This is a genomic window from Pseudoalteromonas sp. Z1A2, assembly GCF_011378755.1.
GTDB lineage: Bacteria > Pseudomonadota > Gammaproteobacteria > Enterobacterales > Alteromonadaceae > Pseudoalteromonas > Pseudoalteromonas distincta.
Genome location: NZ_WTKX01000011.1, coordinates 1 through 115343, shown reverse-complemented (window position 1 = coordinate 115343; position 115343 = coordinate 1). Strand labels below are relative to the sequence as shown.

Genomic DNA, 115343 nt, shown 5'->3' with positions numbered 1-115343 from the left:
AGCTAAAAATTAAGTACTCTGACGAAACATCAGACGAAACATACATGGGCTTAACTGACGAAGACTATCAAGAAAGTCCTTACCGTCGTTATGCTGCATCGCAAAACGATGAAATGAATACGCGCCACAACGCATACCAACTTAACTACGCGTACCGTTTTGGTGATGGCTATGAGTTTTTAGCTACGGCTTACTTAAACGATTTTCATCGTAACTGGTATAAAGCCAGCAGCGTAGGCTTAAGTACTCTTGAGCAGTACAGCGATTTTGAAGCAAACCCTACAAGCGAAGGTATTGAAGGTATTGGCGTTAAAGCTAATAACCGCGACTACCAAGCTAAAGGTATTCAGTCTGAATTACATATTCCTGCAGGCGATCACTATGTGACTGTTGGCGTACGTTACCACGAAGACGAAATGGATCGTTTTCAGTGGGAAGACAAATACACACTTAATCAAGACCTAAGCTTAACGCTTACAAAGCAAGGCGTTCCGGGCTCTGATAGCAACCGCGTAGATAGTGCAGAAGCAAGCACCTTGTTTATTCAAGACGAGTGGACAATTGATGCATTAGTAGTAAGTGCAGGTCTTCGTTATGAAGACATTACGATTACGCGTGAAGAGTGGTCTAAATCAGATCCAACACGCAGCAACGGTTTAACTAAAGATGTGTCGAACGACACTGAAATTTTAGTGCCGTCACTAGGTGCTACATACACGCTTAACGAAAACGTAACGCTACTTGCGGGCATTCAAAAAGGTTATGCACCAGCAGCACCTGGTAATGCAGACCAAGAAGAAGAAGAAAGTGTAAACATTGAGTTTGGCTCTCGCTTTAATATGGATGGCTTTAGCGGTGAAGTAATTGCTTTTTACTCAGATTACGACAACATGCACGGTAACTGTACTGCAGCGGTTGGTTGTAGCGACGACAACATTGGCGACCAATACAACTACGGTGAAGTAGAAGTAGCAGGCTTTGAATTTAGTGCAGCACGTACGTTTGCAACTGATACAGCTATGTTCCCAGTTAAATTAACGTACACCTACACAGACTCTGAGTTTAAAAACGATTTTGATTCAGAAATTTGGGGCGCGGTAGAAAAAGGCGATGCAATGCCTTACGTACCAGAAAACCAAGTAGCGTTATCATTAGGTGCTGAGTTTTCTGCGTTTGTAGTTAACAGCCAAATACGTTACGTATCTGATGCGCATGCTAACTTAACTGAGGCGGGCTTAAACGCAATTGATAGCCGCGTAGTATGGGATTTAGCTTCTAAATACTTAATCGATGAAAATCAAAAAGTATACCTAAGCGTTGATAACTTGTTTGATAAAACATACGTTGCTAACCGTTCAAACGGTGGCATTCAGCCAGGTAAGCCGCGTACGGTACAGATGGGCTACACATACTCATTCTAACGAGTTAAATAGCTCTCTAGCTGCGTTAAAAATAACTCATATAAGAACAACTATATTTCGTTATTTTTGCCTTGCTATAGAGTTATTTTCCTATCGCTATAATAGAGCATCAATTCAGTACAATTGGTGCAAAGTTAAAGCGGAAATTACAGGCACAAAAAAGCCGAGATTGAATTTCAATCTCGGCTTTTTAATACATAAAACTTATCGTTTTATATATTAGTTATTTGCGTTACGTTGGCGTAATACTTCAAACAAACAAATACCCGTGGCTACCGATACGTTTAAGCTTGAAACAGTACCCGCCATTGGGATTTTAACGAGCATATCGCAATGCTCACGCGTTAAGCGTCGCATGCCCTCGCCTTCTGCGCCCATAACAATAGCCATTGGCCCCGTTAAGCTTGCGTCAAATACATGGTTATCAGTTTCGCCAGCGGTGCCTACAACCCATACGCCTGCATCTTTAATTTCGCGAAGCGTACGTGCAAGGTTAGTCACTTGAATAAGCGGTACTGTTTCGGCTGCGCCACAGGCCACTTTACGTGCGGTACCGTTAAGCTTAGCCGACTTATCTTTAGGTACAATCACAGCGTGAACACCTGCCGCGTCTGCACTACGTAGGCATGCGCCTAAGTTATGCGGATCGGTAATACCATCAAGCACAAGTAAAAACGGTGTGTCTTCACGAGCGATTATCGCATCAAGATCTTTTTCATTAAACGTTGGCGCTGCTTTTACGTTAGCAATAATACCTTGATGCTGCTCACCTTTTGATTTGCTATCAAGGGCTTTACGCTGCATAAACTGTACTGAAATACCAAATTTACGTGCTTCATCAATAATCGGAGTTGAGCGTTTGTCGTCACGGCCTTTAAGGGCGTAAATTTCTACAAAGCGCTCTGGTTCGCTTTCTAAAATTGCTTCAACAGAATGAAAGCCAAAAATTAATTCATTACTCACGTATTGTCTGCTCCTGGGCTAGTACGTTTGCGGGCATTTTTGCCTGCTCTTTTAGGCTTTTTAACGGCCTTCTTCTTTGGTTTTTTCTTTACGGCAGTGTCTGCTGCTTTTTTATCTGCAGGTTTTGTTGCAGACTTATTTGCAGGCTTGCCTTTATCTTTATTTGCTGGCTTTTTTTTACCTTTTGGTTTGTCATCGCTGTGCGACTTTTTACCTGGTACTTTGCCTGCTTTTAATTGCGAACGCACACTTGCTGGCGCATGCTCAGACTTACCTGAACCTTTTTTTGGTGCACGACGACGTGAGTATCTGTCTTGTGCAACATCGCCTTTAAGCGTTAAGTTTATACGGCGATCGTCTAAACTAACCGACGCAACTTTAACTGTTACTTTATCGCCAAGGCGATAAACTTTGTGAGAGTGCTCACCTATTAGGGTGTGTTTTGCAGCATCATGCGCAAAAAACTCGTCGCCTAAATTAGTAACGTGTATAAGCCCATCAATTTGTAAATCATCTAAACGAATAAACAAACCAAAGTTAGTGACCGATGAAATAACACCATCAAACTCTTCACCTACATGGTCTTGCATAAACTCACATTTAAGCCAATCAGCTACTTCGCGAGTTGCATCATCGGCGCGGCGCTCTGTTGTAGAACACTGCTCACCAAGTTGATCAACTTCATCGTCGGTATAAGCGTATTCGCCAGACGTTTGCTGACCTTGTGCTTTTATTACGGCTTTAATAGCACGATGCACTACTAAATCTGGGTAACGACGTATTGGCGATGTAAAATGCGCGTAAGCCGATAACGCTAAACCAAAGTGACCAATGTTATCTGGCTGATATACAGCTTGTTTCATTGAACGCAGTAACATAGTTTGAATAAGTTCAGCTTCTGGGCGGTCACCTAGTCGCGCTAATACTTGCGTTATTTCTTTTGGTGTTGGCTCGTCGCTTAATGTACTTTCAATACCTAACTCGCCTAAAAACTTAGTAAAGTTACCTAGTTTTTCTTGATCTGGTTCGTCATGCACGCGATAAAGCGCGCTTGCTTCATGCTTTTCAAGAATTTTAGCCGCTGATACGTTGGCTAAAATCATACATTCTTCAATGAGTTTGTGCGCGTCGTTACGAATAACAGGCACTATTGATTCTATTTTACGCTGAGCGTTAAATACAAAACGTGTTTCTAGGGTTTCAAACTCTATGGCACCACGGTCTTGGCGTGCTGCTTTAAGTGCCATGTACATTTGCTGTAAATCAGTTAAATGTGGCACAACGGCTGAGTATTCTTCGCGTAGTTTTTCGTCGTTTTGTAAAATGGCATTTACTTTGGTGTAAGTTAAACGTGCATGCGAGTTCATTATCGCTTCGTAAAACTTATAACCCGAAAGTTTACCCGCGCTCGACACGGTCATTTCGGCAACCATACATAAGCGATCTACTTTTGGATTAAGCGAACATAATCCGTTAGAAAGCACTTTTGGTAGCATCGGAATTACTTGCTCAGGAAAATACACTGAGTTACCACGCAAAATTGCTTCTTTGTTAAGCGGCGTGTTCATTCCTACGTAATGCGATACATCGGCAATAGCAACCCATAAGCGCCAGCCACCTGATTTTTTAGGTTCACAATATACGGCGTCATCAAAGTCGCGTGCATCTTCGCCATCAATAGTTATAAGTGGTAAATCACGTAAATCTACACGACCTTGTTTGTCAGCTTCTTCAACAAATTCACCTAGATGAGCAACTTGTGCTTCAACTTCTTCTGGCCATACATGTGGAATATCGTGATTGCGCAGTGCAACTTCAATTTCCATACCTGGGGCTAAATGCTCACCAAGTACATCTATAACTTTACCTACCGCGTTCATGTTACGGCTTGGGTTTTGCGTAATTTTAACCTGCACCATTTGGTTATGGCGGGCACCGTTTTCGTTGCCTGGTAAAATCATTATATCTTGCGTTATGCGCGGGTCTTCAGCGACTACAACAGCAACACCGTGCTCAACAAAGTAACGGCCAACAATTGGCGCGCGCTCGTTAGTAAGCACTTTTATAATACGTGCATCGCATTTTGAGCCAGAACCACGTTTAGTGCCTTTAGCTAGTACAATGTCGCCATGTAACACCATATTCATTTGGTGCTTAGCAATAAACCAATCTTTACTCTCGCCTTCAACTTCTAAAAAGCCGAAACCGTCTCTGTGGCCTATTACTTTGCCTTTGGTTAAACCGGCTTCGTCAATTAGGGCGTAGCATTTAAATTTATTGAAATACAGCTGTCCGTCACGCTCCATAGCGCGAAGGCGGCGTTTAAATGCTATTTGGCGTTCGTCATCGTTTACTGCTAGTTCTTCACATAATTGCGCGTAGTTAGCAGGCTTTGAACGCTCTTGAAGGTGAGTAAGTATAAACTCACGACTAGGGACTGGGTTTTCGTACTTTTCTTGTTCTCGACTGAGATTTGGATCTTGGTTTGACATTCACTATCTTGTTAGTTGGTTATGTAGGTATTTTAACCCATATAGTTATAATGAGACAGGTAAAAGCTATTAAACTTTTAAGAAAGCACTTTTACCTTGCTGTTTACCTTGCTGTATAGTTTAAAAATCTAGCGCAATGGGGCTTAACGACCCCTTAACTGCAAAGTGTTTAGTCATCTCGTAGCAATGCTAAAATCTATACTATTTTTTTTGTAGGTTTTTCCACAGCAGTTTACTTATATTATCAATAAAGCTTGGATCTTCTTCTTTCATCGTAAGTAAAATCTGCTTATTCATTTGTGTTTTATTTTGAGCGTAAATCCAACGATTTTTATTAAATTGCTGGGCAAACTCAAGTGCACCCGCTTGTAGTTCGTCGTTATTTGCAAACACAGCTTCAACTACTTTGTTCTCTAGCAACTGCTGTGCACCAACCCGCTCTCCTGACATAGCTAGACGATTAAAGAAAGTTTGCGAAATAGCCTTATTAATTATAGGAAACATCGACGGAACAAACGGCACCACTACATCCACTTCAGGAAAACAAAAAAAGCCTTTGTCTGATTTCATAAATCTAAAGTCGCACGCACACGCAAGTACAGAACCATTACCATAGGTATGCCCGTTTAACGCAGCAATAATAGGCATAGGAAAAGTAACTATGCGTTTAAATAAGTCACTTATTTGAATCATAAAGTCTGAAATTGCTGCAGGTAAAATACTTGGATTAGACATCCATTGAAGGTCGATACCCAATGACCAGTTTTTATCACTTGAAGACGTTAAAATAACTGACTTAATATTTTGTTCTGCTTCAATGTGGTCTAGGTGTAAATTAAACTCAGCCAAAAACGCTGGGTTGTGGCGGTTTTCAGCGGTATTCATGGTGAGTATAGCGATATTATTTTTAGTTGTTAGTTCTATTAAATTTGCCATTAAAACCTCTTTTAGCGCGTTTTAAGCTAATTTTAAGCGCTGTTCGTTACTTTTACATATCATAGTAATACTTTGCTTATAATTTATAAACCCACTAATTAAAGCCACCCTTTTTGTTTAGCTATACGCGCAGCATCTATGCGGTTAGTAGCGTTTAATTTTGAAATGGCATCCGATAGGTAGTTACGCGTAGTCCCTTCGCTAATAAATAGCTGCTTGGCTATGTCGCTTGTTTTAAGGCCATCGCTTGCAAGTTTAAGGGCTTTTCGTTCTTTATCCGTAAGTGGATCTGCGTCGTCTAATGCATTAATAGCAAGCTCTGGGTCAATTACCTTTTGTCCCTGCATTACTTTTTTAAGCGCATTTATTAACTCTTCACTTGGTGCTTCTTTTAAAATAAAACCTTTTACGCCAGTCGTAAGCGCTCGCCTAATATAACCCGCACGAGAAAATGTAGTCATAATAACCATTTTTATAGCAGGAAATTTAGCGGCTATTTTTTCGCTAAGCTCTATACCATTCATGGTTGGCATTTCTATATCGGTTAAAATTATATCGGGATGTAAATCACTATCAAGTGCCTCAATTGCATTAAGTGCATCTTGCCCGTTACTTGCTTGCCCAATAATCTCAATATTAAAATCAAGCCCTAACAATGCTGCTACTGCGTCGCGTACAAGCGCCTGATCTTCCACTAAATATACTCTGATCATTATAAATCCTTAGCTGTAATTGGCAGCACTACTTTTAAAGTAAAATTATCGCCACAGGTAAATGCTGCACTGCCATTTAGTTGCTCTGCTCGCTCTTTAATACCATTTAGGCCATTGCCCGAATTCAATGTACTGCACGGACCATGGTCAATTACGGTTATAAGTAACTGCTGCGCTGTTTGTTCTATATTTATTTCGCAATTTTTTGTGTTGCTATGGCGTAATAAGTTAGTAACTGCCTCTTTAATTATAAGGCCTGCTATACCCTCTACTTTAGCGGGCAGAGCATTTAAAACCACATTAAATGAAACGTTAAATCCTTGCTCTATTAACCTTTGCTTTAACTGTGCTACTTGGCTGACAAGATTAAGCTGTTTTAAATCACTTACGGCGCTTCTTACATCGCTAAGCAACTGCCTTGCCAAATCGGCCACTTGTGCAATTTCGCTATTTGCTTGAGCGTATCGCTCTCCTTGGTTTAATTTATTAGCAAGCTCAGCCTTTAGAGCAATAGATGACAATGAGTGGCCTAAAATATCATGCAAGTCGCGAGCTATTCGTTCTCGCTCTGCAATAGCTGCTAATTGCTCTAGTTGGTTAGCGCTTTCTTGTTCGCGCTTTTTGTATAAGCTTTCTCTTTTTGCTGCAATACCGTAACTAAATAATGTGGCGCAAAGAATCAAAGCAACGCCTAAAAAGTATTGAACCTTACCTATATCTCCAATATATGTGCTTAATAAAACCGTGAATATAATTGCGATCGCAGCATAAATTCTTTGACGGTAGCTGTAAGAGTAGCCTGCTATGTAGGCTACGAAACCAAATAAAGTAGGCGTACCTGTGGTGTAAAAAGTAGCGCAAAAACAAATTAAAAGCATGGCTACAAATAACTTAGTCACCCCTGCACTTTTACAGTTTATTGCTTTTATATACAAAAGAATAAAAGCAACATAGAAGGCTAAAGACATAACAATTTGGTTAACGGTAAAGCTCGAAAAATTAATTATTAGCGGGAGTAAATAAAAGCCGGTAAAAATTAAATGTCCATATTTCCAAAAACCTTTATCGCTTTGTTGAGAAAAGCTGCTTAACGAGCTCATACTAATACCTCAGGCATATTATTTTTACTTATAGCACTATTTTTATTAATAAATATAAATAACATAAAAATGCATACCAGCATAAAGCAATCTGCGTACGTAATAGTAAAACTTAACGCCTCTAGCACTTCATTAATAGTTAAGCTGATTAAAATTAAAGAATTCATAATTACCTCCTGTTGAGTAAGGTAACTATGCCCGCGTACAAAAATAATAAGAGTGTGAAGTGTCATCAACTTTAATGACTTTTGTCATGCGGTAAAAAATTCATCTTAAGAATTTTTAAGCAATGTTAATATATTCAAAAAGTACAACAAGGAAACTAAATGCAGCCTCAGCAACAAAGTTTAATTTATTTACACATAGCGGTATTACTTTTTGGCGGGACCGCTCTATTTGCCAAACTTATTGGTTTAAATGCTTTAGATATTACCGTTTACAGAACTGCAATTGCAGGAATGGCTATTTTAGCCATGCTTTATTTTCAAAAAAAACAAATTAAACTCAACAAACCTAAAGACTATCTTATTGCGTTATTTTTAGGTGTTGCGGTGGGTATTCACTGGGTTACCTATTTTGCTGGTATGCAAATGGCCGGTATAACTATTGGAATGCTGGCATTTTTTAGCTACCCCGTAATGACGGTGTTTTTAGAACCCTTATTTAATAAAAGCAGGCCAAAAGCAAAAGATATAATAAGTGCAGCGGTGGTTGTTTTAGGTATTTACTTATTAGTACCAAGTGCAAACTTGGGCGATGATGTAACCCTAGGTGTAATAACAGGTGTGATATCAGCATTGTTTTTTTCAATAAGAAACATTACTCATAAGCGCTACTTTAGCCAATATGGCGGGCCGCAAACGATGTTTTATCAAACCTTAGTGGCAAGCATTATGTTGTGTGCATTTATAGAAGTACCAGTGTATGAGGTTAGTAATCATGACCTGATTTTAATTGCTGTAGCGGGTGTTATATTTACAGCTACACCGCACTCGTTATTTGCAGCAAGTTTAAAGCATTTATCAGCGGCAACTGCGGGGTTAATTTCTTGCTTGCAGCCACTTTATGGCACCATACTGGCTATAGTAATTATTCATGAACGTCCTACTGTTATGACGTTAGTTGGTGGAGCACTCATAGTGAGTGCCGCTTGTTTTGAAACGTGGTCAATCACTAAAAAGGCTCGACAATGAAAGTATTTGCACACCGTGGTGCCAGTGGGGATTTTCCTGAAAACACCAAAAGCGCTATTTTAGAAGCGTTAAAAGTAGGTGTTGATGGTATTGAAGTAGATATTCAAAGTTCCTTCGATGATTACATGGTAATACACGATTCATGGCTTGATAGAACCACCAGCGGTAAAGGCAGGGTGAGTAACTTTACCGCTCATGAGCTCTCTAAGCTTGATGCTGGAAATGGTGAAAAAATTCCTACTCTTCAGCAGCTGTTTGATTGGAATAACAATAAATCTTTATTAAATATTGAGCTTAAACACACGTTTGCACTAGAAAGGTTTGTGGCTCAATTAGAACAAAACATTGAAGCTAAAAAAATATCGAGAACCAATATTTTAGTATCATCGTTTGATCATCATCAACTACAGTGGCTTAAAAACAAGCTACCATGGCTTAAAATAGGCGCCCTTACTTCTTCTATTCCAATTAACTATGCAAAGTTTGCTAGTGATTTAAACGCTTATAGCGTACATGCAGATAAAACCTTTATAAATAAGGCCTTTGCAGAGGATGCAAAAAAAAGAGGCCTAAAGATTTATGCTTATACAGTCGATAGGAAAGAAGATATAGCGCTAATGCTTGAGTATGGCATAGACGGAATTTTTACAAATTACCCAGCGCGAACCAAAGCTTACTTGTTGTCGTTACAAAAAGGCTAACTTACATTCCCCTCACTTAAATAACAATCGTAGGGCTTGAGCATAATGAGTGGTTTCATGAAAATTTATAACTATATAGAGCAAACATTCTTTTTTACGTTAACCCGTAAAATAGTCGGTAATTTAAGTTTTGTATTATTGTTCCAAGCAATTACGTTATTTTGGCTGCATCAGAGTTTAAGCGAACAACAGCAAAGTACAGGGCTATTTTGGCTGCTTACGCTTGTGATTATATCTGGTTTTATTTTTACTCTTTTTTATATGCGTTTTTTAATTGTTCGCCCTGTTACTGCTATGCGCGATACTTTGATAGAAATAAACCAACAAGATGCAAATTTAGCAGCAAAACTTCCCCACTTTTCGTATGACGAATTTAAAGATTTAAGTTCACAATACAATATATTTACTGCCCATTTAAGTGAGTTACTCAGCACAACATATAACAGTGCTCAAGCGAGTGCACACAGCAATACACAAGTCACTGAATCAATGAAAAATACTGAGCAATCAAGTGAGCAACAAATACAGTTAAGCCACAGTATTATTAATGCCAGTATGCAAATAACCCAAAGCTTACAAGGCATAGTAAATAATACAGATAGCGTACATAACGTTAATAATGAACACCTTAACTTTGTAAAACTATCTGCGTCAGAACTCGCTGCTTTAGTAGAGCAGGTAAAACTTATTACTAATATGCTAGGTAGCTTTTCAAATACAATTGCGGGACTAAAAGAGAACAGTGAAAACATTCGTAGTATTTTAAAAATGGTTGAAGAGTTTTCTGATCAAACTAATTTGTTAGCCCTCAACGCCGCAATAGAAGCAGCTAGAGCGGGTGAAGCTGGCAGAGGATTTGCCGTAGTTGCAGACGAAGTACGCACGCTTTCAATAAAGGTAAGTGGCGCAACTAGGCAGATTAGCGACTTTATAAGTCAGATGAATGATTTGGTAAACGAGACAAATAAAGAGTCAGAGCAATTAATGACTCACTCTAATAACGCACAAAGCTCAATTAGTGCAACCTGTGATGGCTTTACTAAAATGCTTAGTGAGTTTGAGCACAACCAGCAGCAGCTGCAACAAATAGCCAGTGCTGTACATTTGCTTGAGGGCACCCAAAGTACGACTCACCAATCGGTAGAGCAAATCGTAGCTTTAGGGGAGCAAGCTAAACAACAAATAGATACGGCATTAGCCGATAGCGAGCAATCTCAACAGCTTAGCTTACAAACCCAACAACAGTTAAAGCGCTTTGTGCACTAAGAAGCGTTTTCGGGCTCAGATAAATATGGTAAATTACGCAGCTATTAATTTAAGTGTGTAAAGCGTGTGAGCAACCCTACCCCAGACTATGAAAAATTAGCCCTGCAAATAAAAACCTGGGGGCAAGAGCTTGGCTTTAGCGAAGTGGGCATTACTGATATTGACTTATCTAAGCACGAAGCCCAATTGCAACGTTGGCTTGATGCAGGCTACCACGGCTCGATGGATTATATGGCTGCCCACGGTATGAAACGCGCCCGCCCTGCTGAATTAGTGCCTGGTACACAACGTGTTATATCCGTAAAAATGAATTATCTGCCTCCCGATGCTGGCTTTGCAAAAACCTTAAAAAATAAAGAAAAAGCATATATAAGCCGCTATGCATTAGGTCGTGATTACCATAAATTAATGCGTAATCGTTTAAAAAAACTCGGCCAAAAAATAGAGCAAGAAATTGGCGAGTATGGCTTTAGACCCTTTGTAGATTCAGCCCCTGTACTTGAGCGTCAACTTGCCGAAAAAGCCGGCTTAGGGTGGCGTGGTAAGCATTCGTTATTAATTAACCAAGAAGCTGGGTCGTGGTTTTTTTTAGGCGAGCTATTTATTGATTTACCTCTACCAATTGATGCAGAAAACACCTTTGAAGGCTGCGGTAAATGCGTTGCTTGTATTACTCTTTGCCCAACAGGTGCAATTGTAGAGCCCTACGTTGTTGATGCACGTAAATGTATATCGTATTTAACCATAGAACACCAAGGGCCAATACCAGAGCAGTACCGAACTTTATTAGGCAATCGTGTTTATGGTTGTGATGATTGCCAGTTGGTATGTCCTTGGAATCGTTATGGACAAATAACTGACGAAAATGACTTTCATCCTCGCACTCAATTAAAAGATAAAGATTTACTTGAGCTGTTTGCTTGGGATGAGCCTACATTTTTAAAAAACACCGAAGGCAGCCCTATTCGTCGCATTGGTCACGAACGTTGGTTACGTAATTTAGCAGTTGGTTTAGGTAATGCAGAATTCAGCCCCGCTATTATTAATGCCCTACAAGATAAAAGCCAAATATGCAGCGAACTTGTTTTAGAGCATATTGAATGGGCACTTGCTCAGCAAAACGATAAACAACGATTACAAATTCGTAAAACAGCTAGGTTAATTAGAATTGTAGAAAAAGGCTTACCAAGGGATGCATAGCACCGCTTAAGTAAACTTTTATATTGCGAAGTAACTAGTTTTTCAAAAGTAACGATAGATCTTGTTCTATCTCTGTAAAGGCTGCTTTGACTTGTTTAACAGACTCTTCTCTTGCTACTGAGTTTTGGATAGTTTCATCTACTTTTTTATAAATAAACACCTCCTGATCTTCATCCAGTCCCATTGATGGGATACGTTCTTCGAGCTCTTCTTGTAACTGTTTAAACACTTTTTCGTTGTTTTGACGGTTTTCATTCAACAAGCTAATTAAGCTATGAAACTTACTATGAACAGTACTTGCTACGGCATTAAGTTTCGCTCGTTGTGATTCAAGCATTTTCTTGGTCATGATGGCGCGTAGCTGCTGCTCGGTAACACTGACAATAAAACATACGTGGTCGCGTATACGACCATGCTTATCAGGGTCATGATCGGGCATATTTAAAATGAGTAAGCTAATCAATTCATAGTTAACTAAAATTCGGTGCGAAAACTCATGTAAGCGCCCTTTGTTTTTCAGCATTTCAAATAGCTCCACCACAATAGGTGAACACACGCCGTTTAGCGCAAAGTGGCTAATTTCATTATTTTCTCTAAATTCTACATTGCTTTGTAAATCAAAAGACTGAAGGCAATCTACAAGCGCTTTACCTAGCTCTTGAGGATCGTTAATAAAGCCTATGTTTTCAACGTAGTTAACTATTTGCCCCATTTCACTGCTATTGGCCATTGCATTAAATGCAGTTGATGTTGCATCTTCAACTTGCTTTTCTAGGCTTTGCTTTTCAACGAGTACTTGATTTAAATTTTTAAGCTTAGATTTAAGTTCGTCATGGCCAAAAGGTTTTACAATATAATCTTCTGCGCCAACAGAATAGCCTTCCATGCGTTCTTCAACAGTACCGCGAGCAGACACAAACATAACAATAATGTGTGCGGTATTTGGATTTGCTTTAAGTGCTTTACATACTTCATAGCCGTTCATTTGCGGCATACTTACGTCGAGTAATATAACCTGAGGCATATAACCTTCAACCATGTTTAAACACTCAGGACCACTTGTTGCTACTTGTAATTCAAAATCAAGCTCCTCTAAAATTTCCTCTATAATTTCTAGGTTAAAGGGTTCGTCATCAACGGCAAGTATTTTAGTTAAGGCCATAATTTATCATCCATTCAAACTCTTTAAAAAGTTACTTGGTATGCCAAAAAACAATTAATTAGTGTGTTGTATTAACTGTTCTTCAGCTAAATGCTCGTCTAAGTTTATTTCTAATGGCACTTGTATAGATATAGTTGCACCACCATTTTCGTTGTTACGTGCAGTGATTTCACCTTGGTGTAAAGATACAAACTCTCTACACAATGCAAGGCCTAACCCTGTGCCACCAGCACCACTATTTGTTTTACTGCTTTGCACAAACTTAGTAAAAATATGCTCCAACTCATCTTCTGGTATACCGACCCCATTATCGGTAACTTCTATAGTAGCAAGCTTATTATCTGACTCTAAATTTACCCGTATTTTACTTTTAGGTTCGCTAAATTTAAGTGCGTTACCTAGTACGTTTCGAAGTAACTGGTTTATTTGCTCTTCATCACATTGTGCAATTACAGGTAATGGCTGTGCGGTAAATATAATCTCAATTTCTTTTTCCATTGCAGTACCAGACACATCATCAATACTTGTTTTAATAATATTAGCTAAATTATAGGGACGAGGGTTAAATGGAAACTTACCTACATCTAGCTTAGATAGGTCGAGTAAATTATTTAGTAACGACAGTAAACGCTCACCACTACTCTCTATTCGCGATAAATACTTAATGAGTTTTTCTTTTGCAAAATCTCCAGCTTCTAATTTACTTAAACCAAAACGAGAAAAGCTTAAAATAGAGTGCATAGGTGTTCTAAGTTCATGCGACATGTTTGCTAAAAATTCTGATTTACTTAAGTTTGCAGCCTCAGCCACATTTTTAGCATGCTCGAGTTGTGAAGTACGTGCTCTTACTTGCTCTTCAAGAACATCTTTTGCTTCAAGTAATAAATCCTCTTTTTGCTTAAGATGGGTTACATTTTTAAATATGACCGCAAGTGCTATTTCGCCATGGTGATCTATCTCATTAAAAGAGCCAACTAAGGGTATATAACCTCCTGCTGTTTTAGATAAACGTAAATCGCAGCTAAATTGTCGATTACTATTTAATGTCGAAATCTTATCTTTAATACCTAAAATTGAATCATCATCTAAAAAATCAAATACTGATTTACCTTCGAGTTCATTAAACGGTAAGTTAAATAGTCTCAAGCAAGCATCATTAGCTTCTATCACTCTACCGCACTTTTCAAATAACATAATTGCATCGGGCGTATGTTTATAAATAACCTGAAGTAGGCTGTCTTTTTCAATTAGGGCATCAACCGTATCTTGTAGCCTTTCTACAAGCTCTGCGTTATGACGTTTTAATAACTCTGTTTGCCATAATTTATGTATTGATTGTAATAGTGAGCTATCGTTTAAAGGTTTAATAAGTACATCTTCTACGCCTTGACGAATTGCTTCAATCATTGAAACTTGATCGGGACGTGAGGTAAATAATAAGCAACGGCAATGTGGTTGGGTTACTTTTAAATTTGAAAAAATTCCTAAACCTGTTCCGTCATCTAAAATAAAATCGCTTATCAGTATATCTATTTGCTTTTCTTTACTAATTTCTAAAGCTTCTGCGGAGGTTGTTGCAGTATGAGTCTCGATATGAGCACCGATTAAGCTATTTTTCATTTTTTCGAGACGTTCAGGAACATGATCGACAAGTAAAATAGTAGGTAATTGCAAAATATGGTTAGAGCCTAATTCTAATAGGCTCTCTAAAAGAGAAGTAATTTCTTTATTAGAAAAAAATGGGTAGACCACGGTTGCGTCAGGCGCAATATGATTTAGCTCGCTAAACGCAGTTAGTTGTTCACCGCTTTGTGCTTTTGGCGCAAGCAGCATAAAGCGCTCTTGCGCTACTTCGCTTACAAGCGGTTTTATAGAATCAACAGGCACACCATGGGCAACAACAACTAAGTCGTAATCGCCTATATTGGTATACATGTCTAGCATGCTGAAATGAATTAATTCGACCTCACACCCTATTAATTCTAAAAGCACTTTCACACGCATCGCGATGACACTACTACTATCAATAATTAATATTTTTCGAATCATCAAGCCACACTTTAAATTAATAAACTTAATATCCCAACAGCGTAGTCTATTTTTATTTAATTGGCATAAACCCTTCGTCTTATTTTGTAAAAAAATATTACAGCATTATGAAAAATAATTTATTCCAGATGTTTTCCAAAAATAGTAAGGCTATACGCCTTATCATCCATTATGGCAACGCTTGGCAACTCACCCCATATTGCAAAATCAAAATGCTTAAACAATTTAACACTCGGTAAGTTATGACTAAAAATAAAGCCGAGTAATACTTTAATATTTAATTGCTTAGCTTGTGTTTGAGCAAATATCATTAGCTTTTTACCAAGCCCTTTACCTTGCGCTTTACTGGTAATGTAAATGCTCATTTCTACTGTGCCGTCGTAAGCTGGGCGCCCATAAAACGATTTATAACTTACCCAAGCAAGTACTTGGTTATTTTCGCAGTAAACGTAAATAGGCCTTTTATCGTTGTGGCTATTAAACCAGTCACGCTTTTCGTCAACGCTCACTTCTTGCGTATCTGCAGTTACCATTCGCCCTGCAATGGTTTCGTTATAAATGGCTACAATTTCACTAAGATCATCAATAGTTGCTAAACGGGTTGTCATAGGTCATTCAAAGGTTGATCAATTTGTTTCATATTAGCGTATGATTATCCAATCAAACAATTGAAAAGTTTAAGTAATGTAATGCTAAAAAAAATTATAATAGGATTAATGGCTTTATTTATTAATGCCCCACTCCACGCTGAAACATCATCAACTATAAACCAAACCTCTACCCAAGACTGTCAAGATTTTACCAATGTCGATATTCGAAAGCTGCGCTCAAAAGAATCTATTAATTTATGCCAATTTAAAAATAAGCCTTTATTAATAGTAAACACGGCAAGCAACTGTGGTTTTACACCCCAATTTAAAGGCCTTGAAGCGCTATATCAACGATACAAAGAACAAGGCTTAGTCGTATTAGGGTTCCCTTCTGATGATTTTTTTCAAGAAGAGGATAGTGAAAAAGAAACTGCAAAAGTATGCTTTGTAAATTATGGTGTAACCTTCCCTATGTTTGCTACAAGCGAAGTGCGTGGTAGTAAAGCGAACCCAATTTTTAAATATTTGAATGAGCAAACTAGCTCTCCAAATTGGAACTTTTATAAGTATTTAGTGTCTGCTGATCGTGAGACGGTTTTGCGGTTTAACAGCAAAGCAGCACCTGATTCAGAACAAATGATTGCTGCAATTGAAACTGTGCTTTCTGATAAATAAGTTTATACTGGTACAATTAGTTGAAACTAACTAGAATGACATTTTAATTCGGTTAAAAAAACACCACACTATACTCGGGAGATTTTATGACAGTAGCAAGCGCACGACATATACTTGTAGACAGTGAAGCACAATGCTTAGACTTAAAAACAAAAATTGAGCAAGGCGAAGACTTTGCTGAATTAGCCAAAGCGCATTCAAACTGCCCATCAGGTCAAGATGGCGGTGCTCTTGGTGAGTTTGGTCCTGGTATGATGGTTCCAGAGTTTGATAAAGTTGTGTTTTCAGCTCCAATTAACCAAGTACAAGGCCCTGTGCAAACTCAATTTGGTTATCATTTACTTGAAGTTACTAGCCGTTCAGAATAAATTTAACTGTATCGTAAGTAACGTTTTATAAAAGCCGCTTATGCGGCTTTTTTATGGAGTAATTATGCAATTAATTGGTTCTGTACCTTCACCTTACGTGCGCCGAATTAGAATTTGGGCACAACAAAACAACTGTAAACTAGAGCTTGTGAGTCTTGATATATTTTCTGAGCAAGATCGCCCTACTATGGCCAGTAAAAATCCAGCTCAAAAGATTCCCATTCTGGTAGATGGCGACTTAACACTTAGTGACTCTAATTCTATATTGCGCTATTTACTTGAAAAAACAGGACAACCAAAACTAACGTGGCCGCAAGAGCACTTACTTACGACTATAAATGCCTGTAACGATTCGCTAGTAGAAATGCTGCTATGTGAACGCTCTGGATTTGACATCAAAAGCGATAAACTCTTTTTTAATTTGCAAAACGAACGAATTGAACAAACATTAAGCTTTTTAAATACCCATTTAAGCGATGAAGAATTTAAAAGCTGTGAATACCTCAACATCAGTTTATACTGCCTGCTTGATTGGATTTGCTTTCGTGAATTAACTGACTTTAGTCAGTATTCAGAGCTTGTTGCTTTTCATAAGCAATATGGCAAGCGTCAAGCAGCAATAGATACTAATCCTCGTCACTAATTTAAAAAGGTAAACACATGAGCGATATCGAAATTGAATCACAACTAGTTAACTTTGTAGAAAAAGTACGTGTTAGCGAAGTAATTTGGGCACTTGGTGCAGAAGATAATGGCTTTGTAGTGTGCGATTCTAACCAATTTGACGAAACTGACGTACTACTGCTTTGGGAAAGTGAAGAAGCAGCTAAAGCGCAATGTAAAGAAGAGTGGAAAGACTACAGCCCTGTAGAAATAAATCTTGATGAATTTTTAGATGCATGGGTTGAAGATTTAAATGAAGATAACGCACTTGTTGGCATTAACTGGAATGATGACCAAGTATGTACAGAGATTGAACCTACTGGTTTAGCTCGCGCTTTAAGTGAGTAATACTTTATACGCTTTATTTTAAGAACGAATAAAACCCGACTAGCATCTACTGCTAGTTGGGTATAAAATAAAACACATCATTATTTTCAAGGTATTACGTTGAAAACCCATCTTGGTCGCCGGCCCTTTTCAGCCATGGAACTGCACACTCTTTATAATGGATATATATACGGTGATTTTAAAGTTGCACGTGAGCAACCAAAACACTGGCATTTTTGGCTTCCTCTAATTGCATACTACAGTGGTGCATATAGCGATGAAATTGGCTATCTAACGCTTGATGATCTGTCCCTTGAAAAAGATGTCTTATGTTTTAATTTTCATACTCACGGTAAGATAAAACCTCGCTTAGTTCCAGTGCATCAGGCACTTATAGATGCCGGGTTTAATGAATATTTAGCATTCATAAAATCACAAAATCAACAACGATTAATGTTCGACTTACCCGCTAAAACTGGCAGATACAGTGAAAAAGTCCGTATTTGGTTTTCAGGTGAAGGTGAGCGAGCCGGCTATTTACAAAAGTGTGATATACCAAACGTTGATCAACTCGGTATGAAAACAGCCGTAAGCAGCCTTCGTCTTAACTTTGAACAACAAGTGCGTATACATGCTCTGCAAGCCAACTCTAAAGACGCCTTTAATTACCTCATGGGATTTAACGAATACCCACATAATGAATTTAAGGACGTGCTTTTATTAAATAACGTGATCCAAAAAATACGTATTATTAACTCACACCTGCATTGGCAGCGTTTTATAACACGCGAAAGCCACTGACAAACTTTGTTACTATTTTCCCTTAAAGTCACCGTTATAATCAATTACTCTATTAAAAAAAACTGTTAGGATATCTAACCCCCTAATAATATGAGCATAAAAAAGCCTATTTAGGGTAGTTTCTAACAACAACAATCTAGGGATCACTATGTTTCTTAAAAGCCTCTTAACAGTGAGCGTTGCTTTGGCAATGGGTGCTGCAAACGCTAACGAATTCGTTATTGAAAAACTCGCAAAACCAAGTTCTCAACAGGTATCGTTAACACTCGATCCGAGCCAAGATACATTCACAGGGATAACTGAGATTTCCCTAGAAGTACTAAAACCAACAAAATACATTGAATTAAATGGCGTAGCTTACGCTGTTAAAATGGCGCAACTGCTTGGCGACGAAAACTGTGACTTAAACAACGAAATGCTTAAAACAGGTAAAGTTAAATTTAGCTGTGATGAGCAAATCCAACCAGGTAAATACACCCTTAAAGTTGATTTTTCAGCGCCATATAATCGTCAAAGCGTTGGTTTATACAAAACGTTAGACCAAGGCACACCTTATTTATTTACTCAATTTGAAATGAGTGATGCACGCCGTGCATTTCCTGTTTTTGATGAGCCAAGTTACAAAATTCCATTTCAGTTAACGATTACTGCACCTACATCACAAAAAGTATATTCAAATACGCCAGAACTAAAAACAACGGTTGATGGCGATATGACCACACACTTTTTTGATAAAACGCCGCCAATTCCTTCATACTTAGTCGCGATGGCTGTTGGCCCATTTGAAGAATTAGATATTAAAGGCATGCCAATTCCTGGTCGTGTAATTACCCCTCAAGGTAAAATTCACTTAGCCCAATACGCAAAAGAAAACATGCCAAAAGTACTGGGCGCACTTGAAGCGTATTTTGGTATTCCTTACGTTTACAAAAAATTAGACTCAGTAGCGGTACCAGAGTTTCCATTTGGCGCAATGGAAAACTCAGGCTTAGTAACCTACCGAGAAGATATTTTATTAGTTGATTTAGCTGCAGCAACACGCAGTAAAAAACAGCGTAATGTATCAATTATTGCTCATGAACTTGCTCACCAATGGTACGGTAATTTAGTAACCATGAAATGGTGGAACGACTTATGGTTAAACGAAGCGTTTGCTAGCTGGATGGCTGCAAAAATTACTAAGCAGCTTAACCCTGAGTTTGAATCGCACTTAGACCTGCCACAAAACAACGTAATGGCACTTGATGCACGCCTAAGCACCAAGCCTATTCGTAAGCCAATTAAAACCGAAGCCGACATTATGGACGGTTTAGGTCTTGCTTACAGTAAAGGCAGCTCAGTACTTGCTATGGTTGAAAACTGGATTGGCGAAGATGCATTTCAAAAAGGTATTCAAAGTTATTTAAAAGAGTTTTCATATAAAAATGCAGAAGCGGCCGACTTATGGGAAGCACTTGGTAAAGCATCAAATAAAGACGTAGCGAGTGTTTTAAAATCGTTTATTGAGCAATCTTCTTTCCCACTAGTTAAAGTAACTCAACAAGGTAGCAAAGTAACTATTTCACAAAGCCGCTTTGTAAACGCAGGCGTTGATGCGCCAGAGCAGCTATGGAATGTACCTGTTGCAATTAAATATGGTTCTGGCGATAAAGTAAAAACAGCAAACGTATTACTTAATAAACAAAGCCAAACACTAGATTTAGACTTTGAACCAGAGTGGATTTATCCTGACCAAGGTGCATTAGGCTACTATCGCTGGGTAATGGATGATGCACAATTTAGCGCGCTTGTTAAAAAGGCGCCAAGCGTACTGAGTGACCGTGAACGCTTAGCGTTACTATCGGCTACTGATGCGCTACTTGATGCTGGTGTTATATCTGCTGCTAAGTTAATGCAAACACTTGAAGTGTTCGTAAGCGATAGCCACCCTCGCGTAGCAAATACCGCACTAGGTTACTTAGTGTCGCAACAGCGCACTTTTAAAGACGATAGCAATAAAGACCTATGGCCTGAATTTATTCGCGGTGCAGTAACGCCTGCTGCTAAAAAATATGGTTTAGAAGCAAAAGCGGGTGAAGATGGTGCTATTGCACAACTTCGTGCAGCCGTTGTATCACGCTTAGGTTTTGATGGTGAAGATCAAAACGTCATCAATAAAGCCAAAGAACAAACGCAGGTTTATTTAAATGATCCACAAAAAGTAGACCCATACTTAGCGGGTACGTACTTAACTCTTGCTGCTTTTCATGGTGACAAAGCGCTGCTTGATCAATTCATGACAACGTTTAAAACGACTAAAGATCCGCAAGTACGCACAAACATGCTTGCAGCTATGGGCTTTTTTGGTAAACCTGAGTTACAAAAAGCAGTATTAGCTTATAGCTTAACGGATGAAGTAACGGCATCTGACATGCGTACTATTTTGTCAGGTCAAAGTTACACAGATGAGCGCCAAGCGTTATTTATTGATTGGGTTTACAGTAACTACGATAAAGTAACAGCAAGCTTACCGCCTTTCTTTATTCCTAACTTGCCGTACTTTACAACTGCAAGCTGTGATGCAGAAAGCTTAGCGACAACAAAAACCTTCTTTAACGAAAAAGTAGCTGATGTAGCTGGTTACGCTCGTACATTAAGTAAGCTTGAAGAAAGCACAAACGATTGTATCGCGCTTAAAACACGTGAACTTGAATCGGTTAATAGCTTTTTAAAAAGTAAGTAATTATTAGGTTTATTGAGCTATAAAAATACAAAAGCCGCTGAATATAAATTCAGCGGCTTTTTACTTTTTATATAAAATTAGTTGCCAATAATCATAGTTAGCTTGGCTATAAAATCTTTGGCTGCTTGCTCAGAGTTTATTTTAAACGCAACACCGTAGTGAATAGGTTGAGCGCTTTTAAAAATTCGCGTAGGAAAGCGTGTCATCTCACTGCTATGGAAGTACCCTTGCGCACGTGTTACGCCATCTATATCATTAAAATCATCGCTAAATACTTCAAATGCTGGGCGAATTACTATTTTACCCTTGCCGCTTTCGCTGTGGGTATAAAATGCTTCTTTAGAGTTTACTAACATGTACTCTGCAATATTTTTAATCTTAAAATTACTTCTGCACTGTAATTTAATGAGCTGTTCTGTCAGCTCGTCTGCACTATAAGCCACGTGTAATCCCTATTAGTTAATTTGCGTATTAGATTAACGCATACACACAATAAAATCTGAATTTATTTGCCTGCTTTACTTTGTTATATCACATACAAAAGCGAGTTTTTCATTGTTGTAACTCATTCTTGTTATATTTGTTTCGCAGTAGGTGCTTAAATTAAGCCATTGCGATACTTCATCACTTCCATCAAGTTTACGCTGATAAACGCGGTTTTTAATAGCATAAGCAATGGTCGCATTATCCTTTAAAATAAAATCTTGAACTTGAGCCGGTAACCTTAATAGGTCTTCAACTTGTTTATCTTGTGGATTAAAACTCGCTAAAATGTGTTGCTCGTTTTTAGTGTAACTAAATAAAAATGCAGCCATTGAGTTGTTATAAATAAGCGTCCGTCCAATATTACTGGCAGCTATTTCCCCCTTCGCTTGTGCAACAGAAGTATATTGAAGAGTGTGAGGCTTTCCTAAAATAAACATCACTAAATCATTTTGGACACCCCATGCATGGTATCCAACAGGTTCAATCCAATCAAAAATACGACGTGGCGCATCTTCATTTTTGAGTGGGTATTGCCACAATTTTTGCTTACCGTCAGCTTCTACAACAATCGCTGATATCGCATCACCACTTGGCATAACCGTTGGTGAATATTCGCTTACAAGAGAGTTAGTTATATTGGTAACTTTTTTTGACGTGAAATCATAATAAGCAATATCAGTTTGGCTTTGCCCTTTATTAATTACTTCATGAGTAAAGTATAAACCTGTACTTGTTAAGTGCGGTTGGTTGTTATAACTATTTTTATCGCTCACTATACTAACTTGTACCCCGAAAGGTGTATTTAAATCAGCAAGTAATACTTGGCTTTTTGGCATGCTAGCCTTCACCACTATTGGGCTCAGCGCTGCTATAGAAAATAATCCAAGTAATGGTTTAATAAGTTTCATGCTTTCTCTCGTTTTAATTTTAAGCACCTCATGATAACGTTATTTGCTGATGGCGTCACTTGAGCTAAGTCAGTCAACTCTTAAGATACCCAAACGACTTAAAATAATGTTAAGTTTAGTCTGGTTATAAAACCTGGTCCTAAAAAGAGAATTAACATGTCAGCTAAAAATCCTATTATTGCGATTACGGGTTCATCTGGTGCGGGTACAACCACCACAACGAATGCAATTAAACATATTTTCCGTAGCCTTAATATTCAAGCGGCTTTTGTCGAAGGAGATAGCTTTCATCGTTACACTCGCCCCGAAATGGATAAAAAAGTTCGAGAAGCACAACAAGAAGGTAAACATATTAGTTACTTTGGCCGAGAGGCCAATGACTTTGGCGCTTTAAAAACGTTGTTTGAAAACTATAGCGAAACAGGTCAAGGAAAGTTACGCCGCTACTTACATACCTTTGATGAAGCCGTTCCGTATAATCAATTACCAGGTACATTTACACCTTGGCAAGATCTTGACCATAATACTGACATTTTGTTTTATGAAGGGTTACACGGTGGTGTAGTTGATCAAGATGTAGACGTTGCAAAGCATGTCGATTTATTAATAGGCATGGTTCCAATTATTAACCTTGAATGGATTCAAAAATTAATACGCGATACATCCGAACGAGGCCATTCTCGCGAAGCGGTTATGGGCTCTATTGTGCGCAGTATGGATGACTATATAAATCATATTACCCCGCAGTTTTCTCGTACCCATATTAATTTTCAACGCGTGCCGACCGTTGATACATCAAACCCATTTAGCGCCAAAGATATTCCATCTCTTGATGAAAGCTTTGTAGTTATTCGCTTTAGGGGTATTGATGATGTTGATTTTCCTTATTATTTACGGATGATCGAAGGCAGTTTTATGTCTCGTATTAATACGCTTGTAGTACCAGGGGGCAAAATGGGCTTAGCTATGGAGCTGGTTCTTACTCCACTTATTAAAGATATTATTTTGAAAAAGCGTGCACTGGAAAACTTAGCACCTTTGGATATACCTATTTAACTCCTCTTCTAAGATTGAGCTCTCTCACGTACACTGCTGATTTTAGTAACAATAAGGGACATTGTGTTGTACTCATTAAAAATTATTGTGGGTTCTAAAAACCCTGTCAAAATTAACGCGGCTAAACATATTTTTGCAATGTATTTCCCTAAACATGAAATTGATTGCCAAGGTGTTGATGCTCCATCCAATGTGCCAGATCAACCTATTGGCGAAGAAGAAACACGTGTTGGCGCACAAAACCGTGTTAATTATTGCAAAGAGCATTACCAAGCTCACTACTACGTGGCAATGGAAGGCGGTGCAGAGCAATTTAGCTATGGTGCAGCAACCTTTGCTTACGTAGTTATTGATAATGCCTTAAATCAGGTTGTAGGGCGCAGCAGCAACCTCCCCTTGCCTCAAGTGCTTTATAACGCCTTACTTAATGGCGAAGAGCTTGGCGATGTAATGGACAAAGCATTTAATACCACCAACGTTAAACAAAAAGGGGGCGCTATTGGGTTACTTACAAACAATCACGCCACGCGCGAAAGCACCTATACACAAGCACTCACTTTAGCTATGGCGCCCTTTCTACACGTAGATCTCTACAGCCAAACAAATTAATTTAGGAAGTTTAATGAAATACAACTATGTATTGTTTGATGCAGACGAAACCTTATTTAGGTTTGATATTTTAGCGGGCATGACTCGCATGTTTAAAGCTTACAACGTAGATTTTAGCCAAGACGATTATATTCATTATCAAAAAACCAATAAGCAGCTGTGGGTTGATTATCAAAATGGCACTATTAGCGCAGATTACTTACAAGTAACACGCTTTAATGAGTGGGCTTCAAAGCTTAATGTGCCCGCAAAAGAGCTAAACGATGCTTTTTTAGATGCTATGGCGCAAATTTGCGAGCCATTACCTGGTGCTATTGAGCTTTTAAATAAACTTAAGCCAAATGCTCTATTGGGTATTATTACTAACGGATTTGCCCGCTTACAAACCGTACGCCTTGAGCATACTGGCTTAAAAGATATGTTTGAATGGTTAGTAATATCTGAACTTGTGGGTATAGCAAAACCAAATAAAGCGATTTTTGAGCACACATTTGAGCTAATGGGTAACCCTGATAAAAGCGAGATACTTATGGTGGGTGATACTGCTGCAAGCGACATACTTGGCGGCAACAATGCAGGTATTGATACTTGCTGGTTACAACACCCTGGTGAGCAATTAGCCGAAGGAATAAAGCCAACTTATACAGTAACTCATTTAAATCAGTTACAAGATCTTTTAGAGTTATAATAGAGTAAATTTTACGCAAAAAAAAATGACGCTAATTAGCGTCATTTTTTATAACTGTTTGCGAGCTGTTCATTTGCTGCTTTTAGGCTGGAGCTAACTCAAGACCGGGTGCAGGCATCGTCACAGGCGTTTCAAATGTTGCCCACTCCCATGCTGACTCTGTAGCCATAATTTTACGAAGTAATTTATTATTTAAATCATGACCCGATTTAAATGCAGTTACTTTACCTAAAAGATTATGACCTGTCATAAACATGTCACCAACACAGTCTAATATCTTGTGCTTAACAAACTCATCGCTATAACGTAAGCCATTAGGATTTAAAACTTTGAATTCATCAAGTACCACAGCACTATCCATGCTACCACCTAGCGCTAGGTTGTTTGCATGCATGTATTCAATATCTTTCATAAATCCAAAAGTACGCGCACGGCTAATTTCTTCAATAAAGCTTTGCGTTGTTATATCCAACCCAATACGTTGGCGACTTTCATTGATAGCTGGGTGGTTAAATGCAATCTCAAAGTCGATATGAAAACCATCATATGGTTCAACTTCAGCCCACTTGCCATCTTCTTCAATGCGTACTTTTTCTTTAATACGGATAAAGCGTTTAGCAACGTTTTGTTCTTCAATTCCGCCTTTTTGTAACAGATATATGAATGGTAATGCACTACCATCCATAATCGGCACTTCTGAGCTGTCCAATTCTACAATTAGATTATCAATGCCCATTGCAGCAACAGCTGCAATAAGATGCTCAGTAGTTGATAAGCGAACACCATCTTTGTTAATTAAACAGGTACACAACTGCGTATCACCAACGGCTTCAGGTGTTGTTTCAAAATCAACAACCGGATCAAGGTCGACACGACGAAATACAATCCCAGTATTTGCGCTCGCAGGTCGGAGAGTTATTGTGACCTTCTCACCTTTATGAAGTCCAATTCCTATGGCTTTGACTACTTGTGCAATCGTACGCTGTTTAATCATAGGTATGCTCACTTTTAAATCAGTTACAGTTAGACGGCGGATTTTAACATAAATCCTTTTGCCTTTCAACATTTGTATATATTTCAAACAAAAGTATTATTAAATGTTAATCTGCCTGCTTACGTAAAAAAGCGGGAATATCAAAATAATCACCACCTTCTGATTTATCTGCTTTTTTACTATTTTGCGCTGAAGAACTTGAACTGCTTGAACTCGTTGAAGGCGCTTTTTCTTTACTTTGCGCTTGCTCTTTAGTCGTATTTTCTTCAGTGTTTGTATCTTGGCTTGCAAAGCTTGGTACGTACATACTGCTCGTTTGGTTTGATGTGCTTGCAACATCAGAACCTGATGCTTTTTTAAAGCCGTTATCAACAATACCAAACTGTGGACGACGATCGCCGCCTAAACCAGTTGCAACAACCGTTACACGTAGCTCATCAGTCATTTCTGGGTCGATTACCGCACCAACAACAACCGTTGCGTTTTCTGACGCAAGTGCTTTAACGTGATTACCAACAATTTCAAATTCTTCAATCGCAATGTCCATACCAGCGGTAATATTAACTAAGATACCTTTAGCACCTGTTAAATCAACGTCTTCTAGTAGTGGGCTTGAGATAGCGGCTTCTGCAGCTTCTTGTGCACGATCAGGACCTGACGCAGACGCCGTTCCCATCATTGCAGTACCCATTGCAGACATTACTGTTCTAACATCGGCGAAATCCACGTTAATTAAACCAGAACGTGTAATTAGCTCTGCTATACCTTGTACCGCACCAAATAATACGTCATTAGCTTTAGCGAAGGCATCTAGAAGTGTAGTCCCTTTCCCTAAAACTTTAAGCAATTTATTGTTAGGAATTGTAATAAGTGAATCTACAATTTCTGACAATTCATTAATGCCTTGTTCAGCGGCTGCTGCACGTTTTTTACCTTCAAAATCAAAAGGACGTGTTACAACTGCAACAGTTAAAATACCGAGTTCTTTAGCAATTTTAGCAACTACCGGTGCTGCACCAGTACCTGTTCCACCGCCCATACCGGCTGCAATAAATACCATATCGGCGCCTTCAAGGCTAGCACGAATTGTATCTGCATCTTCTTCAGCCGACTTACGGCCTACTTCAGGGTTTGCGCCCGCACCCAACCCAGAGGTTATTTGCGTGCCTAGTTGAACTGTAATATCGGCAGCAGAGTTACGTAATGCTTGCGCATCCGTATTAGCGGCTATAAAACGCACGCCTTCTATTTGTTGTTTAACCATGTGCTCAACAGCGTTACCGCCACCACCGCCCACGCCGATTACTTTTATTACAGCTTCTTCGCTGTGTTGTTCCATTATATCAAACATGTTTACTCTCCGACTTGAGTCTTAAAACTCGCCTTGGAACCATTTAGTAATGCGGTTCCACCAATTATTGTTATCCTCTGCTTTCGACTTTTGTGCATTCATCGATTGCATGGTACGCCCGTATTGTAACAAACCAACAGCGGTTGCGTACGAAGGATCATCTACATAGTCTGTCAAACCAACCATCCCGATTGGCTTGCCTATTCTTACTGGCATTTGGAAGATGTCTTCTGCCACTTCCATCGCGCCAGTCATTTTAGCGGTTCCGCCTGTAATAACGAGACCTGCCGCAATTTGGTCTTCTAAGCCTGAACGACGAATTTCTTCCATCGCAAGCTCAAATAATTCTCTAAAACGAGGCTCTACCACCTCAGATAATGTATGGCGCGACATTAGCCTTGCTGGTCGTCCGCCTACACTTGGTACTTCAATTGTGTCTTCGCTACTTGCCATTTGGCTACTAGCACATGCGTATTGTACTTTGAGTGACTCGGCATGTGATATAGGTGTGCGAAATATTTTTGCAATATCACCAGTAACTTGGTTACCTGCCACTGGAATAACCGCAGAGTGACGAAGTGCGCCATTAATATAAATGGTGATATCCATAGTACCGCCACCAATATCAAGTACTGCAACACCTAGCTCTTTTTCGTCATCTGTTAGTACAGAATAGCAAGACGCAAGTGCAGTAAAGATAAGTTGATCGACTTCAAGACCACAGCGTTCTACACATTTTTCGATATTTTTTGCCATATCGTTTGAGCACGTAATGATATGTGCACGCGCTTCCATACGAACGCCGCTCATGCCTAGTGGGTTTTTAATGCCCTCTTGCATATCGATGCTGTATTCTTGCGGCAATGCATGCAGCATTTTACGCTCTGCTGAAATAGGCACAGAACGCGCAATATGTATTACGTTTTCAATATCTTCGTCAGTGACTTCTGTGTTATTGATTGCCACCACACCACTTTCGTTTTGACACTGTATATGTTTGCCAGAAATACCCAAATACACAGAGCTTATACGACAATCAGCCATTAACTCAGCCTCGTCTATTGCTCGTCGAATAGACTCAGACACTAAGTTTAAATCGTTAACGCCGCCTTTATCCATACCATGAGATACTTGGCTGCCCACACCAACAATGCTGAGCTTGTTATCTGCGGTGATTTCACCTACCGTGGCAACCACTTTCGAGGTGCCAACGTCTAATCCTATTACTAGGTTTCTTTCTGCTGACTTAGTCATGCCTTACTCTTATTTTGTAATTGTTCTTCTTGCATTGGCTTAAAGCTTACTGCAAGGCCGGTATCATACCGTAAATCGATTGTATCTACTTGTGCATCTGCACGTTGTTCCATTCGTGGATAAACGTCTATAAAACGTTGTACACGCTTGGCTTTATCTTTACGCCCTAAATTTAAGCGAATCCCGTTATCTAGCCAAAGTTGCCACGAAAAACGCTCCGATAATGCCAAACTTGTTAATGTTAAACCATTAACTCTGAGCATTTCATCAAATTGCTTAAAAGCAACCCACGCCTCTTCTTCGCTACCTTCTGGGCCATATAACTGCGGTAAGTTATCATCTAACTTATCGCTGCTGGCTTGAAATGCTTGGCCACTTTGGTTGAGCAACAAGTCGCTATTCCAGTGGGCAACTACTTCATGTTCAACTACATACACCTGTATAGTATCAGGCCATTGTTTACGTACCGAAGCGGTAGCAACCCAAGGCAAGTCTTGAACTAGCTGCTGCACGTGCTTAACATCAAGTTCAAAAAAACTACTTAAATCGGCTTTTTTAATTGCTTTTATAATTGCCGTTTCATCTGTGTATTTGGGATGCCCTTGCACTGTAAGGTGCTTAATTTGAGCATCTTTATTTTCAACTAACCAATCAGATACACCGGTGGTTATTTGTACTAAGCCTATAACCACAACCAGAAAAAAACTCACTCCAAAAATCAGCGACCAATTAAAGTTAAGTTGCTGTTTTAGTTGTTGAGCTTTTTCTAAAAGGGGATGCATATTAAAGCGTTTGCTCTAAAATGCGAACAACTAATTGTTCAAAAGTTGCCCCGTTCGCTTTTGCAGCCATCGGTACTAGTGACTTTTCAGTCATGCCTGGTACTGTATTTACTTCAAGCAGGTAAAAATTCCCTTGCTCGTCTTGCATAGCATCAACACGACCCCAACCACTTGCACCCACTAAATCAAACGCATCTAGCGATATGGCTTGTAAGTACTTAGTATCTTGCTCTGATAAATCTGCAGGGCAATGATACTGGGTTGTATTTGATTGATACTTAGCTTGGTAATCGTAAAAGCCATTAGGTGTCGTCATCTCAATGACTGGCTGTACATCGTCGCCAAGCACCGTAATTGTAAACTCACGACCAGTGATCCACTGCTCTACAAGTACTTGGTTATCAAACTTAAATGCATTAGCTAGTGCATCTTCAAGCTCTTGTGTTGTACTTGCTTGCGCCATACCTATGCTTGAACCTTCATGCGATGGCTTAACCATTACCTTTTTAAATTCATCCATAATGGCTTTAGCATCAAAACCTTTTTTAGCATCAACTACGGTATAAGGTGCAGTACTTAAACCCGCTGATTTAAATAAGTGCTTACAACGTACTTTATCCATAGCAAGTGCTGAACCGAGTACATTACTGCCCGTGTAAGGCAAGTTCATAAATTCAAGTGCACCCTGCACTGTGCCGTCTTCGCCACCACGGCCATGCAAAGCGATAAAAACGCGATCTACATTTAATTCTTTTAACTCCCACAAAGAACGACTTTGTGGGTCAAATGCAATTGCATCAATACCACAATTTTGCAGCGCATTTAAAACAGCCTGACCCGATCGTAAAGACACTTCACGCTCTGCTGAGTTACCACCTAGCAGTACCGCTACTTTACCAAATTGTGTGTTTACCTGAGTCATACTTCACCTTGCTTAAGTTTTTCTATCGACATACCCGTTGCAGCTAATGTTTTAACTAACTGACCTATATTACCAGCGCCTTGGGTTAATACTAAATCATTGTTTTGTAAATTTGCGGCCAAAACACCTGCAAGCTCAGCATTTGTTGCTACGTGCAGCGGCTCTTTGCCACGTTGGCGAAGGCTACGACATAAGCTTTTGCTGTCGGCCCCTACAATAGGATCTTCACCAGCGCTATACACATCAAGTAATAGCAACTGATCTACATCAGCAAGTACTTTTACAAAATCTTCGTATAAGTCGCGTGTACGAGAAAACCTATGAGGTTGATAAACCATTACTAAACGCTTATCAGGCCAACCTTCACGTACTGCTGCAATTGTTGCTGCAACTTCTGAAGGGTGATGCCCGTAATCATCAACTAACATCACATTGCCCCGCTCGTTTTCAAATTCACCATAATGCTGAAAACGACGACCAATGCCTTCAAACTTATGCAGCGCTTCTAAAATTGCATGATTCGCAATGTTTTGATCTTTTGCAACAGCAATCGCAGCGGTTGCATTAAGTGCATTGTGTCTACCTGGCATATTTAACGTGGCAGTTAAACACTCACCTTGCTTGTTAGTTACTGTAAATGTGCACGTATTAGCTGATTGGCTAAAGTCGCTCATGCGATAATCAGCATCCTTCGATTCGCCATACGTGATAACTGGGCGACCAAAGCGAGGGATAAGCTCTGCAGCAACTTCAGAATCAATACATACAACAGCTAAACCATAAAACGGCAAGTTATGAATAAAATCGACATACGTGTCTTTCATTTTTTCAAAACTGCCGCCGTAAGTATCCATGTGATCTTCTTCAATATTTGTGATCACCGAGACCATTGGCTGTAAGTGTAAAAACGACGCATCGCTTTCATCAGCTTCTGCTATTAAAAAATCACTTTTACCTACTTTTGCGTTACTACCTGCGCTATTTAACAAGCCACCAATAATAAAAGTTGGATCGAGCCCTGCTTGTCCATAAATACTTGCAATTAGGCTTGTTGTCGTTGTTTTACCATGCGTACCCGCAATCGCTATACCGTGGCGAAAACGCATTAGCTCTGCGAGCATTTCTGCGCGGCGCACAACAGGGATTCTTGCGGCTTTGGCTGCAATAATTTCAGGGTTTGTTTCATCAATCGCGCTTGAAACAACCACTACATTGGCATCTTTCACGTTATTTTCATGATGGCCAATAAATACCTCAGCACCGGCTTTAATTAAGCGATCTGTCATAGCGCTATGAGCAATGTCAGAACCTGTAATACGGTAGCCTTCAAAAGCGAGTACTTCAGCAATACCGCCCATACCGGCTCCACCAATACCAATAAAGTGAATGGTTTCTATTCGGCGCATTGCTGGGCGCGTGTGTTTTTCTTGTACTGACGTTTCTTTCACTTATTTTCTCTTATTTGTTACTTGCTCACAGTGCGTTGCTACGCTTGCTGTGGCATCTAAAATGGCTTGTTTTTTTGCATTTGTAGCCATTTCAGTAATTAATGAAGGTTGGGCTAAATATGGGCTTAATAGTTCAACAATTGATTGTTTATTAAACTGCCCTTGTGGCATTAATAATGCGCCATTAGCCATCACTAAATATTGTGCGTTTGCTGTTTGATGGTCGTCCACTGCATGTGGAAAAGGAACAAAAACAGCCATTTTACCTGCCGCTGCAATTTCGCTAACAGTTAATGCACCTGCGCGACAAACAACAATATCAGCCCAGCTATACGCCGCGTCCATATCATCAATAAATTCAGCTATTTTTGTATTACCATCCGCAAAGCCATGCATTTTATAAGCTGTTTCTACAGTAGATAAATGACCCTTACCTGTTTGATGCCATACGCTTATAGGAGCTGTATTATTTAGTACTTTAAATGCTTCTGGTAATGTTTGATTAAGCACTTGTGCACCGAGCGAGCCCCCTACCACTAAAATATTAATAGGGCTTGATACATCGCGTTTGGCTATATTCATAACGCTTTGGCGAACTGGGTTACCTACTAGCTCGGCTTGACCCTGTGCAAAAGCACTTGGAAATGCTGCTAATACACGTGTAGCCACCTTAGCTAGCAGTTTATTGCTCATACCCGCTACAGCGTTTTGCTCGTGAATAACTAACGGAATACCTAAACTCTTTGCGGCAATTCCCGTGGGTCCCGTAACATAACCGCCCATTGCAAGTACTACATCAGGGCGCTGTTCTTTCAATACCTTACGCGCTTGCAATACTGCATTAACTACCATGAATGGGGCTTTAATAAGACGTTTTAATCCGTTACCACGAACACCTTTTACATTAATAAAATCAATATCTATATTATGCTTAGGTACAACGCTTGCTTCCATTCGATCTGGTGTGCCAATCCAGCTAACTTGCCAGCCCTGCTGTTTTAAATAATCAGCCACTGCAATACCAGGAAAAATGTGTCCGCCAGTTCCACCAGCCACTACTACTAATTTTTTACTCATCGCTTACCTCCACCTGAGGTGGCTTGCTTGGTTGCCATTTTGGTTTCAAAATCTACGCGCAATAAGATGCCCGTGGCAATGGTCATAATTAACAAGCTTGAACCACCATAAGAAATAAATGGCAGGGTTAAACCCTTAGTTGGCAAAATACCCGCGCTCGCACCTACATTCACCATGGTTTGAAATGCAAACCAAATACCAATGGCAAACGAAAAATAGCCTTCGTATTCTTTGCCACACTTAAGCGCTTGTTGGCCTATTAATAACGCTCTAAATACTAAAGTAGCTAATACCATTAAAATACTTACAACGCCTATTAAACCAAGTTCTTCACCTATTACAGCAAAAATAAAATCGTTATGCGCTTCAGGTAAATATTGCAGTTTTTGTACACTGTTACCTAAGCCTTGGCCAAACCAACCACCTTGGCTATAAGCCATTAGCGATTGAACCAACTGATAACCTTTACCAAAAGGATCATCCCAAGGGTCTAAAAAGCCAACAACACGCGCCATTCGATATGGTTCAACAATAATCAGTAATACAACCAAACCGACGCCAGTTAGAATAAGTACAAAAAACTGCCATAATTTAGCGCCAGCTAAAAACAGTAAACCAACCGTTGTTACAAACATAACAACCACTGTGCCTAAATCTGGTTGCAGTAAAATAAGCAGCGCATACACTGCAAATACAGCTATTGGCTTTGCAAAGCCTTTAATATTTTCTTGTACTTCTTCGCGTTTTCTTACCAAATAACCCGCAATATAACTAAAAAAGTATAATTTAGCGGCCTCAGCCACCTGAAAACCAACAGGACCAATAGGTATCCATCGTTTAGCACCATTCACTTCACGCCCAACAATCAATACCGCTATTAACAGCACCATGCCTAGTATTAATAAATAAGGGTTGGATCGTTTCCACCAATCCATTGGCACACAAACACTTATCCAAAAAAGCACAAAAGACATTGCCAAAAACATGCTGTGGCGAATAGTAATATGGTATGGGTCATCAAATAACCGCTCAGCGGTCGGCATTGAAGCGCTGGTTACCATGATAAAACCAACACCAATTAACATAATTACGCAGTACAACAGCGGTACATCATACAACTGACCTGAAGGTTTTGGTGTTAATGCATCTCTTATATCGGCAAAAGCAATCATAGTTGCCCTGCCATAACACGTTGAATAAAGTCATCACCACGTTGCATATAGTTGTTATACATATCAATGCTGGCACATGCAGGTGCTAACAAAACAATATTGCCTGTACTACTAAGTACGTTGGCCAAAGCAACGGCTTCTTCCATGTTGTTAGTTAAATAGCTCTTATTGGTAATCGCAGCTAAGTCACTTGCATCTTTACCAAAACAAATTAATGCTTTTACATGCTGTTCTATGTAGGGTTTAAGTGCGTTTAAATCAGCGCCTTTAGCATCGCCACCTGCAATAACAATCAGGTTTTCACCATCACTAGCCAAACTATCTATTGCAGCAATGGTCGCTCCAACATTCGTTGCCTTTGAATCGTTAAAATACTTTACACCGTTAAGCTCAGCTACAAATTGGCAGCGATGAGCCAATCCATTAAATTGACCTAACGCGTTCTTATATTGCGCTTTACTTACTTCAAACGGACTTAAAAGCGCCATTACTGCAAGCGTATTTAAATAATTGTGCTTACCCACTACCGCAAGCGTATCAACAGGTAAAAAGGCATCGCCTTTAAGCATAAAATGAGTTTCGCCATTATGCTGCGCTAAATGGTAATCACCTTGTTGAGCACCAAAGCTGATTAGGGGGGTTGTACCGCGCTCAACTGGATGTGTTTGAATATCGTCGGCATTGACAACAATAAGCTCTGCACCGTCATAAATACTTAGCTTTGAGTCTATATAAGCTTGGTAACTGTCGTATCGGTCAAGGTGATCTTCTGACACATTTAATACCGTTGCACTCACGGGTTTTAAACTCGTTGTGGTATCTAGCTGAAAACTAGATAACTCAAGTACATACACATCAAAATCATCGTTGAGTAAATCAAGCACCGCTGTGCCAATATTCCCACCCAAAGCAACTTTATAGCCGGCTTCTTTTAATACTTCATAAGCGAGCGTAACCACGGTTGATTTACCGTTAGAGCCCGTAACAGCAACAACTGGTTTTGTATTAATACGAGCAAATAACTCAACGTCGCCAATCACTTCAACACCTGCGTTAATTGCATTTGCAACAGCTGGTATTTTTAAGCTAAGCCCAGGGCTTATAATAATCATATTGCTTGAACAAAGCTCTGCGTCATCCAAATTCCCAAAGTGGGTATCTAGATTTGGCGCGTGCTCTTTTAACCAATCAATCCCCGGCGGGGTTGCTCGGCTATCAACGACCTTGGGGGCGAGGCCATGAGATAATAGAAAACGCACAATGCCCAGACCGGTTACACCGAGTCCGAGCACTGTTATTTGTTTGTTTTTTATCTCGTTTAAATACTGCATTTATCGAATCTTTAAAGTAGCTAAGCCAGCAAGCACTAGCACAACAGAAATAATCCAAAAGCGCACAATAACGCGAGGCTCTGGCCAACCTTTTAATTCATAATGATGATGAATCGGCGCCATTCTAAAAATGCGTTGTCCGCGCAATTTATACGACCCCACTTGTAATATTACCGATAGTGCTTCCATTACAAATACACCGCCCATAATAATAAGCAGTAATTCTTGGCGTACTAAAACAGCAATAATACCTAATGCGCCACCAAGTGCTAATGAGCCAACATCGCCCATAAATACTTGTGCTGGGTAAGTGTTAAACCATAAAAAGCCAAGGCCTGCGCCCACAATGGCAGTACACACAACCACAAGCTCACTCGCTAGCGGTAAATGTGGAATATGTAAGTAAGCCGAAAAGTTAATATTACCTGTTAAGTAAGCAATAATTGCCAATGCTGCAGCCACCAAAATAATTGGCACAATCGCCAAGCCATCTAAACCATCTGTCAGGTTTACCGCGTTTGATGTACCTACTATGGCAAAATACGTAAGCACAATATAAAACAAACCTAATTGTGGTAATACGTCTTTAAAAAATGGAACAACAAGAGATGTCTCAGATGCTTGTGCACTGGTAAAGTACAAAGCAGTAGCTACAACTAATGCAATGACCGATTGCCAAAAGTACTTCCACTTAGCAATTAAACCTTTTGGGTCTTTACGAATAACTTTACGGTAATCATCAACAAAACCAACAATACCTAATGAGCCAATTACAAACAGTGTTGCCCACACATATTTATTTGATAAATCGGCCCAAAGTAGCGTGCTGGTAAAAATAGCCGCTAAAATAAGTAAGCCACCCATTGTCGGTGTACCCGACTTAGACAAATGCGATTGCGGACCATCGTCGCGAACTGTTTGACCTATTTGCATACGTTGCAAACCACGAATTAACTTAGGCCCTAAATAAAGAGACATAATTAACGCAGTTAAAATACCTAAAATGGCACGTAGCGTTAAATACGAAAAAACATGAAAACCACTAAAATACTGTGTTAAATACTCTGCCAGCCAAACTAACATTGTGATACTCCATTGATGGCTTGTTGCTGGCCATTAACTAAATCGGTTACTAATAATTCCATGCGAGAACTGCGCGATCCTTTCACTACTATTGTTGTTTTTTTATTCACTTTATTAATACTTTCTTGAATTTTTTGCTGCATCTGTTCGCGGCTCGAAAAGTGGCGATTAGGAAGTTCAAACACATCACTTGCGTATTTACTTAACACGCCTAATGTAAATAACTCATCAATCCCTTGTTCAAGTGCATACTCGCCAACTTCTTTATGGTACTTACGTGCATCTTCACCAAGCTCACCCATATCTCCGAGTGCTAAAATGCGGTGACCTTGCATATCACTTAACAAGTCAATCGCAGCCTTTACCGACTTAACATTGGCATTATAGGTGTCATCAACCACGGTAAGTAAATCAGACACTTCAATTAAATTAACGCGCCCTTTTACATCACCCATTGTGGCAAGTGCATTGGCTATTTCTTCAAGGGTTACATCAAATTCACTGGTCAGCGCCGCAGCGATAAGTGCATTACTAATATTATGCTTACCAGGTAGTGCCAAAGTAACAGGCACTTGCTTGTTTTTAGTGCAAAGCGTAAAGCTTGCACGTGCATTGGCATCAAGCGTGATGTTCTCTGCCCAAATGTCTAGTTTTTCGGTTGTAGAAAAGCGTTTAACATTACGCCCTTCAAGTTTATCTAACCAATACTGGCTAAATTCACTATCGCAATTAACAATGGCAACGCCGTCATCTTTTAGGCCATCAAAAATCTCACCTTTAGCTTTTGCAACGCCCATTAAGCTACCAAAACCTTCTAAGTGAGCTGCTGCAACATTACATACAACGGCCACATCTGGTTTTGTCATTGCCGTTGTGTAAGCAATTTCACCTAAGTGATTTGCACCTAGCTCAATAACAGCAAAACGATGTTGAGGCTCTAAGCGCAATAACGTAAGAGGGACGCCAATATCGTTGTTAAAATTACCTTTAGTAGCTAATACATCACCGTGAACCGACAAAATTGCCGCACACATTTCTTTTACGGTGGTTTTGCCTACACTCCCTGTAATTGCAATTGTTTTAGGCGCCACTTGGGCCATAACAGCGGTGCCAATTGTACCTAGTGCAATACGTGTATCGCTTACTATAAATTGTGGAATATCTACATCAACTTTGTGCTGAACAATAACGCCTATAGCGCCTTTTTGTTTAGCCTCAGCTATAAATTTATGGCCATCAAAATTTGGCCCTTTAAGTGCTAAAAACACTTCGCCATCGCACACTGTGCGAGTATCAGTATTTATATTTAGCACGTGTTGATTATCACCTTGATAATCAGTTGTTAGCACATTAGCTAACCAATCAAAATCCATTGGGATCATTGTGTTATCCCTCTTACTGCTTTTTTTAGTTGTTCTTGTACATAGCGGCGATCGCAAAAGTCGATGCGCTTATCGCCTATAATTTGATAATCTTCGTGGCCTTTACCTGCAATCAAAATAACATCATCAGCTGTAGCATTTTCTATAGCAAAACGAATTGCAGTTGCTCTATCAGCCTCTAAATGTGCATTTTGAGGATGGGTTAGACCGCCTGCTACATCTGCAATAATGTCATCAGGATTTTCAGATCGAGGGTTATCGCTGGTAATAATCACTTTATTAGCGTTTTGCTCTGCAGCTTGCGCCATTAATGCGCGCTTACCTTTGTCTCTGTCGCCACCGCAACCAAATACACAACTTACACCACCTGGCACATGCAACTGCAATGCTTGTAATGCAAGTGCAAGTGCATCGGGTGTATGGGCGTAATCAACAACACACGTTGGCATGCCAGCTTGACTAAAAGCTTGCATTCGACCAGCGACTGGCTGTAACTGCGCACAACCAGCAACTAGTTGCTCAAGCGGATAACCTAGCCCTAGTAATGTAGCGAGCGCTGCCGTTAAGTTATATAAGTTGAATTCGCCAAACAGAGGCGATTTAATTGAAATATCACCCCAACTTGTCGACAACTGCGCCGAAATACCTTCACTTGAATATTCAACATCAGAAAAATAAACGTATCGGGCATTCTTAGGAGCTAAGTTTTTGCGGCCATAACAAATTAGGTTATTAAAATCATACTTTTCAAGCCATTGCTCAGCTTGAAAGTCATCTTGATTGAGCACTACAACTTGCGGTTCAAAATCACGGAAAAGCATTAATTTCGCATCACCGTAACTTGCCATATCACCATGGTAATCTAAGTGATCGCGCGAAAGGTTAGTAAACACAGCCGCTTTAAACTGACATTTAGCAACGCGTTGTTGCACTAGCCCATGAGATGATACTTCCATGGCTACCAGCTTTTTATGCTGCGAATTTAAATCGCTCAAAATATGCTGTAAATCAACCGTTGAAGGCGTTGTGTTTATCAGTGGAATTAAGTTATCAGGATGGCCATAACCTAAAGTACCTATAATAGCCGACTCAGTACTACAAAATTGTGCTAAGTGGGCAATCATTGCTGTGGTAGTCGATTTACCATTTGTACCTGTCACACCAATTAAATCAAGAGTCTGACTTGGTTGGCTATAAAAGCGACTAGCTAATTCTGGAAGCTTTTTATCAAGCTCTGAGACTAAATACAGTGGCTCAAAACTGCTTTCAAATTCACATAATCTGTCAGCAATGATAGCTATTGCGCCATTTTCAATTGCTTTAGCAATAAATTGTCCGCCATCAAGTGTATGGCCTTTAATAGCAACAAATACATCACCTGGCGTTACTTCACGGCTATCAAGGCGTAAATGCTTAACCAGTTGCGAGGGCGCATCTATTTCGATGTATTTTAAAATATCCTTTAAATCACGCATCGTTATCTTTACCTTGTACGTACGCAACCTCTTCCTTGTCAGGCGCTACGTTTAATATTCTTAATGCGTTAGAGATGATTTCTGCAAATGCAGGGCCAGCGGTGGCACCTCCATAGTACACATCACCACCTGGTTCATTAATCATAACTACCACGGCTAAACGAGGATTACTTGCCGGTGCTACACCTGCAAAGTAACCTACATATTCATCACCATAACCACCTGCTACGGCTTTTTTAGATGTACCTGTTTTACCAGCAGCACGATACCCATCAACTTTTATGTTGCGAGCAGTACCGTCTTTTTCAAATACACTTTCCATCATGTGGACTACGGCTTCTACGTCTTTTTGTTTAAAAATACGTTCGCCTTCAGGTATATTATCTTGCTTTAAAATAGTCAGTGGTCGATTAACTCCACCAGCGCCTAACATGGTATAAAAGCGCGCCATTTGCGCAGTACTTACCGAAATTGCATAACCAAATGATAAAGTGGCAATTTCAAAGTCAGACCAACGACGATTTGGATAAAACAAACCACTGCTTTCACCTACCATTCCAGTACCGGTGTCACTGCCAAAGCCTACTTTTTGATATAAGCCAACAAGGTAATCTTTAGGCACTAACTGAGTAACCTTCGCAACCCCCATATTTGAGGAGTACTTTAGTATTTCGCGCAGTGTTAGTTCGCCGTGATTACGAGTATCTCTAACTAAACTACCACCTAAACGCATCCAACCTGGGTAGGTATCAATCGTGTCATCTGCCTGAATGGCGCCGTAGTCTAGCCCAGCTAAAATGGCTAGAGGCTTAACAGTTGAGCCTGGTTCAAACAAATCTGTAATTGCGCGATTACGACGCTTATGAGGTGCAGCATCGCTTAAGTTATTTGGATTAAATGAAGGGCTATTTACCATTGCCAGCACTTCACCGGTTTTAACATCAACTACCATAGCTGAGCCCGATGTGGCTTTGTAAGTCAGTACAGCTGATTTTACAGCTTTGTAGGCAATAGCTTGAATTCGTTGGTCAATACTTAGTTCTATACTTTCTGGCTCTACGCGCTCACGCTCGTCAAGCACTTCTACTTCACGCCCTTGTGCGTCTTTACGTATAGTGCGGCGGCCTTCCTCGCCCGTTAAAGCGTTTTCGTATAGCTTTTCAATGCCTTCAATGCCTTTACCGTCTATATTAGTAAAACCAATAACATGCGCGGTAACCTCACCGGCGGGGTAATAGCGTTTAGATTCATCTAGTAAATGAATACCTGGTAGGCGTAAATCGCCAATATAATTTGCTACAGCAGGAGTAACTTGGCGCTTTAAATAAACAAAGCGACGCGAAGGATCGTTTAAAAGTCGAGAGTTAATCTTCTTAGGATCAATGCGCAATACATCTGCAAGCTCACGCCAGCGTAAATCGTTTTTATAATAAAGTGCAGTACGATTATCAAGCTCGGCGGTATTTTCAGCTAAAGATAAATGATCTTCGCCGCTTTTACGTGCTTGTTTAATTACTTTAGAGACAAGCGACTTGTGCAATGCTTTAGGATCAGCATATACACTTACAACAGGCACACTTACCGCTAACTCTTTACCATTACGGTCAAAAATCATCCCGCGTTGCACATGTAGTTTTTCAACGCGCACGGTACGTTTGTCACTTTCTGAACGTGCTTTATCAGGTTCTATTACTTGTAAATAAGCAGCGCGAGATACGAGTGTTACAAACACCATAAACACAACTGCACACACCAGCATAAAGCGCCATGTGATTAAATTAGTGACTGGTTTTTTGCCTCTATTTCTCATTGTACTATTATTACCTGCTCATCTTGACTCGTAGGTCTTTTCATTTTCAATTGTGATGTAGCTACTTCTTCAATGCGTGCATGTTGCGAATAAAATTCTTCTTCAACAAGTAAGTAGCGCCACTCTAAATCAAGCTCATCGCGTTCTTGTAATAATTGATCTTGCTGTATAAGTTGGCCACGAGCTAAGTGGGTTGTTTGCACAACAGCTAAACTAGAAGCGAATATCACAACCAACAAGGCCGAGGTTAGCTTATTAGCTCCTAGGCCTTTTAATATTTCAAAGAATAAATTAGGTTGCCGATAGCTCGCTTTTTTACTCATCCCAACCTCTGTGCAATCCTAAGTACAGAACTACGAGAACGTGGATTACGCTCTACTTCTGCAGCACTTGGCTTAATAGCTTTACCCACTGCTTTTAACGTCAGATTTTTATTTATTTGTGCATCAGTTAAAGGCAGACCTCTGGGTAATGCTTCTCCCTTACTCTGTTTTCTAATAAACTGTTTTACAATACGGTCTTCTAAAGAATGAAACGAAATCACCACTAAACGTCCGCCTGGCTTTAGCACTTTAACTGCAGACTGAAGCGCAGTTTGAATTTCTTCAAGCTCACTATTAATGTAAATACGAATAGCCTGAAAAGTACGGGTAGCTGGGTGTTTAAACTTATCTTTTACCGGTACAGCTTCATCAACAAGGTCAGCAAGCTGCTTGGTAGTTGTGATTGGCGTGTGCTCACGAACTTCAAGTACTTTGTGTGCAATGCGTTTACCAAACTTTTCTTCGCCCAATTTTTTAATTACGTGGGTAATATCATCCAACTCAGCCTCTGCTAACCACTGTGCAGCACTGCGACCTGTTGTAGGGTCCATACGCATATCGAGTGGGCCGTCTTTCATAAAACTAAAGCCACGCTCAGCATCATCTAATTGTGGTGACGAAACACCAATGTCTAATAAAATGCCATCGACTTTACCAATTAGATCGTTTTGCTGTGCTACTTCGTATAAGTTTGAAAAGCGAGTGTGTGCAATTGCAAAACGTGGGTCATCAGCAAATTTTTCAGCTGATTGTATTGCTTGTGGATCTTGGTCAATTGCTTGCAGGCGACCTTCATCACCAAGGCGTGCTAAAATTTGCCCAGAGTGGCCACCACGTCCAAATGTACCATCCATGTATATACCGTCTGGCTTAATTGCAAGGGCATCGATGGTCTCATCCATTAATACGGATACGTGTTCAAATTGCGCTGTCATTAGCTATTGTGTGCCTTTTTTTGTGCCGTTAGAGTGTAAAATTATCTAAATCTTGGTTAGGTTCAAAATCACCAAGCCTTTCAAGCTCAGTATCTTGCTGCATTTGCTCGTGCCAACGCGCCTCGTCCCAAATTTCAAACTTATTCATCAAACCAACCAGCATGATTTTTTTGCCAAGAGATGCATGGGCACGTAATGACGGCGCAAGCAAAATTCGACCATTTTTATCAAGTTGATACTCTGTAGCGTTACCTAGCAACATACGTTGCATTCGTCGAGCTCGTGGATTCATATTAGATATTTTCGCTAAACGGCTTTCTATTTCGAGCCACTCAGCCAATGGATATAACCATAAACACGGTTCATTTAATGCGACGGTACAAATAACTGTCCCCTGATCTTCAGACAACAGAGATTCTCGGTACTTTGTCGGTACCGCAAAACGCCCCTTATCATCCAAACTCAGTGAACTCGCGCCACGAAACATAAAAAACCTACTTTGAAATTGTTTTATTCAATTTCTTGTTTATTTTATCCAATGAGATCCACTAAAAACCACTTTTTACCACAGTGCTCCAGTTTAGGGCTTGACAAGCCATTTTGTCAAGTAAGCTGACCAGCTTTAGTGAGTCCCAAAGCTAGAAAAAATAAGGGCTCAAGCGAAGCGTTTGAATTACGTGGGAAAAAGTGGGATTGAGGTAAAGAAAAATATCAGCTTTGCTTTTGTAACTTTCTGTTTACATGCTTTGCTTACTGAATAACCAATGAATATTTACAATTTTTAAGGCGTTTTTATCCTCTTTGTAAAATTTACCTAGCCGTGTAGTAATAGTTACTGTTTATTTTAAAATACTAATTATCAAAAATTAAAAACCACAAGAAAAACCTATAAAATTCAGTCAGTTAAAATAAATAACAAGTTTGGTTTAATCATTGCATCACCTAAATCACTATTTAAATTTTTAACTTATTAAGGATTGATTATGGCTACTGCAACGAATACGAAACCAAATACAACTTCAGATGTTAAGCCTGACGTTAAACTAACAAATACTGAGTCTCCTCTTACAGAGAAAGCAACATCAGCGGCGCACGATGCTGTAGATGCACTTTCTAGCAAAGCTGCAACAGCTGAAAGCAGTGTGCGTAAAGGAGCTTCTAGCTCAGCAGATGCATTGAGCGAAAAACAACTTATCGCACGTGAAAAACTAAGCGAATGTACTGCAAAAACTCGTGCTTTTGCTTCTGAAAATCCATTAGCAACTGCGGGTATTGCTTTTGCTGCGGGTATGCTAATCACATCACTACTTCGTCGTAAGTAATTAGTGATGAATAACCCACAAACAACAGCAACCAAGGATGGTAATGCGCAAGACCAAACTACTGAGCAACATAGCCAAAAGGACGATTGGCAAGATCATGTTGCAATGCTTTTAGAGTATTCTAAGCAGCTCAAGGATGATTACCAAACTCAAGGAAAGATCACCCACCAGCTTGCTAAAGCCGAATGGCGGTTATCGCTTAGATCGCTTGCATTGATCACTATATTTTTAGGATGCTTTGCCAGTGGTTTGGTTTTGTTGTGGGCAGGATTTCTAGGTGCTGTTGGATACGGTGTATACGATGTTTTTGGGTCGGTATGGCTAAGTATTGCAACAGCTACTTTGCTACAAGTTGCTTGTTTAATATGGCTTTGGAAAAATACAGTTTACTTAAGCAATAAAATTGGCTTTAGTAAAACGCTTAAAAGTTTAAAGCAGCTATTTAACCTACAAGGAAATTAGTATGTTAGTTAACTACTTAATTAAAGCACCTAATGAAAACGTTGATGCTCTAAGTAAGCAAATGGATACGCGCAGTGAATTGAAACGCCAACATCATGCAGCGTTCCAATATAGACTAAAGCGTTTTGCCGTAACCAAAGTTGGGCTTTCAAGTGCCTTTATCGCAGGTGCAGCAGTACAAGCGAGTAAAAGCGAAACCAGCTTCGTAAGAAAATACGGCTGGCTAGTGAACTTAATAGCTTAAGCGCTAAACATTTCTACCGTGATCAGATAAGTAATCAATACTTGGACCACTTGGCACAACTTGTGTTGGGTTGATCATTGTGTGACTAAAATAGTAATGACGCTTAATATGATAAAAATCAACTGTTTCAGCCACTCCTTTAACTTGATATAGCTCCCTAAGGTATCCACTTAATGCAGGATAGCTTTCAATTGTGCGTAAATTACATTTAAAATGGCCAACGTACACACTATCAAACCGAATGAGTGTAGTGAATAGTCGCCAATCTGCCTCGGTGAGCCTATTACCTGTTAAATAACGCTGCTTGCTCAGTATCCCTTCTACTTTATCGAGTGCTTTGAATAAATCGTTAAACGCCTCTTCGTATGCATCTTGAGTTGTTGCGAATCCCGTACGATAAACACCATTATTTATATTTGGATAAATCAACGCATTTAATTCATCAATTTTTGGTCGTAGTGCCTCTGGGTAGTAATCATCGTTATTACCTGTTAATTCATTAAATGCACTATTGAACATACGTATAATATCGGCAGACTCATTACTGACAATTTTATTTAGCTTTTTATCCCACAATACGGGTACGGTAACTCGCCCGGAATACTTAGGATTATTTTTTATATACACTTGATGTAAGTAGTTACTATTAAATAAAGCATCACCAGTACTGTGGTTTTGCGTATCAAAAGCCCAACCACTATCAAGCATATCAGGGCTAACAACCGACACCGTAATTAAATCTTGCAACCCTTTTAACGCTCTAAATATAAGCGTTCGATGCGCCCAAGGACACGCAAGTGACACATATAAATGATACCTGTTCGCTTGTGCTTTAAATCCGGCCTCGCCCGTTATTCCAGCGCTACCATCAACAGTTACCCAGTGACGTAACTGCGCCGTTTCGCGTTCAAACTTACCGTTACTTGAATCTGTGTCGTACCATTTATCTTGCCATTGGCCGTTAACTAATAATCCCATAAAACTCTCCTAAAAATACCGTTATATTTTGCCAAACTCACCGTTTTGATAATCACGCACTGCTTGCTGTACTTCTGCTTGCGTCGTCATTACAAACGGCCCCATATGAGCAATAGGTTGATTAAGTGGATCGCCTGCTAAAACCAAAACACCAGCGCCGTGCTCAGAGCTAATATTAATATCACTGCCTGGTTCTAAAATAAGTAACTTACCCGCTGGTATTGCTTGATTGTCGCTCATTATTAGTGAGCCGCTATGAATATAAAGCATTACTTTTTGTTGGCTAAGAGGCTCTAAATAAGTGCTTTTACCAGCAGGTAATGTAATATCAGCGAGCGCCGCATTAGCAGCTAAACTTTGCAGCTCGCTTGCAAGCGTTTCACTTTCGAACTGCCACGATCCCGCAAGTGCTTTTAACGTCACGCCTTGCGTATTTGTAAAACTAGGAGCTGGGTTTTTAGTCGTATCTTGATAACGTGAATCACGCATTTTTTCTGCGCTTGGCATGTTTATCCAAATTTGAAAGCCATGCAGACCATCTATAGCATCAGCGAGTGGCATTTCACTGTGCATGACGCCGCGCCCTGTGCTCATCCATTGCACATCGCCTGCTTTAATTGCTTCTTTGTTACCCATTTGGTCACGATGTTCAAAGCCACCTTTTAGAATATAAGTAAACGTTTCAATTCCTCGGTGCGGATGCTCTGGAAAGCCTCCCATATAATCTTTTTTGTCGTCTGACTTAAGTTCATCAATCATCAAAAACGGATCTAAATATTTACCATCAAACCCAGGTATACGGCTAATGCTCACGCCATCGCCATCTTGAGTTGCATAAGCTGTAAGTATTTTTGATATTTTCATTTTTTAATTCACTCTAAAGAATAAGTTTATGAGGCTATTAAATCATTCATTAAACAAAATAACTATGTCTTTAAATCGAGCTTAAGGTTCTATAAAATAGAACGACATTGATTCATTGGTTACATTTTCAACCTTATAATTACTATGGTTATTTGGAGTGAATTTGGCTACAATTGTTATTGCAAAATACGAAACTAAGGAATGGTTATTTTTACTTATTCTCTCAAACATCAGCTTTATCGTTTGCTTATATTGCTAAGTATTCCGGGCACCGCTGTAATTATTTTTACTCTGCTGCTTGAACGCCACCACTCTATTGAGCAAAGTGAAAAAAAAGTAGAAAACATTGCTAAGCAATTAATTTTACAGCAAAAGCACTTAGTCGATGATATTGACCGTTTAGCGCGTTATTTGGCTAAAGAGGAAAGTAAGAAAGAAAATCTAGCTACGTCATGCCCTAATTATTTTAATCAATTTAGAGCTATTTATGCCCATATTGCCAATATCGGGATTATAGATCCAAATGGCATTGTTATGTGTACAACAAGCGGATTAACCAAAACAATAAGTATTGCAGATCGTGCGTATTTTCAAAATGCCTTAAAAAGTAACCAATTGTCAGTAGGTTATTTTCAGCACGATAGAAACTTGCAAAAAAACACCCTTAGCTTTGCGTTACCTATCATTAATAAAAAAAATGTAATTCAGGGCGTTGTAGTTATCGTTGTTGCGCTTGACTGGTGGAATAATGCTTTTAATAATATTGAACTGCCACCTGGCTCTATTGCTGCAATCGCTGATTCTAATGGAAAAATTTTAGCGCGTTACCCACCAACAACTGCAGCCCTTGGCGATAATATTGCAAAGACTTTATTAGCAACTGATTCTTCGATTGATAATGAGGCATCAACAAAAATAAAATCTATTAAGGGTGAAGATCGAATGCTTCATCACTCTATTATTTATAAAGATCCGAGTAATAACAGCTTAAATATACATATTGCACTTCCTATTACACATGCTTTAAAGCAAATAAATAATAATTTTTTTATAGCGATTGGTGTGTTTATTTTATCACTGCTAGTGCTATGTTTAATTGCACGTAAGCTGCTTAAAACCAGCATTATCGACCCAATTAATAATCTAACAAATGCAACAAACGTGTTGGCTAAGGGCGAAATGCCGTCACAAAAAATACAGCCAAATAACCCAGAGCTAAATACTCTCTATCAGCGCTTTAAATCAATGGCGCAAACCAGGTTAACAGCCGAGGCTAATTTAAAAAACAAGCACGATGAGCTTACCAGCTTGCTTAATACTCTACCCGACAGTTACGTTAGAATTAACATCCATGGCGATATTCTCAACATAACGGGGCAATTTAAGCCTCAAGTAAACCCAAACAGCACTGCAGCACCTCATTTATCATCAATACTTTCTCACAACAATGTGCAGCTTTTGTTATCGCAGTTATCTAAGCTTGATGTTTCGAGTAATTTAGAATTTACACTCGAAAAATCAGATCCTAAACGTAGCTTTGAAGCACGTATTAGTGCAATGCAAAGTAAAAATGAATACGTTGTTGTGCTAAGGGATATAACACAACGAAAAATAAATGAAGAAGCACTCCACCTTGCCTTGCTAGTGTATAACAACAGTAGTGAAGGCATGATAATCACCGATCCAGCGGGTATAATATTTGATGTAAACCCTGCGTTTTGCAAAACGACTTTATATAGTAAAGAAGAAGTTATTGGGCGCTCCTCTTCAATTCTTTCATCAGGAAAACATGATAAGAATTTTTACAATAAAATGTGGTCTGAATTACAGCAAACAGGCCGCTGGCAAGGCGAGGTTATTAACCGTAAAAAGAACGGGCAGCTTTACTCTGAGTGGCTCACAATCGATACGGTTTATGATACAAACAACGCACCTATTCGTCGAATCGCGATATTTACAGACCTCACTGAGAAAAAACAAGCCGATGAAACAATTTGGCGACAAGCTCACTATGATCACCTAACTGACTTACCAAATCGTTTAGAGTTAAAGGAGCGATTAAATCAACGATTTTCAAGCATTGTTACTCCCGACAATCAATTGGTTGTCATGCTTTTAGATATAGATCACTTTAAAGATATTAATGACACATTAGGCCATCATTATGGCGATAACTTATTAAAACTCGTATCGCAACGCATAGTTCAGTCGGCAAAAAATGCTGAGTTTGTGGCACGTATTGGTGGTGATGAGTTTGTTATTGTGTTTAATCGTATAAAAAGTACGCGTCATATTAATCAAATTGCCAGTAATATTTTGCTTAGCCTATCGTCGGCTTTGCATCTTGAAAACGAAGAGTTATTTATTAGCGCCAGCATGGGCATAGCATGCGCCCCTAATGATGGTGAAAATACTGAACAGCTTTTAAAAGCAGCCGATCAGGCTATGTATAAAGCAAAAAGTAATGGTCGTAACTGTTTTGAGTTTTTCTCTGCTGACATGCGCGAATATGCACACGCGCGCATGGTGCTATTAAAAGACTTACGAAGTGCCATTGAACTTGAACAATTTGAATTGTTTTATCAGCCCATTGTTGCTTTGAATGATTTACATATTCATAAAGCTGAAGCACTTATTCGTTGGCAACATCCCGAAAAAGGCCTAATTAGCCCTTTCGCATTTATTTCACTTGCTGAAGAGACCAGGCAAATAAATGCAATTGGCCAATTTGTATTTGCTCAAACCTTGCAAACGCTTAACGATATAAAAACCCTAACCGATGATACTTTTCAAATAAGTGTAAACGTGTCGCCAGTGCAGTTATCCACGCCAGAGAGTGGTATAGATGAATGGTACGATATGCTAAAAGCTGCAAAATTACCTGCATCCTCAATTGTGGCAGAAATAACTGAAGGCCTAATGATTAACCCCGAAGCATTAACGCAACGTCGCTTAAAAGAAATAGTAAAATCAGGTATGCAGCTTGCCCTTGATGATTTTGGTACAGGATATTCGTCACTCGCTTACTTACAAGAAATGGATACCGATTATTTAAAAATAGATAAACGTTTTGTTGATAATATCCAAGTAGGCAGTCAAGAACTTGCACTGTGTGAAGCAATAATTGTTATGGCGCATCAACTGGGCTTAAAAGTAATCGCCGAAGGAATTGAAACTAAATTACAAATGCAGCTATTACTTGAAGCCGGATGTGATTACGGACAAGGTTATTTATTTTCAAGACCTTTAAATAAAAGCAGCTTTATGGCACTTCTATCTGATAAAAAAGTCGCTTTATTAAAATAAATAAACAAAAAATTACTGTTACGCAATAAATAATGCGTCTGCGCGGTCAAGTTAAGCAATCAGATATAAGTAGTAACAGGATTTAAAAATGGCAAAAGCAACATTAGAGCAATGGCGAATGTTTAAAGCGGTTGTGGATCACGGCGGATTTGCAGGCGCAAGTGCGGCTGTACATAAAAGTCAGTCAACCGTACACCATGCTGTTCAAAAACTTGAAGCCGCCTTGCAAATTAAGTTGCTTGAAGTAAAAGGTCGTAAAGCATTTTTAACCGATAGCGGTAAACTAATTTTACGCAGAGCTGAATTTTTAATTGAAGAAGCAACTAAAATAGAATCGGTAGCGAGCACACTAAGCGAAGGCGTAGAAAGCACATTAAAAATAGCTGTTGATGAAGTTTTTCCACACACCATTTTATACCAGGCACTTGCTAAAACGAGTGAACTTTACCCGCTTTTAAAGATTGATTTAGTAGAAAGCGTGCTAACCGGTGCAAACGAATTACTACATAACTCAGTGGTTGATTTAGCCATTTCATCAATTCCTATCTATGGAATTAGTTGCAGTACGTTATGCGATATAGAGTTTATAGCCGTTGCGCATAAAGACCATGTATTACACCAACAAACTGAACAACTCAACTTTCGCGATTTAAAGCTACACCGGCAAATAGTAGTTCGCGACTCAGCAATCCACACCAGTCACAATGATGGCTGGTTAGGTGCTGATATGCGCTGGACAGTCAGCCATTTACGCAACTCTATTGATATGGTTAGTCAAAATTTGGGTTACGCTTGGCTGCCAAAAACACAAATAGCACATTTAATTGAAGATAAAACGCTCATCCCACTTAATTTAGACCAAGGTACAACCCGTACCCTTAATTTATATTTAATGTGCAACGACAACGACAGGCTTGGTCCTGCAGCACAAGAGTTTAAAGAGCAGCTTATAGCTCTCACTAACTTTAGCTAATAGCTATTCGTTTTTTACATCGAGGTGATCTGCCACATAGGCGCCTCGCTGCCCACGCTCTTTAGCTGGGCCTATAGTACTGTCTTTACCTGTTTGCTGCTCAGTAGCTGCATTAATAACAGCACCTAATGTGATTATATAAGCGCTGATATACAACCACATCAACATGATCACTACACCACCTAGTGAGCCGTAAGTTTCGTTGTAACTAGAAAAACGCGACACATAAAAAGAAAAACCTATAGATGCCAAAATCCAAAGTACAGTAGCAATAGACGAACCCATCGTGATCCAACGCCATTTGGCCGGTTTACGGTGTGGGGCATAACGATATAAAAGTACCAATGCAAAATTAAAGGTAAAAGCTAATAATGGCCAAGAGATGAGTTTAATTAATAAATCTATACTTTCTTTTAGCCCCACTAAATTAAGCACAATAGGTAAAATACCAATAATTAATAACGCAAAAATTGCGACAACAATCGCCCCTACCGAAAATAAAAAGCGTACTAATTGAGCTTTAAAAAATGAACGTTTATCATATTCACGATAACTAATATTACACGCAGTAATAAGTGCTTGGCTGCCCTTAGAACTACTCCAAATGGTAAGTATAAGCGTACCAATTGCACTTAAGCTCAAGCTGGCACTTGATGTTTTTGCAAGGCTAGAAACCTGAGATAAGATTAGTTCACTGGTACTTGGTGGGAGCAAAGTAACTATTTTACTTAAATGATCACTAATATCTGCAGGGGATGAAAAGTATGCATACACAGATACCATCGCCGCAATGGCCGGAAAAATAGCAAGTAACGCATAAAATGCCACACCCGCTGCCACTATAGATAAGTTATCTTCACTCATTTGCTTAAAAATGCGCTTAACAATATCCCACCAACCTATAAAAGGGATATGACCAGGCTGCTCAGCTTGCTGTCCTCGTTTAGCTTCTTTCATTCTAAACCTCAATATTTGTATTACATTACTACAGCAAAATGTTTGCCAAGTTAAATAAAGTATTTGGTACTAAACTTGCTGTTACCTAATATTAACGATTATAAAAACCAAACACGGACGATAAGCCATGCCTAGTAGCCAATCAAACATTATAGCTTTAAACAATACGCCTCCCAGCACGCAAAGTTTTCAAGGCGATGTGTTTACGTGGCAGTTTTTTCATGAACAAGCTGTGCAATTACTTCATGCAACAGCGCAAATATTACCCACACTATTACTCGGTATAATACTTTTAGCATTAAGCTATTTAATTTCAGGGCCACTTTCTCGATTGCTTATAAAGCCTATTGACTACATGACTGACAGTAAACTAGTTCATCTAGTTGTAAGGCGCAGTATAAGCACTTTAATTATTTTATTTGGCGTGTACTTATTCCTGCGCTTAGCAGGGCTTACCGAGTTTGCTGTCGCCATTATGAGTGGCACGGGACTAATAGGACTTATATTAGGTTTTGCCTTTAGAGACATAGCTGAGAACTTTATCGCTAGTTTATTACTGAGCATACAAAGGCCTTTTAAAATCGACGATGTAATTGAAGTAGACAATCGTTTAGGTATTGTTAAAAAAGTAACCGCAAGAGCAACCACACTTGTTGATTACGATGGCAATCATATTCAAATACCTAATGCGACGGTATATAAAAATACTATTAAAAACCTGACTGCCAATCCAAAAATGCGCGGAAAAGTAGAAATTGGTATTGGCTATGATAACGATATACGCAGCGCACAAACCCTCGCCCTAGCTATTGCCAATCAACAAAATGCGGTACTTAGCGACCCACCTGCGCAAGTTTTAATAAAAAACTTAGGCTCATCTACTATTAACTTCGTTTTGTATTTTTGGGTTAATAGCGAGCAACACAGCCCATTAAAAGTAGCTTCCCAGCTTATGCGCGAATTAGTTAATGAGTTTACAAAACAAAACATCAGCATGCCTGATGACGCACGAGAAAGAATTATACTCACCGACCCTAGTGAAAATGTTTCTAGTTTAGGGGAAGAACAACCATCGCAAGTGCAAAGCGAAAAAAGTGAAACTGTTGATCAAACTAAAACACTTGATGATGTAAGCAGTGATACCGACGAAATACGTGAACAAGCAGAGCAATCAAGAGACCCAGAACAAGGTAAAAATATTATTTAAAGATGCTTAAATTGTATTAACTAAAATTTAGACACAGAAAAGCCCGCAGCGTTAACTGCGGGCTTTTTATTGAATGAGTGAGTCAGCCGGTAAGCCGGGTTTTGTCCTTTCCGAAGAAAGTGATAATCATTCGTCTAGGCCATAAATCGCTCTATGGCTCAAGCAACCTACCCGGTTCTCACGTGGGCCACGCGTTCATTATTTAAAATGATAGAACCCTATTTGGTCTTGCTCCGAGTGGAGTTTACCTTGCAACCGACTATTACTAGCGGCCCGGTGCGCTCTTACCGCACCCTTTCACCCTTACCAATCGAGATTGGCGGTCTCCTCTCTGCTGCACTTGTCGTAGGCTCACGCCCCCCAGCCGTTAGCTGGCACTCTGCCCTATGGAGCCCGGACTTTCCTCCCCCTGATCATTTTCGTCACAGGCAGCGATCATCTTGGCTGACTCGGCGCGCAGTATACATGAGGCTAATACTAAGCGCAGTAAAATTTACTCTTTTTCTTCAATAATTGTTTTATATAAAGCGTTTTTCTTCATACCAAAGTATTCGGCTACAACGCCACAGGCTTTTTTCATTGGCATTTCACTCTCAAGAAGTGCCAGCATTTTGCGCGCTTCTGGCGGAACATCGTCTATTTGCTTTGGTTTACCCGCAAGCATAAGCACTATTTCGCCGCGCTGCTTGGTAGGATCATCAGTTAAAAATTGTTTAAGCTCACTTACACTACCATTAAAAAATGTTTCAAAGGTTTTGGTTAGCTCTTTAGCAAACACGACTTGCTGCTCATCACCAAGGGCTAGTGCTAAATCATCAAGGCTTGCCATAATACGGTGCGTACTTTCGTACATTATGCTGGTAATGCCTGAGTTAACAGCTTCGGTAAAAAAGTCTTGGCGAGCTTTGCTTTTAGCTGGCGTGAAACCAATAAACTGAAAGCGGTCAGTTGGTAAGCCTGAACAACATACGGCTGTAATTGCAGCACATGCACCTGGAACAGGTGTAACATGAGCGCCTTGTTCGCGACATAGATTTACCACAGCGTAGCCTGGATCACTAATTAGCGGTGTACCAGCGTCAGATACTAAAGCAATATTCAAACCTTGATTAAGTTGATCAATAATTTGCTGTGCTTTTTGCTTTTCGTTGTGGTCGTGTAATGCAAACGTTTTTGCCTTAATTCCAAAGTGGCTAAGTAGCTTGCCGGTATGGCGAGTGTCTTCAGCAGCTATTAAGTCAACTTGCGATAATGTCGCAATGGCACGGTGACTTAAGTCGTCATAATTGCCAATTGGGGTGGCAACAATGTAAAGAGTGCCAATTTTCTGTGAATTCTCCTCATTTAACATTGAGGTCTCCTGCGTCAGTCAGTAATATAAGCAAATCGCGTTAACGTATTGGGAAATCATTGTGCGACTTAAACTAGTTAGTCTATTAATTATATTGTCAGGGTTATCGGCGTGTAGCACAACCGAAAAACCAACTAAAAACAGCGATAACGTAAGTAACCGCACTAATGCTCTGCAAAATCAGGCAACCAGTGCGCAATCTATCTACCAATTGGCGCAAAACCGCCAAGGTGCCGATAAAATACAGTTATTGTATAGTGCCCGTGATGCTGCGATTAGTGAGCAAAATTGGCCTTTGTTAGAGAAAATTGGTAATGAGCTTGAATTAACCGCAAGTGTTGATCAAATCCAAAACCGTCTTTATATTGCATTTGCACAAAAACAACAGAATAAGAATGATCAAGCTTTGGTGATTTTACAATCACTAGACGGACAACTTACTCAACCTGAGCATTTTGCATGGCATCAGTTTTTAACAGCCAGTATTTATGCATCGCAAAATTTTCCTAAAAAAGCTGCCCCCTACTTCTTTAGAGCCTCTGAAACAGCAACAAAAAACAATATAGAAATCCCTCAGCTCAATCAAAATTTGTGGGATAACTTAAAACAGCTCTCTTCATATGCGCTTGAACGTTTTAACCGTGGTTCGGTTATCCAGCAAGGCTGGGTAAACCTTGGTCTATACTATCAAGTATATGCAAGTAGCGGCGTGGAGCTAGACCAAGCAATTAATAATTGGCGCAGACGCTATATTGGGCATCCGGCTTTTTCTGTATTACCTGTACAGGACGAAATGCTTACTGAGCTCGCCCCTATTAATATAGAGCGTTTAGTTGTGTTGTTTCCACAATCAGGCCCTAACGAACGCTTAGGTGATGCGCTTAAAGCCGGTGTGTTAGCTGCACTTGATACGCGAACTATCAACGACACTATTTTTATTGATGAAAACCTAAGCACTGAGGAAATCGCAGCGCAACTTGAAGAAATAAAGCCTGATTTTGTAATTGGTCCTCTACTTAAAGCAAATATTGATAAACTAGCCAATGCACAAACTCTTATTGATACTCCGGTACTGCATTTAAACAATTTTGATGGTGAGCGCATTTCGCTTCAGCATTATTACTTTGCATTGAACCCTGAGCACGAAGTACAGCAAGCTCTGGAACACTTTTTAACTAAGGGCTATCAAAAGCCTATGCTGCTTGCGCCAAATAATGCAAATGGCCAACGTTTAGTTGATTATTTTAACCTACAGTGGCAACGCTACAGCGAAACCAAGCCACAAATCGGTTTTTATAACGATAAAAAAGATATGCCGAACACAATTACCAGCTTATTAGAAGTTGATAAGTCAAAAGATCGCATACAAACAGTTAAAGCATTATTTAAGCAAGAAGTAGAAAACGAAACGCGTTCACGCAGTGATATAGACGTTATTTATATTTTGGGTGATGCAATAGAAACTCGCTTAATTAAACCTTACCTTGATGTAAACGTCAGTACATTTGCTGATCGTATCCCACTTTATGCAAGCTCTAAAAGTCATAGTAAACAAATTGACAGTACAGACAAAGGCGACTTAGACGGCCTATACTTCACTGAATTACCGTGGATGCTTGATTCACAAATTAAACAACATAATTTACGCCAGCAGTACAACTCTCTATGGCCTGAGCAAATTGATATTAGCCAACGCTTATTTGCAATGGCGTACGATGCAGTATCAATATTACATGACATTAGACAGTTAAGCGTAATGCCAGGCAACCAATATAGTGGTTTAAGCGGTAAGCTATCTGTTAATACCAGCGGCCATATAGAACGTATGCTCGACTGGGCTCAATATACAAACCGTCGCATTAAGCCTGTGCAATTAAAAACACAACGCCCGGTACCATTGTTTATGCAATCAGCGGGTGATATACAAACTATAAATTAAACTTTATTAAGTTAAGGGGGCGGCATGTCGTGGTTTAAAGAGCTGTGGCACAATAGTCGCGAAAAAGGCCAGTATTATGAGCTTGAAGCGCAAAAATACTTAGTTACTCAGGGCTTAACACCCATTGAACGTAATTATTACTGCCCCTTTGGCGAGCTTGATGTCATTATGAAGGAAGGCGACACCCTTGTATTCATTGAGGTCAAGTTTCGCAAAAATAATGCCCGTGGCGGTGCCAACTATGCACTTAGCCCACAAAAACAAGCTCGATTAAAACGTAGTATTTATCATTACTTAGCAGCTAAAAATTTAACTAACCAAGCACTAAGAATTGATTATGTAGCCATTACAGGAGAAGCATCTCCTAATATTAATTGGCTTAAAAATGTATTTTAAACGCAAATACAAAGATAAATTATTGGTAGGCTATGCAAGACACAATTAAAGAAATTTTTACAGAAAGCATTCAAGTTCAAATCGCTGCTGGTGAAGTGCTACCTAGTGCGCTTGAGTCAGCTGCATTTACTATTGCACAAAGTCTGATCAACGGAAATAAACTCATTTGCTGCGGTACTGCTAATTGCCACATGCTCGCCCAGCACATGGCGGGTGTATTGGTTAATCACTATGAAACCGAGCGTCCTTGTTTGCCGGCAATTGCTCTATCGCAAGAAAACGTTAACCTTGGACAAAGTACTCAGGTAGACGATCACGATACATTTGCTCGTCAAGTCCGCGCTTTTGCCCAGCAAGGTGATTTATTGCTTGTACTGGCTATTAACGGTAACGAAAAACATGTTATTTCTGCCGTTGAAGCTGCACTAACTAAAGATATGAAGGTCATAGTTATGGTTGGTGATGATGGTGGCGAGTTGGTTGGCCTACTTGGCCCTAACGATGTTGAAATTAGATCCCCATCTAAACGCCCTAGCCGCATTATCGAATCCCATTTAGTTAACTTACATTGTTTAAGCGAACTTGTTGATTTAACGCTTTTCCCTCAGGATGAAAATTATGTTTAAACGCTCTCTTATTGTTTTAGGTACTGTTGTATTACTACAAGGCTGCGCAGCTGCTGTTGTTGCAGGTACAGCCAGTGCAGTAACTGCAGCGAACGATCGCCGTACCATTGGCTCTCAAATTGACGATAACAATATTGAAATAAAAGCGAGTATTGCACTTAGCGAAGTAGAACGCCTTGAAAAGTTTGCCAATATAAGCGCTGTAAGCGTTAACGGTATTGTTTTACTTGTAGGCCAAGTATCTAATGAAGAAATGAGAAAGGAAGCACAGCGTACCATTGAGGACGTTTCAGGTATTCGTAAGATACATAACCAAATTCGTATTGGCTCAAATATTGGCATTACTACACAAACGCATGACTCTTGGTTAACTTCTAAAGTAAAAGCTCAGCTACTAACAGCAAAAGACATTAGCAGTAATAACATTAAAGTAGTTACTGAAAACGCTGAAGTATTTTTAATGGGTTTAGTATCTGACTCTGAGTCTACTCAAGCTGTAAACATTGCCCGAAATGTATCTGGCGTAGAGCGTGTAATTAAAGTATTTGAATACTTGTAAACACAAAATACAGACATAAAAAAACCGCTTATTAAGCGGTTTTTTTTTTTGCATTTACTTATTATTTAATAACGCGTAAATGAGAGCCTTTTTTCTTCTGTGGCTTTTCTGGTGGTGTTTCATCAATAAATTCAGCTGATGAATCAACACTTTCAAGCTCAGGCACAAAATCGTCTTCGTCCTCTAAAAACTCATCTGCAGTAAAGACTGTTCCTTCGCCATTTTCACGCGCGTATATTGCAAGCACAGCACCTAGAGGCACATACACTTGCATTGGCTGACCACCAAAGCGCGCATTGAAGCTAAGTTGGGTTAAGTCTAACGAAAACTGTGTGACCGCTGATGGACTTATGTTTAAAACAATTTGTCCGTCTTGAACAAACTGTGTTGGCACTTGTACATTTGCAAACCCAGCGTCTACCACTAAATGCGGTGTACACTCGTTATCGACTATCCAATCAAAAAAAGCACGTAATAAATAAGGACGATTAGGCGTCATTATAAACGGATCTCACGCTCAGCTTCAGTTAAAGAGGCTTGGAATGACTCACGTTCAAATAAACGGATCATATACTCTTTAAGCTCTTTAGAACCTGCACCATTAAGCTCAATACCAAACTCTGGTAAACGCCATAATAGTGGAGCTAAATAACAATCTACTAAGCTAAACTCTTCACTCATAAAGTAAGGTGCTTCGCTAAAAATAGGTGCTACAGCAAGTAATGCTTCTGTTAGCTCTTTACGAGCTTGAGCAGCATCTGACGTGTTGTTACTGATTTTGTCAGCTAGGCTGTACCAATCAGTATCAATACGATGCATCATTAAGCGGCTACGACCACGCATTACCGGGTAAACAGGCATTAGTGGAGGATGAGGAAAACGCTCATCAAGGTATTCCATGATGATGTTTGCCTGGTATAAACCAAGCTCACGGTCAATCAGTGTTGGCACTGTGCCGTAAGGGTTAATTTCGTGAAGTGCTTCTGGCAAGTTATCTTTTTCAGCCAAATGAATATCTACACTTACACCTTTTTCCGCAAGTACAATACGTACTTGGTGGCTATACATACAGTTAGCACCAGAAAAAAGGGTCATTACAGGGCGCTTATTGGCAGCTACGGCCATGCCTATACCTCCATTAAATAACTAAAACAGCAAAAGGGGCTTAAGCCCCTATTGCAAAATTACCTTTAAAAATGTTCAACTTAATGAACATCTCTCCAGTATTCTTTCTTAAGCATAAATGCCAAGATAAATAGAATTATTAAGAATCCTATTACCTTAATACCTAGCGCTTCCGATTCAAGACGTGAAGGTTCACCCACGTACTCAAGGAAGTTTGTTAAATCACGAGCCGCTTGGTCGTATTCATCTACGCTTAATTCACCCGTACCATCAGTTTCAGTAGCAATAACTTTGGTCACAGTGTGGCCATGTTCTTCTACTTCTTTAGTGATAGGCGTTGGTAAACCTTGTAGTTCTTGAAGAACATGAGGCATACCTACCGATGGAAAAACAATATTGTTAACTCCAAACGGGCGAGATTCATCTTTATAAAACGATTTTAGGTACGTGTAAATATAATCTGGTGATTTTACACGTGCAATAAGAGTTAAATCCGGCGGAGCCGCACCAAACCATTTTGCTGCATCGTCTTTTGTAATTGCGTTTGTGATATGGCTACCGACTTTAGAGCCGTCAAAAATTAACTGCTCTAAACCAACTTCTGTTGGGATACCGATATCACGAAAAGTACGCTCATAACGTTGATACTGCATTTGGTGACAACCAAGACAGTAGTTCATGAACAACTTTGCACCGCGTTGTAAAGATGGTTGATCAGTAAGGTCGTTATTCGCTTCCATTAAAGGAACCGACGGACCTGCTGCCATAACCATGTTAGGCAACAAGTTTACTGATAAAGCAAATAAACCAATAATAAGCTTCTTCATCATTTCGTTAACCTCTCTGGCAATGGCTTAGTTTTTTCGTTCTTACTGTATACAAACAACAGTACGAAGAACATAAAGTAAGTCACAGTACAGATTTGAGAAATAATCGTTTTCATATCAGTTTGTGGAGTTGCACCCACCCAACCAAGAAGAACGAAAGTTACAACAAAGCCTGCAATGTTCCATTTATGGAAACCACAACGGTAACGAACCGATTTAACTCTACCACGGTCAATCCAAGGTAGTAATGCAAGTACTACAATCGATGCACCCATCGCCGCAACACCGATTAGCTTATCAGGGATTGCACGTAAGATTGCATAGAATGGCGTAAAGTACCAAACCGGGAAAATATGCTCAGGTGTCTTAAGTGGGTTAGCTGCCTCGAAGTTTGGACCTTCTAAAAAGAAGCCATTCATCGCCGGCATAAAGAACACAACCCAACAAAACAGTATTAAGAAACCAACCACACCCACAATATCTTTAACTGTGTAGTAAGGGTGGAACGGTATCGCATCAACAATGTCTTTTTTGTTAGTGTAATACTCATGGAATTTAAATTTAGGCTTATCTTCTTCAGCTACTGAGCCTTTCTTACGTTTAATCTCAATACCTTCAGGGTTATTTGAACCCACTTCGTGTAGAGCAACAATGTGTAAGAAAACTAAGATTACAATAACCAGTGGTAGTGCAATTACATGTAATGCAAAGAAGCGATTAAGCGTTGCACCTGATATTACGTAGTCACCACGGATCCAAAGTGTTAAGTCATCACCAATAACCGGAATAGCACCGAATAATGAAATGATTACTTGTGCGCCCCAGAACGACATTTGGCCCCATGGTAATAAGTATCCCATGAATGCTTCAGCCATTAGCGCTAAGAAAATGAACATACCAAATAACCACAGTAATTCACGCGGTTTTTGGTAAGAACCGTAGATCATGCCACGGAACATATGCATATATACAACGATGAAAAACGCTGATGCACCTGTTGAGTGCAAGTAACGTAGTAACCAGCCATATTCTACATCACGCATGATGTACTCTACCGAGGCAAAAGCACCTTCAGCAGACGGAACAAAGTTCATCGTCAACCAAATACCTGTTAGGATTTGGTTTACTAGTACTAACATGGCTAGTGAGCCAAAAAAGTACCAGAAGTTAAAGTTTTTAGGTGCTGGATACTGTGCAATGTGCATGTTCCAAACACGTGTCATTGGGATTCGGTCGTCTATCCAACCAATAATCTTACCAAACATTAGGCTACCCCTCTTTCTTCGCCCACTAAAATAGTGGTGTCATCTAGAAAAGTATAAGGTGGTATTTCTAAGTTTAATGGTGCAGGTACCGATTGAAATACTCGACCAGCCATATCAAATTTAGAACCGTGGCACGGGCAGTAGAAACCGTCATCAGTCCCTTCTACTTTCTCACCAAAATTACCTTGTAAAAAGCCTGGTGAACATCCTAAATGCGTACAAATACCTACAGCCAAAAATATTTCTGGACGTAATGAACGGTAATCATTTGTTGATGATTCTAATTGTTGTGGCTCTTGCGATTGCGGATCACGAAGTTGACCTTCATGTTCTTTCATCTGCTCAAGCATTTTTGGGGTACGTGATACAACCCATACAGGTTTACCACGCCACTCGACACGTATTAATTGTCCAGGCTCAAGTTTGCTGATATCTACTTCTACAGGCGCACCCGCAGATTTAGCTCGCTCACTTGGATTCCAAGACGCAATAAAAGGAACAGCAGCCCCAGCCGCACCAACACCACCTACAACAGAGGTAGCTATGGTTAAAAAGCGACGTCGGCCATTGTCTACAGGCGCATTGCTCATCCACTTATCTCCACTATGATTCTCAACACTTGCTATATTGAGAACATCAGTTACAGCAGGTTAATTATTCGAAATTTTTAAAATAGAAGCGATCATAATTAAAACCCTTGATTAAAACAAGGTTATTCAAAGCCCCATGCTCGAATAAACCTGACTTGATCAAAAATTTGATTAAGCTAGCTCGAGAATAAAGCCGAACGACTATAATAACGCTTCTGTAAAAACAATATACTGACCGAGATCAACACCACTAAGAGGAAACAGTAAAAACTGTACATAGTGTCGTTAAACTCACTCATTTTACTTCCACGCCAATTGTAGCAAAAAATTCCACCAATTAACTGATGGATTTAAACTAATTACGATAATTATTTAACTTTTTTGCAGCTATCTGAGTGTTTTTTAACTTTCGTTCGATTAATACGCAGTTATTAATAAATTTGATCATCATTAATTACAGCAATACCAAGTATGGCGACCGCTATAAACAAATTTAAATTAAGCAGCAAATGTAAACTTTTTGATTTGAAAACAAAAAACCCAGCATAAGCTGGGTTTTTGAATTCTTGATAACGTATAGATTAACGTTTTGAGAACTGTGGACGCTTACGCGCTTTCTTAAGACCCACTTTCTTACGTTCAACTTTACGTGCATCACGTGTAACAAAACCTGCTTTACGAAGTTGTGGACGTAGTGACTCGTCAAACTCCATAAGTGCACGAGTGATACCGTGACGGATAGCACCAGCTTGACCAGTTGTACCACCACCAGAAACGGTGATGTAAAGGTCAAATTTTTCAGTCATATCAACTAGCTCAAGAGCTTGATGAACAACCATGCGTGCTGTTTCGCGACCAAAATACTCTTCTAGAGAGCGTTTGTTGATTACGATGTTACCAGTGCCTGGGCGTAAGAATACGCGAGCACTTGAACTTTTACGACGACCTGTACCGTAGTATTGATTTGCCATGATGGTGCTCCTTAAATGTCTAGAACCTGAGGCTGTTGTGCAGCATGGTTATGCTCAGTACCTGCGTAAACTTTAAGTTTACGGTACATAGCGCGGCCTAAAGGACCACGTGGCAACATGCCTTTTACAGCTTTCTCGATGATCATTTCAGGCTTTGCAGCTTGAAGTTTATCAAAAGTAGTAGACTTAAGGCCACCTGGAAAACCAGAGTGAGCGTAGTACACTTTATCTTTGAATTTGTTACCAGTTACAGTAACTTTTTCAGCGTTGATAACGATGATGTAATCACCAGTATCTACGTGAGGAGTGTATTCAGCTTTATGCTTACCGCGTAGGCGGTGAGCGATTTCAGTAGCGATGCGACCTAAAGTTTTACCTTCAGCGTCAACTACGTACCAGTCACGTTTTACTGTTTCTGGTTTAGCAACAAACGTTTTCATTTATAAAAATCCAATGTTTTTCAATTAAAACCACAAGTAGTTAATATTAACTACTGCTCTAAGTTTGCTATAACCCCTTCGAGTTTTAGACTTTTGCGCCGCTCACAAGTGGCTAGACTATATGAGGACATAGAACGCAACGTGGCAGACGCGGGAGTATACCAGCACTTAAAACACATTGCTACTCGCCGGTTGTTTTTTCCACAAGAAATTTCAGAAATAAGAAGTACTATATATGTACCTCTTTTTTATAGTTGCCCTATTACACATTTACTTACTTATTTAAACTAAATGCTCTCTAGCTAAATATTCTAAGGATTGCATTTCTTGTAAACGACTAATACAACGCTTAAATTCAAAGTTTAAATTACCTTGGGTATAAAGTTCGGTAATAGGTTTTTCAGCCGATATAATTAAAGTTACATGGCGCTCATAAAATTCATCCACTAAAGCAATAAAGCGTCTAGCAGCATCATCATTAGTTTGCCCTAGCTGTTTTACGTTAGAAATAATCACCGTATTGTATAAGCGGCTAATCTCCATGTAATCGACCTGGCTACGTGCTGTTTCGCACAATTCACTAAACTCAAACATCACAACGCATTTAGCTACTTTACGCGTTTTGATTTTTCGCCCTTCTATCTCTATCGGCTCATCTAATTGCCCTGGCTCTGGCGATAACTTATCGAAGTACTCAAATAGGTTCTTATCCGCATCTTCATCTAACGGACTATGAAAAATTTCAGCTTGCTCTAAAGTACGTAATCGGTAATCAATACCTGAATCTACATTAACTATCTCGGTATTTTTTTTAACAAGCTCAATTGCTGGCATAAAACGCGCTCGCTGTAAGCCATTTCTGTAAAGTTCATCAGGCACTATATTAGAGGTTGCTACAAGTACTATGCCCCGTGCAAATAGCGCTTCCATTAAGCCACCTAATAGCATGGCATCAGTAATGTCTTGTACAAAAAACTCATCAAAGCAAATAATGTCTGTTTCTGCTTTAAAAGTGTCAGCAATTTTTTCTAATGGATTAGCCGTATTATTTAGCTTTTTAAGCTCGTTATGCACTCGGTGCATAAATCGATGAAAGTGCACACGCATTTTACGTGTGCCCGGTAATGATTCGTAAAAAGTGTCAACTAAATAAGTTTTACCACGCCCTACTCCCCCCCAAAAGTACAAACCTTTTACAGGCGCAGGTTCTTCTTTACTAAATAGCTTAGCAAAAAAGCCTTTTTGTTTTGGCTTTGTCTGAGTTAGGTCATCGTATAGACGTTGTAAATGGCGCACAGCATTTTCTTGTGCTGCGTCGTGTACAAAGTCATCTCGCTTTAAGTCTTGTTGGTATGTTTGCCAAGGAGTCATATCTATTTACAGTTAAAACACAGTTTAATTTGCAAAGCATATTAACACGCATCATAACTCGGGGTATATTACACTTAGTATGATTTATAATTGAATCGGCATTCGTTAGTTATTTTCCCAAAGGGGTAGTTTTTATGGGCACAGTTATGTGGGTAGGTTTGATTGTTATTGTTGCTGTTGTAGCATTTTTTATTGGTGCATTTGTAACTAAAAAACAGTTCAAACAAGATGAACTAAAAGAGCAAGCGGAACAAGCACAAAGTGCGCTTGAGCAGTATCGCCAAGATGTCGCTGATCATTTAGCGAATACTGGTAAGCTCGTAAATAAAATGAAAGAAAACTATGATCAACTGCTTAGTCACGTTGAAGAAACAAACCAGCTTCTTCTAGAAGATAGAAATAAAGCACCAGCTGAACCTTATTTCTCTAAAGAAACAACCGAACAATTACAAGCATCTTTAAAAGAGCGTCGTTCAGACCGCTCTTCTGCAGAAGCGCAACCAGCTGATTATGTATCAGGTGAATCCGGTTTATTTGCTGGTCAAAATAAAGTTTCAGAACATTCTAAAGCATCTTGATGAACTTTTTTTTGACCCCATAGTCTTTAGATATAACAGCTTTGTTGTTTTATCTTAATAAACCGAAAAGGGCTGCTGTAAAGTAGCCCTTTTTGTTTTGCTTTATCTTAAGTGGAGTTACCCCTGACTATGAAAATGAAATTATCACTTATCAGCGCAGCTATTCTATCTACAAGCTTATTAATGAGCCCTGTAGCATCTTATGCAAAAATGCCAATTGCAGTAAATGGTCAACAACTACCAACTCTTGCCCCCATGCTAGAGAAAATATCTCCAGGTGTTGTAAGTATCCAAGTTTCAGGCTCAAAAGAAGTACGCCGCCGTGCAGATCCGCTTGAATACTTTTTTGGACAGCAACAGCCTCGCAGTCAAAAGCGTCAATTTAGTGGGTTAGGCTCTGGGGTAATTATTGATGCTGATGAGGGTTATGTAGTCACTAATAATCACGTAATCCAAGATGCCGAAAAAATGGTAGTAACCCTCGAAGATGGCCGTGAATTTGAAGCAACTAAAATTGGTACTGATACAGAATCAGACATCGCTCTTTTACAAATAGACGCTGATGACTTAACTGAAATAAAACTCGCAAATTCAGATAGTTTACGAGTGGGCGACTTTGCCGTCGCTATTGGTAACCCATTTGGACTTAGCCACACAGTTACATCTGGTATTGTTAGCGCTCTTGGCCGTAGTGGTTTAAATATTGAGGGCTACGAAGATTTCATTCAAACCGATGCTGCTATCAACCAAGGCAACTCTGGTGGTGCACTAGTTAACTTAAACGGTGAATTGATTGGTATTAACACTGCTATTTTAGGTGCTTCTGGCGGTAACGTGGGTATTGGTTTTGCCATTCCATCAAACATGATGAAAAACTTAGTTGATCAAATTGTTGAACACGGTGAAGTACGCCGAGGGTCGCTGGGTATCTCTGGCCGCCCACTTGATGCAGGCCTTGCTAAGGCGCAGCAACTTGACGTTAAACAAGGTGCTTATGTAATGCAAGTAATGGACGACACTGCCGCAAGTAAAGCAGGTATAAAAGCAGGTGACGTAATTGTTAGCATTAATGGCGGTGATATTAGTGGTTTCCACGAACTGCGCAGCAAAATTGCTACGCTAGGTGAAGGCCGCGAAATAAAACTTGGCATTTACCGCGATGGTAAAATTAAAACAGTGAAAGTAACTCTTGATGGTGCATCAGGTGTTACAGCGACCGGTGAAGAACTCCATCCTGCATTCCAAGGCGCTGAGCTCGAAAACGTGCAAAAAAATAGCAATAAAGGTGTTGAGGTTACGTCTGTAGACCCTCGCTCACCTTCTGCCCGTGTTGGCCTTGAAGAAGGTGATATTATTATGCAAGTGAATCGCCAACGAGTAGAAACTATTCGTGATATGAATAAGATTATCGAAAACACCAAAGGTAATATCGTACTTGGCGTACAACGTGGCCGTGAGTCTATATTTATTTTAATTCAGTAATAAATAGCACTATTAATGTAATAAAAATAACAGTGGCACTTGCCGCTGTTATTTTTTTTATGTCATCATAAAGAGATTGCTCACTTACATAATAAGAAAACTGTGCTGAAATTAATAAAATTTATTCTTCCCCCTTTATTTGCAGGTCTAAGTATTGCTTTTTTAGTGGTTTTTTTCAGCCCTAATATGCGAGCCGCCTTACTTCCTAATGTTCCCCTTCCAAGCGCGATGAGTGCGAGTCACTTGAGTTTTTCTGATGCAGTTAAACGAGCAGCTCCTTCTGTAGTTACTATTTTTTCAGAAAGCATTTCCAAAGAACCTCGTTATAAAAGAAAAAACACGGTACAAGAGCTAGGCTCTGGCGTCATTATGTCGCAAGACGGTTATATTCTTACTAACTACCATGTTGTGAATAATGCAGACCAAATTATGGTTATCTTAACCGATGGCCGACGCTTTTTTGATGTGCAACTAATTGGTTTTGATACCATTACTGATTTAGCCTTACTTAAAATCAATGCAGATCACCTCCCGGTGATTCCCGTAAACGATAGCTATGTATCAAATGTAGGCGATGTTGTACTTGCTATAGGCAACCCGCTTAACTTAGGGCAAACAATCACTCAAGGCATTATTAGTGCAACGGGTAAGCAAAAAATTACAGATAGCCCTTACAATAACTTATTGCAAATGGATGCAGCTATTAACGTGGGCAACTCCGGCGGCGCATTAGTTAACTCCAATGGTGATTTAGTCGGCATTACTTCTGCACAATTTAAAACGCGTGAGAACTTGAATATTCAAGGAATATTTTTTGCGGTTCCTTACTCACTTGCTAAAAAAGTGATGGGTAAACTCATTCGTCACGGTCGGGTTGTACGCGGCTATTTAGGCTTTGAAGGCACAGCAGTAGATAGTACAGGTAAAGAAGTAAACGACAGCCTAACGCCGGTTACTGGCATGCGCATTACTAATTTAGACCCTTTGGGGCCAGCATGGCAAGCGGGTATTGAAGAGCAAGATATCGTCATTAAAATTGCAGGGCTTTCGGTAGCAAATCCACAAAAAGTGCTTGAAAAAATAGGTAATACGGAGCCAGGTAAAGAAATAGAATTTGAGCTTTACAGAGATGGGAAAATAGAAAAAATAATGGTGGTGGTAGCTGAACTTGAAACAAAGCTTTAAAAAAGAGTAATACCAATCGTCAATAAAAAGGTCGGATAGCAATTTGCGTATCCGACCTTTTTTAAAATAGCTTAACTAGTTATCTACTTAGCTACTTCTACGTTTAATGTTTGCGCCTAATGCACTTAGTTTATCTTCAATGCGCTGATAACCTCTATCAACGTGATAAATACGATCAACAACCGTTTCACCTTGTGCCACTATACCCGTTAAAATTAAACTAGCTGAAGCGCGTAAATCGGTTGCCATTACTTGCGCACCCGTTAAGCTTTCAGTCTCACCACAAATTGCGGTATGCCCTTCTAAACGAATATTAGCGCCCATACGCTGCAACTCTGGTACATGCATAAAACGGTTTTCAAAAATCGTTTCTGTGATCGTTGCACTACCATTTGCTACTACATTTAATGCTGTAAACTGAGCTTGCATATCCGTAGGAAAACCTGGGTGTGGAGCTGTTTTAATATTCACGGCTTTAAGTTCTCGGCCGCGCATATCAAGATAAATACTATCGTTATGTACTTCTAGGTGCGCATTCGTAGCACGTAGCTTTTCAATCACAGGCTCAAGAGAATGAAAATCTGTATTTTTACAAAGTACTTCACCGCCAGCCATTGCTGCTGCGACTAAAAACGTCCCTGTTTCAATTCGGTCAGGTAAAATACTGTGCTCACAGCCAGCTAAACGCTCAACGCCCTCAACTTCAATGCGGCTGGTACCTGCACCCGTAATTTTAGCGCCCATAGCAATTAGGCAGTTAGCTAAATCAATTATTTCAGGCTCGCGTGCCGCATTATCAAGTATGGTTTTACCATCAGCCAGGGCCGCTGCCATTAATAGGTTTTCGGTAGCGCCTACACTTACCATTTCCATAAAAATTTCAGCGCCTTTTAAGCGACCATTCACCTTGGCATTAATATAACCATTTTCAACGTTTATTTGTGCGCCCATGCGCTCCAAACCTTGAATATGAATATCAACCGGGCGAGCGCCAATGGCGCACCCACCTGGTAAAGACACTTGAGCCTCACCAAAACGAGCCACTAGAGGGCCTAATGCAAGCACAGATGCGCGCATTTGCTTTACTAAGTCGTAAGGCGCTAATGTTTTATCAACCGTTGCACCGTCAATCACTAGCGTATCGCCCTGCCAATTAACATCAGCACCTAAAGTTTTTAATAAGGCTTCAGTGGTCACTATGTCGCGAAGACGCGGCACATTAGTAAAGATACTTTTACCATCAGCTAATAGCGAAGCAAATAAAATAGGAAGTGCAGCATTTTTAGCGCCCGAAATAGTCACTTCACCAGCAAGTGAAGTGCCACCTTGAATTACAAATTGATCCATTAGGAGGCCCTAGTTATTGCGGTAAAATAAATTTTTGTTCACGCTTCCACTCTACAGGAGTAAATGCACGAATAGATACTGCGTGAATTGTCCCATCTGAAATTGTATTCATTAATGGACCATAAACTAGCTGCTGCTTTTTAACTCGGCTTAAACCGTCAAAGCATTCGCCTACCGCAACAACTTCATAATGACTACCATTGGCTTTTACATGTACTTCAGCTAATTGAAGTTCTTCGCGTAATAATGTTTCGACTTGGCTAGTTTCCATAACTCTCACTCAAATAGGGTTGTAACCTGACCCAATTGCATTAAATTTTGCAATTGCTCAGGTAGGTTTTGCAATTCAAGGCGAATGCCTTGCTGCTTTAATTCTGCAAAAGAGTGAATTAACCAAGCTAAGCCTGCTGTGTCAACCCTTGATACTCCACTTAGGTCGAAATAGATGATTTTATGCTTAGTTAATAACTTATTGTTCAGAAGCTGTTCATCGCCAATTGAATTTCGAGTAAGCTCACCGCTTACTCCAAAATGTTGTCCATCAACTTGGCTTATTGCCAATTTAGTCATTCGAGTTACTGCCTCTAAACTGAACTGGTAGCTGACTCTTTTGCTCTAAAAGGTTACTTACATTATCAATACCTTGCTGGCGCAAAATACCTTGCAGCTCACTTTGTTTTGCGTCTAGTAAGCTAATACCTTCGGCAATCATATCGTACGCGCGCCATTCACCGTCACGGTCTTCGCGTACTTTAAAATCGATTCTGATATCAGGTTTACCGTCTTCAATAATTTTAGTCTTAATAACAACGACGTCTTTACCTTTGAACGCTTGCTCTGCACCAAACTCAACTTTCTGGTTTGTGTATTGAGTAAATACACCTGCATAAGTAGCAACTAAGTACTCTCTAAATACACCAATAAAGCGTTGAATTTCTTTAATTGCTTTGGCCTTTTCAGCCTCGTCGGTAATTGCACGAACTTTAGATACTTCACTGCCAAGTACACGAAGTGCTGCATATTTATAGTCGATATAAGGCATTAATTCTTCTTCGACTATTACGCGAAGGTATTCTTGATCTTTAACAATTAATGGCTGATCTTTTTTAATGCGCGCAAATGTATTATCGGCAACTTGGCGTACCATTTTATTAGGATCGACTAATTTCACATCTGCTGCACTTACGCTTTGAGTTAGCGTCATTGTGCCAATTGCTACAATAGCTAAAAACTTTTTCAACATAATAATTACTCACTACCTTGGTTGAATAAAAACTGCCCGATTAATTCTTCAAGTACAATGGCAGACTTAGTGTCAGTAATTGAATCGCCATCACCTAGTGCTTTGCTTTCCACACCAAATAAATCGTCAATTGCTTCATCTTGCTTGTTCTCAGTCACTGTTTCGCCTAAACAACGTTGTTTAGCAGAATCTGGAGAAATTACAGGGTGAATACCTAAGTACTGCTCACCTAAAATACCCGACGTTAAAATAGAGATTGAGCTTGTGTCTGAAAAACGACATAAGTACTGTGCGTCAATGGTCATATTAACGACTGGTAAAAATTCTTGTGGGTGTACATAAATTGATTCAACACGACCAATTACAACACCACCTACTTTTACCGGCGCACGCGCTTTTAACGAGCCAATGTTTTCAAACTTGGCATTAAGCGTATATGTTTCGCCAGAGCCACTAATACCTGAATTGGCAACTTTAAGTGCAAGCATCGCAAAAGCTAAAATGCCAAGTGCTACAAAAAAACCAACTAAAATTTCTAATTTCCGTGAATTCATTATCTATACCCTATTAGCTGGTAAACATTACCGCTGTCAAAATAAAGTCAAAACCTAAAACTGCTAATGACGAATGAACAACCGTTTCGGTGGTTGCTTTGCTGATCCCTTCTGAGGTCGGCACACAGTCATATCCTTTATAAAGCGCAATCCAGGTCACCACTATGGCAAATACAAAACTCTTAATAATACCGTTTAGTATGTCTTGCTGAAACGACACTTGTGATTGCATGATTGACCAAAAACTACCTGTATCAACCCCCAGCCAATCTACCCCCACTAAATGAGCGCCTATAATTGCTACGGCTGAAAATATCAATGCAAGCAATGGCATACTTATAAAACCCGCCCAAAAGCGCGGTGCAATAATACGTTTTAGCGGATCGATTGCCATCATCTCAAGTGATGAAAGTTGCTCTGTTGCTTTCATTAAGCCAATTTCAGCTGTCAAAGCGCTACCTGCGCGTCCTGCAAATAATAATGCAGTAACAACCGGGCCTAGTTCTCGCAATAAGCTCAGTGCCACTAACGGCCCTAAACTATCCTCAGCGCCATAACCAACCAATACGGTGTAACCTTGTAGAGCCAACACCATGCCGATAAACAAACCCGACACCATAATAATGAGTAACGATTGCGAACCAACCATATAGAGCTGGCGAACAAGTAAAGGTGTGCCTTTTTTAAAATTAGGAACATGCGCTAATGCACTAAACAGCATATAAGCAGAACGACCAAGGGCCGCAAAACGTCCTAGCGTTTTATGCCCTAGCTTTTGAAATAAATCCAACATTATGCTTTTTCTCCAAGTAGTTCGTCTGCATAAGCCTGAGCCGGAAAATGAAATGGTACTGGACCATCCGACAAGCCTTTTAAAAACTGTTGAACTAAAGGAGATTCATGATTACGCATTTCATCTGGAGTACCAGAACCAATTACCCCCTGATCGGCGATAATTATAACGTGTTCGGCAATACTCATTACCTCTGTAACATCGTGCGTCACGATTAAAGACGATAAACCTAATACTTCGTTGAGCGACTTAATTAGCTTAACCAATACGCCCATCGAAATAGGATCTTGTCCTGCAAATGGTTCATCGTACATGATTAGCTCTGGATCAAGTGCTATAGCGCGCGCAAGTGCAGCACGTCTTGCCATACCGCCGGATAACTCAGAGGGCATTAAATCTTTAGCGCCACGTAGCCCAACAGCTTGCAATTTCATTAACACAACTAATCGAATAAGGTCTTCACTTAGCTTTGTGTGCTCTCTTATAGGAAACGCGATATTGTCAAATACCGACATATCAGTAAACAGCGCACCACTTTGAAAAAGCATGCTCATTTTAGTACGTGCTTCGTATAACTCTTTACGAGACATTTTAGGAATGCTGCCACCTTCAAATAAAATATCACCTGAATCTGGTTTAAGCTGACCACCAATTAAACGCAACATAGTGGTTTTGCCAATTCCGCTTGGCCCCATGATCGCAGTAATTTTACCTTTAGGAACGCTAAAACTCATATTTTTATATATGATTCTATTGCCTCTCGAAAAGCTAACATCCTTGACTTCTACTATTGATTGCGACAAGTCGCTCTCCATAAAAATGTTCACTAGTGCACCTATTTTAAAGCTTTTTTGTCAAAGATGGAAAAAACAATTCGTAAGATTTTGTAATACACCCATGAAAAGGATTATAAGACTCGCTCAAAACAGCTTAACCCCGGCTTAAATTTTTAAATTAGCTGTTTAAAAGCAACATTGTTACGCAGTTGACCTTACTCTTTTATTTATACTTTCATCTTGGCTTTTGTTACTATTCGCGCCATCCGTATTTTGTATAACTGGCTTAACACAATGGTTACCTCGTTTGTTATTTTAATTCTTGGTTTTGCAGCTCTTGTTTGGAGTGCCGATAGGTTTGTTTATGGGGCTGCGGCTCTTGCTAAAAACTTTGGTGTACCTACACTTATTGTTGGTTTGACCGTTGTAGCCATGGGCTCTTCAGCCCCTGAAATGATGGTTTCAGCCTCTGCCGCTTTGGCTAACAAAACCGACACAGCCGTTGGCAATGCTGTTGGCTCTAATATTACAAACATTTTACTTGTGTTAGGTATCACTGCTCTATTTCGCCCTCTTTCAGTTTCATCTAGTACGTTAAAACGTGAAATGCCATTAGTGATGCTCGTATCTTTAGCTACTTGGTATGTGTTCTCAGATAACTACTTTTCATTTAGTGAAGGTGTTGCGCTTTTAGTTGGCTTTATCGTATTCATCGGTGGGTTAATCATTGTATCTATGCGTGCAAAAAACCAAGATGACCCATTTGTCTCAGAAGCCTGCGACGATGTACCAAACGATGTACCTACTAAAAAAGCGGTATTTTGGTTAATTGTCGGCATAATACTCCTGCCGGTTAGTTCTCATTTTTTAATCGGCTCAGCTGTTGATATTGCTAAATACTTCGGCTTAAGCGACTTAGTCATTGGTTTAACAATTATTGCCATTGGTACTAGCTTGCCGGAACTTGCCGCCTCGGTTGCAGGTGTACTTAAAAATGAAGATGATTTAGCACTAGGTAATATTGTTGGATCAAACATATTTAATATTTTAGCTGTATTACCTCTAGCAGGTATTATTAATCCTTCAGCAGTTGATCCATCGTTAGTAAGCCGAGATATATTAATTATGATTGGTGCAACACTTGCTCTTATTATTATGTCATTGAACTTTAGAGGCACCCAGCGTATCAATAGGGTAGAAGGCGGCTTATTGCTAATAGCGTTTTTGGGTTACCAAGGGTATATTTTTAGTCAAGTAGGGTAAATGATGGCAACGCTAAACTTTATTGAACAAGGCCTTCGCGTTTTAGATGTTGAGCGCCAAGCACTTAGTGATATTGCACAATATGTAGATGAAAATTTTCATAACGCGTGCCAATTAATGTACGACTGTGAAGGCCGTATTATTGTTATTGGCATGGGAAAATCAGGCCATATTGGCAATAAAATAGCGGCAACCCTTGCAAGCACTGGCAGCCCTGCGTTTTTTGTTCACCCTGGTGAAGCAAGTCATGGTGATTTAGGTATGATCACTAAAAATGACGTGGTTATGCTTATTTCTAATTCAGGGGAAACCAGCGAAGTTTTAAATATCATTCCGGTTTTAAAACGACTTGGTGCCAAAATGATAGCGATGACTGGCAATACACAATCAACAATGGCAACCCTTGCTAATGTACATGTGTGCATTAAAGTAGAAAAAGAAGCTTGTTCATTGGGTCTAGCCCCTACATCAAGTACCACTGCAACGCTTGCGATGGGCGATGCCATGGCAGTTGCATTATTAGAAGCTCGCGGCTTTACAGCTGATGACTTCGCGCTATCTCACCCAGGTGGTAGTTTAGGCAAGCGCTTATTACTTACTTTAAAAGATGTTATGCACAGCGGCGCAAATACACCTATTATTGATGTTTCACAAACAGTTAAAGATGCTCTAATAGAAATGTCAGCTAAAGGGTTAGGTATGACAGCCATTGTTGATGAAAATCAGCAACTCGTAGGGTTATTTACCGATGGTGACTTACGTCGCATTTTAGAACAAAGAATTGATATTCATACAACACAAATAGATGTTGTTATGACTAAGTCATGCACTACAGCTACGCAAGATATTTTAGCCGCTGAAGCGCTCAATATTATGGAACGTAAACGTATAAATGGCCTAATCGTCGTCAATGAGAAAAACCAACCTATTGGCGCATTAAATATGCAAGACCTATTAAAAGCAGGAGTGTTATAAATGCAATTTGAAGAACTCTATCAACCGCTGAGCGATGATGCAAAAGCACGCGCTAAAAAAGTAAAACTACTTATATGCGATATTGATGGTGTATTTTCTGATGGCCGTATTTACCTTGGCAATCAAGGTGAAGAGCTAAAAGCATTTAATACAAAAGATGGTTTTGGCATTAAAGCACTTATAAACAGTGGCTTTGAAGTAGCTGTTATTACTGGTCGTCATTCACAGATAGTACAACAACGTATGAGCAGCTTAACCGTACAGCATATTTATCAAGGCCAAGAAAATAAGCTCATTGCCTATCAAGAATTAAAAGATAAACTCAACCTTAGCGATGAACAAATTGCTTATATTGGTGATGACGGTCCTGACATGCCTGTTATGGAGTTAGTAGGCTTTGCCGTTGCAGTAAATGATGCCCACCCGCTTATTAAGCGTTTGTCACATTATGTAACGCAAATGCCTGGCGGTTTTGGTGCTGTGAGAGAACTCACCGATTTGCTCATGCTTGAAAATGGTAAAGCATTGACTACACAAGGCACTAGTTCATGAATGCAGCGCGCATAATATTAAGCGTTTTATTCATTAGCTGTATGGTTTGGCTTTGGTACCCTTATTTTACACAAACAAATATTGTGCCTCAGGCTGAGCCTGAAGTTGTTGCTAAGCCTGATTACATAGCTATTGAGCTCAAACAGACAGCCTATGATGAGCAAGGTAAAATTAGCCACAAAGTCACTGCGGCTAAAATGGAGCTATACCAGCAATTAGGTTTCACGTTTTTCGAAAAACCCATTTTTACTTTATATAACGAACAACAAACGTGGCAAATAAATGCAGACGAAGCAACATTATACGAAGATAAACAATTAATTTTAGAAGGTAATGTGGTTGCCAAAAATTTAACCGATAACGTCATGATAGACAAAATCAATGCTGATAATATTCAGGTTGATATAAAGTTATTAACAATGCGTTCGGAGCAACCCGTCATTATCACTGGACCCAATTTAAAAATCACCGGTAAAGGCCTAGAAGCCGACTTAAAAACCGAAGTGATAAAACTAATTAACCATACGCGAACCATATATTATGACCAATAAAATATTAAAATCACTGATAATTCCTACACTTATACTAGCGTTTAATAGTAGTGCTGCAGAACAAAACACGCAACCTGCTGCCAATCAAATTTCAATAAGTGCCGACAAGCAAGAAGGTCAATTAAAAGCTAATGTGGGTATTTTTGAGAAAAACGTTGAGATTATTCACGGTAATCGCCGCATTACAGCCGATCGCCTAGAAGTACACAAACGTGATGAACTTGGTGATAATAAACAATTATTAATTGCCACAGGTAGCCCTGCGCACTTTGAAGAAAAGCAATCAGACGGCACGACTATGAGCGCCAGTGCTGACGAAGTACGTTATGATGTATCTAAGCGTTTTTTAACGCTTGTTGGTAATGCACAAGTATCGCAAGCCGGACAAAAAATAAATGCTAAAAGCATTACCTACGACATAGAGCAGCAGCTCATCAGTGCCGAAAAAGATGAAAACTCAACTGACCGCGTTCACACAATTTTAGTACCGATCGAAACTAAAAAAAGTAAAAAAGGCGATAAAGGTCAACCATGAGCACATTAAAAGCAGAACTATTGGCAAAAAGCTATAAAGGTCGTGAAGTTGTAAAAAACGTCGGCCTTGAAGTACAAGCTGGCAGTATAGTTGGCTTACTTGGCCCTAACGGTGCTGGTAAAACAACGACTTTTTATATGATTGTAGGGCTTGTTCCTAGCGACAAAGGTAAAATATCTATTGATGATAACGATATTACTCTTTTACCTATGCATAGTCGTGCTAGATTAGGCATAGGCTACTTACCACAAGAGTCATCGATTTTTAGAAAGCTGACTGTTTATCAAAACTTAATGGCCATTTTAGAAACACGCAAAGAACTAAATAAACAAGCCAGAGAAGACACGCTCAATAACTTATTAGATGAATTTAGCATACAACACATTCGTGATAGCCAAGGTATGGCATTATCGGGTGGAGAACGTCGTCGTGTAGAAATAGCACGAGCGCTGGCAGCAGATCCTAAATTTATACTACTGGATGAACCGTTTGCCGGTGTTGACCCTATTTCGGTATTAGATATAAAGAAAATAATAGAACATCTTAAAAATCGTGGGATTGGTGTATTAATTACCGACCATAACGTAAGAGAGACCCTTGATGTTTGTGAAAAAGCCTACATTGTTTCTCATGGGGAGCTGATTGCATCAGGTACTCCAGAACACGTATTAAATGATAAAACAGTACGCGATGTTTACTTAGGCGAGCAATTTAGGCTGTAACATTTACGCCATGTCTTTAAGCATCTGCTAGTATTAATTATAACAACATAAAAGGATTGTTAGAGATACATGAGGCAATCACTACAGCTGCGCATGGGCCAGCAACTTACAATGACTCCACAGTTGCAACAAGCTATTCGTTTGTTGCAACTCAGTACATTGGATCTCCAGCAAGAAATACAAGAAGCTCTCGACAGTAATCCACTATTAGAGGTTGAAGAGGCAGACTATTCCGAAGACGCTGCTGGTAAAAACGAGCAAAAAGCTGATACCGATGACATAACTGTTAGCGCATCTGCTGATGATGCTCCGAGCGAATACGAACAAGATACTGGTGAAGCACTTGCAAAAGACACGCTAAGTGACGACATGGCTATGGATGTTAGTTGGGATGAGTACATGAGTGCCGCTCCTGCAGCCTCATCAGGTCCAATGCCTGAAGATGAATCTATATACCAAGGCGCCTCTACTGAAACGCTCCATGAGTATTTAATGTGGCAATTACAACTAACGCCATTTAGCCCTACCGATGAAGCCATCGCTATTGCGATTGTAGAAGCCGTCGATGATTCAGGTATTTTAACACTAAGCTGCGAAGAAATTTTAGAAAGCTTTAATCAAGAAAACGAAGATGATAACGAAGTCGAACTTGATGAAATTGAAGCGGTATTAAAACGCATCCAACTGTTTGATCCTGTTGGTATTGCTGCACGTAGTTTACAAGAGTGTTTGTGTATTCAGCTTAATCAATTTGATAAAGAAACACCTTACATTAATGAAACGAAAATGATTTTAACCGAGCATATTGATCTATTAGCAGCTCGCGACTATCGTACATTAATGAAAAAAACTAAGCTCAAAGAAGAAGAGCTTAAAGAAGTAATGACACTAATACATACTCTCAACCCAAAACCTGCAGATACTATAGTAAGGGAAGAATCTGAGTATGTTATTCCTGATGTGTCAGTTAAAAAAATTAAAGGCCGCTGGGTTGTCGAATTAAACCCAGATAGCATGCCTAAAATTCGTGTTAATAGCCAATACGCGGCAATGTCTCGCACTGTAAAATCAAGTGGCGACAGCCAGTTTATTCGCTCACATTTACAAGAAGCTAAATGGTTTATTAAAAGCTTAGAAAGTAGAAACGACACGCTATTAAAAGTTACTAATTGTATTGTTAAGCAACAACAAGGCTTTTTTGAACATGGCCCTGAAGCCATGAAACCAATGGTTTTAAATGATGTCGCTGAAATGGTAGAAATGCACGAATCGACAATTTCGCGCGTAACTACTCAAAAGTACATGCATACACCCCGTGGTATATTTGAGCTTAAATACTTTTTCTCAAGCCATGTAAGTACTGAAAACGGTGGTGAATGTTCATCTACAGCAATACGTGCGCTTATCCGAAAATTAATCGCAGCAGAAAACTCAGCAAAACCATTGAGTGATAGCAAAATAGCGGATATATTGGCTGAGCAAGGAATTAAAGTAGCAAGACGTACAATCGCAAAATACCGCGAATCTCTTGCTATTCCACCGTCAAATCAGCGTAAAAGTCTGATTTAAGACGCTAAACTAAGAGGGTAATGCTTATGCAACTAAACTTAACTGGTCGTCACGTAGAATTAACCGATTCACTAAGAGACTATATTAATACTAAATTTGCGAAGCTTGAAAGACACTCTGATCATATAAATAATGTTCATGTCATTCTCGATGTAGAAAAATTAAATCAAAAAGCAGAAGCCACAATACACGTAAGCGGTGCTGAGCTATTTGCCTCTACAGAACATCAAGATATGTATGCCGCTATTGACTCGTTGATCGACAAGCTCGATCGCCAAGTAATCAAACACAAAGAGAAGCTTGCTCGACACTAATATGATGAAATTAAGTTCACTTATATGCCAGGACTGCAGCAAAGCTGCGGTCCTTTTTAATAGCAAAAAAAGAATTTTAGAGTTCATTAGCGAACTTGCTCACGACAAACTTCCGTATTTACCGCAACAAGATATTCTTAATGCTTTAATGAGCAGAGAGAAATTAGGTAGTACAGGTATAGGGCGTGGCATTGCTATTCCTCATGGAAGAATGAGCGGTGCAGAAGAGCCTTTGGCTTTAGTGCTCGTTAGCGAAACTCCAATAAACTTTGATGCAATCGATAATCGCCCTGTTGATATTTTTGTCGCACTCATCGTACCAGATGGCGATAACCAGCAGCACTTAAAGACTCTAGCAACCATTGCTGATAAACTAAACAACAAAGATTTTTGTAAACAGTTACGCAGTGCAAAATCTGATACTGAGCTTTACCAAGTTATTGTCGATCAATCATAGTTTTATAAAGGGTGTTAAATGGAGTTAATTATCATAAGCGGCCGTTCTGGTTCTGGAAAGTCGGTTGCTTTGCGCGTTGTAGAAGATTTAGGTTATTATTGCGTTGATAATATTCCAGTAAACCTACTACCTTCATTAGTTCGCAGTGTGTCTGATAGCTACGATAAAATTGCTGTTAGCATTGATGTGCGCAACATCCCTAAAGAACAAGATGAATTTAACGATATTCTTGAATACTTACCAGGCTTTGCAAACCCTACGTTATTTTATTTAGATAGCGACGATCAGACATTGATCAAACGCTTTTCTGAAACACGCAGATTACACCCACTATCAATAGACTCGTTGCCGCTTGATTTAGCCATCAAAAAAGAAAAAGAATTACTTGATGTATTAACCACTCGCGCCGACTTTATGGTAGATACGACTGATTTAAGTGTTCATCAACTCGCTGAATCTATTCGTGAAAAGATTTTAGGTAAAAAAGATAAGCAACTGATTGTCACATTTGAATCATTTGGTTTTAAACACGGTATACCAAAAGAAGCAGACTACGTATTTGATGCACGCTTTTTACCAAATCCACACTGGGAACCAGAGTTAAAGCCTTTAAATGGGTTAGATCAACCGGTTAAAGACTATTTAGCTAATCACAGCATAGTGCAAAAATTCACATGGCAAATTCAAACATTTGTACAAACGTGGTTACCACATTTAGAACGAAATAACCGCAGTTATTTAACCATTGCTATTGGGTGTACAGGCGGGCAACATCGCTCTGTGTATTTAGCGCAAACTATCGGTGAAAGTTTCGCAATGACACATCCCAATGTAAAAATTCGCCATCGCGAGCAAGAAAAATAATATAGCTGAATAATCACCTGTTCAGCTTAGGTAGAGTAAGTTATGCATTGTGAAGATACCTTTTTAATAAAAAACAAATTAGGCTTACACGCCAGAGCAGCTACTGTGCTTGCGCAATTAGCAGTACAATTTGATGCGACAATCACATTATTCCAAGATGACAAAGAAGCAGCAGGCGATAGCGTACTTGCACTAATGTTACTTGAAAGTAGCCAAGGAAAAGAAGTTAAAGTTGTTTGTAAAGGCCCTGATTCTGAGCAAGCTTTACACGCTGTTGGAGAATTAATAGCACAACGCTTTAATGAACAAGAATAACCTGTTTTATAAAAACAATATTCGCATTACTAATGCTTCAATTAAAACAGATATATAAAATAGATAGGTTAGTAACGCCAGTTAACTCACCTCCCCCCCATAAAGTAATATAACAATTTATAAAGGACGCCAATGCCTGAAGCTTTTGAACAAGATTACCCACTACAGCAACTAAAACAGGTGACGAAGTCACTCAATAGTGGTCAATTTGTTCAAGTTAGGCGCATGCTCGCAAAAACGGCTCCTTGTGATACCGCATTATTATTAGAATCATCACCGCATAAAATTCGCCGACTGCTTTGGCAATTGGTCGATCCTGATGTGCAGGGTGATGTTCTTGAAGAATTATCTGAAGATGTTCGTTTAGGCATTATTGCCCAAATGGAACCTAAGCACATTGCCGCCGCAACTGAAGACATGGGCCACGATGACTTAGGTGAAGTATTACGTAGCCTGCCAGATACCGTCTATAAAGACGTTGTTAGCGCGATGGACATTCAAGACCGTGAACGTGCCACGCAAGCACTGTCATATCAAGAGCGTTCAGCAGGTGCGCTAATGAACACCGATACGGTGACCATTCGCCCTGATGTAACACTCGATGTTGTACTTCGTTATATTAGACTGCGTGGTGAGTTACCAGAGGGTACAGATGATTTATATGTTGTTGATAAACATAACTGCTTTATAGGCGCTTTATCGCTGAGTACATTATTAACTAATCCGCCAGAAAAAATTGTGCGCGATTTAATGGATGAAGATTGTGAGTCTATCCCAATATCAATGGATGAAAGTGAAGTAGCGCAATTATTTGAGCGCCATAATTGGATATCGGCCCCTGTGGTGGACGATAACGACCAACTCCTCGGTCGTGTTACTATCGATGACATCGTTGATGTAATCCGAGAAGATGCCGAGCATAGCTTATTAAGCCTAGCCGGTCTTGATGATGAAGAGGATACATTCGCGCCTGTACTAAAAAGCTCTAAAAAACGCTCAGTTTGGCTAGGAGTTAATTTACTAACCGCACTTGCAGCTGCTTTTGTAGCTAGCTTTTTTGAAGGCACTTTAGATGTGCTCCCTATTTTGGCTGTGCTTAACGGTATTGTCCCTTCTATGGGTGGTGTTGCTGGTAGCCAATCATTAACGCTTGTTATCCGTGGTATTGCAGTAGGTCATATAAACCAAACAAACCAACGTTTCTTGATGATGAAAGAACTGGCCATTGGCGCGCTAAACGGTATTTTGTGGTCACTATTAATTGCGGGTGTTATTGCGCTATGGCAGTGGGACTTTATGCTTGGTGGCGTACTCGCTTTCGCTATGTTTATGAACTTAGTGGTGGCAGGTGTTGCTGGTGCAAGTATTCCAATAATTCTTAAAAGAATGAATATAGACCCTGCTCTTGCAGGGAGTGTGGTGCTAACCACGGTGACTGATATTGTTGGTATATTCGCCTTTTTAGGTACTGCTACATGGTTGCTGATATAAATTAAACGCTTTAAATGTAAAAAACTACAGCAAAAATACTTAGGGTAAATCAGTAGCTATGGCAACGGATACCAAACATAAAAATGACATACCTAAAAAAACGCTAAAACAAAAAAGCGTATCCATATTAAAAAGTGTACTGGTATATGGCTCTATATTTTTCGTCATTTATACCGCCGTTAATTGGTGGCAGCAACCTGTCATGCCAGCAAATCCTCAATTACAATTAATCGACTATAAAGGGCAAAACATTGATTTAGCAGCAATGAGCCAAGATAAACCCACGCTTGTGTATTTTTGGGGAACTTGGTGTCCTATTTGTAGTATTACCTCCCCTGCCATAAACGAACTCGCAAACGAGAATAAATACGCTGTTGTGAGCATCGCGATAAAGTCAGGCTCTGCTCAAGAGCTGCATGATTATTTAAATGAGCAAGGCTACAGCTTCAGTACTGTTAACGATCAACACGGGGAGATATTTTCCGATTGGCAGGGACATGTCACGCCATCTTATATAATCTTAAAAGATAATAAAATGACGCAAGGACTCACCGGCATTCAGCCGTTATGGTCACTTAAATTGCGTTTGTGGTTATCATCAATGCTTTAAAAAAAAGCTAAACTTAGCACAGGATATCTAAAGAGAGGGGCTCTAAAACCTCACTCTTTATCACCTACAATAATATAGATAATAAAGAGCAAAGCTTACTTAATTTACGTATACAAAAGCTAAAAAACGCGTACCGCAATTAGCCTTATCTATTAGAAAATAAAGTTACTAACGTGTGCTTTGACGATTACCGCCTACTTTTGGCTTAGTGTTTGCCTTTTTAAATTGGCTAAAACCGGTATGTCGCGTTAGTGCCGGACGCCCACCTTTTTTACCACCTTTACCTGCTTTTTCATCGCGCCCTTCTTCTGGCACTAAACAGTTAGGCCCTTTACCAATTAAATTAGCTTTACCCATTTTACGTAGAGCTTCACGTATCATTGGCCAACCAGCTGCATCGTGGTAGCGTAAAATAGCTTTATGTAATCTACGTTGGCGTGCGCCTTTAGGTACTGGAACAACTTCTGAGTTGTTTTTTATATTACGTAAAGAGTTCATCTCTGTATGGTAAATAGTCGTCGCATTAGCCATAGGTGATGGGTAAAAATTTTGTACCTGATCAAGCTTAAAGTCGTTTAATTTAAGCCATAAAGCCATGTTTACCATGTCTTCATCTTTTGTACCTGGGTGAGCAGATATAAAGTAAGGTATTAAATACTGCTTTTTACCGGCTTCTTTAGAGTACTTATCAAATAGTTCTTTAAATTGATCGTACGCCCCCATACCTGGTTTCATCATTTTTGATAATGGACCATCCTCTGTATGCTCTGGCGCTATTTTTAAGTAACCGCCTACATGATGCGTTACTAATTCTTTAACGTAACGCGGGTCGCGTACAGCTAAATCGTAACGTACACCTGAAGCAATCAATACCTTTTTAATACCCTTAACTTCACGTGCTTTTTTATACAAATCTATTGTTGGCGTATGATCTGTATCCATGTGTTTACAAATATCAGGATATACACATGATAAGCGTCTACAGGTACTCTCGGCCTTTTTACTAGTACAGCGCAGCTTATACATATTCGCCGTTGGGCCACCTAAATCAGAAATAACACCAGTAAAGCCGGGAACTTTATCTCTAATTTGTTCAATTTCTTCAATAATAGATTCTTGCGAACGACTTTGAATAATGCGCCCTTCATGTTCTGTAATTGAGCAAAACGAACAACCACCAAAACAGCCACGCATAATATTAACTGACGTTTTAATCATATCGTAAGCAGGTATTTTAGCATCACCATAACTTGGGTGAGGAATACGCTGATACGGCAAACCAAATACAGCATCCATCTCATGTGTTTCTAATGGATATGCTGGCGGGTTTACCCAAATAGAGCGATCGCCATGTCGTTGGTAAAGCGCTCTTGCACAACCAGGGTTTGTTTCTTGGTGTAAAATTCGCGAGGCATGGGCGTATAAAGGTTTGTTAACACTTACTTGCTCATAAGCAGGTAACTTAACATAGGTTTTTTCCCACGGCTTAGGACGTGCAGGCTGAACCATGATTGGTTTTGCCGCTTCTGCTTTTAAATCAATACCCGCTTGTTTAAATTCTGATTTACTACAGCCAACATCATCCGCGCCATATGGGTTTGGAATAGGGTCGATTTTACCAATTTTATCAATAGCGGTAGAATCACTGCCACGCCAACCAGGTAGAGGCTCTTTTCGAATAACAGCCGTGCCGCGAATATCCTGAATCGTATCCATCGTTTCACCCGCCGCAATACGGTGTGCAACTTCAACTAGCGGGCGCTCTGCGTTACCGTAAATTAAAATATCGGCTTTTGCATCAAACAAAATACTACGACGTACTTTTTCCTGCCAATAGTCGTAATGAGCAATACGGCGAAGGCTGGCTTCAATACCGCCAATAACAATTGGGATACCTTTGTATGCTTCACGGCATTTTTGCGAGTAAATCATCACGGCGCGATCTGGGCGCTTACCGCCAACGTTATTAGGCGTGTAAGCATCATCGTGGCGCATGCGTTTTTCCGCTGTATAGCGGTTGATCATCGAATCCATGTTGCCGGCTGTTACACCAAAAAATAAATTCGGTCTGCCGAGCTCCATAAATGCATCTTTAGAGTTCCATGCAGGTTGGGCAATAATCCCCACTCTAAAGCCTTGCGCTTCAAGTACACGGCCAATTACAGCCATACCAAAACTAGGATGGTCAACATACGCATCGCCACTAATTATTATTATGTCGCAGCTATCCCAGCCAAGTGCATCCATTTCTTCACGTGTAGTTGGTAAAAATGGCGCGGTGCCATAACATTCAGCCCAGTATTTCGGGTATGAAAATAAGGCGCGCTTAGCTTTGAGTGTGCTCATAATTGTGGCCGTAGAATAACAAAAGGCGCGAATTATACCCTACTAAATTCTTTATATATACAAAGTAGTCAAAGCATATCGCGCTTTAAATTCTAAATCGTTCATTAGGGCGTGTTGATCTTTGTGGATTGAAATTTGTTCAATCTAGGGGCGATTTAATCGCGGCGCGAGGTTTGTAACCTAGCGGGCTAAGTAAAAACCGAGCAACAAAGAGTTAATCGTCCCTAGAAAGAACCCAAAGGGCAGCGCATGTTTGGCATTTATGCTGCGTTATCGCCTATTTATGGGGAACAACCACACTACATAGGCTCTGCCTTGCCTAAATACCAAACAATCTGCTGCAAAATTAATCACAAAAGTTCAACACGCCCTAACTTAAATAATAATAAGTTAATCTTTTTTAGCGTTTATTTATAAATTCTATCAATTCATGCTCAGGCATGGGTTTAGCATACATAAAACCTTGTACCTCATCACAGCCTAAGTTTTTTAAGAACTGAGCTTGTTCTTGTGTTTCAACGCCTTCAGCAATCGTTTTTAAACCCAACTTAGCACCAAGAGAAATAACTAAGGCAGCAATAGCGCCAGTGTCATCATTTGGCAGATCCTTAATAAATGCACGATCTATTTTCAACCTATCCAAGGGTAAACTTTGTATATAACTAAGCGATGAAAAGCCAGTCCCAAAGTCATCAATAGCAACCTCAATCCCTAACTCTTGAAGCTCTCTAAGTGTATTAATAACAGTTTCGAGTTCATCCATTACTACGCTTTCTGTGACTTCTAACTCTATGTTTTTTGGCTTAACACCATATTTTAATAATGTATTTTTAACGTTTTGAGCATAGCCTTTTACTTTAAACTGCGGAACAGACACATTAACCGCAATACAAATTTCGGTACCCATATTTTCTAGGCGCTTTTGTTGTTGGCAAGCTTGCTCTAAAACCCACTGCCCTATATCAACAATCAAGCCCGCATCTTCTGCAAGTGGAACAAATACCGCTGGCGATATATATGATCCGTTACCGGTGGGCCACCTAAGTAATGCCTCACACCCAATTAAAGACAAGTCCCCTAATGAAAGTTGAGGTTGATACCATACCTCTAACTTGTTTCGAGCAAAATCATGACGTAATTGTCTAATAATTCCTATGCGCCAAGCCATTTTATCTTGCATGTCTACACTGTAATAAATTCCCTCTTTGTGTTTTGTTTTTTTAGCTTGATTAAGTGCAATATAAGCAACTTTAAGTGTATCAATCCCGCTACTTTGAAAGTCTTGCTGTTGGCATAAACCCAATCTAAAATCGATAGGCAATGTATGCTCTTCTGCGCAAAATGGAACACCTAACTGCTCATTCAATTTTTTTAAGTCGAGTTCATCACGGCGAATAATAAAACCAAAAACATCAGCACCAATACGAGATAGTAATTTAGCTGTCGGGTAGTTTTCTTTTAACCTTTGCACAATGCCAATTAATACTTTATTGCCGACCTCTTGCCCTAAGCCGTTATTAATATCTGCAAAATTAACTATATCAAGTAGTACAAATACATAATCATTCACGTGCGGCTTTTGATAGCGCACTACCCGTTCAATAAAATTGGTACGATTTGAAATACCTGTAAGCACATCTTTATAAGCTGCATCCCTTAACTTTACAAACAGCCTTATATTATCGAGGGCCACACTCACATTTGTTAAGAAGATTTCAGCAAACTGCAACTGCGCTGGCAAAGGAACATGGTCACATTCTATATATAAAGCCGCTTTTCTATGCTTACTTCTTAATACAAATGTTGCACTTGAGTCTGTATGTTGATGCTTTGATAAATCAAAACACAACTCAACTTGTTTAAATACTTTGCTATCAACATTAATTAATTTTTCACCAAAGTAGTTTTCGTAATGCCCACAACCACCTAAGACTTGAATAAAGTCATCGCCATCTAATTTGCTGCACACAAGCCCTCGAGGTGAACACTTTAAAATAATACTCATGTGCTTGATGATTTCTTTGCATAGTTGCTTAATATCAGTAAGCCCTAAAATAGACTTTGATGCAAAAACAATCGTGTTCATTGCATCACTTTGATATTCAAGCTGGCATACCTGCTCGTAAGAGCGAATAGCGGTTATGAGCGATGTTACTAATTTAGAGCGAGTGAGTTCTGTTTTAGTTTTATAATCATTTATGTCGTACTCACGTATTACTTTTTCCTCTGGTATATTACCAGCTTGCCCTGTTCTTAAAATAATTCTTACATGTTGATTATTTAATTCGTCACGCACCCTTTTTACAACCTGCAAGCCAGCATCGTCAGTTTCCATAATAACGTCTAAAAAAATAACTGAAATATTGTTATTTTTAGCTAAAATCTCTATTGCTTCAGCGCCCGAATAGGCATCATGAAATCGCAAGCCTGCCCCCCAAAACTCAACTCCAGACAAAGCCAACTTTGTTACAGAGTGGATCTCAGGTTCGTCATCAACAATTAAAATATCCCAAAACTTAGTCGGCTCAATAACTGCATCATCTTCATAGTCTTGTTCAAAAAATAAAAAATCGTTTTGATCTGACGACATTCGCTCTCCTAGGTAGCAATTTATCAATTATTTTTGGTTTATAATCTAATTCATACTATAGTCGATTAATAAAAAGTTGTTGTATTTCAACTCAAAAAATTAATAGAAGGTGTGCTTATTAAACCATTAAAAATATTAATCAAAGGCGTACTGTTATTGTTATTGGTATTAGTACTGGTAGGGCTGATACTTCCCCAAAGTTATAATGTAAATAAAACAATAGAAATCAATGCAAATATTGACGCAGTAAAACCGCTTATTACTGACTTTAATCAATGGCAAAAATGGTCTCCATGGGAAAAAGTAGACCCCAGTATACGTTTTACTTTGGGCGAACCGAACTCTGGCCTGGGTGCTCATCAGTCTTGGAAGGGAAAATGGGGGTATGGTGAAATGATCATAACTTCGGTGAGTCAAAATAAGGTCAGCTTTAATATACTTTTAAATGCTGAGCATATTATTAGGGGGACTTTTAATTTTAGTGAGCAAAACGGTATCGTCACTCTAATATGTAAGATTAACGGACAAACAACCGCTCCTTTAATATCGGGTTACACCGCAATTTTGAGCGAAAATGTGCTCCGTAATACAGTTTCAATGGGGTTAAATAACCTTAAAACTGTTGCTCAGCTTAGTCATTCACAAAGGACAATGCACAGCCATGCCAGTCAAGACAGCACAAGCGAGAATTAACCTTGCTAACATTATCGAATCCTTACTTGGTTACCCTATAACAAAAATAGGCAGTAACGGAATACTGCCTACCCCCGAACAAAATTACGATATTAAAGGCCAAGTTAAGCCGCTTTATCATATCAACAGTGAAAACTCTGTTTTAGCTCGTGCCCAAAAGCGCCAAGATTTACTACTAATAAAACAACAACAAAATATAGAGTCAATTTTAGCAATGGCTATGGGGTTTTGCCCCGATGTAGCAAGTAGTAAACAACCCGATGCTGACTGGGTAGAGCACTTTATCGCACTGTGCGAAGATACTTCAAATGCGTCAATGCAAACTTTATGGGCCAAAATTTTAACGGGAGAAACACTCAACCCTGGTACGTTTTCAATTAAAAGCCTGCAAACGTTAAAGCATATGACACAGCGAGAAGCTGACTCTTTGCAAAAATGTGTGTCGCTCTCAGGCTATAACGAAAAAGACGACAGCCACTTTATTTTACTCGGCTTTTACAAAAAACCGTCATTGTTTGATTTGCTACGAAAAGGCAATAAAGTGTCTCTAAATTTAGGAAAAACAGGTATTAGTTTTCCTGATATTTTAACACTTATGGATCTTAATTTACTGTATAGAAAAGAAATTGAATCTGCAGTACTTAAAGCGGGGCAAGAACTTACCCTTTCATTTTTATCGCAAAAAGTAACGTTAAAAGCAAAAAGCAGTGACTTGGTATTAAGCTATTATAAATTCACGCAAACAGGTGATGAGTTATCTAAACTCATTAATTTTCCTGTAAATAAAATTTATAAGCAGTTAATTAATAATGCGCTGGAGGGAGAGTTTGATTTAGCGTGGCACGCAATAAAATAATATGCCACGCTTTGTTTAATTAGAAAATACTAATTAAAAGTGAACCTGAATACCCGCAAATGGGCCAGATGCATCAATATCAGTAGTAATATCATCTACATCATCAAGTTCTAATACCATAGAGCGGTAACCTGCTTTAACAGCAACATCTACTGCTAGGTTATCAATAAGTTCCCACGCTACGCCTACTTGGTAATCTTGTACTTTGCTATCGTCAATAGCCAAAAAGCTACCTTCAAAAAATACACTTAAACCAGTAAAAGGTAAGCCAGCTTCGGCACGGCCATATGCAAGAGGAACAAAACCAGAGAAATCTTTTGTTTCGGTAAAGTTAGTACCACCATTTTGAGTAGTACCATTTACAACAATATCACCATCAAACTGCTTAGCATTTAAACCTAAGTCAATTGAGATTAAGTCATTATCAAAAATTTCATAATAAAAAATATAATCAATATGCGTTAAATCACTTACCGTATTTACAGTAGAACCAACAACATAATCAGAACCATTGAAGCTAAATGTATCTGTAAGCAGCGCAGAACCATTTAACTCAAGCTCTGTATACTTTAATTTGATGTTTGGTACTAATGGCACTGGGTGCTCAAGCGCCGCGTAATAACTTACAAACGTCTCATCTTCAAAATTGAAATCTTGAGATGCATTATTTTTATAAGAAAATTGACCATCGTTATCTGACTTCCACCCATCAACACCTACGTATAAACCTAGTAGAGTGTCAGCTTGCGCTGCTGGTGCTAAACATGCCATTGAAAGGGCTGCTGCTAAACAATACTTTTTCATTTTTTATCCTTGAGCTAGTAGTTCGCTGAGTTCGATTAAAGCCGCATTGGCTCTAGAAATATAATTTGCCATAACTAAAGAATGGTTTGCCACATAGCCAAAACCATTGCCGTTTAAAATAAGTGGGCTCCATACTGTTTCTTGAGTGGCCTCAAGTTCACGTATGATTTGTTGTAAGCTTACACGTGCATTTTTCTTTTCAAGTACGTCATTAAAGTCATACTCTATCGCTTGTAAAAAATGCAGTAATGCCCAAGTTGCACCGCGCGACTCGTAAAACACATCGTCAATTTCCAACCATGGTGTTCTTACTTGCTGCTGCAGTGGCGCAAGAGTTGCTTGTTTATTAGATGAATTACCCGCTAAATCGGTGTTCACTTTTTCTTGGCCTACGCTCGCACTTAAACGTTGGCTTAAGCTACCTAAACGTTTTTCAGCTTCTTTAAGCCAACTACGTAAGTTATCTGCTCGTGCGTAAAATTGGCTATCGCGCTCATGCTCATTAGCAATTTGTCCACGATATACCATTAAGTAGTCAATACCTTTTTGGTACTCACCTTCGGCACTTGGCCATGCCCATGCCTCAGAGCTTATATTAAACTGCGGCTGCGCCTTTTTAAGGGCTTCATGTTCCGTAGACTGTGATTGCGAACGGCTAAAATCTTTTCGCATAGAAAGCGATAAATCACGTACCATTTCTAGTGCGCCATATTCCCACGCTGGCATATCATCCATAATAATACTTGGTGGTATTACATCATTTGATAAGTAGCCACCCGGTTTATCTAGTAAGGTATTGGCTACCGTAATTAATGTAGAAGTAGTTACATAACCCGTTACTATTTTTTCATTACGAAGCTGCGCTTGCTCTTTCGCGTTGGCAACAACGTCAAAACGTGAAGGTTCTGTGCTCCAATAAACAGCAATTGCGTAAAAAATGATAAGCAGTAAAACAATTATTCCTGCTATTTTTCCTTTATGTTGCGACATGTGTACTCCTAATGATGAGCGTGTTGAGTAGATGGTTTTGACTGCTTAGCTTGCGCTTCAAGCGACACGACTTGAGCATTAGTAAATAAGCGATTACCGTCACTAAAATATAGTGTGAGTTTACGTTCTTGTCCTACTTTTAATGGCTCTTGTGGTTCAAATGCCATTAAATGATAACCGCCAGGCTGAAAGCTGACGCTTTCGTGCGCCTTAATTTCAACCGATTCAACTTGTTGCATTTTCATCATGCCGTCTACATGTGAATGCTCGTGTATTTCAACACGCCCTAAGCCATCAATAGTTGCCTTAGTTAAAGTTGCTGCGGCTCCACTGTGATTAATAAGGGTTAAATAACCTACAGTTGAAGTACTGCCAGGTAAAAACTCTCTAACTTGCGCGTTAGTTACTTCGAGCACAGCTACATCAGAACCATGATCGTGCCCTGAGTGCGCCGCCAACGATGACGAAAAAAAACTAAATATTAATGCAGAAGCCATCGAAAAACATAGTTTCGTCATCATTCTTATCCTTATGAAAACTTTAAATTACAGGCTAAATTTAACATAGTTAACCTATAATAGTCAGTCAAATTAAGGATTAAGAGGCTACTTTTTTGTTATCGGCAACAAGCCAACACAACACTGCAACAAATAGTAACGGCCATGCAATCATTATAGATCCGAATAAAAGCGCTAAAACAGTCCCTGCTAATGCCACTACACCCGCACCAACTAATCCCATAGTAATTAAAGCCACTACCGCAACTACAGCAATAATTGCGGCCAAAGCACCTACAAGCTCGAGCCCAGCCCAACTAATGTCAGCAATCCATAACGGCAACTGCCAAGAATCAATCTGCACAAACGTTATTAAATCAGTAAACAGTAATAAATAGATAAATACACATACTGCCAAAGCTTTCATAGTAATTCTCCTTATACCAACCGGCTTATATATGAGGCCTATTTAACGATAAGAAAATTGCGCTATAACTAGGCAAAAATTTTTATACTTAGCTGTTCTAAATTAAAATTTTTAATAACGTTATAGGGTGATTTAATTCGTTAAATTGTTCAAATATTTATGCCTGTTGCTATTAATACTCTTTATTTTCAAGGCAGCAATGCGCTATAAAATAGCCAAGTGCAACTGCAAACGGAAAACTCAAAAATAATAAAATAGTAACTACGCGGGTTGCCCAAACCGGAAAGTCCAATCTATGGGCTAAACCACTACACACACCCGATATTTTTTTATTCAAAGTATCTTTATACCAACCTTGTTGACGATTAAAGCTGTTCATAGCAATCTCCTAAGCAGTGTGTTTTAAATTAGTATTTAAGTTCGCTTTTAAGCGAGCCAACTCAGCATCAATTTTTTCATTTTTAACTAACGACTCAATTTGGGCACTGGTAGAGCTTGCTGTATCAGTCAGCTCATAAGCCTCTACTTGAGCTTCAATACCTTCAACACGCTGCTCTATTTGTTCAAAACGAGACAACGCATGAGCTACTTTATCGCTTTGTAGTTGCGTACTGATTCGCCCTCTAGCAATAGCAACATTATGGCGTTGCATTAACTGAGCTTGCTTAGTTTTAGCCATAGCCATTTTTTGCTGCAAGCGTTCACAATCAGACTTAATTTTTGCAATAGACTCTTGCAAAGTTTCTAGTTGAGTTTGCTTATTTTCAATGTTTTCGTTAACGCGTTGCTTCTCAAGTAAAGCTGATTTAGCAAGGTCATCACTGCCCTTCTCAACCGCACGTTCTGCTTTAATTTGCCAAGCTGCTAATTCTGTTTTTTTAGTATCAATTTGGCGATTAATCACTTTCTCTTCACACAATAAAGCGGCTGCTGTACTACGGGACTCATTCAATGCATCTTGCATCTCGGTAAGCATTAGGTTTAAAAGTTTTTCTGGATCTTCTGCTTTATCAAGCATGGCGACAATGTTTGATTGAATTACATCATTTACGCGGTTAAATATTCCCATGGTATTCTCCTGTTGATTTTTAATTAATTTCAACAAGAAGATTCCAAGAGTTGTGCCAAGTCCATCAAAACGAAAATAAAGCGTTTAAAATCATTATATTAAATAAAAACCACTCTGAATTTTAGTGACTTTAAGCTGAACAACATAGAGTGTAATTGGCCAATAAATTATGATTTTGACTAATTTTTAGGATCAAAAAAGCCACTCGAAAGTGGCTAAAATTTAGAATTTTTAAAGCTTAATTTTATTCTGGTACAAAGCTTAATGCTTTATCCATTACCGATAAATCAGCTTGCTTACCGTGACCACTTTCAGAAAGGTGGCGTCTAAAGCCTCGCGCACCAGGCTGCCCCTGAAAAATACCGAGCATGTGACGTGCAATATGCCAAAAATTAGCACCCAAACGCATTTCTTCTTCAATGTAGTCATACATTGAACGCACTACGTCGTGGCGTGACTGCGTGTTTGCAGAATCACCATAAATTTTCTCATCAACGTCATTGAGCATAAATGGGTTGCTATAAGCCTCACGCCCAATCATTACGCCATCAATATGTTGCAAATGTTCTAGGCTCTGCTCAACTGTTTTAACACCGCCATTTAGGCTTAAGTCTAACTGCGGATAATCTTTTTTAAGTTGATAAACACGTGGGTAATCAAGCGGTGGAACCTCACGATTTTCTTTCGGGCTTAAACCATTGAGCCATGCTTTACGAGCATGAATAATAAAATCATCACACCCTACTTTATGAGACGCTTCAATAAGCGCACATAAAAACTCATACGAATCTTGCTCATCAATACCAATACGCGTTTTAACGGTAACAGGAATGCTTACTTCGTTTTTCATTGCTGCAACACACTCAGCAACTAATTGAGGTTCAGCCATTAAACATGCGCCAAATCGGCCATTTTGAACTCTGTCTGACGGGCAACCTACATTTAAATTTATTTCGTCATAGCCACGCTCACCTGCGAGCTTTGCACATTGCGCAAGCGCTTTAGGATCAGAGCCACCAAGTTGCAGTGCAACTGGGCCTTCGTGTTTATTAAAATGTAAGTAGTCGCCTCGACCAAATAAAATAGCCCCTGTGGTTATCATTTCAGTATAAAGCACAGTATGTTTAGTCATTTTGCGATGAAAAGTACGACAATGGCGATCAGTCCAATCAAGCATTGGGGCCACAGAAAAGCGTCTATCCAAAGTACATTTATTCAAAGCAAACCTCAGGGTATTAAAATTATTAAGCACAGCTTAAAAGGCGCTGCATTTTACACAAAAGCCTAGCGAGCATCAATGTTAAGAGAAAACCTGCAAGCCAAAATAATGGGCTATACCATTTAAAATATTGGTAACTGCAACCGAGCTTAAAATAAGCCCCATAATTCTACTTATTATACTTGCGCCACTGTCACCAATTAATTTATGCACATGTGTTGCAAGCAGTAACAAAACCAGTACAACCGCTAATACAGCAAGCATCATCGAAGACGTTAGTAACTGCTCAACCCAAGTATATTCTTCATTACGAGTCATTAATACGGCGCCTAACATAGCGCCAGGGCTTGCGATAGAGGGAATCGCAAGCGGGAAAATAGCGGTTTCAGTGCTGTCGCGTACACTTTTAATTTCGGCTTCAGGCTTACTTTCACCAAATATCATTGAAAGCGCAAAAATAAGTAATATGATACCGCCGGCTATTTGAAAAGCCGAAAGTGGAATTTCAATTGCGTTAAGTAATTGCTCACCTGCAAGTACAAAAAATAAGAGCACTAATGCAGATACGCCTACCGCTTTATATATAACTTTGCGTTTAAATTTCTCATCATCACCACGTGTGACTGCAATAAATACAGGTACAGTACCAATGGGGTCAATAACCGCAAAAAAGAAAATAAATATAGCCAATAGTTCGTGCATTACTGGGTTTCCTAGGTAAAAAGCGCTTAATAAAAACGCTGCAACTACAACACAGTATGTTAGTATATCACGGTAGCATAAGGATAAGAGTAATGATGAATATAGAATCACTCGTAAGTAAAGCAAAACAAGTTTGTGACAACCGTGGTGCGCGTTTTACGCCTATCCGCGAGAAAGTATTTCGCCTATTAGCCAGCGCACAAGGTGGTGTTGGTGCATACGATTTACTTGAGCAATTAAAAATAACTGAAACGGGTGCTAAACCTGCAACTATTTATCGTGCATTAGACTTTTTAGCTGAGCTAGGTTTTATTCATAAAATTGAAAGCACAAATGCATTTATGCTGTGTCATCATTTTGATCATATACACCCAGTACAATTGTTAATTTGCGATACCTGTGGTTTTGTCAAAGAATTACACTCGAGTGTAATTTCGCATGAGCTAAATAATTTAGCTGCCGAAGGTGGCTTTGTTGTATCAGGGCAAACAATAGAAGCACATGGTAAATGTGAATCTTGCAGAGCATCATAATCCTTCAAAGTTATCCTTAGTGACTATACTCAAACTATATAGTCATTTCACAGAACAAATTTAAGAGTAGCCACTATGAATGTAGAATTCATCAATCCTTTTTTATCTTCTTTAATTAATGTTTTGAGCACTATGGCTCAAACTCAATTGAAGCCAGGTAAACCTCGCATTAAAACTGATGAAATAGCCTGTGGTGATGTATCAGGTTTGATTGGCATGGTTGGCCCGCAAACGCGAGGATCATTTTCAATTACATTTGATGAAGAGCTAGCATTAACTATCATGGAGCGTATGCTTGGCGAACGCCCTGATGCTATAGATGAAGAAGTTACCGATATGGTTGGTGAAATAACCAACATGGTAACCGGTGGTGCTAAAAACTTACTTGGCGAGAAAGGCTTCGACTTTGATATGGCAACGCCTATTGTGGTATCTGGTAAGGGCCATACAATTACTCATAAAAGCCAAGGTAAAAAAATCATCATGCCATTTAGCTGTGACGCTGGTAATGCAAACATTGAAGTTAGTTTCGATAAACTATGAGTTGGCAGCAAAAGCAAATTACATTAAAGCCTCGCCCGCGAGGTTTTCATATAATCGATGACGAAATATTGTCTCAGCTTCCTGAACTGGCGAGTTATAAAGTTGGCTTGTTACATTTATTTATTCAGCATACCTCAGCGAGCCTTACAATAAACGAAAATGCAGACCCTACTGTTCGTATGGACATGGAGAGCCATTTCAATAAATTCGTTCCTGAGCGTCAACCTTATTATCGCCACGATTATGAAGGTGACGATGACATGCCTGCACACATAAAAACCAGTACGTTAGGCTGCGAGTTAAGTATTCCTATTTCAAATGGCTATTTAGCGTTAGGTACATGGCAAGGTATTTATTTAGGTGAACATCGCGATTCTGGTGGCTCTAGACGAGTTATAGCAACTATTCAGGGTGAGCTATTTTAATAAAAGCTCCCGGTTTCAAAGTATTGACTCTTTACCTCACTCATACCTCATAACTTCAAAGTACAACACCTTTATTGTAGGCGTATAGCTCGCGCGAGAAACCATAGCTTCTAACAACCAAAACTTTAATGCTGAATATTGCACAAAGAATAAAGTAGATAAGAGAGATTTTAAATTATAATTTTATTTATGATTTTTAATACAGAGAATTTTGAAAGGATATAAAAAGATTGGAGCGGTACACGAGGCTCGAACTCGTGACCTCGACCTTGGCAAGGTCGCGCTCTACCAACTGAGCTAGTACCGCATTTTTATTTCTTTAGTTATTTTACGTTGGTGCGCGACAGGTCGCGTTCAACATTCTAGCAACTGAGCTAGTACCGCATTATATTTTCATTCAACACTACAACTTCTTTTGGTTAGAAATTGGAGCGGTACACGAGGCTCGAACTCGTGACCTCGACCTTGGCAAGGTCGCGCTCTACCAACTGAGCTAGTACCGCATTTTTACTTCTTTTAATCACTCAATTTCTTTTGGTTAGAAATTGGAGCGGTACACGAGGCTCGAACTCGTGACCTCGACCTTGGCAAGGTCGCGCTCTACCAACTGAGCTAGTACCGCATTTTTTATTTCTTCAGTTATTTTACGTTGGTGCGCGACGGGTCGCGTTCAACATTCTAGCAACTGAGCTAGTACCGCATTTTCATTTCTTCAGTTATTTTATGCTTAAGCGAGACTGGTCGCGTTCAGCATTCTAGCAACTGAGCTAGTACCGCATTTATTGATGGTAATTCAATCACTCAAACACACTAACCCCGCGTGGGTTATCGTCTTGAGCGGGGCAGGATTCTACAATAATCCGATGTGTTTGCAAGTGTTTTTTACAAATTAAAGAAATTTTCTCTATAGACTTTTAATTCCATAATCGAATCCTTAATGTCATCCAAAGCGAGGTGCGAACCTTTTTTGTTCACTTTTGCAAGCACTTCAGGTTTCCAGCGACGTGCTAATTCTTTAATAGTACTCACGTCAAGATTGCGGTAATGAAAAAAATCTTCAAGTTCACGCATGTATTTATTCATAAAGCGGCGGTCTTGCCCAATTGAATTACCACACATTGGTGATACACCTGCAGGCACCCACTGTTTTAAAAAATCTAACGTTTGTTCCACGGCATACTCTTCATTGAATGTACTTGCTTTACAGCGCGCTGTTAAACCCGACTTACCATGCTGCGTAGTACACCACTCGTCCATACCATTTAGTAATTCATCACTTTGATGAATAGCTATGGTTGGCCCTTCAGCTAATATATTCAGGTCTGCGTCAGTGACAACCGTCGCAATTTCGAGTATTTTATCGGTCTCTGGTTCGAGCCCTGTCATTTCAAGATCGAGCCAAATTAAATTTGATTTATTAATAGTCATAATACCTAAGCGGTGCTTTCCTTTAGATCCAACGCATTTCGATATATCATATTAGCATCAACCGTCGAGCTAAAGCTTTTTTTAGGAAAAGCGACATTTAACTAAGGTTATAGGCCTCCAGTGGCAAAACAGAAAAAATTAAGTAAAGGCCAATCGCGTCAGATCAAGGCCAACCACCAAAAGCGCATTAATAGCGCAGACTCAAAACCAGCTAAAAAAGGCGCGCAAGAATGGCAAACCGATAATTTAGGTCAGGTCGAGAGCGCAATTGTGATCAGTCGTTTTGGCCAACACGCCGATGTCGAAACTGAAAATGGCGATGTACTTCGTTGTAATATACGACGTACCGTGTCAAATTTAGTGTGTGGTGATGAGGTATTGTTTCGCCGTGCCAAAGTAAGTGAAGGTGATTTAGCCGGAGTAATTGAAGCCACGCAAGAGCGTCGCTCGCAACTTACCCGCCCTGACTTTTACGACGGCGTGAAAGTTATTGCAGCTAACATTGATCAAATACTCATGGTATCGGCGGTACTACCTGAGTTTACCCCAAGTATTATCGACCGCTATTTAATAGCCTGTGAAGATATGGGTATTGAGCCAATTTTAGTACTCAATAAAATAGATTTAATTGATGACGCAGGCCTTAGCGAAATACAAAAAGTTCTCGATATCTACCGTAAACTTGATTACCAAGTACTCCTTGTTAGTAATATATCGGGCAATGGTATTGATGAATTAAAAGAAGTACTTGTTGGTAAAAATAACATTTTTGTTGGTCAAAGTGGTGTGGGTAAATCAACCCTCGTTAACACTGTATTACCTAACGCTGAAATATTAACTAAAGAAGTATCTGAAAACAGCGGCCTAGGCCAGCATACAACAACTGTTTCACGCCTTCACCATTTACCAAGTGGCGGTAACCTAATCGATTCACCAGGAATTCGTGAATTTGGTTTATGGCATTTAGATGTTGAGCGTGTAACGTGGTGTTTTAAAGAGTTTAGAGAATTTATAGGCGGGTGCCGCTTTAGAGACTGTAAACATTTAAACGATCCGGGCTGTATAGTTAAAGAAGCTGTAGCAGATGGCAAAATTTCTCAATTGCGCTTTGACAGCTACCACCGAATTTTAGAAACAATGGCCGATGGCCGTGCAGGCGCCCGTGCGCCTCGCGTATAATTTAGGATAAATACTGTGAGTTTAGACAAATTTAAAATCGCAATGCAGTACGCAATGCCAAAACATTTTATTTCACGTGTAGTGGGTAAATTAGCCGCAGCTAAAGCAGGCGCTTTAACAACGACTTTAATTAAACTATTTATTAAGCAATATAAAGTAGATATGAGCGAAGCCCAATACCCAGATCCTGCTCATTATAAAAGCTTTAATGAATTTTTTACTCGCCCTTTAAAAGACGGCATGCGCCCAATGGTAGAAGATAGCAATATCATCATTCATCCAGTGGATGGCGCAATCAGCCAGCTAGGCGATATTGTTGACGGACAGCTAATACAAGCTAAAGGTCACGATTACAGCTTACAAGCGCTACTAGGCGGCTCACAAGATGATACAACACCATTTTTAGGCGGTAAGTTTGCCACTATTTATTTAGCACCTAAAGATTACCACCGTATTCATATGCCAATTGATGGGACACTAAGCAAAATGATTTACGTGCCAGGTGATTTATTTTCAGTAAACCCACTTACCGCGCAAAACGTGCCTAACTTGTTTGCGCGTAATGAACGAGTAGTAGCAATTTTTGAAACTGAAATTGGTCCGCTTGCTATGGTACTTGTTGGCGCAACAATTGTAGCCAGCATAGAAACTATTTGGGCAGGTACTGTCACGCCACCAGCAGGTAGCGATGTATTTAGTTGGAAATACCCAACCACTGGCGATAACGCCATCACGCTTAAAAAGGGTGAAGAAATGGGTCGCTTTAAATTAGGCTCTACTGTGGTACTAGCATGGGGTGCTGATAAAGCTGAAATACTGGACGATCAACTACCAGAAGTGGTTACTCGCTTAGGTACTGCGTTTGCAAAAATTAACGACTAAATCAATCGTTAATTAGAAATCAAAAAACCGCGTTATTTAAACGCGGTTTTTTTATTTTTGTAGGCGTGAAGCTTACTCACGCGAAAAGCGCAGCTTTTAATTCTTTAACGCCAAATGTAGTAACAGGCACAAGCCTCTCAAAAACCTATTTTCCACACTCTTTACACTCTGAATCTTTAATCACTTTAAAGTGCTGCTGCTTTAAAGTAAGCGCATCAAAGGTTATAAATCCCCCCCCCTCTGAATGCCCCAGTAATAAGTTGAGCGTAAGTTGCGCCTGCATAGAGCCTATTACACCAAGTAACGGGCTAATCACTCCTGCGTTACTGCAATTGATAACTGGTGTAGCTTCGCTTTGTGGAAAAACGCAGCCATAGCACGGGCTATCACTTTGCCTAAAATCAAAGCCCATTAACTGCCCTTTGGTTGCGAGTGCAGCACCAGAAATTAACGGTGTTTTATTAGCAATACAATAACGATTAACACTATAGCGAGTGCTAAAGTTATCAGAGCAATCAAGTATGATGTCAGCATCTTTTAGCATGTTAGTTGCGTTACTCTCATCTAGCTTTCGGCAATGCGTTACTATGTTTATTTGATTATTCAGGCTCGCTAATACTTTACCCGCTGCAGCGACCTTGTTTTGTCCTAAGTGATTTATTTTATAAAGCACTTGGCGCTGTAAGTTTGAAAGCTCAACCTCATCATCGTCAATTAAAATAAGCGTTCCAACACCCGCAGCGGCTAAATATAAAAGTGCGGGGCTACCTAAACCACCAGCCCCCACAACTGCAACCGTTGAGGATTTAAGTGTTAATTGCCCTTCAAGCCCAACTTCTTCAAGCAATAAATGGCGGCTGTAACGCAGGGTTTCTTTATCGCTTAGCTCATTCACGTTTACCGGCCTTGTTAGTATTACCCTTGTTAGTTTTAATTGGCACTGCTTATGGCCACTTGCAGAGCGCTTATAGCCTCTACGTAATTATCAGCTTCGGTAATCGCACGCACTACAGCAACACTGCCTACGCCAGTTTTCGCTACCTGCTCAGCACGGCTTAAATCAATCCCGCCTATTGCTATTGTTGGGTAGCTTTGCATCAGTGGTACAAACTTAATCAGCTTTTCAAGGCCTTGTATTTGACCTGTCATATCTTTTGTTGTGGTTGGGTAAATAGCGCCAAATGCCATATAACTAGGGCGATAATTATGCGCACGCAACATTTCATAAAAACCATGAGTAGAAAGCCCAAGCCTTAACCCTGCGTCTTTAATTGCCGCTAAATTAGCAATGTCTAAATCCTCTTGCCCTAAATGCACGCCATATGCACCGTGCTTAATAGCTAACTGCCAGTAGTCGTTTATAAATACCTGTGCGTTGTATTGCTTGCCCAGCTCAACAGCTTGCTTAATGAGCCCATCAAGCTCGTCTTGCGTTTTATTTTTAACGCGTAACTGCGCTGTTTTAATGCCTTGTTGTAAGCACTTTTCTAACCAATCTATACTATCTACAACTGCATACAAGCCAAGCGATTTACTTTCACAAGGTGCAAAATCAGCAGCCAAATTAAAATCAAGCGGCACATCAAAATCTAGTTCATCACCCAGCCAGCTCCCCGGTTCAATCACTTGTGGGTAGTCAGCTAAATTAGTGGGGAACGATGTATGAGCAACCGGTCCAATCCCTTCGCCATAACGTACCGACTGTTTTAGCCCTTGGTTTATATATGCCTTAGCTAAAATAAAGGCATCTTTTAATGGATAGTCTTTAGCTAAACATGCAGCAATTACCGAAGCCATGCTACATCCGGTGCCGTGGTTATGCGGGGTTTGTATTTTTTGATTGCCTAACCAGTATTCTTCACCATTTTGCGTATTACTATCAATACAATAATCAATGCAGTAGCCACTTGGGTAATCCCAATGTCCGCCTTTAATAACAACGGCTTTTGCGCCCCAGCTTAATAGCTTATTAGCCGCTTCTTTTATTGCAGCCGGGCCAATTAAATACACACCGGTTAATAACTGTGTTTCATGGGTGTTTGGGGTTATTACATCCACCAGCGGCAGTAAACATTCTTTTATTGCACTTACCGTGTCCTCTTCTGTTAGTAAGTCACCGCTTGAGGCAATAGCAACAGGGTCATATACAATAACGGGAGGCACAGGCCACTTAGCTTTATAGTGGCTTATATGTTCGCTGATCAGCTGAATTTGCTGCACATTGGCAAGCATGCCAATTTTTATTACTTTGGCTTTCATGTCTTTTTCAAGCGCTAGTAACTGCGATTCAATAATATCGGTAGACACAGCATTAATAGCTTCTACACCTAAACTATTTTGCGCAGTAAGCGCCGTAATTGCCGTGCAGCCATGTACACCAAAACTTTGCATTGCTTTTATATCTGCTTGAATACCTGCACCGCCGCCCGAATCAGATCCGGCAATTGTCCACACTACGTTATTCATATTCTTTCCTTCACTGCTGATGCCAAAATGGCATACCCATTGTTGGGGTTGATGGGGCTGCAACGTCTTTTTCAGGCATTGCTTTTGCTTGATATGCAAAGCGCCCTGCTTCAACTGCGGCTTTAAATGCGCGGCTCATAGTAATTGGGCAGCCCGCCCCTGCAATGGCTGAATTTAATAATACCGCATCATACCCCATTTCGAGTGCTTGGCAGGCATGCGATGGCAAACCTAAACCGGCATCTACTATTAATGTGGTATCGGGTAAACGCTCTCGAATAGTTTTTAAATTATAACTATTTAACAAGCCTTTACCGGTGCCTATTGGCGCCCCCCACGGCATAAGCACCTCACACCCTAGCTCATTTAAGCGCTGGCAAAGTACTAAGTCATCGGTGCAATAAGGCAATACTTTAAAGCCATCATTAATTAATATTTTTGTGGCTTCAAGTAGCGCAAAAGGGTCAGGCTGTAAATTGTAATCATCGCCAATCAGCTCTAGCTTAATCCAATCGGTGGCAAATACCTCTCGGCACATTTTTGCAAGGGTTGTCGCTTCTTTAACACTATGGCACCCTGCGGTATTAGGCAGTATTTTTAAGCCTGTATTTTTTATTAACTGCCAAAAGTCATCACCGGCTGCTGCACTTTGTTGGCGCCTAAGCGACACGGTTACAATTTCAGCGCCAGAGGCGACTATCGATTGGGTCATAATGTCGGGCGACGGATAAAGCGCAGAGCCTATTAATAAACGACTCTTTATTTGCTCTCCATAAATAGTTAAACAGTCTTTAGTTTGCATGAGCTTTATCCGCCTTGAATGGGTGACAGCAACTCAACACTGTCGCCTTCATTAAGTACATAGTTACTGTGTCGACTTTGTGGAATAAATTCGCCATTAACAGCCACAGCAAAAGGCGCGACTGCACCAAAACTTTGAAGTACCTCAACGAGTGCTTTGCTATTAACATTAAGTAGCTCGCCATTAATTGTAATGTTCATTTTATTCTCACTCTATTCGTGAAACTACTTGCGCCACTAATGCCGGTGCCAGCATATAACCGTGGCGATACAAGCCATTAATGCTAATTACATTGCCAACTTGTGATACTTCTGGGCGGTTATCGCTAAATGCAGGGCGTAATCCGGCTTGAATATTAAGTAGTCGTGCTTCGGCAAATCCGCTGTGTACGGTATAAGCCGCTGAAAGTAACTCAAGAGCTGATCGCACTGTTGCGGCGCCGCTATCTTGCGATTCTATTTCGGTCGCACCAATTACATATTCATGATTCGGTTTAGGCGCTATATAAATTGGGTAACGCGGATGCATTAAACGCACAGGTCGCGTTAAATTTACTTCAGGTGCATATAGCCTTGCGACTTCACCGCGCACACCTCTAAGCGGTTTATCACTTTTAGCACCAAGCCCACGACAATCTATAATGTAGTCAAATGGTCGATTATTTATTTCACCGTTTTTAATGGTTACGCGCTGGTTAAACACACACTTAACTTTGCGCTTGTTGAGCATGGTAAAACTTGCTTTATAAAAGGCTTGGTTATCTATTTGCCCCTCGCAGGGTAAAAATAGACCTTGATTAAACCGATTAGCAAACTCTGGCTCTAACTGCGCTATTTGCTGAGCATTCAATACCTGAGCGCTTTGCCCTGCTATGGGCTTTATTCTCTGGGTAAAGCTTTGTAAATCGCCTTTATCTTGCTGATGCGCAACAACCAATGTGCCTTGCTGCTGAAAAAACACATCCCCCTCAAGTTCACTCACTATTTCTGGCCAGCGCTTCATTGAATCAAGCCCCATTAAAGCTAAATCAGCCTCGCATAACACCGACTCAGCCAGCGGTGCCAGCATGGCTGCTGCCACTTTACCGGCGCTATTTGGGGTTTGCTCATCGTCTGCTTCAAACACCGTTACATGATGCAACTTACTTAGCTCAAGGGCAGCTAAGCGCCCTGCTAAACCAAAACCCACCACAGCAATGTTATAAAACATAAAACCTCCAAAAGCAGTTATTAGTAGGTGCGAACTCACTCGCACTTCTTCAATGTTTAAAGAAGCGAGGTATAAAACCTCACCTACATCTGTATCTAACTTCTTGCTATACCGCTTTGTGGTAAATTTCTGAGCCTGTTTGCTTAAACTCAGCTGATTTGGCTTTCATTTCGGCTTCTACATCAATCATTTTGATTTCAATAGCCTCGCCAGCGTCATTTGGATCAATACCGCGTGTTTCTAAATCTTTAGCGTAATCGCGTACTTCTTGGCTAATTTTCATAGAGCAAAATTTAGGACCACACATAGAGCAAAAGTGAGCCACTTTGCCTGATTCTTGCGGAAGGGTTTCGTCGTGATATTCACGAGCACGGTCTGGATCTAAACCTATATTAAATTGGTCATGCCATCTAAATTCAAAGCGTGCTTTTGATAGCGCGTTATCACGCTCTTGCGCACCTGGGTGACCTTTTGCTAAATCGGCGGCATGTGCAGCTATTTTGTAGGTAATTAAGCCTTCTTTAACATCTTCTTTATTTGGCAGACCTAAATGCTCTTTAGGTGTTACATAACAAAGCATTGCACAGCCGTACCATGCTATTTGAGCTGCCCCAATACCAGAAGTAATATGATCGTACCCTGGTGCAATATCGGTCGTTAGAGGGCCTAAAGTATAAAAAGGCGCTTCGTCGCAATGCTTTAATTGCTCATCCATATTGGCTTTAATCATGTGCATTGGCACATGCCCTGGGCCTTCTATAAATACTTGTACGTCGTGTTTCCACGCAATTTTAGTCAGTTCACCTAATGTGCGTAGCTCACTAAACTGCGCTTCATCGTTGGCATCTGCAATCGAACCAGGGCGCAGGCCATCACCGAGTGAAAAACACACATCGTATTGCTTTAAAATGTCGCAAATATCTTCAAAGTGCGTGTATAAAAAGTTTTCTTTGTGATGCGCTAAACACCACTTAGCCATAATTGAGCCACCGCGTGACACAATACCGGTTACACGTTTAGCCGTCATTGGTACATAACGAAGTAGTACACCCGCATGAATAGTAAAGTAATCAACACCCTGCTCAGCTTGCTCTATAAGCGTATCGCGGAAAATCTCCCACGTTAAATCCTCAGCCACACCGTTTACTTTTTCAAGCGCTTGATAAATCGGTACTGTGCCAATAGGTACAGGCGAGTTACGTACAACCCATTCACGCGTTTCGTGAATGTAACGACCCGTTGATAAGTCCATCACGGTGTCTGCGCCCCAGCGGGTAGACCACACCATTTTTTCTACTTCTTCTTCAATAGATGAGCTAACCGATGAGTTACCAATATTGGCATTAACTTTTACTAAAAAGTTACGACCTACAATCATAGGCTCTGTTTCTGGATGGTTTATATTATTTGGTAAAATAGCGCGACCACGGGCTATTTCGTCGCGTACAAATTCTGGGGTAATAAATTCAGGAATACTCGCGCCAAACGACTCGCCTTTATGCTGCGCGGCAAGTAATTCTTTACGAATTTCTGCACGTCCCATATTTTCACGAACAGCTACGTATTCCATTTCAGGGGTAATAATCCCTTGGCGTGCGTAGTGCATTTGCGTTACGTTTTTACCAGCGACACCACGGCGAATTTTTGGAAGGTGATCAAAGCGAATATGATCCAACCCTTCATCTGCCATGCGCTGCTGCGAAAACTGCGACGTCACTGATTCTAAAATTTCAGTGTCACCACGGCTTTCAATCCATTGTTCACGAAATTTTGGTAAGCCTTTACGCACGTCTAGTTCAAAATTAGGATCGGTATACGGGCCCGACGTATCGTAAACACGAAGCGGATCGTTTGTCTCATAAACAGGGTTTTCATCTGTGCCGCCAATAAACGTATCACTTAACGTGATTTCACGCATACCAACGCGCACGCCTGGTTGAGTACCTTCAACGTATACTTTATGAGAATTTGGGAACGGTTGACCCGTTAAGTTATAAATATATTCAGACGCGGCAGCACGAGTTTCTCGGCGTGACGCTTTATTTGTAGTATTTGACATGACTTGCCTCATTGCTTAAGGGTTGTCTTGTCAGATATTCCGAGGAATAGAGAAAGATCGTAAAGTAGCGTACATGCTACTTTGCAGCCTAAAAAATAAATCACTTTATTGTGCGCATAAAAAAAGACGCACAAGCGTCCCATTTTAGGCAGCTTGTTCCCTACGCAGGTATTAACCTGATCAGGTTCACGGATCCCGCTTTCGCGATCTCAGCCAAAAACTAATTCCTTAGCTTTGGCACTCCGACAAGTATTGATATATAAATTTTGTTCGTCGATTCGAAGATATTATTCAACAAATCTGCGCTGAGTGTACGTCAGTTAAAAACTGCCCGCAAGGGGCTGTTTTTCAAAAACTTAAAATTATTTAGGGATAAACACAAATGTTTGCTCGCCTTGCATGACTAATTGCTGGTCTTGCATTTTAAGCTCGGCACCTTGCTTTAAGGCTTGTAATAACTGCTGCTCAAACTCATCAAGCTCTTCGCCGCACGACTTGCGGGTCATTCCTAATTTACTTACGGTAAGGTTACTTTCTTCAAGCGAGCCTTCACCAAAAAATTTGTTACAGCCAGCAAAACCGTTTACTTGCAGTGCTTCAATAAAGCTCATTGATGCATTAAACGAAGGTGGAATTGCTAAACCATCAACACGTGATAATTGCCATTGGGTGTATTTAAGCTGCTCACTGGTAACCGTCCCTGTTGATGCGCAACCAACACATAAACCGACTATAAGCATCGGTATTGCTGCTAATTTCATGCTACTACTAACTAATTGTCTAATTAATGTAATTGTAACAATATTTATGTCCTTTATCCGTTAAAAATGCATGTTTTAAATGTAAATTTTTGTTCTATGATAGTTCAAAAGTTATGCGATTAAGTACTAAGTTGTAGTTTTAAATACGTTATCTATTTGCTCAGGTAAAAACGGTCTACCTTTTTCATTAACAGACGTTCCTATAACCAGTGCATTGAGCATTACTTTTTCATCGCTTTTACGTATAACCGTTTGCTTAAACGCAAATTTTAAACGACTAATACGCTGCGGCTCCACAGCCACATAAAATTCATCACCTGGTAATAGTGAATGTTTATAGTCCATTTCGCTGCGCATCACGACTAGGTTAATTTTATCTTTTGCTAACTGAGCAAAATCAATACCGTGTGCGTACAAGAACTCATGTCGAGCATGCTCTAAATAATTAAAATAAACACTGTTATTTACGATACCTTGTAAGTCACATTCGTAATCACGTACTTTGAAGTCAACTTTAAAGGTCATATTAGTAATCCTGATTATTTAACGTATAATTGCCGCGTTTATAGCACATGTGTTTAAATAATTGCTACCATACGAGTCCCTAAAATGGAGTTAAGTAACCCAATGAACTTACGTTTGTCTTTAATTACTGCCGCACTTTTACCGCTGCTTGGTGCACCAATTGCAGCTAACGCTGATGATAGCGACCTAGAAAGAATTGTTGTAACTGGCGATTTTCAGCGCGAAAGCATTCAAACTTTAAGCGCGAGTGCGAGCTTATTCAGCGAAGATGAAATTAATCAACGTGGTGCAAGTTACTTAGACGAAATGTTAGGCAGTACCGCCAATATAAATTTTGCATCTGGTGCGTCGCGCGGTCGTTATATTCAAATTCGTGGCGTGGGACTTCGTTCACAATTTGTAGACCCTATTAATCCATCTGTAGGCTTAGTTATTGATGGTATTAACTATTCTGGCCTTGGTGGCAGTTCATTATTATTTGATATAGACCAAGTAGAAATTTACCGTGGTCCACAAGGTACACGCTTTGGCGCAGACGGCATGGCTGGTATGATCCAAATGGGTTCAGCTAAAGCCACGAGCGATCCAAGTTTAAAATTACAAGTAGGTGCTGGCACGTACAACACACGTGAAGCAGGTATTGCAGCAAGCACTGGTTTAACAGATGACACTAGCGCACGCGTTAGCTACTTTCGCAGAAAGTCAGACGGTTACGTAGATAACTTGTACTTAAATGACGAAACACAAAATCAAGACGAACAAGTAGCCCGCTTTAAAATAAACAGTCAGCTTACAAAGCATTTAAATACTGAGTTAAACCTTCACTATATTGACATAAACAATGGTTACGATGCGTTTACGCTTGATAACAGCCGCAATAGTGTTGCCGATGAACCAGGGCAAGATAATCAAGAAAGCTACGCTATAGGTGTCAAGAATACTTACACGGGTTTTGACGCTTTTGATGTAAATCTAAACCTGTCGGCTATTGATACCGAATTACTTTACAGCTTTGACGAAGACTGGGTATGTAACGATACAAGTGAGCCAAAGTTATGTGCTGCTGGCTTACATCCAGATGGATACAGCTCAACTGATTTATACAGCCGCGATCGCGACGATCAGTCTGTAGATTTACAGTTTAATTCTAAAACGGGTAACTGGGTTGCGGGTATTTATTACCAAAACCGTGACGTTGATTTAGAGCGCCAATACACATGGTTAGCAAGCCCGTTTTCTTCAACTTACGAAACGAGTAACGTTGCAGTATATGGTCAAGTAGCGACTCCAATTGGCCCTAAAACAACATTAATTACAGGTTTACGTGTAGAGCAATACCAAGGCGACTACACCGATAGCAATGGCTTTATACAAGACACCGACGACGTAATGGTTGGCGGTAAAATAGCACTTGAATATCAAGTGATTGATCGCACTATGATCTACACCAGCATTACGCGTGGCTACAAAGCTGGCGGTATTAACTCAGAAGCGCTTGCTAAAGCCAAAGATGAAGGCTTAAACCTAAGCGCTGATTTTTTCCAGCAACACACCAGTTTCGACCCTGAATATTTATGGAGTGGCGAATTTGGTGTTAAAGGCTCATCGCTTGATGACAAATTTACGCTTCGCTTAGCTGCATTTTACATGCACCGCGACGATATTCAGTTAAAAGCATGGCAAGTAGAAGGTCAGCAATTTACCGGTTATGTTGATAACGCAAGTTCTGGTAGCAACTACGGATTAGAAGTTGAAGGTAGTTACCAACTAACTGATAATCTATTTTTAACGGGTAGTGCTGGTTACTTAAACACTGAAATAGATGACTTTGTAACGCAGTCTGGCTTAAACCAAGACGGTCGTGAGCAAGCACAGTCACCTAAATACCAGTATGCGTTTACTGCTCGCTATAACTTTACAAGTGAGCTTTACGGTATGATTGGTGTTGAAGGTAAGGACGACTACTACTTCTCAGATAGTCATAACTCACAGGCACCAAGCAGCAACTTAGTTAACTTAAGCTTTGGTTACGAAGCAGACATGTGGGCAGTTCGCGCGTGGGCTCGTAACGTGTTTGACGAGACAGTCCCTACACGTGGTTTTGAGTTTGGTAACGATCCACAAGATGGTTACACAACGCATACCTACACACAATTAGGTGAGCCTCGTGTTGCAGGTGTTACGTTTACACTTAATCTGTAAAGCACAGCCGTTGGCTTTCAAATGAAAGCTACAGCAAGCAAATAAAAACACCGCGTTTAATTTAAACGCGGTGTTTTTATTTGTAGGTGAGGTTTTATACCTCGCTTTTTTATAAAGTTAAATTACACGAGCGCGAAATAAATTCGCACCTACAAATATTACACCTACGCCTACAGGCTAAGCATTACGCTCTTTGCACATCAAACGCTATTACGTCTTTAATTTTTTCTTTATTTGTTGCGAGCATTACCAACCTATCAATCCCTAAAGCAACCCCTGCGCACTGTGGTAATCCATGCTCCAGCGCTTTAATTAAACGCGTATCCATTGGCACTTGCTTTAAACCGTTTTCAGCGCGATATGCGTTATCTTCATTAAAACGTTTAGCTTGCTCGCTGGCATTTGTGAGTTCGTTAAAGCCATTCGCCAATTCCATATTTTTGTAATAAAGCTCAAAGCGCCCTGCTACACGTATATCGTGTTCACAAATTTGTGCAAGTGCCGCTTGGGATGCCGGAAAGTGATATACAAAACACGGTTTAGTTTGCCCAATGGTTGGCTCTACTTTCATACAAAATAACAGCTGCAATAAGGTGTCTTTATTTGTTTCGTTTTTGGTTATATCAACAAATCCATGCTCACACGCTAGTTGCTTTAATTGCTCTGTGTTCGCTGTTAGCGGATCGAGCCCAAGTGCTTGTTCAAACGCTTGCTGATAAGTAAGCTTTATTGCCGGCTCAACATCTAAAACAAGCCGCATTAGTTCATCCATTTCATCCATAAGTGCAAATTCATCAAAGCCTGGGCGATACCATTCAAGCATTGTAAATTCGGGATTGTGATGACTACCTGCTTCTTCATTTCTAAATGCTTTACAAAGCTGAAAAATAGCACCTGAGCCTGCTGCTAACAAGCGTTTCATAGCAAACTCTGGAGATGTTTGTAAAAAAAGAGGAAGCCCACCTGCGTGCCCTGGACCTACAAATGTGGTGTTAAAACTGGCCAAATGCACATCGGTTACACTGGCACTGCTTAAGCTAGGAGTTTCTACTTCCATTACATTACGCGTATAAAAAAACTCACGAATGTTACGTAATATTGCTGCACGTTGTTTTAGTGTTTCAATGCTTGCGCTTGGGGCCCAAAGATCTGCTGACATATTTTCTCCAAAAAAAATCCCAGCTTAAGCTGGGATTTTATAAACAATGTTAAAGCTTACTTAACACGGCTTACGTATTCACCGTTACGAGTGTCTACTTTAATTACTTCGCCAATTTGTACAAATAATGGAACTCGTACTACAGCGCCTGTGCTAAGCGTTGCTGGTTTACCACCAGTACCCGCTGTATCACCCTTAAGGCCAGGATCTGTTTCAGTGATCTCAAGCTCAACAAAGTTTGGTGGTGTAACAGCAATAGGGCTGCCGTTCCATAATGTAATTGTACATAAATCATTTTCAACTAACCATTTAACTGCATCGCCTAGTGCTTTTTCGTCAGCGGCAATTTGCTCAAATGTTTCGTTGTTCATGAAATGCCAAAATTCGCCGTCTGTGTATAGATACGCTAAATCTGTATCCATTACATCAGCACCTTCAACTGATTCACCCGATTTAAAGGTTTTTTCAAGCACCTTACCAGAGATAAGTTTACGGATACGAACACGGTTGAACGCCTGGCCTTTACCAGGTTTTACCATTTCATTTTCTAAGATACTGCAAGGCTCGCCGTCCATCATAATTTTTAGGCCGCCCTTGAACTCGTTGGTGCTATAATTCGCCATCGTTTCCTCTATTTATATTTTTTCGAGTAATCTACATGCCAATGATACAAAGAAATGAAGCAAATTTGCATAAAAACTGGCAAAAAGAATTAGCAAATGTAGTTACCTGCCCAAAAACCTTGCTTGAAATGGTCGGTTTATCGAGCCAAGTCCATGAAAACGACCTAAAAGCCCGCAGTTTATTTCCGGTACGCGTGCCTATCCCTTTTATAAAAAAAATACGCAAAGGCGATCCAAACGATCCTCTTTTATTGCAAGTCATGCCACGCCATCAAGAATTTTTAACTAAGTCGGGTTTTAATAAAGATCCCCTACTTGAGCAAGACAACGAACAACCCGGCCTTTTACATAAGTATAAATCACGTGTTTTAGTAATGTTTAAAACCGGCTGTGCAGTCAATTGTCGTTACTGCTTTAGAAGGCATTTTCCGTATCAAGAAAACCAACTTAATAAAAAAAGCCTGCTTGAAACACTAAGCTACATAAAATCTGATGCCAATATAAACGAAGTGATTTTAAGTGGTGGCGATCCGCTCATGGCCAAAGACGATGCAATAAGTTGGTTTTTAGATGAGCTTGAGCAATTACCACAAATTAAACGAATGCGAATTCATAGCCGTTTACCAGTAGTTATACCGGCGCGAGTAACCGATGAGCTATGTGAGCGATTAGCAAAATCGCCATTAAAAATTATTTTTATTAATCACATAAACCACGCCAACGAAATAGACGCTGACTTTAAAGCAGCTATGCAAAAGCTTAAACAAGCAAACGTAACGCTTTTAAACCAAGCTGTAATTTTAAAAGATGTGAATGATACGCTCGATGCGCAAATAAATTTAAGCGAAGCGTTATTTGACGCAGACGTATTGCCGTATTATTTGTATTTGCTCGATAAAGTTGAAGGGGCGAGCCACTTTGATATTAATGAAGCGCAAGCAATTGAAATAATGGCAGAGCTATTAAAAGCTCTGCCTGGATTTTTAGTGCCTAAATTAGTAAGAGAAATCGGTGGTCAAAAAAGCAAAACACCTATCGATCTTAAGCTAATTTAAAACAGCATTTAAACGTATATATTTACGTTGTTACCCAATGATGCTGTTACCGATTTAGCCGGTGTTTGCGCACTTGACGATTGTGCAGCACCTTCAATAAGTGCAAGTGCTGCTGCGCCATCTGCTAGTTGCTGCTTTTTAGATAAAGCAGCGCTATAAAGCTCACTGCCTTGGCCTGAGCCAGAAACAGCGGGTAAACTTGTGCCTGATATATTCATATAACAAACCTGACTTTTAAATGTAATCCAAGTATTATGTCGGCAATGCAGTGCAAAGCTTTAGGAAAACCATGGATTCTATTATTGAACAACTCAATGCCAACTTAAAAATTGTTTACCGTCAGGCACTTGATGCTGACAAAAAACTCGACGAGCTTCAACAGCAAGGTCACGGTAAGTTTAAAGCCTTATTTACTGCCGATTCTGGCTTTAGCTTTGAAGCTAAACGTTTTAAGCCTTACGTACTTGACGTAGCCGCTGATGTTGAAAGCTTATCTAACGATGGTTTTGAAGAAGAAAAACTGAAAACAACCGTTATTAAGTTACAACAAATACTCACGTTGTTAGCTACTTTTAAGTAAAGCTTAAAAATAAAAATGCCGCTATTTAGCGGCATTTTTATTTTCAGTTAATCTAAACTTGGTAATATTTGTTCACCAAACCACTCTGTTAGTAAGCGTTTTTCGTAATAAAATGATTCGTCGCGGCCCATTTTAATTTTATCCATAAAGCCCATATCTTTAAGCTCCACATCAGTATCTTTACTTAGCACTGTACCGTCGTTATCGGTTAACGAATAATTTAGCTTTATGCGTGGAAAATAAATTGGTTTTACTACACGAATCTCGTCCATACCACCATAACGCACATCACCTGCTAAATCTAAATCTGTAAACTCTACATTTAATTTATAGTCTTTTGGCAATTGCTCGGCTAGTTTAGCCATATGCTTTTCGAAACTTGCTGCCACACTTTTGTGATATGAGCTCTTAGCTTGGTTAGACGCTCGCACATCACGATAATCATTAAAGTCATTCCATTTAACAACAGACTCACCAGCATGGGCAAGCGCAGGTAATGCGATACACATTGTTGTTGCTATTTTTTTAACTAAATTCATATCTTTCTCCAAAGAGGTAACCAATCACAAAAGTGTGGATTGGAGTAAACCTAGTATTAGCTATTACTAAAGCTATTTTAGCACTTGTTTATTAACTATAACTTAATCTTACCAATCAAGTGCTACTTGTTTTGCACAAAATCTAATCAAAAGCATTTAATGTGCTGATATCAAAAAAATACGATTAAAATCATATAAATTACAGATAAAACATGTAAATCACCTCTATTTATGGTGAAATTAACTTAATTGATAAAAGGTACCCACGGAGCTTTCATGACTATTTTAGTAACCGGTGGCGCAGGCTATATTGGCTCGCACACTGTTTTAGAACTTTTACAACAAGGTAACGATGTTGTTGTTATTGATAATTTAAGTAACTCATCACAAGAATCACTTGCGCGCGTAAAAAATATAACAGGTAAAGAAGCCACTTTTTACCAAGGCGATATTCTCGATAAACCCTTTTTAGATTCTGTATTTGCAAAACATACGGTTGATAGTGTTATACATTTTGCGGGTTTAAAATCAGTAGGCGAGTCGGTTGCAAAGCCAGTTGAGTACTATCAAAACAACGTTCAAGGTACGCTTACGCTTGTTGATGCGATGCGCGATGCGGGTGTATTTAAATTGGTATTTAGCTCGTCAGCCACGGTTTACGGCGACCCAGCAAGATTACCAATCAAAGAAGACTTTCCTGTCGGCGGTACTACTAACCCTTACGGCACATCTAAACTAATGGTTGAAATGATGCTACAAGATATCGCTAAATCAGATGAGCGCTTTGCGTTTGCTATTTTGCGTTACTTTAACCCAGTGGGTGCACATGAGTCGGGCTTAATTGGTGAGGACCCTAATGGTATTCCAAACAACCTTTTACCGTTTATCGCACAAGTAGCGGTAGGTAAATTAAAGCAACTCGCTGTATTTGGTGATGACTACGACACAGTTGATGGCACCGGTGTGCGCGACTATATACATGTTGTAGATTTAGCGATTGGCCATTTAAAAGCGCTTGATAAAATTGCCAGCAGCACAGGTGCATTAGTTTATAACCTAGGTACTGGTAACGGGTATTCTGTACTACAAATGGTTAATGCATTTATTAAAGCAAGCGATCAGGCTGTACCCTATCAGGTTTCACCTCGCCGCCCTGGTGATATTGCAGCGTGTTATGCAGCGCCAGAAAAAGCACTTAATGAACTTGGCTGGGAAGCAGTGCGCGGTATTGATGAAATGATGCAAGATACCTGGCGCTGGCAGTCAAATAACCCTAACGGTTATAAGGGTTAAGCAAAAACGGCAAGTGAGAAAACATAGTAATTATGTAGTTTTGCTTCTCTAAAGCGCAGCGTCCTCTTAGCCTCTTTGTGAATAAATCACTTAAAATCTTATTGCACCAAGAGAAGTAAAAGAGGAGTAAATGAGAAGACATAAAAACATAGTAATTATGTATTTTACTTCTCTAAAGCGCAGTGACCTCTTAGCCTCTTTGTGAATAAATCACTTAAAACCTTATTGCACAAAGAGAAGCAAAAGAGGAGTAAATGAGAAGACATAAAACATAGTAATTATGTATTTTTACTTCTCTGAAGCGCAGCGACCTCTTAGCCTCTTTGTGAATAAATCACTTAAAACCTTATTGCACAAAGAGAAGTAAAAGAGGAATAAATGAGAAGAAACCAAAACCTAGAAATTACGAGCTTCGCTCGTCACGCCAGCAAGCTGCGCGTCTTGTATCTCTCATTGATAAATGATTAGCTATCATTTATCACATCGAAGTCAGTGAGCTTGCCTTCGCGT

Annotated in this window: 120 protein-coding genes, 3 tRNA genes, 1 other RNA gene and 1 riboswitch (1 of these 125 running past the window's edge); of the genes, 51 read left to right on the top strand and 73 right to left on the bottom strand. The window is 39.8% G+C overall.

Translation table 11 applies throughout. The annotated features are described in order from the left end of the window. On the top strand, positions 1–1421 hold the 3' portion of the coding sequence (locus tag GQR47_RS09955; protein WP_154903874.1) for a TonB-dependent receptor. The gene continues 736 nt to the left of window position 1, outside the view; only the last 1421 of its 2157 coding nucleotides appear in the window; its start codon lies beyond the left edge, outside the window; the stop codon is at positions 1419–1421. Between the two features lie 219 nt (positions 1422–1640). On the opposite strand, the gene rlmB is transcribed toward GQR47_RS09955, so the two are convergent. The 6 genes from rlmB to GQR47_RS09925 form a co-directional block, all read right to left on the bottom strand. Then, positions 1641–2384 carry a 23S rRNA (guanosine(2251)-2'-O)-methyltransferase RlmB gene (gene rlmB, locus GQR47_RS09950; RefSeq protein ID WP_002958023.1) on the bottom strand — a complete coding sequence of 248 codons (744 nt, stop codon included), beginning with the start codon at positions 2382–2384 and terminating at the stop codon, positions 1641–1643. Further along, complete coding sequence (gene rnr / locus GQR47_RS09945) at positions 2381–4876, bottom strand: ribonuclease R (protein ID WP_024594628.1); 2496 nt, start codon at positions 4874–4876, stop codon at positions 2381–2383. Before rnr ends, rlmB begins: the two co-directional genes overlap by 4 nt. A 201-nt stretch (positions 4877–5077) precedes the next feature. Then, positions 5078–5812 (bottom strand): enoyl-CoA hydratase/isomerase family protein, encoded by a 735-nt coding sequence (locus GQR47_RS09940; RefSeq protein ID WP_024594629.1) that lies wholly within the window; start codon positions 5810–5812, stop codon positions 5078–5080. Between the two features lie 98 nt (positions 5813–5910). Further along, positions 5911–6525, bottom strand: coding sequence for a response regulator transcription factor (locus tag GQR47_RS09935; RefSeq protein ID WP_024594630.1), 615 nt, complete (start codon positions 6523–6525; stop codon positions 5911–5913). Next, the gene (locus GQR47_RS09930) at positions 6525–7625 is read right to left on the bottom strand and encodes a sensor histidine kinase (RefSeq protein WP_024594631.1); all 1101 of its coding nucleotides are present in this window, start codon (positions 7623–7625) and stop codon (positions 6525–6527) included. Before GQR47_RS09930 ends, GQR47_RS09935 begins: the two co-directional genes overlap by 1 nt. Then, a complete protein-coding gene (locus GQR47_RS09925; protein ID WP_164487629.1) occupies positions 7622–7792 on the bottom strand; it encodes a hypothetical protein in 171 nt (56 codons plus the stop codon). The genes GQR47_RS09930 and GQR47_RS09925 overlap by 4 nt, the downstream gene beginning before the upstream one ends. Before the next feature lie 159 nt (positions 7793–7951). On the opposite strand from GQR47_RS09925, the gene GQR47_RS09920 reads away from it, so the two are divergent. From GQR47_RS09920 to queG, 4 genes are all read left to right on the top strand, one after another. Next, the gene (locus GQR47_RS09920; RefSeq protein ID WP_024594632.1) at positions 7952–8818 is read left to right on the top strand and encodes a DMT family transporter; all 867 of its coding nucleotides are present in this window, start codon (positions 7952–7954) and stop codon (positions 8816–8818) included. After that, complete coding sequence (locus tag GQR47_RS09915; protein ID WP_024594633.1) at positions 8815–9519, top strand: glycerophosphodiester phosphodiesterase family protein; 705 nt, start codon at positions 8815–8817, stop codon at positions 9517–9519. The genes GQR47_RS09920 and GQR47_RS09915 overlap by 4 nt, the downstream gene beginning before the upstream one ends. Positions 9520–9564: 45 nt before the next feature. Beyond that, on the top strand, positions 9565–10785 hold the full coding sequence (locus GQR47_RS09910) for a methyl-accepting chemotaxis protein (RefSeq protein WP_024594634.1): 1221 nt from the start codon (positions 9565–9567) through the stop codon (positions 10783–10785). 66 nt (positions 10786–10851) lie between these two features. Then, a complete protein-coding gene (gene queG, locus GQR47_RS09905) occupies positions 10852–11985 on the top strand; it encodes a tRNA epoxyqueuosine(34) reductase QueG (protein WP_024594635.1) in 1134 nt (377 codons plus the stop codon). Positions 11986–12019: 34 nt separating this feature from the next. Here queG and GQR47_RS09900 read toward each other — a convergent pair whose 3' ends face one another. The 3 genes from GQR47_RS09900 to GQR47_RS09890 form a co-directional block, all read right to left on the bottom strand. Continuing rightward, the gene (locus GQR47_RS09900; RefSeq protein WP_002958014.1) at positions 12020–13147 is read right to left on the bottom strand and encodes a response regulator; all 1128 of its coding nucleotides are present in this window, start codon (positions 13145–13147) and stop codon (positions 12020–12022) included. Between the two features lie 54 nt (positions 13148–13201). After that, positions 13202–15196, bottom strand: coding sequence for an ATP-binding protein (locus GQR47_RS09895; RefSeq protein ID WP_024594636.1), 1995 nt, complete (start codon positions 15194–15196; stop codon positions 13202–13204). A gap of 119 nt (positions 15197–15315) precedes the next feature. Beyond that, entirely contained in the window at positions 15316–15804 is a 489-nt protein-coding gene (locus GQR47_RS09890) for a GNAT family N-acetyltransferase (protein ID WP_024594637.1), read from the bottom strand. Positions 15805–15885: 81 nt separating this feature from the next. Here GQR47_RS09890 and GQR47_RS09885 point away from each other — a divergent pair, with 81 nt between their 5' ends. The 6 genes from GQR47_RS09885 (at position 15886) to GQR47_RS09860 (ending at position 21342) form a co-directional block, all read left to right on the top strand. Continuing rightward, the gene (locus GQR47_RS09885) at positions 15886–16461 is read left to right on the top strand and encodes a glutathione peroxidase (protein WP_002958010.1); all 576 of its coding nucleotides are present in this window, start codon (positions 15886–15888) and stop codon (positions 16459–16461) included. An 86-nt stretch (positions 16462–16547) separates the two neighbouring features. Then, the gene (locus GQR47_RS09880) at positions 16548–16829 is read left to right on the top strand and encodes a peptidylprolyl isomerase (protein ID WP_002958009.1); all 282 of its coding nucleotides are present in this window, start codon (positions 16548–16550) and stop codon (positions 16827–16829) included. 64 nt (positions 16830–16893) lie between these two features. Further along, the gene (locus tag GQR47_RS09875; protein ID WP_024594638.1) at positions 16894–17472 is read left to right on the top strand and encodes a glutathione S-transferase family protein; all 579 of its coding nucleotides are present in this window, start codon (positions 16894–16896) and stop codon (positions 17470–17472) included. 17 nt (positions 17473–17489) lie between these two features. Then, complete coding sequence (locus tag GQR47_RS09870) at positions 17490–17840, top strand: DUF2750 domain-containing protein (protein ID WP_002958007.1); 351 nt, start codon at positions 17490–17492, stop codon at positions 17838–17840. Positions 17841–17939: 99 nt separating this feature from the next. Beyond that, positions 17940–18620 (top strand): hypothetical protein, encoded by a 681-nt coding sequence (locus GQR47_RS09865; protein ID WP_002958006.1) that lies wholly within the window; start codon positions 17940–17942, stop codon positions 18618–18620. A 148-nt stretch (positions 18621–18768) separates the two neighbouring features. Next, positions 18769–21342, top strand: a complete 2574-nt coding sequence (locus GQR47_RS09860) for a M1 family metallopeptidase (RefSeq protein ID WP_165723757.1) — start codon at positions 18769–18771, stop codon at positions 21340–21342. Between the two features lie 77 nt (positions 21343–21419). Here GQR47_RS09860 and GQR47_RS09855 read toward each other — a convergent pair whose 3' ends face one another. Both GQR47_RS09855 and GQR47_RS09850 read right to left on the bottom strand, forming a co-directional pair. Next, positions 21420–21785, bottom strand: a complete 366-nt coding sequence (locus GQR47_RS09855; RefSeq protein WP_007376965.1) for a hypothetical protein — start codon at positions 21783–21785, stop codon at positions 21420–21422. Positions 21786–21860: 75 nt separating this feature from the next. Continuing rightward, on the bottom strand, positions 21861–22736 hold the full coding sequence (locus GQR47_RS09850) for a hypothetical protein (RefSeq protein ID WP_165723756.1): 876 nt from the start codon (positions 22734–22736) through the stop codon (positions 21861–21863). A 156-nt stretch (positions 22737–22892) separates the two neighbouring features. Between GQR47_RS09850 and GQR47_RS09845 the strand changes: the two genes are divergently transcribed. The 3 genes from GQR47_RS09845 to yjjG all read left to right on the top strand — a co-directional run bounded on the left by GQR47_RS09845 (position 22893) and on the right by yjjG (position 25089). Beyond that, on the top strand, positions 22893–23792 hold the full coding sequence (locus GQR47_RS09845) for a phosphoribulokinase (RefSeq protein WP_002958002.1): 900 nt from the start codon (positions 22893–22895) through the stop codon (positions 23790–23792). A 63-nt stretch (positions 23793–23855) separates the two neighbouring features. Continuing rightward, positions 23856–24401, top strand: coding sequence for an inosine/xanthosine triphosphatase (gene yjjX, locus GQR47_RS09840; protein ID WP_165723755.1), 546 nt, complete (start codon positions 23856–23858; stop codon positions 24399–24401). Between the two features lie 13 nt (positions 24402–24414). Continuing rightward, positions 24415–25089, top strand: coding sequence for a pyrimidine 5'-nucleotidase (yjjG, locus tag GQR47_RS09835; RefSeq protein WP_165723754.1), 675 nt, complete (start codon positions 24415–24417; stop codon positions 25087–25089). A gap of 82 nt (positions 25090–25171) precedes the next feature. On the opposite strand, the gene lpxC is transcribed toward yjjG, so the two are convergent. The 16 genes from lpxC to mraZ form a co-directional block, all read right to left on the bottom strand. Beyond that, complete coding sequence (gene lpxC, locus GQR47_RS09830) at positions 25172–26083, bottom strand: UDP-3-O-acyl-N-acetylglucosamine deacetylase (protein ID WP_002957999.1); 912 nt, start codon at positions 26081–26083, stop codon at positions 25172–25174. Positions 26084–26189: 106 nt separating this feature from the next. Continuing rightward, positions 26190–27434, bottom strand: coding sequence for a cell division protein FtsZ (ftsZ, locus tag GQR47_RS09825; RefSeq protein WP_002957998.1), 1245 nt, complete (start codon positions 27432–27434; stop codon positions 26190–26192). Between the two features lie 21 nt (positions 27435–27455). Beyond that, complete coding sequence (ftsA, locus tag GQR47_RS09820; RefSeq protein WP_007582937.1) at positions 27456–28688, bottom strand: cell division protein FtsA; 1233 nt, start codon at positions 28686–28688, stop codon at positions 27456–27458. Then, on the bottom strand, positions 28685–29470 hold the full coding sequence (locus GQR47_RS09815; protein WP_002957996.1) for a cell division protein FtsQ/DivIB: 786 nt from the start codon (positions 29468–29470) through the stop codon (positions 28685–28687). The genes ftsA and GQR47_RS09815 overlap by 4 nt, the downstream gene beginning before the upstream one ends. A gap of 1 nt (position 29471) precedes the next feature. Further along, a complete protein-coding gene (locus GQR47_RS09810) occupies positions 29472–30392 on the bottom strand; it encodes a D-alanine--D-alanine ligase (protein WP_165723753.1) in 921 nt (306 codons plus the stop codon). Beyond that, positions 30389–31840 carry a UDP-N-acetylmuramate--L-alanine ligase gene (gene murC, locus GQR47_RS09805; RefSeq protein WP_165723752.1) on the bottom strand — a complete coding sequence of 484 codons (1452 nt, stop codon included), beginning with the start codon at positions 31838–31840 and terminating at the stop codon, positions 30389–30391. Before murC ends, GQR47_RS09810 begins: the two co-directional genes overlap by 4 nt. After that, the gene (murG, locus tag GQR47_RS09800; protein ID WP_024596376.1) at positions 31841–32917 is read right to left on the bottom strand and encodes an undecaprenyldiphospho-muramoylpentapeptide beta-N-acetylglucosaminyltransferase; all 1077 of its coding nucleotides are present in this window, start codon (positions 32915–32917) and stop codon (positions 31841–31843) included. Continuing rightward, a complete protein-coding gene (gene ftsW, locus GQR47_RS09795) occupies positions 32914–34089 on the bottom strand; it encodes a cell division protein FtsW (protein WP_024596377.1) in 1176 nt (391 codons plus the stop codon). Before ftsW ends, murG begins: the two co-directional genes overlap by 4 nt. Further along, on the bottom strand, positions 34086–35420 hold the full coding sequence (gene murD / locus GQR47_RS09790) for a UDP-N-acetylmuramoyl-L-alanine--D-glutamate ligase (RefSeq protein ID WP_165723751.1): 1335 nt from the start codon (positions 35418–35420) through the stop codon (positions 34086–34088). Before murD ends, ftsW begins: the two co-directional genes overlap by 4 nt. Next, positions 35421–36503, bottom strand: a complete 1083-nt coding sequence (gene mraY, locus GQR47_RS09785) for a phospho-N-acetylmuramoyl-pentapeptide-transferase (protein WP_002957990.1) — start codon at positions 36501–36503, stop codon at positions 35421–35423. Then, entirely contained in the window at positions 36497–37885 is a 1389-nt protein-coding gene (gene murF / locus GQR47_RS09780; protein WP_165723750.1) for a UDP-N-acetylmuramoyl-tripeptide--D-alanyl-D-alanine ligase, read from the bottom strand. Before murF ends, mraY begins: the two co-directional genes overlap by 7 nt. Continuing rightward, positions 37882–39360, bottom strand: a complete 1479-nt coding sequence (gene murE / locus GQR47_RS09775; RefSeq protein WP_165723749.1) for a UDP-N-acetylmuramoyl-L-alanyl-D-glutamate--2,6-diaminopimelate ligase — start codon at positions 39358–39360, stop codon at positions 37882–37884. The genes murF and murE overlap by 4 nt, the downstream gene beginning before the upstream one ends. Next, positions 39353–41170, bottom strand: a complete 1818-nt coding sequence (locus GQR47_RS09770; protein ID WP_165723748.1) for a penicillin-binding transpeptidase domain-containing protein — start codon at positions 41168–41170, stop codon at positions 39353–39355. The genes murE and GQR47_RS09770 overlap by 8 nt, the downstream gene beginning before the upstream one ends. Further along, complete coding sequence (gene ftsL, locus GQR47_RS09765; RefSeq protein ID WP_002957986.1) at positions 41167–41493, bottom strand: cell division protein FtsL; 327 nt, start codon at positions 41491–41493, stop codon at positions 41167–41169. The genes GQR47_RS09770 and ftsL overlap by 4 nt, the downstream gene beginning before the upstream one ends. Continuing rightward, entirely contained in the window at positions 41490–42428 is a 939-nt protein-coding gene (gene rsmH / locus GQR47_RS09760; protein WP_024606338.1) for a 16S rRNA (cytosine(1402)-N(4))-methyltransferase RsmH, read from the bottom strand. Before rsmH ends, ftsL begins: the two co-directional genes overlap by 4 nt. Before the next feature lie 28 nt (positions 42429–42456). Further along, positions 42457–42915, bottom strand: coding sequence for a division/cell wall cluster transcriptional repressor MraZ (mraZ, locus tag GQR47_RS09755; RefSeq protein ID WP_007582904.1), 459 nt, complete (start codon positions 42913–42915; stop codon positions 42457–42459). A gap of 496 nt (positions 42916–43411) precedes the next feature. On the opposite strand from mraZ, the gene GQR47_RS09750 reads away from it, so the two are divergent. From GQR47_RS09750 to GQR47_RS09740, 3 genes are read left to right on the top strand one after another with little or no spacing between them, the layout of a single operon-like run. After that, positions 43412–43750: a hypothetical protein gene (locus GQR47_RS09750; protein WP_002957982.1), complete on the top strand. Its 339-nt coding sequence runs from the start codon at positions 43412–43414 to the stop codon at positions 43748–43750. A gap of 6 nt (positions 43751–43756) precedes the next feature. Then, positions 43757–44212, top strand: a complete 456-nt coding sequence (locus tag GQR47_RS09745) for a hypothetical protein (protein WP_024596382.1) — start codon at positions 43757–43759, stop codon at positions 44210–44212. A 1-nt stretch (position 44213) separates the two neighbouring features. After that, the gene (locus tag GQR47_RS09740; RefSeq protein ID WP_165723747.1) at positions 44214–44456 is read left to right on the top strand and encodes a hypothetical protein; all 243 of its coding nucleotides are present in this window, start codon (positions 44214–44216) and stop codon (positions 44454–44456) included. Between the two features lie 3 nt (positions 44457–44459). On the opposite strand, the gene GQR47_RS09735 is transcribed toward GQR47_RS09740, so the two are convergent. Next, the gene (locus GQR47_RS09735; protein ID WP_024596384.1) at positions 44460–45434 is read right to left on the bottom strand and encodes a glutathione S-transferase family protein; all 975 of its coding nucleotides are present in this window, start codon (positions 45432–45434) and stop codon (positions 44460–44462) included. 21 nt (positions 45435–45455) lie between these two features. Then, positions 45456–46298, bottom strand: coding sequence for a pirin family protein (locus GQR47_RS09730; RefSeq protein WP_024606341.1), 843 nt, complete (start codon positions 46296–46298; stop codon positions 45456–45458). A gap of 201 nt (positions 46299–46499) precedes the next feature. On the opposite strand from GQR47_RS09730, the gene GQR47_RS09725 reads away from it, so the two are divergent. Beyond that, positions 46500–49604 carry an EAL domain-containing protein gene (locus GQR47_RS09725; protein WP_165723746.1) on the top strand — a complete coding sequence of 1035 codons (3105 nt, stop codon included), beginning with the start codon at positions 46500–46502 and terminating at the stop codon, positions 49602–49604. Positions 49605–49692: 88 nt separating this feature from the next. Then, positions 49693–50577, top strand: coding sequence for a LysR family transcriptional regulator (locus GQR47_RS09720; RefSeq protein ID WP_165723745.1), 885 nt, complete (start codon positions 49693–49695; stop codon positions 50575–50577). A 3-nt stretch (positions 50578–50580) separates the two neighbouring features. Here the strand turns inward: GQR47_RS09720 and GQR47_RS09715 are convergent, their stop codons facing one another. Continuing rightward, on the bottom strand, positions 50581–51534 hold the full coding sequence (locus GQR47_RS09715; RefSeq protein ID WP_024595416.1) for a YihY/virulence factor BrkB family protein: 954 nt from the start codon (positions 51532–51534) through the stop codon (positions 50581–50583). A 127-nt stretch (positions 51535–51661) separates the two neighbouring features. On the opposite strand from GQR47_RS09715, the gene GQR47_RS09710 reads away from it, so the two are divergent. Beyond that, entirely contained in the window at positions 51662–52741 is a 1080-nt protein-coding gene (locus GQR47_RS09710) for a mechanosensitive ion channel family protein (RefSeq protein ID WP_024595415.1), read from the top strand. Positions 52742–52815: 74 nt separating this feature from the next. On the opposite strand, the gene rnpB is transcribed toward GQR47_RS09710, so the two are convergent. Together rnpB and rsmI are read right to left on the bottom strand one after the other, a co-directional pair. After that, an RNA gene (gene rnpB, locus GQR47_RS09705) (RNase P RNA component class A) lies at positions 52816–53193 on the bottom strand. Between the two features lie 41 nt (positions 53194–53234). Continuing rightward, entirely contained in the window at positions 53235–54092 is an 858-nt protein-coding gene (rsmI, locus tag GQR47_RS09700; RefSeq protein WP_024595588.1) for a 16S rRNA (cytidine(1402)-2'-O)-methyltransferase, read from the bottom strand. A 61-nt stretch (positions 54093–54153) separates the two neighbouring features. Here rsmI and GQR47_RS09695 point away from each other — a divergent pair, with 61 nt between their 5' ends. Genes GQR47_RS09695 through dolP form a run of 4 tightly spaced genes read left to right on the top strand, consistent with a single transcriptional unit; the run spans position 54154 to position 57612 of the window. Then, the gene (locus GQR47_RS09695; protein ID WP_024595589.1) at positions 54154–56031 is read left to right on the top strand and encodes a penicillin-binding protein activator; all 1878 of its coding nucleotides are present in this window, start codon (positions 54154–54156) and stop codon (positions 56029–56031) included. Positions 56032–56055: 24 nt separating this feature from the next. Beyond that, positions 56056–56427, top strand: a complete 372-nt coding sequence (locus GQR47_RS09690; protein WP_002957970.1) for a YraN family protein — start codon at positions 56056–56058, stop codon at positions 56425–56427. A 32-nt stretch (positions 56428–56459) separates the two neighbouring features. After that, entirely contained in the window at positions 56460–57053 is a 594-nt protein-coding gene (locus GQR47_RS09685) for an SIS domain-containing protein (protein ID WP_002957968.1), read from the top strand. Further along, complete coding sequence (gene dolP, locus GQR47_RS09680; protein WP_024595590.1) at positions 57046–57612, top strand: division/outer membrane stress-associated lipid-binding lipoprotein; 567 nt, start codon at positions 57046–57048, stop codon at positions 57610–57612. Before GQR47_RS09685 ends, dolP begins: the two co-directional genes overlap by 8 nt. A gap of 61 nt (positions 57613–57673) precedes the next feature. Here dolP and GQR47_RS09675 read toward each other — a convergent pair whose 3' ends face one another. From GQR47_RS09675 to zapE, 8 genes are all read right to left on the bottom strand, one after another. Then, on the bottom strand, positions 57674–58111 hold the full coding sequence (locus tag GQR47_RS09675) for a ClpXP protease specificity-enhancing factor (RefSeq protein ID WP_002957966.1): 438 nt from the start codon (positions 58109–58111) through the stop codon (positions 57674–57676). Then, positions 58111–58737: a stringent starvation protein SspA gene (sspA, locus tag GQR47_RS09670; protein WP_002957965.1), complete on the bottom strand. Its 627-nt coding sequence runs from the start codon at positions 58735–58737 to the stop codon at positions 58111–58113. The genes GQR47_RS09675 and sspA overlap by 1 nt, the downstream gene beginning before the upstream one ends. A gap of 80 nt (positions 58738–58817) precedes the next feature. After that, positions 58818–59567 carry a cytochrome c1 gene (locus tag GQR47_RS09665; RefSeq protein WP_002957964.1) on the bottom strand — a complete coding sequence of 250 codons (750 nt, stop codon included), beginning with the start codon at positions 59565–59567 and terminating at the stop codon, positions 58818–58820. Continuing rightward, positions 59564–60829, bottom strand: a complete 1266-nt coding sequence (locus GQR47_RS09660) for a cytochrome b N-terminal domain-containing protein (protein ID WP_002957963.1) — start codon at positions 60827–60829, stop codon at positions 59564–59566. Before GQR47_RS09660 ends, GQR47_RS09665 begins: the two co-directional genes overlap by 4 nt. Further along, positions 60829–61419, bottom strand: coding sequence for a ubiquinol-cytochrome c reductase iron-sulfur subunit (petA, locus tag GQR47_RS09655; protein WP_002957962.1), 591 nt, complete (start codon positions 61417–61419; stop codon positions 60829–60831). Before petA ends, GQR47_RS09660 begins: the two co-directional genes overlap by 1 nt. Positions 61420–62000: 581 nt before the next feature. Then, on the bottom strand, positions 62001–62393 hold the full coding sequence (gene rpsI / locus GQR47_RS09650; protein WP_024595789.1) for a 30S ribosomal protein S9: 393 nt from the start codon (positions 62391–62393) through the stop codon (positions 62001–62003). 8 nt (positions 62394–62401) lie between these two features. Beyond that, positions 62402–62830, bottom strand: a complete 429-nt coding sequence (gene rplM / locus GQR47_RS09645) for a 50S ribosomal protein L13 (protein WP_002957960.1) — start codon at positions 62828–62830, stop codon at positions 62402–62404. Positions 62831–63112: 282 nt separating this feature from the next. After that, positions 63113–64201: a cell division protein ZapE gene (zapE, locus tag GQR47_RS09640; protein ID WP_002957958.1), complete on the bottom strand. Its 1089-nt coding sequence runs from the start codon at positions 64199–64201 to the stop codon at positions 63113–63115. A gap of 134 nt (positions 64202–64335) precedes the next feature. On the opposite strand from zapE, the gene GQR47_RS09635 reads away from it, so the two are divergent. The 3 genes from GQR47_RS09635 to GQR47_RS09625 all read left to right on the top strand — a co-directional run bounded on the left by GQR47_RS09635 (position 64336) and on the right by GQR47_RS09625 (position 67446). Next, positions 64336–64779, top strand: coding sequence for a YhcB family protein (locus GQR47_RS09635; protein WP_024595790.1), 444 nt, complete (start codon positions 64336–64338; stop codon positions 64777–64779). A 129-nt stretch (positions 64780–64908) separates the two neighbouring features. Further along, the gene (locus GQR47_RS09630; RefSeq protein WP_024595791.1) at positions 64909–66261 is read left to right on the top strand and encodes a Do family serine endopeptidase; all 1353 of its coding nucleotides are present in this window, start codon (positions 64909–64911) and stop codon (positions 66259–66261) included. A gap of 102 nt (positions 66262–66363) precedes the next feature. Continuing rightward, positions 66364–67446: a trypsin-like peptidase domain-containing protein gene (locus GQR47_RS09625; RefSeq protein WP_024595792.1), complete on the top strand. Its 1083-nt coding sequence runs from the start codon at positions 66364–66366 to the stop codon at positions 67444–67446. Positions 67447–67533: 87 nt separating this feature from the next. On the opposite strand, the gene murA is transcribed toward GQR47_RS09625, so the two are convergent. Genes murA through GQR47_RS09590 form a run of 7 tightly spaced genes read right to left on the bottom strand, consistent with a single transcriptional unit; the run spans position 67534 to position 72198 of the window. Beyond that, a complete protein-coding gene (gene murA / locus GQR47_RS09620) occupies positions 67534–68793 on the bottom strand; it encodes a UDP-N-acetylglucosamine 1-carboxyvinyltransferase (RefSeq protein WP_024595793.1) in 1260 nt (419 codons plus the stop codon). A 13-nt stretch (positions 68794–68806) separates the two neighbouring features. Further along, positions 68807–69064, bottom strand: coding sequence for a BolA family protein (locus GQR47_RS09615; protein ID WP_002957953.1), 258 nt, complete (start codon positions 69062–69064; stop codon positions 68807–68809). Between the two features lie 5 nt (positions 69065–69069). Continuing rightward, the gene (locus GQR47_RS09610) at positions 69070–69363 is read right to left on the bottom strand and encodes an STAS domain-containing protein (RefSeq protein WP_002957952.1); all 294 of its coding nucleotides are present in this window, start codon (positions 69361–69363) and stop codon (positions 69070–69072) included. Further along, positions 69356–70036, bottom strand: coding sequence for an ABC transporter substrate-binding protein (locus GQR47_RS09605; RefSeq protein ID WP_024595794.1), 681 nt, complete (start codon positions 70034–70036; stop codon positions 69356–69358). Before GQR47_RS09605 ends, GQR47_RS09610 begins: the two co-directional genes overlap by 8 nt. Positions 70037–70041: 5 nt before the next feature. Next, entirely contained in the window at positions 70042–70590 is a 549-nt protein-coding gene (mlaD, locus tag GQR47_RS09600) for an outer membrane lipid asymmetry maintenance protein MlaD (protein WP_002957950.1), read from the bottom strand. Between the two features lie 13 nt (positions 70591–70603). Next, entirely contained in the window at positions 70604–71383 is a 780-nt protein-coding gene (mlaE, locus tag GQR47_RS09595; protein WP_002957949.1) for a lipid asymmetry maintenance ABC transporter permease subunit MlaE, read from the bottom strand. Then, positions 71383–72198, bottom strand: coding sequence for an ATP-binding cassette domain-containing protein (locus GQR47_RS09590; protein WP_076914915.1), 816 nt, complete (start codon positions 72196–72198; stop codon positions 71383–71385). Before GQR47_RS09590 ends, mlaE begins: the two co-directional genes overlap by 1 nt. A 255-nt stretch (positions 72199–72453) precedes the next feature. Between GQR47_RS09590 and GQR47_RS09585 the strand changes: the two genes are divergently transcribed. From GQR47_RS09585 to GQR47_RS09525, 13 genes are all read left to right on the top strand, one after another. Next, on the top strand, positions 72454–73422 hold the full coding sequence (locus tag GQR47_RS09585) for a calcium/sodium antiporter (protein ID WP_024595795.1): 969 nt from the start codon (positions 72454–72456) through the stop codon (positions 73420–73422). A gap of 3 nt (positions 73423–73425) precedes the next feature. Beyond that, positions 73426–74397 carry a KpsF/GutQ family sugar-phosphate isomerase gene (locus GQR47_RS09580; RefSeq protein WP_002957946.1) on the top strand — a complete coding sequence of 324 codons (972 nt, stop codon included), beginning with the start codon at positions 73426–73428 and terminating at the stop codon, positions 74395–74397. After that, entirely contained in the window at positions 74398–74949 is a 552-nt protein-coding gene (gene kdsC / locus GQR47_RS09575) for a 3-deoxy-manno-octulosonate-8-phosphatase KdsC (protein WP_007580311.1), read from the top strand. Continuing rightward, on the top strand, positions 74946–75500 hold the full coding sequence (gene lptC / locus GQR47_RS09570) for an LPS export ABC transporter periplasmic protein LptC (protein WP_024595796.1): 555 nt from the start codon (positions 74946–74948) through the stop codon (positions 75498–75500). Before kdsC ends, lptC begins: the two co-directional genes overlap by 4 nt. Further along, positions 75490–76035 carry a lipopolysaccharide transport periplasmic protein LptA gene (gene lptA, locus GQR47_RS09565; protein ID WP_002957943.1) on the top strand — a complete coding sequence of 182 codons (546 nt, stop codon included), beginning with the start codon at positions 75490–75492 and terminating at the stop codon, positions 76033–76035. The genes lptC and lptA overlap by 11 nt, the downstream gene beginning before the upstream one ends. Next, a complete protein-coding gene (gene lptB / locus GQR47_RS09560) occupies positions 76032–76757 on the top strand; it encodes an LPS export ABC transporter ATP-binding protein (protein WP_002957942.1) in 726 nt (241 codons plus the stop codon). Before lptA ends, lptB begins: the two co-directional genes overlap by 4 nt. A 69-nt stretch (positions 76758–76826) precedes the next feature. Next, positions 76827–78326 carry an RNA polymerase factor sigma-54 gene (locus tag GQR47_RS09555; protein ID WP_002957941.1) on the top strand — a complete coding sequence of 500 codons (1500 nt, stop codon included), beginning with the start codon at positions 76827–76829 and terminating at the stop codon, positions 78324–78326. Positions 78327–78352: 26 nt separating this feature from the next. After that, a complete protein-coding gene (gene hpf, locus GQR47_RS09550) occupies positions 78353–78640 on the top strand; it encodes a ribosome hibernation promoting factor (protein ID WP_007580301.1) in 288 nt (95 codons plus the stop codon). Positions 78641–78644: 4 nt separating this feature from the next. After that, on the top strand, positions 78645–79097 hold the full coding sequence (ptsN, locus tag GQR47_RS09545) for a PTS IIA-like nitrogen regulatory protein PtsN (protein WP_024595797.1): 453 nt from the start codon (positions 78645–78647) through the stop codon (positions 79095–79097). An 18-nt stretch (positions 79098–79115) separates the two neighbouring features. Continuing rightward, positions 79116–79961 (top strand): RNase adapter RapZ, encoded by an 846-nt coding sequence (gene rapZ / locus GQR47_RS09540; RefSeq protein WP_024595798.1) that lies wholly within the window; start codon positions 79116–79118, stop codon positions 79959–79961. A gap of 42 nt (positions 79962–80003) precedes the next feature. Then, positions 80004–80276, top strand: a complete 273-nt coding sequence (locus tag GQR47_RS09535; RefSeq protein WP_002957937.1) for an HPr family phosphocarrier protein — start codon at positions 80004–80006, stop codon at positions 80274–80276. A 132-nt stretch (positions 80277–80408) separates the two neighbouring features. Further along, the gene (gene mgtE, locus GQR47_RS09530) at positions 80409–81767 is read left to right on the top strand and encodes a magnesium transporter (protein ID WP_002957935.1); all 1359 of its coding nucleotides are present in this window, start codon (positions 80409–80411) and stop codon (positions 81765–81767) included. Positions 81768–81825: 58 nt separating this feature from the next. Continuing rightward, on the top strand, positions 81826–82377 hold the full coding sequence (locus tag GQR47_RS09525) for a protein disulfide oxidoreductase (RefSeq protein WP_024595799.1): 552 nt from the start codon (positions 81826–81828) through the stop codon (positions 82375–82377). A gap of 168 nt (positions 82378–82545) precedes the next feature. On the opposite strand, the gene GQR47_RS09520 is transcribed toward GQR47_RS09525, so the two are convergent. Together GQR47_RS09520 and GQR47_RS09515 are read right to left on the bottom strand one after the other, a co-directional pair. After that, entirely contained in the window at positions 82546–84723 is a 2178-nt protein-coding gene (locus GQR47_RS09520; RefSeq protein ID WP_024595800.1) for a YgiQ family radical SAM protein, read from the bottom strand. A 400-nt stretch (positions 84724–85123) separates the two neighbouring features. Continuing rightward, positions 85124–87313 (bottom strand): EAL domain-containing protein, encoded by a 2190-nt coding sequence (locus GQR47_RS09515; protein WP_024595801.1) that lies wholly within the window; start codon positions 87311–87313, stop codon positions 85124–85126. A gap of 111 nt (positions 87314–87424) precedes the next feature. Here GQR47_RS09515 and GQR47_RS09510 point away from each other — a divergent pair, with 111 nt between their 5' ends. Continuing rightward, positions 87425–88006 (top strand): SRPBCC family protein, encoded by a 582-nt coding sequence (locus tag GQR47_RS09510; protein ID WP_024595802.1) that lies wholly within the window; start codon positions 87425–87427, stop codon positions 88004–88006. Continuing rightward, positions 87975–88862: a TIGR03899 family protein gene (locus GQR47_RS09505; RefSeq protein WP_002957930.1), complete on the top strand. Its 888-nt coding sequence runs from the start codon at positions 87975–87977 to the stop codon at positions 88860–88862. Before GQR47_RS09510 ends, GQR47_RS09505 begins: the two co-directional genes overlap by 32 nt. Positions 88863–88895: 33 nt before the next feature. Here the strand turns inward: GQR47_RS09505 and GQR47_RS09500 are convergent, their stop codons facing one another. The 8 genes from GQR47_RS09500 to GQR47_RS09465 all read right to left on the bottom strand — a co-directional run bounded on the left by GQR47_RS09500 (position 88896) and on the right by GQR47_RS09465 (position 94570). After that, complete coding sequence (locus GQR47_RS09500) at positions 88896–89666, bottom strand: TIGR04219 family outer membrane beta-barrel protein (protein WP_002957929.1); 771 nt, start codon at positions 89664–89666, stop codon at positions 88896–88898. Positions 89667–89669: 3 nt separating this feature from the next. Further along, positions 89670–90656: a DUF2333 family protein gene (locus tag GQR47_RS09495; protein WP_024603343.1), complete on the bottom strand. Its 987-nt coding sequence runs from the start codon at positions 90654–90656 to the stop codon at positions 89670–89672. Between the two features lie 8 nt (positions 90657–90664). Then, on the bottom strand, positions 90665–91177 hold the full coding sequence (locus tag GQR47_RS09490) for a copper chaperone PCu(A)C (RefSeq protein ID WP_084324646.1): 513 nt from the start codon (positions 91175–91177) through the stop codon (positions 90665–90667). A gap of 76 nt (positions 91178–91253) precedes the next feature. After that, positions 91254–91580: a hypothetical protein gene (locus tag GQR47_RS09485; RefSeq protein ID WP_024595804.1), complete on the bottom strand. Its 327-nt coding sequence runs from the start codon at positions 91578–91580 to the stop codon at positions 91254–91256. Positions 91581–91752: 172 nt separating this feature from the next. Beyond that, positions 91753–91959 carry a PspC domain-containing protein gene (locus GQR47_RS09480; protein WP_002957924.1) on the bottom strand — a complete coding sequence of 69 codons (207 nt, stop codon included), beginning with the start codon at positions 91957–91959 and terminating at the stop codon, positions 91753–91755. A gap of 9 nt (positions 91960–91968) precedes the next feature. Further along, positions 91969–92649 carry a PspA/IM30 family protein gene (locus GQR47_RS09475; RefSeq protein WP_024595805.1) on the bottom strand — a complete coding sequence of 227 codons (681 nt, stop codon included), beginning with the start codon at positions 92647–92649 and terminating at the stop codon, positions 91969–91971. A gap of 244 nt (positions 92650–92893) precedes the next feature. After that, positions 92894–93826, bottom strand: a complete 933-nt coding sequence (dusA, locus tag GQR47_RS09470; RefSeq protein ID WP_024595806.1) for a tRNA dihydrouridine(20/20a) synthase DusA — start codon at positions 93824–93826, stop codon at positions 92894–92896. 123 nt (positions 93827–93949) lie between these two features. Then, a complete protein-coding gene (locus GQR47_RS09465) occupies positions 93950–94570 on the bottom strand; it encodes a MarC family protein (RefSeq protein ID WP_002957920.1) in 621 nt (206 codons plus the stop codon). Positions 94571–94665: 95 nt separating this feature from the next. On the opposite strand from GQR47_RS09465, the gene GQR47_RS09460 reads away from it, so the two are divergent. The 3 genes from GQR47_RS09460 to GQR47_RS09450 all read left to right on the top strand — a co-directional run bounded on the left by GQR47_RS09460 (position 94666) and on the right by GQR47_RS09450 (position 96071). Next, positions 94666–95103 (top strand): transcriptional repressor, encoded by a 438-nt coding sequence (locus GQR47_RS09460; RefSeq protein ID WP_002957918.1) that lies wholly within the window; start codon positions 94666–94668, stop codon positions 95101–95103. A 75-nt stretch (positions 95104–95178) separates the two neighbouring features. Further along, positions 95179–95646: a chemotaxis protein CheX gene (locus tag GQR47_RS09455; protein WP_024595807.1), complete on the top strand. Its 468-nt coding sequence runs from the start codon at positions 95179–95181 to the stop codon at positions 95644–95646. Further along, positions 95643–96071: a secondary thiamine-phosphate synthase enzyme YjbQ gene (locus tag GQR47_RS09450; RefSeq protein WP_024595808.1), complete on the top strand. Its 429-nt coding sequence runs from the start codon at positions 95643–95645 to the stop codon at positions 96069–96071. Before GQR47_RS09455 ends, GQR47_RS09450 begins: the two co-directional genes overlap by 4 nt. A 231-nt stretch (positions 96072–96302) precedes the next feature. Here the strand turns inward: GQR47_RS09450 and GQR47_RS09445 are convergent. The 4 genes from GQR47_RS09445 to orn form a co-directional block, all read right to left on the bottom strand. Beyond that, a tRNA-Gly gene (locus GQR47_RS09445) sits at positions 96303–96378 on the bottom strand. A 120-nt stretch (positions 96379–96498) separates the two neighbouring features. Continuing rightward, positions 96499–96574, bottom strand: a tRNA-Gly gene (locus GQR47_RS09440). 43 nt (positions 96575–96617) lie between these two features. After that, positions 96618–96693: transfer RNA gene (locus GQR47_RS09435), tRNA-Gly, on the bottom strand. 260 nt (positions 96694–96953) lie between these two features. Further along, positions 96954–97499 (bottom strand): oligoribonuclease, encoded by a 546-nt coding sequence (gene orn, locus GQR47_RS09430; RefSeq protein ID WP_024596132.1) that lies wholly within the window; start codon positions 97497–97499, stop codon positions 96954–96956. A 120-nt stretch (positions 97500–97619) separates the two neighbouring features. Here orn and rsgA point away from each other — a divergent pair, with 120 nt between their 5' ends. Both rsgA and asd read left to right on the top strand, forming a co-directional pair. Further along, entirely contained in the window at positions 97620–98678 is a 1059-nt protein-coding gene (gene rsgA / locus GQR47_RS09425; RefSeq protein ID WP_024603418.1) for a small ribosomal subunit biogenesis GTPase RsgA, read from the top strand. A 15-nt stretch (positions 98679–98693) separates the two neighbouring features. Next, complete coding sequence (gene asd / locus GQR47_RS09420; RefSeq protein WP_004336058.1) at positions 98694–99560, top strand: archaetidylserine decarboxylase; 867 nt, start codon at positions 98694–98696, stop codon at positions 99558–99560. Positions 99561–99705: 145 nt separating this feature from the next. Here asd and GQR47_RS09415 read toward each other — a convergent pair whose 3' ends face one another. The 8 genes from GQR47_RS09415 to GQR47_RS09380 form a co-directional block, all read right to left on the bottom strand. Continuing rightward, entirely contained in the window at positions 99706–100455 is a 750-nt protein-coding gene (locus GQR47_RS09415; RefSeq protein ID WP_024594827.1) for a HesA/MoeB/ThiF family protein, read from the bottom strand. A 35-nt stretch (positions 100456–100490) separates the two neighbouring features. After that, positions 100491–102026: a thiamine phosphate synthase gene (thiE, locus tag GQR47_RS09410; protein ID WP_024594826.1), complete on the bottom strand. Its 1536-nt coding sequence runs from the start codon at positions 102024–102026 to the stop codon at positions 100491–100493. A 10-nt stretch (positions 102027–102036) separates the two neighbouring features. Then, positions 102037–102828: a thiazole synthase gene (locus GQR47_RS09405; RefSeq protein WP_165723744.1), complete on the bottom strand. Its 792-nt coding sequence runs from the start codon at positions 102826–102828 to the stop codon at positions 102037–102039. A gap of 5 nt (positions 102829–102833) precedes the next feature. After that, a complete protein-coding gene (gene thiS, locus GQR47_RS09400; RefSeq protein WP_002960781.1) occupies positions 102834–103028 on the bottom strand; it encodes a sulfur carrier protein ThiS in 195 nt (64 codons plus the stop codon). A 7-nt stretch (positions 103029–103035) separates the two neighbouring features. Next, entirely contained in the window at positions 103036–104037 is a 1002-nt protein-coding gene (locus GQR47_RS09395) for an FAD-dependent oxidoreductase (RefSeq protein WP_165723743.1), read from the bottom strand. A gap of 106 nt (positions 104038–104143) precedes the next feature. Further along, entirely contained in the window at positions 104144–106096 is a 1953-nt protein-coding gene (gene thiC / locus GQR47_RS09390) for a phosphomethylpyrimidine synthase ThiC (protein ID WP_165723742.1), read from the bottom strand. A gap of 140 nt (positions 106097–106236) precedes the next feature. After that, positions 106237–106351: riboswitch (TPP riboswitch) on the bottom strand. 107 nt (positions 106352–106458) lie between these two features. Next, a complete protein-coding gene (locus GQR47_RS09385; protein ID WP_032826923.1) occupies positions 106459–106857 on the bottom strand; it encodes an META domain-containing protein in 399 nt (132 codons plus the stop codon). 126 nt (positions 106858–106983) lie between these two features. Then, positions 106984–107382: an acyl-CoA thioesterase gene (locus GQR47_RS09380; RefSeq protein WP_010555268.1), complete on the bottom strand. Its 399-nt coding sequence runs from the start codon at positions 107380–107382 to the stop codon at positions 106984–106986. Between the two features lie 84 nt (positions 107383–107466). On the opposite strand from GQR47_RS09380, the gene GQR47_RS09375 reads away from it, so the two are divergent. Next, positions 107467–109584: a TonB-dependent receptor gene (locus tag GQR47_RS09375; RefSeq protein ID WP_024596697.1), complete on the top strand. Its 2118-nt coding sequence runs from the start codon at positions 107467–107469 to the stop codon at positions 109582–109584. 184 nt (positions 109585–109768) lie between these two features. On the opposite strand, the gene epmA is transcribed toward GQR47_RS09375, so the two are convergent. Then, entirely contained in the window at positions 109769–110743 is a 975-nt protein-coding gene (gene epmA, locus GQR47_RS09370) for an elongation factor P--(R)-beta-lysine ligase (RefSeq protein ID WP_024596698.1), read from the bottom strand. A 56-nt stretch (positions 110744–110799) separates the two neighbouring features. Beyond that, positions 110800–111366 (bottom strand): elongation factor P, encoded by a 567-nt coding sequence (gene efp / locus GQR47_RS09365; protein ID WP_024596699.1) that lies wholly within the window; start codon positions 111364–111366, stop codon positions 110800–110802. 41 nt (positions 111367–111407) lie between these two features. Between efp and epmB the strand changes: the two genes are divergently transcribed. Next, positions 111408–112421, top strand: a complete 1014-nt coding sequence (gene epmB / locus GQR47_RS09360) for an EF-P beta-lysylation protein EpmB (protein ID WP_033013297.1) — start codon at positions 111408–111410, stop codon at positions 112419–112421. A gap of 8 nt (positions 112422–112429) precedes the next feature. On the opposite strand, the gene GQR47_RS09355 is transcribed toward epmB, so the two are convergent. Next, positions 112430–112639, bottom strand: coding sequence for a hypothetical protein (locus GQR47_RS09355; protein WP_002960797.1), 210 nt, complete (start codon positions 112637–112639; stop codon positions 112430–112432). A gap of 71 nt (positions 112640–112710) precedes the next feature. On the opposite strand from GQR47_RS09355, the gene GQR47_RS09350 reads away from it, so the two are divergent. Further along, the gene (locus tag GQR47_RS09350) at positions 112711–113001 is read left to right on the top strand and encodes a hypothetical protein (RefSeq protein WP_007585044.1); all 291 of its coding nucleotides are present in this window, start codon (positions 112711–112713) and stop codon (positions 112999–113001) included. 47 nt (positions 113002–113048) lie between these two features. Here the strand turns inward: GQR47_RS09350 and GQR47_RS09345 are convergent, their stop codons facing one another. After that, positions 113049–113540: a DUF3016 domain-containing protein gene (locus GQR47_RS09345; protein WP_024596701.1), complete on the bottom strand. Its 492-nt coding sequence runs from the start codon at positions 113538–113540 to the stop codon at positions 113049–113051. A gap of 276 nt (positions 113541–113816) precedes the next feature. Between GQR47_RS09345 and galE the strand changes: the two genes are divergently transcribed. After that, complete coding sequence (gene galE / locus GQR47_RS09340; RefSeq protein ID WP_024596702.1) at positions 113817–114833, top strand: UDP-glucose 4-epimerase GalE; 1017 nt, start codon at positions 113817–113819, stop codon at positions 114831–114833. Positions 114834–115343: the final 510 nt, after the last annotated feature.

Coding starts and splice junctions, on each gene's coding strand:
- petA (WP_002957962.1), bottom strand. CDS start 61,419: ATGAGCAATGCGCCTGTAGACAATGGCCGACGTCGCTTTTTAACCATA.
- GQR47_RS09660 (WP_002957963.1), bottom strand. CDS start 60,829: ATGTTTGGTAAGATTATTGGTTGGATAGACGACCGAATCCCAATGACA.
- GQR47_RS09585 (WP_024595795.1), top strand. CDS start 72,454: ATGGTTACCTCGTTTGTTATTTTAATTCTTGGTTTTGCAGCTCTTGTT.
- GQR47_RS09460 (WP_002957918.1), top strand. CDS start 94,666: ATGAATATAGAATCACTCGTAAGTAAAGCAAAACAAGTTTGTGACAAC.
- GQR47_RS09475 (WP_024595805.1), bottom strand. CDS start 92,649: ATGGGAATATTTAACCGCGTAAATGATGTAATTCAATCAAACATTGTC.
- GQR47_RS09630 (WP_024595791.1), top strand. CDS start 64,909: ATGAAAATGAAATTATCACTTATCAGCGCAGCTATTCTATCTACAAGC.
- GQR47_RS09635 (WP_024595790.1), top strand. CDS start 64,336: ATGGGCACAGTTATGTGGGTAGGTTTGATTGTTATTGTTGCTGTTGTA.
- murA (WP_024595793.1), bottom strand. CDS start 68,793: ATGGATCAATTTGTAATTCAAGGTGGCACTTCACTTGCTGGTGAAGTG.
- kdsC (WP_007580311.1), top strand. CDS start 74,398: ATGCAATTTGAAGAACTCTATCAACCGCTGAGCGATGATGCAAAAGCA.
- GQR47_RS09715 (WP_024595416.1), bottom strand. CDS start 51,534: ATGAAAGAAGCTAAACGAGGACAGCAAGCTGAGCAGCCTGGTCATATC.
- dusA (WP_024595806.1), bottom strand. CDS start 93,826: ATGCTTGATTGGACTGATCGCCATTGTCGTACTTTTCATCGCAAAATG.
- mraY (WP_002957990.1), bottom strand. CDS start 36,503: ATGTTAGTTTGGCTGGCAGAGTATTTAACACAGTATTTTAGTGGTTTT.
- GQR47_RS09385 (WP_032826923.1), bottom strand. CDS start 106,857: ATGAAATTAGCAGCAATACCGATGCTTATAGTCGGTTTATGTGTTGGT.
- GQR47_RS09875 (WP_024594638.1), top strand. CDS start 16,894: ATGCAATTAATTGGTTCTGTACCTTCACCTTACGTGCGCCGAATTAGA.
- GQR47_RS09740 (WP_165723747.1), top strand. CDS start 44,214: ATGTTAGTTAACTACTTAATTAAAGCACCTAATGAAAACGTTGATGCT.
- dolP (WP_024595590.1), top strand. CDS start 57,046: ATGTTTAAACGCTCTCTTATTGTTTTAGGTACTGTTGTATTACTACAA.
- GQR47_RS09590 (WP_076914915.1), bottom strand. CDS start 72,198: ATGGAGAGCGACTTGTCGCAATCAATAGTAGAAGTCAAGGATGTTAGC.
- galE (WP_024596702.1), top strand. CDS start 113,817: ATGACTATTTTAGTAACCGGTGGCGCAGGCTATATTGGCTCGCACACT.
- mlaE (WP_002957949.1), bottom strand. CDS start 71,383: ATGTTGGATTTATTTCAAAAGCTAGGGCATAAAACGCTAGGACGTTTT.
- GQR47_RS09725 (WP_165723746.1), top strand. CDS start 46,500: ATGGTTATTTTTACTTATTCTCTCAAACATCAGCTTTATCGTTTGCTT.
- GQR47_RS09480 (WP_002957924.1), bottom strand. CDS start 91,959: ATGAACAGCTTTAATCGTCAACAAGGTTGGTATAAAGATACTTTGAAT.
- rapZ (WP_024595798.1), top strand. CDS start 79,116: ATGGAGTTAATTATCATAAGCGGCCGTTCTGGTTCTGGAAAGTCGGTT.
- rplM (WP_002957960.1), bottom strand. CDS start 62,830: ATGAAAACGTTTGTTGCTAAACCAGAAACAGTAAAACGTGACTGGTAC.
- GQR47_RS09850 (WP_165723756.1), bottom strand. CDS start 22,736: ATGAAACTTATTAAACCATTACTTGGATTATTTTCTATAGCAGCGCTG.
- murF (WP_165723750.1), bottom strand. CDS start 37,885: ATGATCCCAATGGATTTTGATTGGTTAGCTAATGTGCTAACAACTGAT.
- epmA (WP_024596698.1), bottom strand. CDS start 110,743: ATGTCAGCAGATCTTTGGGCCCCAAGCGCAAGCATTGAAACACTAAAA.
- GQR47_RS09520 (WP_024595800.1), bottom strand. CDS start 84,723: ATGAGCACACTCAAAGCTAAGCGCGCCTTATTTTCATACCCGAAATAC.
- GQR47_RS09915 (WP_024594633.1), top strand. CDS start 8,815: ATGAAAGTATTTGCACACCGTGGTGCCAGTGGGGATTTTCCTGAAAAC.
- thiE (WP_024594826.1), bottom strand. CDS start 102,026: ATGAATAACGTAGTGTGGACAATTGCCGGATCTGATTCGGGCGGCGGT.
- epmB (WP_033013297.1), top strand. CDS start 111,408: ATGATACAAAGAAATGAAGCAAATTTGCATAAAAACTGGCAAAAAGAA.
- GQR47_RS09810 (WP_165723753.1), bottom strand. CDS start 30,392: ATGACTCAGGTAAACACACAATTTGGTAAAGTAGCGGTACTGCTAGGT.
- GQR47_RS09935 (WP_024594630.1), bottom strand. CDS start 6,525: ATGATCAGAGTATATTTAGTGGAAGATCAGGCGCTTGTACGCGACGCA.
- murD (WP_165723751.1), bottom strand. CDS start 35,420: ATGCAGTATTTAAACGAGATAAAAAACAAACAAATAACAGTGCTCGGA.
- GQR47_RS09900 (WP_002958014.1), bottom strand. CDS start 13,147: ATGGCCTTAACTAAAATACTTGCCGTTGATGACGAACCCTTTAACCTA.
- GQR47_RS09885 (WP_002958010.1), top strand. CDS start 15,886: ATGCTAAAAAAAATTATAATAGGATTAATGGCTTTATTTATTAATGCC.
- lpxC (WP_002957999.1), bottom strand. CDS start 26,083: ATGATTAAACAGCGTACGATTGCACAAGTAGTCAAAGCCATAGGAATT.
- sspA (WP_002957965.1), bottom strand. CDS start 58,737: ATGGCCGTAGCTGCCAATAAGCGCCCTGTAATGACCCTTTTTTCTGGT.
- GQR47_RS09685 (WP_002957968.1), top strand. CDS start 56,460: ATGCAAGACACAATTAAAGAAATTTTTACAGAAAGCATTCAAGTTCAA.
- ptsN (WP_024595797.1), top strand. CDS start 78,645: ATGAAATTAAGTTCACTTATATGCCAGGACTGCAGCAAAGCTGCGGTC.
- GQR47_RS09930 (WP_024594631.1), bottom strand. CDS start 7,625: ATGAGCTCGTTAAGCAGCTTTTCTCAACAAAGCGATAAAGGTTTTTGG.
- GQR47_RS09870 (WP_002958007.1), top strand. CDS start 17,490: ATGAGCGATATCGAAATTGAATCACAACTAGTTAACTTTGTAGAAAAA.
- GQR47_RS09455 (WP_024595807.1), top strand. CDS start 95,179: ATGAATGTAGAATTCATCAATCCTTTTTTATCTTCTTTAATTAATGTT.
- lptC (WP_024595796.1), top strand. CDS start 74,946: ATGAATGCAGCGCGCATAATATTAAGCGTTTTATTCATTAGCTGTATG.
- mraZ (WP_007582904.1), bottom strand. CDS start 42,915: ATGTTTCGTGGCGCGAGTTCACTGAGTTTGGATGATAAGGGGCGTTTT.
- GQR47_RS09615 (WP_002957953.1), bottom strand. CDS start 69,064: ATGGAAACTAGCCAAGTCGAAACATTATTACGCGAAGAACTTCAATTA.
- murG (WP_024596376.1), bottom strand. CDS start 32,917: ATGAGTAAAAAATTAGTAGTAGTGGCTGGTGGAACTGGCGGACACATT.
- GQR47_RS09555 (WP_002957941.1), top strand. CDS start 76,827: ATGAGGCAATCACTACAGCTGCGCATGGGCCAGCAACTTACAATGACT.
- zapE (WP_002957958.1), bottom strand. CDS start 64,201: ATGACTCCTTGGCAAACATACCAACAAGACTTAAAGCGAGATGACTTT.
- GQR47_RS09815 (WP_002957996.1), bottom strand. CDS start 29,470: ATGCATCCCCTTTTAGAAAAAGCTCAACAACTAAAACAGCAACTTAAC.
- GQR47_RS09405 (WP_165723744.1), bottom strand. CDS start 102,828: ATGCAAACTAAAGACTGTTTAACTATTTATGGAGAGCAAATAAAGAGT.
- GQR47_RS09610 (WP_002957952.1), bottom strand. CDS start 69,363: ATGACTAAATTGGCAATAAGCCAAGTTGATGGACAACATTTTGGAGTA.
- GQR47_RS09710 (WP_024595415.1), top strand. CDS start 51,662: ATGCCTAGTAGCCAATCAAACATTATAGCTTTAAACAATACGCCTCCC.
- mgtE (WP_002957935.1), top strand. CDS start 80,409: ATGCCTGAAGCTTTTGAACAAGATTACCCACTACAGCAACTAAAACAG.
- GQR47_RS09395 (WP_165723743.1), bottom strand. CDS start 104,037: ATGTTTTATAACATTGCTGTGGTGGGTTTTGGTTTAGCAGGGCGCTTA.
- GQR47_RS09925 (WP_164487629.1), bottom strand. CDS start 7,792: ATGAATTCTTTAATTTTAATCAGCTTAACTATTAATGAAGTGCTAGAG.
- orn (WP_024596132.1), bottom strand. CDS start 97,499: ATGACTATTAATAAATCAAATTTAATTTGGCTCGATCTTGAAATGACA.
- GQR47_RS09720 (WP_165723745.1), top strand. CDS start 49,693: ATGGCAAAAGCAACATTAGAGCAATGGCGAATGTTTAAAGCGGTTGTG.
- GQR47_RS09675 (WP_002957966.1), bottom strand. CDS start 58,111: ATGACGCCTAATCGTCCTTATTTATTACGTGCTTTTTTTGATTGGATA.
- GQR47_RS09450 (WP_024595808.1), top strand. CDS start 95,643: ATGAGTTGGCAGCAAAAGCAAATTACATTAAAGCCTCGCCCGCGAGGT.
- GQR47_RS09895 (WP_024594636.1), bottom strand. CDS start 15,196: ATGATTCGAAAAATATTAATTATTGATAGTAGTAGTGTCATCGCGATG.
- ftsZ (WP_002957998.1), bottom strand. CDS start 27,434: ATGTTTGATATAATGGAACAACACAGCGAAGAAGCTGTAATAAAAGTA.
- GQR47_RS09730 (WP_024606341.1), bottom strand. CDS start 46,298: ATGAAAATATCAAAAATACTTACAGCTTATGCAACTCAAGATGGCGAT.
- GQR47_RS09515 (WP_024595801.1), bottom strand. CDS start 87,313: ATGTCGTCAGATCAAAACGATTTTTTATTTTTTGAACAAGACTATGAA.
- GQR47_RS09580 (WP_002957946.1), top strand. CDS start 73,426: ATGGCAACGCTAAACTTTATTGAACAAGGCCTTCGCGTTTTAGATGTT.
- ftsA (WP_007582937.1), bottom strand. CDS start 28,688: ATGACTAAGTCAGCAGAAAGAAACCTAGTAATAGGATTAGACGTTGGC.
- GQR47_RS09535 (WP_002957937.1), top strand. CDS start 80,004: ATGCATTGTGAAGATACCTTTTTAATAAAAAACAAATTAGGCTTACAC.
- thiS (WP_002960781.1), bottom strand. CDS start 103,028: ATGAACATTACAATTAATGGCGAGCTACTTAATGTTAATAGCAAAGCA.
- GQR47_RS09345 (WP_024596701.1), bottom strand. CDS start 113,540: ATGAATTTAGTTAAAAAAATAGCAACAACAATGTGTATCGCATTACCT.
- GQR47_RS09500 (WP_002957929.1), bottom strand. CDS start 89,666: ATGAAAAAGTATTGTTTAGCAGCAGCCCTTTCAATGGCATGTTTAGCA.
- yjjG (WP_165723754.1), top strand. CDS start 24,415: ATGAAATACAACTATGTATTGTTTGATGCAGACGAAACCTTATTTAGG.
- rnr (WP_024594628.1), bottom strand. CDS start 4,876: ATGTCAAACCAAGATCCAAATCTCAGTCGAGAACAAGAAAAGTACGAA.
- GQR47_RS09375 (WP_024596697.1), top strand. CDS start 107,467: ATGGAGTTAAGTAACCCAATGAACTTACGTTTGTCTTTAATTACTGCC.
- GQR47_RS09505 (WP_002957930.1), top strand. CDS start 87,975: ATGCCAGTCAAGACAGCACAAGCGAGAATTAACCTTGCTAACATTATC.
- GQR47_RS09605 (WP_024595794.1), bottom strand. CDS start 70,036: ATGTTGAAAAAGTTTTTAGCTATTGTAGCAATTGGCACAATGACGCTA.
- GQR47_RS09880 (WP_002958009.1), top strand. CDS start 16,548: ATGACAGTAGCAAGCGCACGACATATACTTGTAGACAGTGAAGCACAA.
- GQR47_RS09525 (WP_024595799.1), top strand. CDS start 81,826: ATGGCAACGGATACCAAACATAAAAATGACATACCTAAAAAAACGCTA.
- GQR47_RS09490 (WP_084324646.1), bottom strand. CDS start 91,177: ATGATGACGAAACTATGTTTTTCGATGGCTTCTGCATTAATATTTAGT.
- lptB (WP_002957942.1), top strand. CDS start 76,032: ATGAGCACATTAAAAGCAGAACTATTGGCAAAAAGCTATAAAGGTCGT.
- GQR47_RS09485 (WP_024595804.1), bottom strand. CDS start 91,580: ATGAAAGCTTTGGCAGTATGTGTATTTATCTATTTATTACTGTTTACT.
- GQR47_RS09910 (WP_024594634.1), top strand. CDS start 9,565: ATGAGTGGTTTCATGAAAATTTATAACTATATAGAGCAAACATTCTTT.
- rsmI (WP_024595588.1), bottom strand. CDS start 54,092: ATGTTAAATGAGGAGAATTCACAGAAAATTGGCACTCTTTACATTGTT.
- GQR47_RS09920 (WP_024594632.1), top strand. CDS start 7,952: ATGCAGCCTCAGCAACAAAGTTTAATTTATTTACACATAGCGGTATTA.
- GQR47_RS09940 (WP_024594629.1), bottom strand. CDS start 5,812: ATGGCAAATTTAATAGAACTAACAACTAAAAATAATATCGCTATACTC.
- ftsW (WP_024596377.1), bottom strand. CDS start 34,089: ATGATTGCTTTTGCCGATATAAGAGATGCATTAACACCAAAACCTTCA.
- murE (WP_165723749.1), bottom strand. CDS start 39,360: ATGCGTGATTTAAAGGATATTTTAAAATACATCGAAATAGATGCGCCC.
- GQR47_RS09495 (WP_024603343.1), bottom strand. CDS start 90,656: ATGTCGCAACATAAAGGAAAAATAGCAGGAATAATTGTTTTACTGCTT.
- ftsL (WP_002957986.1), bottom strand. CDS start 41,493: ATGAGTAAAAAAGCGAGCTATCGGCAACCTAATTTATTCTTTGAAATA.
- GQR47_RS09355 (WP_002960797.1), bottom strand. CDS start 112,639: ATGAATATATCAGGCACAAGTTTACCCGCTGTTTCTGGCTCAGGCCAA.
- lptA (WP_002957943.1), top strand. CDS start 75,490: ATGACCAATAAAATATTAAAATCACTGATAATTCCTACACTTATACTA.
- GQR47_RS09465 (WP_002957920.1), bottom strand. CDS start 94,570: ATGCACGAACTATTGGCTATATTTATTTTCTTTTTTGCGGTTATTGAC.
- GQR47_RS09735 (WP_024596384.1), bottom strand. CDS start 45,434: ATGGGATTATTAGTTAACGGCCAATGGCAAGATAAATGGTACGACACA.
- GQR47_RS09770 (WP_165723748.1), bottom strand. CDS start 41,170: ATGAGAAATAGAGGCAAAAAACCAGTCACTAATTTAATCACATGGCGC.
- GQR47_RS09750 (WP_002957982.1), top strand. CDS start 43,412: ATGGCTACTGCAACGAATACGAAACCAAATACAACTTCAGATGTTAAG.
- GQR47_RS09860 (WP_165723757.1), top strand. CDS start 18,769: ATGTTTCTTAAAAGCCTCTTAACAGTGAGCGTTGCTTTGGCAATGGGT.
- GQR47_RS09845 (WP_002958002.1), top strand. CDS start 22,893: ATGTCAGCTAAAAATCCTATTATTGCGATTACGGGTTCATCTGGTGCG.
- GQR47_RS09665 (WP_002957964.1), bottom strand. CDS start 59,567: ATGATGAAGAAGCTTATTATTGGTTTATTTGCTTTATCAGTAAACTTG.
- GQR47_RS09380 (WP_010555268.1), bottom strand. CDS start 107,382: ATGACCTTTAAAGTTGACTTCAAAGTACGTGATTACGAATGTGACTTA.
- hpf (WP_007580301.1), top strand. CDS start 78,353: ATGCAACTAAACTTAACTGGTCGTCACGTAGAATTAACCGATTCACTA.
- rsmH (WP_024606338.1), bottom strand. CDS start 42,428: ATGACAGCGCAATTTGAACACGTATCCGTATTAATGGATGAGACCATC.
- efp (WP_024596699.1), bottom strand. CDS start 111,366: ATGGCGAATTATAGCACCAACGAGTTCAAGGGCGGCCTAAAAATTATG.
- GQR47_RS09745 (WP_024596382.1), top strand. CDS start 43,757: ATGAATAACCCACAAACAACAGCAACCAAGGATGGTAATGCGCAAGAC.
- mlaD (WP_002957950.1), bottom strand. CDS start 70,590: ATGAATTCACGGAAATTAGAAATTTTAGTTGGTTTTTTTGTAGCACTT.
- GQR47_RS09690 (WP_002957970.1), top strand. CDS start 56,056: ATGTCGTGGTTTAAAGAGCTGTGGCACAATAGTCGCGAAAAAGGCCAG.
- GQR47_RS09350 (WP_007585044.1), top strand. CDS start 112,711: ATGGATTCTATTATTGAACAACTCAATGCCAACTTAAAAATTGTTTAC.
- thiC (WP_165723742.1), bottom strand. CDS start 106,096: ATGTCAAATACTACAAATAAAGCGTCACGCCGAGAAACTCGTGCTGCC.
- GQR47_RS09890 (WP_024594637.1), bottom strand. CDS start 15,804: ATGACAACCCGTTTAGCAACTATTGATGATCTTAGTGAAATTGTAGCC.